Source organism: Pseudoxanthomonas sp. 68-E7, assembly GCF_057773145.1.
Genome location: NZ_JBYMTI010000001.1, coordinates 31,700 through 144,106 on the forward strand (window position 1 = coordinate 31,700; position 112,407 = coordinate 144,106).

The following is a 112,407-nucleotide window of genomic DNA, read 5'->3' on the forward strand; positions in this document are numbered from 1 at the left end:
GGGCCCTCGCCCCACCTACTCTTTGGGGGGCCCGCGCCCCACCCTACAGGAAACCAAAATGGCTACCACGCTCAACCCCTCTGAAATCAGCGATCTGATCAAGAACCGCATCGAGAAGGTCAAGCTGGCCGCGGAGTCGCGCAACGAAGGCACCGTCACCAGCGTGTCCGACGGCATCGTGCGCATCTTCGGCCTCGCCGACGTGATGCAGGGCGAAATGATCGAACTGCCGAACAACACCTTCGCGCTGGCGCTGAACCTGGAGCGCGACTCCGTGGGCGCCGTGGTGCTGGGTGACTACGAACACCTGCGCGAAGGCGACGTGGCCAAGACCACTGGCCGCATCCTGGAAGTGCCGGTCGGCCGCGAACTGCTCGGCCGCGTGGTCAACGCTCTGGGCGAGCCGATCGACGGCAAGGGCCCGATCGACGCCAAGCAGACCGCGCCGGTGGAGCGCGTCGCCCCGGGCGTGATCTGGCGCAAGTCGGTCGACCAGCCGGTGCAGACCGGTTACAAGTCGGTCGACGCCATGATCCCGATCGGCCGCGGCCAGCGCGAGCTGATCATCGGCGACCGCCAGACCGGCAAGACCGCGATGGCCATCGACGCCATCATCAACCAGAAGGGTACCGGCATTAAGTGCGTGTACGTGGCGATTGGCCAGAAGGCCTCGTCCGTCGCCAACGTCGTGCGCAAGCTGGAAGAGAACGGCGCGCTGGATCACACCATCGTCGTCGCCGCCACCGCCTCCGAGTCGGCCGCGATGCAGTACATCAGCGCCTACTCCGGCTGCACCATGGGCGAATACTTCCTGGATCGCGGCGAAGACGCCCTGATCGTGTACGACGATCTGTCCAAGCAGGCCGTGGCCTACCGCCAGATCTCGCTGCTGCTGAAGCGCCCGCCGGGCCGCGAAGCCTACCCGGGCGACGTGTTCTACCTGCACAGCCGCCTGCTGGAACGCGCCGCGCGCGTGTCCGAGGAGTACGTCGAGAAGTTCACCAACGGCGAAGTGAAGGGCAAGACCGGCTCGCTGACCGCGCTGCCGATCATCGAAACCCAGGCCGGTGACGTGTCCGCGTTCGTGCCGACCAACGTGATCTCGATCACCGACGGCCAGATCTTCCTGGAAACCGACCTGTTCAACGCCGGTATCCGTCCCGCCGTCAACGCCGGCATCTCGGTGTCGCGCGTCGGTGGCGCCGCCCAGACCAAGATCATCAAGAAGCTCTCCGGCGGCATCCGCATCTCGCTGGCGCAGTACCGCGAGCTGGCGGCGTTCGCCCAGTTCGCCTCGGACCTGGACGAAGCCACCCGCAAGCAGCTCGAGCGCGGCCAGCGCGTCACCGAGCTGATGAAGCAGAAGCAGTACGCGCCGATGCCGATCGCGCTGCAGGCCCTGTCGATCTACGCGGTCAACGAGGGTTACATCGACGACGTGCCGGTCAGCAAGATCCTGGCGTTCGAAGAGGCGCTGCACGCGCACTTCGCCAACACCCAGGGCGAGCTGATCGAGACCATCAACAAGACCGGCAACTGGAACGACGACATCGAAGGCGCCTTCAAGAAGGGCATCTCCGAGTTCAAGCAGACCGGGACCTGGTAAAGAGCCGGGATTAAGGAATCGGGATTGGGGATTCGTTGAGGCGCTTGCGCCTTCCCCCTCCTCCCGAATCACGAGCGAGCGAAGCGAGCGAAAGATGGCAGGCGGACGCGAAATCAAAACCAAGATCAAGAGCGTGCAGAACACCCGCAAGGTGACGCGCGCGCTCGAGATGGTCTCGGCTTCCAAGATCAGGAAGGCGCAGGACCGCATGAAGACGTCGCGCCCGTACGCGCGTGCGATGAAGCAGGTCATCGGCCACCTGGCCCAGGCCAACACCGATTACCGCCATCCCTTCATGGTCGAGCGGCCGGAAGTGAAGCGGGTCGGCTACATCGTCATCTCGTCCGATCGCGGCCTGGCCGGCGGCCTCAACAACAACCTGTTCCGCAAGATGCTGGGCGAAGTGCGCGGCTGGCAGGACAAGGGTGCCGAGGTCGACGTGGTCACCATCGGCCAGAAGGCCTCGGTGTTCTTCCGCCGCATCAAGGTCAACCTGGTCGGCAGCGTCTCCCACCTGGGCGACAACCCCAAGCTGGACCAGCTGATCGGCGTCATCAAGGTCATGCTGGACGCCTATACCGAAGGCAAGCTGGATCGCGTGTTCGTGGTGTACAACGGTTTCGTCAACACCATGACCCAGCGTGCCTCGTTCGACCAACTGCTGCCGCTGCCGGCGGCGGAGACGCAGGTGGCCCACCACGACTGGGACTACATCTACGAACCCGACGCGGCCACCGTGCTTGACCACGTGATCACCCGCTACATCGAGGCGCTGGTGTACCAGTCCGTGCTGGAGAACCTGGCGTCGGAACACGCCGCGCGCATGGTGGCGATGAAGGCGGCCAGCGACAACGCGACCAAGCTGATCGGCACGCTGAACCTGGTCTACAACAAGGCCCGCCAGGCGGCGATCACCCAGGAAATTTCCGAAATCGTCGGCGGCGCGGCGGCAGTCTGACGCGCGTAGCCACAAGAATTCATCTAGAGGAATGCAGCAATGAGTCAGGGCAAGATCGTTCAGATCATCGGTGCGGTGGTTGACGTCGAATTCCCGCGCAGTGAAGTGCCGAAGGTGTACGACGCGCTGAAGGTCGAGAACACCGCGATCACGCTGGAAGTCCAGCAGCAGCTCGGCGACGGCGTCGTGCGCACCATCGCCCTCGGTTCCACCGACGGCCTGAAGCGCAACCTGGTCGCAGTCAACACCGGTCGCGCCATCTCGGTGCCGGTGGGCAACGGCACCCTCGGCCGCATCATGGACGTGCTGGGCACGCCCATCGACGAAGCCGGCCCGGTGCAGGCCAGCGACCACTGGGAAATCCACCGTGCGGCCCCGTCGTACGAAGACCAGTCCTCGGCCAACGACCTGCTGGAAACCGGCATCAAGGTCATCGACCTGATGTGCCCGTTCGCCAAAGGCGGCAAGGTCGGCCTGTTCGGCGGCGCCGGCGTCGGCAAGACCGTCAACATGATGGAACTGATCAACAACATCGCCAAGGCGCACAGCGGTCTGTCCGTGTTCGCCGGCGTGGGCGAGCGTACCCGCGAGGGCAACGACTTCTACCACGAGATGAAGGACTCCAACGTCCTCGACAAGGTGGCGATGGTGTACGGCCAGATGAACGAGCCGCCGGGCAACCGCCTGCGCGTCGCGCTGACCGGCCTGACCATGGCCGAATACTTCCGCGACGAGAAGGACGCTTCGGGCAAGGGCAAGGACGTGCTGCTGTTCGTCGACAACATCTACCGCTACACCCTGGCTGGCACCGAAGTGTCGGCGCTGCTGGGCCGCATGCCGTCGGCGGTGGGTTACCAGCCGACCCTGGCCGAGGAGATGGGCGTCCTGCAGGAACGCATCACCTCGACCAAGACCGGTTCGATCACCTCGATCCAGGCCGTGTACGTGCCCGCGGACGACCTGACCGACCCGTCGCCGGCGACCACCTTCGCGCACTTGGACGCGACCGTCGTGCTGTCGCGCAACATCGCCTCGCTGGGTATCTACCCGGCCGTGGATCCGCTGGACTCCACCAGCCGCCAGCTCGACCCGAACGTGATCGGCCACGAGCACTACGACACCGCCCGCCGCGTCCAGGCCACCTTGCAGAAGTACAAGGAACTGAAGGACATCATCGCGATCCTGGGCATGGACGAACTGTCCGAAGAGGACAAGCAGGCCGTGTCGCGCGCGCGCAAGATCGAGCGCTTCTTCAGCCAGCCGTTCCACGTGGCCGAAGTGTTCACCGGTTCGCCGGGCAAGTACGTCGCGCTGAAGGACACCATCCGCGGCTTCAAGGCGATCGTCGATGGCGAGTACGACCACCTGCCGGAGCAGGCGTTCTACATGGTCGGCAGCATCGAGGAAGCGGTCGAGAAGGCCAAGAAGATGGGCGCGTAAGCGTCCTCTTCTCGGGATTAGGGATTCGGGATTAGAGATTCGCAAGAGCGGGATAGGTGCTGGATCGGGTGTGGGCGATGGGATGCTTCGGTGCTTCCCGAATCCCCAATCCCGGATCCCCAATCCCGCCTCGCGCAGCGAGGAACACCATGAGCACCATCCGTTGCGACATCGTCAGCGCCGAGCAGGAAATCTTCCACGGTGAAGCCACCCTGGTCGTCGCCACCGGCGAGCTCGGCGAACTGGGCATCGCCCCCAAGCACGCGCCGCTGATCACCCGCCTGAAGCCGGGCAAGGTGGTGGTGACGCTGCCGAGCGGCGAGCACCTGGACTTCGCCATCTCCGGCGGCATCCTGGAGGTGCAGCCGCAGGTCGTCACCGTGCTGGCCGACACCGCGATCCGCGCCCAGGACATCGACGAAGCCTCGGTGCGCAAGGTCAAGGAAGAAGCCGAGCGCGTCCTGGCCAACAAGGACCCGAAGATGAGCGCCGAGGAAGCCCAGGCCCAACTGGCCATGAGCATCGCCCAGCTCAGCGCGCTGGAACGCCTGCGCAAGAACTTGAAGCACTGAAAGGTCCGGTTCGCACTACGAAAAACGCCGGCACCGCCGGCGTTTTTTCTTTTTTTGGGGACGACATTCCCGTGGCTTCGCCGAAAGTCGGCCCTGCGTCCACGCCTGACTAGCGGTAGACCACGTACCGCCACAGGAAAAAGGCAACCAGCGCCAGGGTGGCCTCCACGACCGGCTTGGCCAGCCAGGCCTGCTTCAGTCCCGGGCCGGATGCGATGGCGGCCACCAGCCAGGTACTGACCAAGGTCAGTGCCAGCCAGACCAGGATGAATCGCAACAGGCGATGCCAACCCAGTTTCGGTCGGCCTTGCTGCGCGAACGTCCAGCGCCCGTTGAGCCAGAAACCGAGCAGCGCACCGCATACGCGGCCAGCAAGGTTGGCTGGTGCGGCCGGCAACCCGAGGGCGCTCAGGACGACGAACACCAGCCAATCCACCAGCAACTGCGCGATTCCGGCGGCGACGTAGCGGGGTCCTTGCTTCAGCAGGCTCACGGGCAGTGGAGGCGGGCGTGGGTGGCCGGACATGCTAACCGTTGACGTGCCGTAGAATCGACCCTCAAGGAAACACCCCTACAGGAAGCCCTATGTCCCACCCCCTGCACGTCATCATCCTCGCCGCCGGCGAGGGCAAGCGCATGAAATCGGCGTTGCCCAAGGTGCTGCAGCCCATCGCCGGGCGGCCGATGCTGGCCCACGTCATCGAAGCGGCGCGGGCGCTGGCGCCGGCCGGCATCCACGTGGTGTACGGGCATGGGGGAGACCAGGTGCAGGCGGCGTTCGCCGATCAGGCCGATCTGCAGTGGGCGCACCAGGCGCAGCAACTCGGGACCGGCCACGCGGTGGCCCAGGCCATGCCGCAGGTGCCGGACGCGGCCAGCGTGCTGGTGCTGTACGGCGACGTGCCGCTGACCCGGGCGGAAACCCTGCAGAAGCTGCTGGCCGCGCCGGGCCGGGTCGCCGTGCTGGTGGCGGAGCCCGAGGATCCCAGCGGTTACGGGCGCGTGCTGCGCGACGCCGAAGGCCGGGTCGCGGCCATCGTCGAACACAAGGACGCGAGCGACGAACAACGCCGCGTCCGCACCATCAACACCGGCATCATCGCCGCTGAATCCACTGCCCTGCGTCGCTGGCTGTCGGCGCTGTCCAACCACAACGTCCAGGGCGAGTACTACCTGACCGACATCTTCGCGTCGGCGGCGGGCGAGTTCAGTCCGGCGGAAATGGTGCTGGTGGCCGATCCCGTCGAGGCCGAGGGCGCCAATGATCCCTGGCAGCTGTCGCAGCTGGAGCGCGCCTACCAGCTGCGCGCCGCGCGCGCGCTGTGCACCCAGGGTGCCCGTGTGCTGGATCCGTCGCGCTTCGATCAACGCGGCACGGTGAAGGTGGGGCGCGATGTCGAGATCGACGTCGATGTGATCCTGGAAGGCGAGGTCGACCTCGGCGACGGCGTGCGCATCGGTGCGTTCACCCGGCTGAAGGACGTCAAGCTGGGCGCCGGCACCGTGGTGCGCGCGCATTGCGATCTGGAGGGCGTGATCGGTGGTGACGCCGCGCAGATCGGCCCTTATGCGCGCCTGCGCCCGGGCACGGTGCTGGCCGATGGCGTGCACGTCGGCAATTTCGTCGAAACCAAGAAGATCACCCTGGGCAAGGGCAGCAAGGCCAACCATCTGACCTATCTGGGCGACGCCGTCATCGGCGCCGGCGTCAACATCGGCGCGGGCACCATCACCTGCAATTACGATGGCATCAACAAGTTCACCACCACCATCGAGGACGGCGTGTTCGTCGGTTCCAACTCGTCCCTGGTGGCACCGGTGACCCTGGGCCACAACGCGACCATCGGCGCGGGTTCGGTGATCACCAAGAACGCGCCCGCCGACCAGCTCACCATCGCCCGCGGCCGGCAGATGAGCGTGGAGGGCTGGCAGCGGCCCAAGAAGAAATCCTGAGGCGGAGCCGGGCGGACAAGCGCGTCGTAGGAGCGACATGAGTCGCGACCAGGCCGCCATGGGCGAAGGATGACCTGGCGGTATTCCGTGGCGCCGTTCGTCGCCCGGTGACAAGGGACAGGTGTCGGGCATGCTGGAGGGTCGCGACTGACGTCGCTCCTACAGGGCGACGATTTTCGTGCAGCGGCGCGAGCCCCGCCTTACTGCCCCGTAATCTGTCTTGTGGGAGCAACGTGAGTCGCGAGCATTTTGCTCCAAGCGCATTCGCACCACGCCCTGTGCCGGTATTCCATGTATCGCGACTTATGTCGCTCCCACAGGGGGATTTGGAGCCGCCGAAAGGCTTCAAGCAACCGGATTGTCCGGCAGTTGGATCGCCACGCACAGGCCGCCGCCTTCGCGGTTGTGCAGGGACAGGCGGCCGCCGTGGGCCTCGACGATTTCGCGGGTCAGCGCCAGGCCCAGGCCGGTGCCGTTGCGTTTGGTGGAGTAGAACGGCACCAGCGCGTTCTGCAGCACCGCGTCGTTCATGCCACTGCCGCGGTCCATCACTTCCAGCCGGATCCATTCCGGCAGGCGGGTGACCTTCATCGCCACGCCGTCCATCGCGGAACCGGATTCGTGTGCGTTCTTCAACAGGTTGAGCAGCGCCTGTTCCAGTTGCGCCGGATCGATGCGGCTGCTCAGATCCTCGTCCGGTATTTCCAGTTGGAACGTGATCTGCCGGCGCAAGCCTTCCAGCCAGGTGTTCCAGTGGACGGTCTGCAACTGCGGCTGCGGCAGTTTGGCGAAACGCGCGTAGCCACGGATGAAGCCTTCCAGGTGGCGGGCGCGATCCTCGATGGTGGAGAAAATCTCCTCCAGCCGGTCATGGCGACCGCGCCGGGTCAGTTCGCTGCCCGAATGCGCCAGCGAGGCGATCGGCGCCAGTGAATTGTTGAGCTCGTGGCTGATCACGCGGATGACCTTCTTCCAGGTCATTACTTCCTGCCGGCGCAGTTCACTGGTCAGCAGGCGCAGCAGCAGCAGCTCGTGGCGGCGGCCATTGAGGCGGAAATAGCGGCGCGCCAGGTGGTAGACCTGTTCTTCCTCGTCGCTGTCCGCCTGCGCCACCGCGAACAGGCTGTCGCCACCGCGTGCCAGCGCTTCGCGCATTTCCAGCGGCGCGTTCTCCAGCAGCGAGTCGAAATTCTGTCCTTCCAGCTTCCAGCCACCGTGCAGCAACTTGCGCGCGGCGACATTGGCGAACACCACCCGGCGCACGCTGTCGCCGCCGGTGGCCAGCAACAGCATCGCCACCGGCGTGTTCTGGACCATCGTATCGAGCAGCAATTCGCGCTGGACCAGGCTCTGGCGCTGCTCGCGCAGCACGTCGCCCAGCTCGCCATGCGAGGCCACCAGCCCGCCCAGCTCGTCCGGGCTGTCCCAGTGGATGCCGAAGTTGTACTCGCCGTCGCGATAGCTGTTCACGCTGCCGGAGAGCGCCCGGAACAGCGAGTTCATCGGTGCCAGCGCACGCCGCACCGCCAGCATCACCAGCGGCAGGGCGATCAGGGCCGACAGCAGGAAAGCCAGCCGGTCATCGCCCAGCCAGCGATGCAGCAGCAGCGGCAGGCCGATGGCCACCGCCATCGAGGGCAGCAGCCACAGCAGCAGGCGACCGGCGAGCGAGCGGCGGATCATTCGCGGGGAATACCGTAGCGGTCCATGCGCCGGTACAGCGCCTGCCGGCTCAGGCCCAGTTCGGCCGCGGCCTGCGCGATCACGCCGCCGGCCCGCGCCAGCGCGTTCTCCAGCGCTGCCTTGTCGGGCTCGTCGACGGGGGCGCTGCGTACCGGCGCCGATCGGGGCAGGTTGAGATCGTCGGCTTCGATGCGGGCGCCCTGCGCCAGCAGTCCGGCGCGCTGCATCACGTTGCGCAGTTCGCGCACGTTGCCTGGCCAGCCATGCCGCGCCAGCGCGGTTCGCGCGGACTCGCCGATCGGTTTGTCGGCGGGTCGGAAATGCTCAGCCAGCGGCAGGATGTCGCCCGGCCGTTCGGCCAGCGGCGGCAGGTTCAGTTCAATCGCGTTGAGCCGGTAGTACAGATCCTCGCGGAAGCTGCCTTCGCGGATCATGGTCGGCAGATCGGCATTGGTCGCGCTGATCACCCGCACGGTCACCCGGCGCTCGCGGTTGGAGCCCAGGCGCTCGAAGCGGCCGGTTTCCAGCACGCGCAGCAGCTTCATCTGCCCGGCCAGCGGCAGGTTGCCGATTTCGTCGAGGAACAGGGTGCCGCCGTCGGCGGCCTCGAACTTGCCTTCGCGCGCCTTGTTGGCGCCGGTGTAGGCGCCGGCCTCGGCGCCGAACAGTTCGGCCTCGATCAGTTCGGACGGCAATGCGCCGCAGTTGAGGGTCACGAACGGACCGGTCTTCACGCTGGAATTGGCCTGGATGATCTCGGCGATCTTCTCCTTGCCGCTGCCGTTGGGACCGGTGATCAGCACCGGCAGATCCGAACGCGCCACCTGGCAGGCCAGCGCGATCATGCGTTCGCTGGCCGGATCCTCGAACACCAGTCCCCGCAGGTCGTAACGGGAGGCGAGTTGTTCGCGGCTGCGCCGTTCGCGGTTGCGGCGACGATCCAGTTCGCTGCGCGCTTCCGACAGTTCGACCAGGTTGTTGACCGTCGCCAGCAGCTTGCGATCGTCCCAGGGCTTGGCGATGTAATCCACCGCGCCGGCCTTGATCAGGTTCACCGCCGCTTCCAGGTGGGTCCAGGCGGTCAGCAGGATCACCGGCAGGTCCGGATGTTGCGCGCGGATTTCGGCGAACAGCGCTTCGCCTTCCGCCCCGGAGGTGGTGTCTGCGGAGAAGTTCATGTCCTGGATGACCAGGTCCACCGGTTCCTGCCGCAGCGTGGCCAGGCCGGCCTCCGGCGACTCGGCATGCAGGGTGGTGATGTCGTGCAGGGAAAACAGGACTTCCAGCGCGGTGCTGACGGCGCGGTTGTCGTCGATGACGAGGATGGTGGGCATGCCTATAGCCTAACCCACGGCCTGCGTGTCACGCGCTCGGGCGCGACACCGGAGGCGCGCCACGCCGGCCAGGTGGCGGCGAGTTGCGACGCCGCCACGATCAGCAGCGCGGCGCCGGCCAACCACCACGGCGACGCCGGTTCGGCGGTCCATGGCGCGGGCAGGCGATGGAACAGTTCGCGCGCGGCAAACGCGCCGAGGACGATGCCGGCCAGGGCGATCAGGAAATGCTCCCAGCGCACCGCCAGCCGGATCTGCCGCGCGGTGGCGCCGACCGCGCGATGCAGGCTGATCCGCGGCGCGCTCTGCTGCACCCACAAATGACCGGCCACGCCCAGGCTCAGCAGGGTCAGCAGCCACCAGCCGGCGGCGCAGGCCAGCGTCGTCCACCGCCAGCGATTTTCCGCATGCAGGGTCAGCAGGCGCATCTCGTCCACGCGCAACGGCATGGCCACCGGGCGTGCGGGATGGCGCGCGACCAGGAAGGCATGGACCCGTCGCGCCACCGCATCGCGCTGGCGTGGATCGGTGCGAATGAGCAGATGCGCCCAGGACGCGTCACCGGGTCGCAACGGCAGCAGCATCGCCGCGCCGGGCGTGGCATTCCCCAGGCTGCCCAGCGGCAGCGGCAGGTGCTCGACGATGCCGACGATGCGTACCGGCCGTGGCAGGCCGACGATCGGCCGCCCCACGGCCGCCTGGCCGGGATAGAGCTGATCGGCCAGGGTGCGGGTGATCACTGCCGGCAGTTCGGCATCTCGCCGGGAATGGGCCGCCATGATTTCCTCTTCGCCGGCCCGCAGCCCGCGTCCGGCGCTGATCCGCAGGCCAAGCGTGGCCGGCAGTTCGGAGCCGCCCATATAGAGACTGGCGATCAGGTTCCGGCCGATCGGGAGGCGGGTACCGATCGACGCATTCCATGAATTGCGCGCATACGGCACCTGGTTGCAGGCGATGGCGGCGCGCACGCCGGGCAGATCACGCACGGCCCGGGTCAACGCCGGCACGTCGATCACGTCGCCGGCGCCGCCCATGGGCGGCACCACCAGCAAGGCGGTTTCGTCGACGCCGCTGGGGGCTTGCCGCGCATGCCGCCAGTTCGCCTGTGCCTGCCAGGCGAGATACAGCAACAGGAAACCGACCGCGACTTCCAGCACCAGCAGCGTGGCCAGGCCGCGATGACGGCACAGCGGCAGCCGCGGAAGGCGGCACAGGGAACGGAGGTCCATGGTTCACCCGGCGGAAGAGGACTCCCCGCCGTCAGGCGGGGAGTCGATGGTGGGCGAAGCGGATCAGGCGCTGCGGGTCGCCACCGCCGGCGGTACCGACGCCGCGCGCAGGGCGGGGCCGAGCACCGATGCCTGGCCCAGCAGCCACAGCAGCACCGCGCCCACCGGCAGGTAGTACAGCGGCAACCGCGCCAACTCGTACTTGCCCATCAGCATCTGGTTGATGCCGTAGGCCAGGGCCATGCCGATGACGATACCCAGCGAGGCGAGCAGGAAGTTCTCGGTCTGGAAGTAGCGCAGGATCTGTCGCCGGGTCGCGCCCAGCGCCCGCCGCACGCCGATCTGCTTGGAGCGCTGCTGCACCCAGAAGCTGGCCAGGCCGACGATGCCCAGGGCGGTCACGATCAGCAATGCCACGCACACCGCCACCAGCAGCCAGGCCATCGAGCGGTCCTGCCGGTAGAAGTTCTGGCGCATTTCCTCCAGGGTGTCCTTCTCCAGGATGATGCGGTTCGGGCTGTTCTTCAGCAGCACGTCCTCGGCGGCCTTCAGCACTTCGGCGCGGCGGCCAGGTTCGGTGCGCAGCAGGTAATGGCCGCCGACGTTGTAGTGCACCCGGATCGGGAAGATCATCGAATACTCGTATGCGGTCGGACCGCCCTGATCGCTGGGACGCACCAGGTGGTCGACGATGCCCACGATCTTGATCGGCTCGTTGCCCCAGCTGTAGAACGTCTTGCCCAGCGCATCTTGATCCGGGTACAGCGCCTTGGCCATGCTGCGGGTGATGATCACCGACGGGATGTTGACCTTGACGTCGGGCTTGTTCAGTGTCTCCCACTCGATGAATTCATCGGCATTGAACTTGCGGCCGGACACCAGGTTCAGGCCCAGCGTATCGATCATCTGATCGTCGGCCATGTACACCGTGGCGTTGAGGTTCTGGTGGGTCTGGTCCTGCTGCAGGCGGACGCCGCTGTTCCAGGAGCTGTTGTTGAACGCGACCTGGTTGGTCGCCGAGGCGAACTTGACGCCGGGAATCGAACGCAGGGAAGCCAGATCGGTCTTGGTCAGTGCTTCGGCGTTGTCGTCCTGGCCGATGCCGGTCAGCTGCACGCGCACGACCTCGTTCTCGGCCAGGCCGCTGACGCGGTCCATGCGTTCGATCCGTCCGTTGATCAGGAACAGGGCGTTGCAGATGATCGCGCAGCTGAGCGCGATCTCGATGACGATCAGCGCGGCGGCGGTCTTGTGCCGGCGCAGCGCGGAGAAGATGGGGCGGATATCCATGAGGTGTGCTCCGGGAAGTTGCCGAACCGGCCGAGGGTTGCGCGGGAGAGAGAGCTACCGCGTGCGCCCCGGCCGGACCGGCCGCTGGATCATTGGGATTTGAGCTGGATGGCCGGGGTCACCTGGCAGGCGCGCCAGGCGGGCAGCAGGCCCGCCAGGACACTGGCCAGGATGGCGAGGCCGAACGTGGTCAGCAGCATCACCGGATCCAGATGCGCCAGTTCGGCGTAGCTGGCCGGCTGCTGGCGCACCGCCCACAGGCCCAGCAAGGCAAGTCCCAGTCCGAGCAGGCCACCGGCCAGGCCGATGGTGCCGGCCTCCACCAGCGCCTGGGTGAAGATCGCTCCCTTGGAGGCGCCCAGCGCGCGGCGCACGCCGATTTCGCTGGAGCGGCGCATGAACTTGGCCAGCAGCAGGCCGACCGTGTTGATCAGGCACACCAGCAGGAAGCCGAATGCCAGCCAGGTCTGCAGGCGCACGTCATTGGGCACGACCCGCTTGTAGTCCAGCCACGCCATGACGTTGCGCAGGCGCACGTTGGTCGGGCGCTCGAAACGGCCGGAACGGCGCTGCTGATCGGAGTAGTTCACCAGGTACTGCCGATAGGCTTCCACCTTCTCCGGCGAGTCCAGCTGCACCCAGTACTGCATCCACACGCAGGGCGCGTTGACCCCGGTCTCGTCGCCGTTGCTGTCGCCCCAGCAGTCCATCGAGCCGTTGCGTCCCATCTTCAGGTTCACGGCGGTGGAGAACGGCAGGAACGCCTGTTCCACCTCGCCGTAGCGATCACTGTTCATGTCATAAAAGCGCGGGGTGGGGCGCCAGTCCTTCAGCACGCCGATCACGCGGAACTCGTGCTGGTCGATGCGGATCGACTTGCCCACGCTGTTGCCGCCGTCGAACAGTTTGTCGTTGAGCTTCTTGGAAATGACCGCCACCCGTGCCTGGGCGTCGTCCTCCTTGGCGGTCCAGCCATTGCCGTGGTCGAACGGGGCGTCGAACATCGGGAAGAAGTCGGCCGAGGTGTAGCGCGCGTCCACCACGAACGGCGACAGGCCCTGCTTCTCCGGTTCGATGCTGATGCCGCCGCCGGTCATCAACGCCTGGCGATCGCCCTTCTTCTCTCGCAGCAGCGCCTCGGCGTCGAAACGGGTGACCTGTTCCACCGGCTCCTCGCCGGCGACGTAGCCATCCATGGTCTGGGGATCCATCTGCGGATAGAACAGGGTGTGGCTGCGACCCGGCATCGGATCGCCGGACAGGATGTAGAACACGGTCAGGGTGGTCATGCTGGCGCCGATGCCCAGCGCGATGGCCAGCACCATCAGCGCGGTCAGCACCTTGTTGCGCCTGAAGCTGCGCAGGGCGAGCTGGAAGTAGTAACCGAACATGGTCAGCTCCTCAGGCCTGGGCGGGAGCGAGGTTGACGTCCAGGCCCACCGTGGAAATCAATCGCGGTTCGGTGGTCAGGTCGGTGGCGGCGCCATCGACGATGTGCACGTTGCGCTGCGCGCGCGCGGCCAGTTCCGGATCGTGGGTGACCATGATGATGGTGGTGCCCTGGCTGTTGATTTCCTCCAGCAGTTCCATCACCCCACGCGCCATCTGCGAGTCCAGGTTGCCGGTCGGTTCGTCCGCCAGCAGGATCTTCGGCGTGCCGGCCAGGGCGCGCGCGATGGCCGCGCGTTGCTGCTGGCCGCCGGACAGTTCCGACGGGTAGTGCTTCATGCGCGAGCCCAGGCCGACCCGGGTCAGCGCGTCCTCGATGCGCTGCTTGCGCTCGGCGGCGCTCATGCCGCGATAGCGCAGCGGCACGTCGACGTTGTCGAACAGGTTCAGATCGGGAATCAGGTTGAAGCTCTGGAAGATGAAGCCGATCTTCTGGTTGCGCAGCTTGCTGCGCGCGTCGTCCGACAGTCCGCTCACGTCCTGGCCGTCCAGGGTGTAGGTGCCGCCGGTGAAGGTTTCCAGCAGGCCGGCGATGTTGAGGAAGGTGGTCTTGCCCGAACCCGACGGACCGGTCACCGCGACGAACTCGCCATCACGGACGTGCAGGTCGAGGGAGCGCAACGCGTGCGTCTCCACCTGGGAAGTGCGGTAGACCTTGGAAACCGAACGCATCTCGAGCATGGCGAAGTCCTTCTGGTGTGTGCGAAACATGGAAGTCCGGGAATACGGAACGACGGATACGAAAACAGGAAACGGAAGATTCGATTCGGGTGGTCAGTTGATCGAGACGCGCTCGGCGTCGCCGAACTGGTCGCTGCCGGAGACGACCACCTTGTCGCCCGGCTGCAGGCCGCTGATGACCTCCACCGCGCTCAGGCTGCTGACGCCCAGCTCGACCGGACGGCGCACGGCGGAGCTGCCGTCCATCACGTAGGCGTAGCGGCCGCCGGACTGCTCGACGAACGGACCCCGCTCGACCATCAGCACGTTGCGGCGCGTGTCCATCAGGATGCGCGCGCTCATGCGCTGGCTCTGGCGCAGGCCGGGCGGCTGCTTGTCGCTGAAGCGGATGCGCGCGTTGACCTCGCCGTTCACCACTTCCGGCGAGACCGCCGAGATTTCGCCCGGGAACGGCTGGCCGTTGCTGGTCAGCTGCGCCGGCATGCCGATCGCCAGGTCGCGGGCGAAGCTCTCCGGCACCTTGATCTCCACCTCGAACCTGGACAGATCCACCACGCTCATCACCGGCGCGTTGATCGCCACGTTGGAGCGCTGCACGGCCTGCACCTGGCCGACCTGGCCATCGAAGGGCGAACGCAGGGTCAGCGCATCCACCTGGCGCTGCACCTCGGCCACGATGGACCGCTGGCGTTCGGCCAGCAGCTGCTTGTTGCGGGCATCCAGGCTGGCGCCCTGGCCCTGCAGGTTCACGTCCTTGCGGGCGTGGTCCATCGCGATCTCGGTCTTGCGCAGATCGTCCTTGGCCTTGGCCACGTCGATCTGCGGCACCGCGCCGCCGTCGAAGCCGCGCTGGTAGCGTTCCAGATCGCGCTGGGCGGCCTGGCGATCGATGTCGGCCTGGTCCAGCGCCTTCTGGGCATTGGCGCGGGTCACCGCCGCATCCAGGGTGGCGCGGCTGGCCTCGGCTTCCAGGCCGGCCAGCGCCGCCTGCTCCTGCGCCAGCTTGCTGCGCAGTTCTGGGCTGTCGATTTCGGCCAGCACCTGGCCCTTGGTCACCTTGTCGCCGGCCACCACCTTCAGGGTCACCACGCCGCCGGCGATGGCGTACAGGGTGGGGCTGTTGGAGGCGATGAGGCGGCCATCGGCGGAGATGTCGCGGACCAGATCGCCACGCTTGACCTCGGCGATGCGCACCCGCGCGCCGTCGAAGGAACGGCTGCCGCCCACCCAGCCGCGCACCGCGAACACGATGACCAGCAGCAGGGCCAGGCCACCGGCGGCCGGCAGCAGCCAGCGCTTCCACGGACGGTTGGCGGCGGCGGCGGGGCCGGCGCCTAGGGGGCGGTCTTGCGCGGAGGTGTCCCGAATCATCGATGGCATGCGTTTATTGGGAAGACGCCCCAACAATGCAGAATGCGTGCCAATCGCAACTGGTTGATTGCAAAGGGGGAGAGGGGCGTCGGAACGGTGTCCGGGTGTCCGCGGACACCGGCGCGGACACTGTCCGTTCTGTCCACCCCCGGTACAATCCGGACTCGTTTTGACTCAGGTGGACAAGACTCTATGTGCGGGATTGTGGGAGCGATCGCCGATCGCGACGTGGTACCGGTACTCATCGAGGGACTGAAGCGGCTGGAATACCGCGGCTATGACTCCGCCGGCATCGCCGTGGTCGAGCAGAAGGACGTGCGCCGGGTGCGCCGCACCGGCCGCGTGTCGGAGATGGAGAGCGCCGCCGCCGCCGAGGGCTTCAACGCCAGCCTGGGCATCGGCCACACCCGTTGGGCCACCCACGGCGGGGTCACCGAGGCCAACGCCCACCCGCACATCAGCCACGGTGTGGCGCTGGTGCACAACGGCATCATCGAGAACCACGAGGAGCAGCGCGAGAAGCTGCGCGCGCTGGGCTACGAATTCGAGTCGCAGACCGACACCGAGGTCATCGCCCACCTGATGCACCACCACCTCAAGGGCGGTGACGACCTGCTCGCCGCGCTGCAGCGCACGGTCAAGGAACTCACCGGCGCCTATGCGCTGGCCGTGGTCAGCCGCAAGGAGCCCGAGCGCATGGTCTGCGCCCGCATGGGCTGCCCGCTGCTGATCGGCCTGGGCGAGGGCGAGAACTTCATCGCCTCGGACGTCTCGGCCATCATCCAGGCCACCCGCCGGGTGATCTTCCTGGAAGAGGGCGACACCGCCGAAGTCACCCGCCAGGCCGTGCATGTGTTCGACGGCAACGACCAGCCGGTCGAGCGCGAGGTGCACGTTTCCGACGTATCGCTGGCCTCGCTGGAACTGGGCCCGTACCGCCACTTCATGCAGAAGGAAATCCACGAGCAGCCGCGCGCGATCGCCGACACCATCGAGGCGGTCATCGATGGCGGCTTCCTGCCCACCCTGTTCGGCGCCAACGCCGAAGCGGTGCTGAAGGACATCGAGGGCGTGCAGATCCTCGCCTGCGGCACCAGCTACTACGCCGGCATGACCGCGCGCTACTGGATCGAGGCCATCGCCGGGCTGCCGTGCAGCGTGGAAATCGCCAGCGAATACCGCTACCGCGCCGCCTACGCCAATCCCAAGCACCTCATCGTCACCATCTCCCAGTCCGGCGAAACCCTGGACACCATGGAGGCGCTGAAGTACGCCAAGTCGCTGGGCCACCAGCACAGCCTGTCGATCTGCAACGTGCCGGAGAGCGCCATCCCGCGCGCCAGCGAACTGGTCTGCTACACCCGCGCCGGCGCGGAAATCGGCGTGGCTTCCACCAAGGCCTTCACCACCCAGCTGGCCGCGCTGTTCCAGCTCACCGTGGTGCTGGGCAAGCTGCACGGCAAGGTCACCCCGGAGCAGGAAGCCGACTATCTGGAACAGCTGCGCCACCTGCCCGGCAGCGTGCAGCACGCGCTCAACCTGGAACCGCAGATCGCCGCCTGGGCCGAACGCTTCGCACCCAAGTCCGACGCGCTGTTCCTCGGCCGCGGCCTGCACTACCCGATCGCCCTGGAAGGCGCGCTCAAGCTCAAGGAAATCTCCTACATCCACGCCGAGGCCTATCCGGCCGGTGAACTCAAGCACGGCCCGCTGGCGCTGGTCGACGCCGACATGCCGGTCGTCGTCATCGCCCCCAACGACATCCTGCTGGAAAAGGTGAAGTCCAACATGCAGGAAGTCCGCGCCCGCGGCGGGGAACTGTTCGTGTTCGCCGACCAGGACAGCAACTTCACCGAGTCCGAAGGCGTGCACGTCATCCGCACCCCGCGCCACACCGGCGTCCTCAGCCCGGTGGTCCACACCATTCCCGTCCAGTTGCTGGCATACCACACGGCGCTCGCGAGAGGAACGGACGTGGACAAGCCACGCAACCTGGCGAAATCGGTGACGGTGGAATAATCAAGACAAGGGCCGCGAAAGCGGCCCTTGTGCTTTATTGTGTAGCTAAAGCGTTTTGGGCGAATACAGTTGTTGATTGGAATCCGATCGTAGAAGAAGTCGACGCTAGGTGGTGCTGTGTCTTGTGTGCAGATTCATGGCTAGAGTCCAGCATCTAGCCCGAGGGAAGGTCGACATAAATGGAACGCAATGAGAGTAATGCACTATGACGACGTTACGGGTTGATCTAAAGCACAGTCGGACCAAAGTCGACAAAGCGGGGCGAGACTTGGTTTCCCTTGCTGATATGCCCGAACAAATGGAAGACGTCCTCGCGATCGTTAATGATTGGAGGTCTTTTCATGCCTTTCCGCTCAATTCGATAACCGTTGGACTCAAGCTGAAGGCAAAACGGATTGATGGAGATGCATTGGTTGTTCAGCGCCTAAAAAGGTCAAGATCGATTCTATCTAAACTCATTCGTGAGCCGAAAATGAGGCTTACCCAAATGCAAGATACGGGTGGTTGTCGCGCCGTTCTTGATACAGTTGATTCCGTTTACCGCTTAAAGGAATCCTACCTTGACAAAAATGGGCAGTATGAGGTCGTCCAAGTAGATGACTACATTAGGTCTCCAAAAAAATCAGGCTATAGAAGTCTTCATATTGTTCTTAGATACAACAGCAAGAAATATCCGAAATACAACAAGCTTCTAATCGAGGTTCAAGCTAGAACTTTGACGCAACACTCTTGGGCGACTGCGGTAGAAACGGTTGGGGCTGTAATTGGTCAGGCTCTGAAGTCGAGCGAGGGCGAAGAGCAGTGGCTGTCCTACTTTCAGAATGCTTCATTAGCGTTGGAATACATGGAGAAGCCTTTTTTTACTACCATCATCCCTCAGTCGCTCGGGGTAATCGCTAGAAACATTGTGGCCCTGGATAAGAAGCTTCAAGTATCCAAGAAACTTAATTCATATCGGGACGCTTTAAAGGAAACGGAGAGCGTAGGGTTAAGAAAGGATGGCTACTTTCTCTTGGTTCTTCTGCCTGCTCAGCCGGAATTGCAGGTATTCTATTTTTCAAAGAGAAACGCAGACGAAGCTTACCGTGAGTACGAGCGTTATGAGCGACTTATTCCAATGAAGGTAAATGGACCGCAGTTGCCGCTTTTTCCGGATTTGGTTAATTACTCTGGGGCTCAAGCAGTTCTTGTTGGTGCCGAATCATTTAAGTCATTGCGCGAGTCATACCCAAACTACTATTTGGATACGGAGCATTTCTTAAGTAATATTGCTGAGTTCGTAAAAAGGCATAGAAGATCTCCATGAAGCTAGGATTCATAGGAGACGACTAACTTTGAAGTCAGATCTATTGAATCACTGCGCATCACTCAGCACACTCCGTTCCCGGAGCGTAGGAACTCCAACGTAGTGCGAAGCCAGTTCAATGAATTTCGATGGCTATTTCGTACCGGCATCACCGGTACTTCCGACGTTCTGCAGTTCCAGGTCGGGAGGGCGGCTAATACAAGACCTCGATAGAGGGAATATGCCCGCCGACACTACGCGGTTTTCCTAACCTCCCGACACCCGTCTGCATTTCCGTAGGCGGGTTTTCACACGGAAAAGGAGTACCGCATGAGCAAGACCCAACCGCCGCCCGATCGCCGTTCCGGTTACCTGCTGACCGACGACGGCTATCTGCGCTTGCGCTGCCTGCACGGCCAGCTTCGTTTGATGAGCCATCTGAGCCTGGCTTGCCAGGGCGTGGAGGATGGCGAGGAACCGCATGTTCCCATCAAGGACTGGTACGCCAGTTTCGATGCGTTCGCCACGCAGGCCAAGCACGTTCTCGACACGATGGCGTGGATGCCGCCGCCGAAACCCGACACCCAACACTGATCCACTGGCATTCGCCAGTACCCGGCGCCCCTGCGCAAGGTGCCCGATCCGACATCCCGGGATGTCGGATCATTGTCACTGGAATCCCGCCATGTCGGGAAACGCCATGCCGGAGGCATTTGAACGCCTGACGACCTCCCAAAGGCGTCGGACGCTGTCCGATAGTCGCTTCCCGCGACGTAGCAGGAATGGACAAGCGGTTTTCCAAACCACAATCCTGGGAGGAAGGCATGGGCAAGCTCATCGCGGTGATGCGCTGGTTGTTCGGTCTGTTCTACGTCTACGTGGGTGGTTCCTGGTTCATCCACTGGATCCTGGGAAAGCCCTGGGTCGTACCCGAGGAAACGCCTCCCGCCCGCGCCCTGACCACCGCGTTGAGCGCCAGCGGCATCGTCGATCCAATGATTGCCGCCACCTGCCTGGTGGGCGGCCTGCTCCTGCTGGTCCGGCGCACTGCGCCGCTGGGCATCGTGGTGTTGTTTCCGCTGGTGGCCGGCATCTTCCTGTTCCATCTGCTGCTCAACCAGAACGCGGCGTGGGGAACGTTCCATCTGGCCTGGTTGCTGCTGCTGGCCTGGTGGCATCGGGCGGCGTACCGGCCGATGTGGAGTCACGGTGTGGGGCGGACTGCGTAGGTCGGCGGGTCCGCTGCGCTTCTTGCGCGTCTGACCCTGGCTGGAATGGCTTGTGGGATCCTTGTTTTCAACGCGAAGAGCAAATCCCCCGTCGCCTGCTGCGCAGGCGCCCGCCCCCTTTTTCAAAGGGGGCTATCCCGCCGGGATGTCCTTTCTGGAGAACCACTGGCGCCACGTGCCACGTGCCGCGGATGATGATGGCACTGCGAGTGCGCGTTAGGTGCGACGGAAACGCGCTTTTGCCTCCCCCTTCGAAGAAGGGGGACTGAGGGGGATTTGCTTTTCAGCAAGAGATAGCCGCCCGAGGTAGGAAAGCAATATCGGAAAACAAAAACGGCTGCTGCGGCTCCCTCAGGCAATCAAACGCCGCGATACCTCGTGGCGACCCGGCATATCGCGTGGCGCAACCGCCCATGCCTTCGCCACTTCCCGCACCGCACGCACCAGCTCCTCTTCCGACTTCGCATACGGAATCCGCAGCCAGCCGTCGGTGCCGCCTTCCACGCTGAAGACCGGGCCGGGAGCGAGATGGATGCCGTTGCGTTCCATCTCCGCGCACAGGCGGGTGGCGCTGCCGTGTGGCAACTGCACCCACAAGGTCAGGCCACCGGCGGGCACGCGGAAGCGCCAGTCCGGCAGGTGTTCACGCAGGGCGTCCACCAACGCGTCCCGGCGCTGGCGCAGTTGTTCGCGGCGACGGGCGAGGATGTCGGGCTGGGCCAGCAATTCGGCGACGACCAGTTGGTCGAACAGCGAGCTGCCCAGGTCGAATTGCACGCGTGCGCTGATCAACCGGCTGAGCAGATCGCGCGGTGCGCGGATCCAGCCCACCCGCAGGCCACCCCAGAACAGCTTGGAGGCGCTGCCCAGGGTGATGGCGTCGGCGGCGTACGCGGCGAAAGGGGCGGGCATCGGTGCGTCCGACAGCGCCGTGGACTGCAGGGTTTCGTCGACGATGGCGGTGGTGCGCGCCTGCCGCAGCACGGCGGCATAGCGCGCGCGGGTGGCGTCGCTCATCAGGAAGCCGGTGGGATTCTGGAAATCCGGAATCAAGTAGGCCAGGTGCGGCGAGGTCTGCCGCAAGGTGGCTTCGATGCCCTCCAGGTCCCAGCCGTCCTCGCCCAGCGGATTGGCCAGCGGCGCGCTGATCAGCTTGCCGCCGCCCAGGCGCAGCGCTTCGATGGCATTGGAATACACCGGCGATTCGAGCATCACCCGATCGCCTGGACGCGAAAGCGCGCGGGCGACGATGGCCAGCGCCGACAAGGCGCCGGAGGTGACGATGATCTGTTCCGGCGCGGTCGGCACGCCGCGTCGAACGTACGACGCGGCGATCATCGCCTGCAGGTTGGGCAGGCCCGAGGGCAGATAGCCATCGCTGCCCAGATAGGACGGCAGGACGGCCAGCGCGCGCTCGTAGGCGGCGGCCACGCCGGGCGTCGCCGCGCCGGCCGCGCAGTTCAGATCGATGCCACCTTCGGGAGAGCCGCCGCGGGCGAGCGCGTGGAGGGCGTGATCGTGCGCGCGACGGCGATCCACCGGCACGGTCGCATAGGTGCCCGCGCCTTGCCGCGCGCTGGCGAAGCCGGCGGCGATCAGATCCGCGTAGGCGCGGGTGACGGTGTTGCGCGAGACGCCCAGCGCCAGGGTGACGGCGCGTTCGCTGGGCAGACGGGTGCCCAGCGGGATGCGGCCGTCTCCGATCAGTTCCTGCAGCGCCTGGCGCAGGCCGCGATAGGCGGGGGAGCGGTTGAAGTCGCCGACCAGGGTGGCGAGGCGTTCGGGGGCCAGGGCGCGGTTCATGGGGCCACTATCGCACGATTGGCCCTATAAAAAAGGTCCAATCGCCTCCAAGGTGGCTCCATGGCAACGATCTCCCCCTCCTTGGGCCTGTCCAATCTGGGCCCCCTCGCGCAGCTCAAGGCCGGGCGCCTGCCCGAACGGCTGTTCCGGCTGCTGGTCGGTCTCTGGCTGTATGGCCTGGCCATCGCCCTGATGGTGAAGGGCGCCATCGGCGCCTCGCCCTGGGACGTGTTCCATCTGGGCCTGTCGCTGCACCTGCCGGTGTCGTTCGGCGTGGTGATGATCATCACCGCCGTGGTGGTGTTGCTGGGGTGGATACCGTTGCGGCAGATGCCGGGCCTGGGCACGGTCGCCAACAGTCTGTTGCTGGGGCCGTTCGCCGACATCAGCCTGGCGATGCTCGGCGTGCCGGAAAGCCTGTGGCTGCGCATCGCCTACATGCTGGCGGGCGTGGTGACCTGCGCCTTCGCCACCGCGTTGTACGTGGGCGCGCAACTGGGACCGGGACCGCGCGACGGTCTGATGACCGGATTGTCGCGTCGCACCGGCTGGTCGATCCGCAAGGTGCGCACGATCATCGAAGTCACCGTGCTCATCGCCGGCGTACTGCTGGGTGGCGTCGCCGGCGTGGGCACGGTGATCTTCGCCCTGGGCGTTGGGCCGCTGACCCAGTTTTTCCTGCGCTACCTGGTGGTGCGGCTGGACGAACCGGCGCCACGCGCGGCCGTGCCGGAGGAAGCCTGATGAACGCCAACGTGCTGCGCTACAGCGCCTTCACCATGGATCCGGCGGGTGGCAATCCCGCGGGGGTGGTGCTGGACGCGCGGGATCTGTCCGATGCCGACATGCAGCGCATCGCCACCGAGGTGGGCTATTCGGAAACCGCTTTCCTGTTGCCGCGCGCGGACGGCGAACTCGACGTGCGCTACTTCAGCCCGCTGGCGGAGGTGCCGTTCTGCGGCCACGCCACCATCGCCGCGACGGTGGCGCACGCGGTCGCGCATGGCACCGGCGAGAAGGTGCTGCACACGCGCGCCGGTCGGGTGCGGGTGGACGTCGATGGGCAATCGAGGGCCACCCTGGCCAGCGTCGAGCCGCGCGTGGCGGCGCTGGCGGACGGCGATCTCGATCGGCTGCTGGCGGCATTGCGCTGGCGGCGCGATGACCTCAATCCCGCGCTGCCCCCGGCGGTCGCCTATGCCGGCGCCTGGCATCCGATCATCGCGGCGGCCACGCGGGACCGCCTGGCACGATTGGACTACGACTTCGATGCGCTCGCCGATCTGATGGCGCGGTGCGGCTGGACCACGGTGAACCTGATCTGGCGCGAGGACGGGCAGACCTTCCACGCCCGCAATCCCTTCCCGCCGGGCGGCGTGGTCGAAGACCCGGCGACGGGCGCGGCGGCGGCGGCCCTGGGTGCCTATCTGGACAGCCGCGATGCGTTGCCGGCGCAGCGGCGTTTGCTCATCCGGCAGGGGGACGATCTCGGCCGTCCGAGCCGGATCGAGGTGGCGGTGCCCGCGAATCTCCGTGAAGGCGTGCGCGTCAGCGGCCGCGCGGTGAAGATCGAAAGCGCGTAGGCGCGTCTCCCTGCCGGATTGAACCGCGAACCGTCGCAAGGACGATTCGCGTCCATGGCAAGTGGAAATACGGCATAAGCATATGCGTCCCGGCCATCACCGGATGACGCCGCTTGCCGTTATGGTGAGCGTCCTGCCTGGGGAATCCACGCTGCATCCGCGCTTGCGATGCGTCGGGGGCGACGCAGGCCAGCGTTCCTTCCTGACCGTGGCGGCGCTGGCACGGCTTCACGGCGCGTCATCCACGGATCCCGGCATGATTTTCCTTCTTTTGCCGGGTAACGCATGTCGAAAATTCCGTTTCCATGGGCCGTGCTGGCCGCTGCGCTGTCTCTCCCACCAGCGGCCAGCGCGGCCGACCCGTCGCCGCGGTTGATCGGCTATGACGCGATCGCCAGCGCGGCGCAGATCGCAGTGGAGCAGCGCTTCGACCGGCAGGTCGAGCAGGCCGACTATCGCGGCTGGCTGCAGCAATGGTCCGCCGCGCCCAACCAGGTGGGCGCGCCGCACAACCTCGCCAATGCGCGGGACATCCAGCGCAGGTTCCAGAGCTACGGTTGGGAAGCCCGGATCGAGGAATACCAGGTGTACTGGCCGGCACCGCGTTCGGTGGAAGTGGAACTGCTGGCGCCGACCGCCTATCGCGCGCGCCTGAGCGAGCCGGCGCTGCCGGCCGATCGGACCTCCGCGCAGACGCAGGATGTGCTGCCGCCTTACGTGATCTACGGCGGCAGCGGCGAGGTCACCGCGGATCTGGTCTACGTCAATTACGGCCTGGCCGAGGACTACCGTCTGCTCGCGCAGCAGGGTGTGGACGTGAAGGGCAAGATCGTCATCGCCCGCTACGGCAAGGGATGGCGCGGACTGAAGCCGCGGCTGGCGCAGGAACATGGCGCGGTCGGCACGCTGATCTATTCCGATCCGCGTGATGACGGCTACTTCCAGGACGTCGCCTATCCCGACGGGCCGGCGCGCAGCGAATGGAGCGTGCAGCGTGGATCGGTGCTGAACTTCGCGCGCTATCCGGGGGATCCGCTGACGCCGGGAACCCCTTCCGTCGCGGGTACGCCGCGCCTGTCGCCCGACGAGGCGGCCAGCGTCCTGCGCATTCCCACGGTGCCGATCAGCTGGGGCGATGCCAGGCCATTGCTGGCGGCGCTGGGCGGGCCGATCGCGCCGGAATCGTGGCGCGGCGCCTTGCCGCTGACCTATCGCGTCGGCGGCGACGACAAAGTCCGGTTGCGCCTGAAAGTGGACAACGAGGCGCAGACGCGCACGCTCTACAACGTCATCGCCACGCTGGCGGGCAGCGAACAGCCGGATCAATGGGTGGTGCGCGGCAACCATCGCGATGCCTGGGTGCTGGGCGCCGCCGATCCGCTGTCGGGCACGGCCGCGTTGCTGGCCGAGGCGCAGGCCATCGGCGCATTGGCCCGGCAGGGTGAACGTCCGAAACGGACCCTGGTGTACGCCAGCTGGGATGGCGAGGAAGCCGGCCTGCTGGGTTCGACCGAATGGGTGGAACAGCACGCCGACGAACTGCGCGCCAAGGCAGTGTTGTACGTCAACACCGATGGCAACGGACGGGGTTTCCTGGAGGCCGGCGGCTCGCATGCGCTGCAGGCGCTGGTCAACCAGATCGCCGCGCAGGTGCGGGATCCGGACAGCGGCGTGAGCGTGCAGCAGCGCTGGCGGGCGAAGGTGCGACTGGATGCGCTGGCCGGCGATGCCAGGCCGGCGCTGAAGGAAGCGGCGCAGCGCGCCGAGCGTGGCGAGGATATGCCGCTGAAGGCATTGGGCTCGGGCAGCGATTACAGCCCGTTCCTGCAGCATCTGGGTCTGCCGACCTTGGATCTGGGCTACGGCGGGCACGGCGGCGGCGGTGGCGTCTACCACTCGCTGTACGATTCCTACGACTACTTCGCCCGCTTCATCGATCCCGGATTCCAGTACCTGCCGCTGCTGGCGAAGACCGCCGGGCGCGCGGTGCTGCGCACGGCCAACGCGCCGGTCCTGCCGCAGCGCTTCGAGGATCTGGCCACCGCCATCGACGGCTTCGCGCGGCAGTTGAAACAGCAGGCGGACGCGCAACGCACGACGGCGGCAACGGAAAAGCGGTTGGCCGAAAGCGGTGCGTATGCCGCCGCCAGCCATCCGAACCGCCCGCTCGCCGCGCCCACGCCCGCGCCGACGGTACCGGCGCTGGACTTCAGTGCGCTGGACAAGGCGGTCGCGCGCCTGGCCGAGAGCGCGAAACAACTGGATCGGCGTCTCGCGGAGCACGGGCCGTCCTTGCCACCCGCACGCCGCGCCGGCATCAACGCGGCCATCCAGCGGCTGGATCAGGTGCTGCTCACGCCGGAAGGACTGCCTGGCAGGCAGTGGTACCGGAACCTCATCTATGCCCCCGGCCTGGCCACGGGTTACGAAGTGAAGACGCTGCCGGGCATCCGCGAGGCGCTGGAGGACGGACGCTGGGACGATCTGGCGCGTTACGTCGACAGGACGGCCGCGGCATTGGATGCCTATCGCGCCGGACTGGTGGCGCTGGAGGCGGAACTGGCGCGCTGAGGCGGCGGCTCGCCATGGCGGGAAATCGCCGCGGCGCGCATTTGACAGCCGGCGAGGACAGGCTATCGTGACGCTCCCCATCGCGTCCCGGCCGACTTCGTCGGCGCCCTCGCATTTCCACGTTTCCACGGGCGGGTGAGCGCTTCCCTGCAGGTCGACCGCTTCATGATCCAGTTCAAGAACATCAGCAAGTCCTTCGCCACGCCCACCGGTGAGACGGTGGCGCTGCGACCGCTGGATCTGGAAATCCGGCAGGGCGAGATCTTCGGCATCATCGGCCAGTCCGGTGCCGGCAAGTCGACCCTGCTGCGACTGATCAACGGCCTGGAGCGGCCTTCGCAGGGACAGGTGCTGGTGGAAGGGCAGGACATCGCGGCGCTGCCGGAACCGCAACTGCGCGCCGCGCGCCGGCGCATCGGCATGATCTTCCAGCACTTCAACCTGCTGTCGTCGCAGACGGTGGCGGACAACGTGGCGTTCCCGCTGCAACTGGCCGGCATGAAGCGTCCGCAGATCGAGCAGCGGGTGGCGCAGTTGCTGGAACGGGTTGGCCTGCGGGCGCTGGCGGATCGCTACCCGGCGCAATTGTCCGGCGGCCAGAAACAGCGCGTGGGCATCGCGCGCGCGCTGGCCACCCAGCCGCACCTGCTGCTGTGCGACGAGGCCACCAGCGCGCTGGATCCGCAGACCACCCAGTCGATCCTGCGCCTGCTGGCGGATCTGAACCGCGAACTCGGATTGACCATCGTCCTGATCACCCACGAGATGGAAGTGGTGCGCAGCATCTGCCATCGCGTGGCGGTGCTGGACGCCGGCCAACTGGTGGAAACCGGACCGGTGACCCAGGTATTCCTGCATCCGTCCCATCCGACCACGCGGCAGTTCGTGGTCGACGCCGAACACCTGGACGAGGACGAGCAGCATCGCGCGCTGGACGCTGTGCCCGGCCGCATCCTGCGCCTGACCTTCCTCGGTGGCGACACCTACCGGCCGCTGCTCGGCCAGATCGCGCGCCAGACCGGCGTGGACTACACCATCCTGGGCGGCCGGATTGGTCGCATCCGCGATACACCCTATGGCCAGCTCACCATTGCCATGACCGAGGGCGACGCAGACGCCGCGACGAGCCGGCTTGCGGCGGCGGGCGTCGATGTCGAGGTGCTGCGCGCATGATCACGATCGCGACCGTGCTGGGCTTGAGTCCGGCGAAGTGGGGCGAAGTGCTGGTGGCGAGCGGCGACACCCTGCTGATGCTGGCAGGCGCCTTGCCGCTGACCCTGCTGCTGGGCTTGTTGCTCGGCGTGCTGCTGTTCCTCAGCGATGCCCGCCAGCGGCTGGAGAACCGCTGGCTGCACGGCGCGCTGGCGCTGCTGGTCAACCTGGTCCGCTCGGCGCCCTTCATCATCTTGATGATCGTGCTGATTCCGGTGACGACGGCCTTGGTGGGCACGTCGCTGGGCGTGCGCGGCGCGATCCTGCCGCTGGTGGTGGGCGCGGTGCCGTTCTATGCGCGCCTGGTCGAGACCGCGTTGCGCGAGGTGCATCCGGGCGTGATCGAAGCCAGCGAGGCGATGGGCACCACCACCTGGCAACTGGTCCGCCGCGTGCTGCTGCCGGAAGCGATGCCGGGGTTGCTGGCCGGCGCGACCGTGACCGCGGTGGCACTGATCGGATTCACCGCGATGGGCGGCGCCATCGGTTCCGGCGGCCTGGGCGACCTGGCCTACCGGGATGGCTACCAGCGTTCGCAGACCGCGGTCGCGGTGATCACCGTGGCGCTGCTGCTGCTCATCGTCCAGCTCCTGCAGTGGCTGGGCGACAGCCTGGTCCGTCGCTTCAACCGCCGCTGATCCCCCTTTCCTTTCCAAGGTCTTCCCCCATGAAGAAGTTGCTGCTCCCACTGTCGCTGTTGCTGCTGGCCCTGGCGGGCTGCAAGCCGGCGGCCAAATCCGGCGACACCCTCACCATCGCCGCCACCGCCGTGCCGCATGCGGAAATCCTGGAGGTGGTCAAGCCGCTGCTGGCCAAGGAAGGCGTGAAGCTGGAGGTGCGCGTGTTCAACGATTACGTGCAGCCCAACGATCAGGTCGTGCAGGGACAGATCGACGTGAACTATTTCCAGACCGAGCCGTACCTGAAGGCCTACAACCAGGATCGCGGGACGAAGCTGGAAACCTACATCGGCGTGCACATCGAGCCGTTCGGCGCGTACTCACGACGGCACAAATCGCTGGACGCGCTGCCGGCCGGCGCGGACGTGGTCATTCCCAACGATCCGAGCAACAACAGCCGCGCGCTGATCCTGCTGCACCGCGCCGGGGTCATCCAGCTCAAGGATCCGGACAACCAGATGGCGACCCTGCACGACATCGCCGCCAATCCGAAGCAGCTGAAATTCCGCGAACTCGATGCCGCGATGCTGCCGCGCGTGCTGGACCAGGTGGATCTGGCGCTGATCAACACCAACTACGCGCTGGACGCCGGCCTGCAGCCGACCCGCGACGCCCTCGCCATCGAGGATGCGAAGTCGCCCTACGTGAATTTCCTGGTCGGCCGCCCGGAACTGCGCGACGATCCGCGGGTGAAGAAGCTGGAAGCCGCGCTGACCAGTCCCGCCGTGCGCGAGTTCATCCAGAAGAAGTACCAGGGCGCGGTGCTGCCGGCGTTCTGAGCCGGCGCCGGAAGCGGATGGGCGGCTGCGGAGCAGCCACCCATCGCGGGTCATACCCGGCCGAACACCAGCGAGGCGTTGGTGCCGCCGAAGCCGAAGCTGTTGGACATGACCGTATCCAGCTTCGCGTCGCGGCTTTCGCGCACGAGGGGGAAGCCTTCGGCGCGCGGGTCCAGGGTGTCGATGTTGGCCGAGCCGGCGATGAAGCCGTCGCGCATCATCAGCAGGCAGTAGATCGCCTCGTGCACGCTGGCCGCGCCGAGCGAGTGGCCGGACAGCGCCTTGGTCGAGGAGAGCGGCGGCATCGCATCCCCGAACGCGCTGCGCACCGCCTCCAGTTCGACCATGTCGCCCAGCGGCGTCGAGGTGCCGTGGGTGTTGAGGTAGTCGATCGGCGCGCTCACGCCTTCCATCGCCATCTGCATGCAGCGCACCGCGCCTTCGCCGGAGGGCGCGACCATGTCGGCGCCGTCGGAGGTCACACCGTAGCCGAGCAGTTCGGCGTGGATGCGCGCGCCGCGCTTCACCGCGTGATCGTAGTCTTCCAGCACCAGCATGCCGCCGCCGCCGGCGATGACGAAACCGTCGCGATCGGCGTCGTAGGGACGCGAGGCATGGGTCGGATCCTCGTTGCGCTGGCTGGACAACGCGCCCATCGCGTCGAACATCATGGTCAGCGCCCAGTGCAGTTCCTCGCCGCCACCGGCGAACACGATGTCCTGGCGGCCGGCGCGGATCAGATCCGCCGCCGCGCCGATGCAGTGCGCGGACGTCGCGCAGGCGGCGGACAGCGAGTAGCTCACGCCCTTGATCTTGTACGCGGTGGCCAGCGTGGCCGAAACGGTCGAGCACATCGTGCGCGGCACCATGTACGGGCCGACCTTGCGGATGCCGCGCTGGCGCAGCAGATCCGCCGCCTCGATCTGCCATTCGGCCGAACCGCCGCCGGAGCCGGCGATGAGGCCGGTGCGCGGCTGGCTGACCAGGCTCTCGTCCAGGCCGGCGTCGGCGATCGCGTCGCGCATCGCCAGGTAGGCGTAGGCCGCGGCATCGCCCATGAAGCGCTTCTGCTTGCGATCGATCAGGGCTTCCAGATCCAGGTCCGGCGCGCCGCCGACCTGGCTGCGGAAGCCGAGTTCGGCGTACTGCGGCAGATGACGGATGCCGGAGCGGCCTTCGCGCAGCGACGCGGAGACGGTGCCGGGATCGTTGCCCAGGCAGGACGTGATGCCCAGGCCGGTGATGACGACGCGGCGCATGCTCAGAAGCTCTCCGTGGAAGTGAACAGGCCCACGCGCAGATCGCGCGCGGTATAGATCTCGCGACCATCGACCAGCATGCGACCGTCGGCCACCGCCAGCACCAGCTTGCGGTTGATGACGCGGCTGATGTCGACTTCATAGGTCACCCGCTTGGCGGTGGGCAACACCTGGCCGGTGAACTTCACCTCGCCGGTGCCGAGCGCACGGCCGCGACCGGGCGCGCCGATCCAGGTGAGATAGAAACCGGTCAACTGCCACAGCGCGTCCAGGCCCAGGCAGCCGGGCATCACCGGGTCGCCGAGGAAATGGCACTGGAAGAACCACAGGTCGGGATGGATATCCAGTTCCGCCCGCACCATGCCCTTGCCGTGCGCGCCACCGTCCTCGCGGATCTCGGTGATGCGGTCGAACATCAGCATCGGGTCGTTGGGAAGACGGCCGGCCTCCGGGCCGAACAGTTCGCCGCGGGCGCTGGCCAGCAGCTGGTCCCGGGTAAAGGAAGCGGGGGATTTCATGAGCAATCCGACAGGTCAGGAACCAGAATAATGCACAATTGTGCATACACGTGTATTGACGCAGATCAGGCGGCGTTTTCCATACGGTCGCGTAGGCCGACGAAGAATGAGGCGGCGCTTGGATTTTCGCCCGGGCGAGGTGGCCAATCCCATGGCCGGAGCGCCTCGCATGCGCCGGCGTACGGTGCGCGAATTGCGCGGATGGGTTGAACTTGCGCATTGACGCCGCCGTCTTTCGCGTTCACGGCTGGAGGAACCGAGCCGAGTGACCCCACCTTCCGTGCCTCTCCCTTCCGTATCCGATACGGATTCCCGCCATGCATCCCGCGCTTCGGCCGCGGAAGCACGGGAGTTCCTGCAGGCGGGTTTCGCGCTCATCGCGAACGTGCTGACGGAAGAGTCATGCGCACAGGTGACGAGGCACCTGCCTTCGTCCGGCGATCCGGGCGGCCGGCATCTGCTGGAGGCGCCCTGGTGTGCCGGACTCGCCGCCGCGATTCGCCGGCATCCGCGGGTGGCGCCGTTGATTCCGCCGGACCACGTGGCGGTCCAGTGCCTCTGGTTCGAGAAATCGCGATCGACCAACTGGTCGGTCAGCCTGCATCAGGATCTCGGTATTCCGGTGGCGGCGCGCGAGGAGCACCCGGAACTTTCGGGTTGGTCGGAGAAGGAGGGCGTCCTGCATGTCCAGCCGTCGGTGGAACTGCTTCAGCAACTCGTCGCGATTCGCCTGCACCTGGATGATTGCGGCGTGGACGACGGTCCGCTGCGCGTGGTGCCGGGATCGCACCGGTCGGGAAGGTTTGCTCCGGAAGCCGCGCTGCGATGCCGGAGCGAGCGCGGCGAAGTGATCTGCGTGGCGGCGCGTGGTTCGATCATGGCGATGCGTCCTCTGCTGCTGCACGCATCCTCCAAGGCCCGCGGCGAAAGCCAGCGCCGCGTGCTGCATTTCCTGTATGGCCCGCGCAGGCTTCCGCATGGATTGCGATGGCGGTATGTCGCCTGATGCTGCCGGTCGCAGGGCACTACGTTGCCGCCTTCTGCCTCCGGCGGTGACGGCGCTCAGGCCGCAGGCGCCCCGCCCTCGTTCGACTGGCTGATCCGGAACACGTGTCCGTCGGGATGGCGGACATGCATCTCGCGCACGCCCCAGGGTTCGTCGGTGGGTGGCCAGCCTTCTTTACAAAAGGGGAACTGAGGGGGATTCACTTCTATCGCGAAGAGCAAATCCCCCGTCACCTGCTTCGCAGGCGCCGCCCCCTTTTTTCAAAGGGGGCTATTCAGGCGGGCATCGTTCCGCCCGCAACCGCCTCCGACTTTTTTTCTTCCCCCTTTGTAAAAGGGGGACTGAGGGGGATTTGCTTTTGTCGCGAAGAGCAAATCCCCCGTCACCTGCTTCGCAGGCGCCACCCCCTTTTTCAAAGGGGGCTATTCAGGCGGGCATCGTTCCGCCCGCAACCGCCCTCCGACTTTTTTCTTCCCCCTTTGTAAAAGGGGGACTGAGGGGGATTTGCTTTTGTCGCGAAGAGCAAATCCCCCGTCACCAGCTTTGCTGGCATCGCCCCCTTTTTCCAAAGGGGGTATTCAGGCGGGCATCGTTCCGCCCGCAACCGCCCCTCCGACTTTTTTTCTTCCCCCTTTGTAAAAGGGGGACTGAGGGGGATTTGCTTTTGTCGCGAAGAGCAAATCCCCCGTCACCAGCTTTGCTGGCATCCCCCCCCTTTTTCCAAAGGGGGTATTCAGGCGGGCATCGTTCCGCCCGCAACTGCCTCCGACTTTTTTTCTTCCCCCTTTGTAAAAGGGGGACTGAGGGGGATTTGCTTTTGTCGCGAAGAGCAATCCCCCGTCACCAACTTCGCAGGCACCGCCCTCTTTTTCCAAAGTGGCCGAGGCGGCTTCAATCGTGCCGCAGCGCGGCGATCGGATCCAGCTGCGCGGCCTGCCGTGCCGGATAGACACCGAAGGCCATGCCGACCAGTGCGCAGAATCCGGCCGAGAGCAGGATCGGCAGCGGCGCCCAGGCGACCTGCCAGCCGGCGAACATCGCGATCAGATAGGCCAGCACGCCGCCGAAGACCAGGCCCAGCACCGCGCCGGCGATGCAGATGACCGTGGCCTCGCGCAGGAACTGCGCGATCACGTCGCGCCGGCGGGCGCCGAGCGCGCGCAGTAGGCCGATTTCGCGGCGCCGCTCCAGCACGTTGGCGAGCATGATGTTCATGATGCCGATGCCACCGACCAGCAGGCTGACGCCAGCGATCGCGCCCATCACCACCTGGAAGATGCGCTGGGTCTGCTGGTGCTGCTGGAACAACTGCTGCGGCACGATCAGCTGGTAATCCGCCATGCCGGCGTGGCGCTGGTCCAGCACCGCCGCCAGCACGCCGGCGCCGGCCGCCAGCCGGGTGGGATCATCCAGCCGCAGCAGGAAGCGATCGACTTCGTCCTCCTGCGGCTGGAAACGGAAGCGCGCACGCGCGCTCGCCAGTGGCACATAGATGCGATTGCTTTCCGAGCCCAGCTGCACGCCCTCGAAGCTGTCCTGGCCCAGATCGCGATCGGCGAGCACGCCGATCACTTCCAGCCACACGTGGTTGACCTTGATCAGGCCACCGATCGCGCCGCCCTTCGGAAACAAGTCCGCCGCGGCCTGGTGACCCAGCACGGCCACCGCCGACAGCATCGCTTCATCCTCGGCGCCGAAGGCGCGGCCGTCGCGGATGCGCAGCGAAGACAGGTCGAACCAGGCCGCGCTGACGCCGCTGGCCTGCGCGTCGCTGCGCCCGGCATCGCTGAACACGGTATGCGTGCGGATGGCCTTCTCGGCGGCATGGCGTTCGGCGCCGGGCACGACGCTGCGCGCGGCATCGGCGTCGGCCACGGTCAGGCCCAGGCTGCGTTCGCGGGTTTCCTTCAGGGTGTCCTCGTCCTGCTGCTTGGCCTCGGCGATCAGGTTGTGCAGGCCCAGGCCTTCCACCAGGCGCAAGGCTTCACGCCGGCTGCCTTCGCCCACCGCCTGCATCGCCACGATCGCGCCGACGCCGAAGATCATGCCCAGCAGGGTCAGCAGGGTGCGCAGGCGCCGCCGCCAGAGTTCTTCGACGGCTTCACGCCAGACCGTGGGCAGGCGGTTGAACAATCCCAGGGAAGGTGTGCCGCTCATGCTTTCTTTTCCTGCTTTTCGCCACCGGCTTCATCGACGGGGCTGGTGTCCTTGTCGGCTTCCTTGGCATCGTCTCCGGGCGCGGGCACCTCGACCTGCGACAGGCGCACCTGATCGCCGGGCTTCAGGCCGGACAGGACCTGCGAGCGCGCGGTGCCGCGAACACCCAGCTTCACTTCACGCGCGACGTAGTCGCCGCCCTGGCGCAACTGCACCCAGTGGCGACCATCGCGTTGTTCGATGGCGACGTTGGGCACGGCCATCGCGTCCTTGGCGTCGAGCAGCACCACGGTGGCCTCGAAGCGCTGGCCGGGCAGCAGGCGGTGGCGTTCCACCGCGGCGGTGGGCACCGGTGCGCGCATGGACAGGTACTTGACCGGGCTCTCGCGGTTGCGGACCTTGGCGGCGCTGGCGACCCACGACAGCTTGCTGTCGATGCGCTGATCCGGCCGGCCGAGCGGATGCAGCACCACCGCGTCGCCGACCTGCACGCCTTGCGCCTCGATCTGCGGCAGATCGATCTCCACTTCCATCGCGCCGGTATCGGGCAGGTTGCCGAACTCGAAGCCGGCGCGCAGGTTGGCGCCGACCATGGGCTTGTCGCCGGACCAGTTGGCCGAAAGCACCAGCACGCCATCGTTGGGCGCGCGCAGTTCCAGCGCATCCAGATCGTCCTTGCGGCTCCTGGCGTTGATATCGAAGGTGGCGCGCTGCGCGTCGAGCACCGCCATTTCCGCGTCGCCGCGCACGCCGGACTGGTCGCGCTGCCATTGCAGGGTGCCCTGGCGCACCTGCAGGTACTCCTTGTCCTCGATGGCGTCCAGCACCTGGTTGCGCGCGACGGTGCTCAGATCCGCCTCGGCGTAGCGCTGGGCGATGCCCAGCTGCACGGCGACCTGCGACAGATCCACTTCCACCCGCCCCAGCGCGGAGGACAGGTCGCCCTCCTTGGCGATCCGCGCCAGCGCATTGCGCTGCAGATCGATCATCGCCTGCGCCAGCTGCTGCTCGCCATCGGGCGAGATGAAGCGCGCCAGCAGATCGCCCTTCTTCACCAGCGAGCCTTCCGGCAGCATCCATTCCACCTGGCGCGCGGTCCAGTTCTGGCCGGGCACCATCAGCGGAGTCGGCTTGGCCGAGCGCAGTTCGCCTTCGCCACGCACGGCGATGCGCAGCGCGCCGGGCGTGACCGTCTCGGTGGCGACCGGCGCCTCGGGCTTGCCGCAGGCGGCCAGGACGCAGGCCAGCGCCAGCATCAATCCGGCCTGTCGATGACGTCTCATTTCGCACCTCCGGCGATATCGGGCACGCTCAGCTCGACCCGCACCGCCTGGCCCGGGCGCAGCCTGGCCTTGGCGTCGTCCAGGCGGATTTCCAGATCCAGGATGGGTACCGGCTGCACCTGCGACTTGCTGCGCACGGCGCGGCCGATGCTGGCGACCTGGCCGCGATGGACGCTGCCGCCGCCGCCCTCGATCACGATCCGCGCCGGCACGCCGACCTTGACCCGCTGCAGATCCCGTTCCGGCAACTGCGCGCGCACGGCCAGGGTGGTGGGATCGGGAATCTCGGCCACGGTCTGGCCGCGCCAGACCTGCGAACCGACGTCGAACTTCTCCCCGTTCCAGCTGCTCTTGTGCATGATCACGCCATCGCGCGGCGCCGGCAGGTTGAGCGCGGCGATCGAGGCCTGCAGACGGGTCACGTCGGCCTGCGCCTGCTGCAGTTCCGAGTTCACCAGCCGCAGTTCCTGCCGGCGCTGTTCGGCCGCCGCGCGCTCGGCGACCTGGGCCAGTTCGGCGAGGCGCTCGGTGCGGCGCCGCTCCTCGACCAGCTTGTCGTACTCCAGCGCGGCGATCAGTTCGCGCGGCTGCTCGGTCTTGCGGCGCGCCTTGTCGCGCTGGGCGTCGGCCTCGGCGGTGGTCAGGCGCTGGCTGCGCTCGCGCTCGGCCAGATCCAGGGTGAGGTTTTCCAGCGTGCGCTTCTTTTCCTGCAGCAGGCTCTGCTTCTCGCTCAGCTGCCGAACGAGATCGCTGGTGTCGAAAGCCACCACGACATCGCCCTTCTTCACCGCGCTGCCATCGGGTGCCAGCTGGGTGATGTTGAACTGCCACATGCGATCCACCGAGGGCGGCATCAGCTGCGAACTGCGTTGCGCATAGACTTCGCCATCCACCCGCAGGGTGGCGGCATGGGCGGCCGGCAACGCGGTCGCCAGCGCGAAGGCGAACAGGGACATGCGCGGGAAGGCGGGACGGATCTTCATCGGGCCTTGCCTCCGGCCGCCGCGGCTTGCGGTTTGGCGATCACGCGCACGCTCATGCCCGGCATCAGCGTGAGCGGGCCCGAGTCCAGGGTGACGTCGACGATGAAGTAACGGCCCTCGCCCCATTCGGGCCGGCGTTCGGGCGCGCCGGAAATGAACCCGATGCGACCGGCGACGCGCTTGCCGGGCAGGGCGTCGAAACTCAGGTCGACCGGCTGTCCGATCTCCAGGCCGCGCCGGTCCGGCTCCAGCGCCCACGCGCGCACGCTCATCCGCCCGCTGCTGACCACCTCGCCGGCCTTGCTGCCGGGCATGGTCGAGGAGCCCTCGTCGATGCGGCCGCCGATCCAGTTGTTGTTGAAGCCGTGCACGACCACGCCGTCGCGATCGGCCTTGACCTCGGAGGTCCGCACCATCGCCGTGTGGTAGTCGCGTTGCAGTTCCAGCTTGCGCACCTGCAACTGGCCGTCGTCGACGCTGCGCTGCACCGCGGCGCGCGCCGCGTCCAGTTGCTTGCGCTTGAGCGCGGCTTCGCGGGTGGTGCGGTCCAGGTCGCCTTGGTAACGGTCGTAGTCCAGCGCGGAAATCAGTTCACGCGGGATGCGCGCGTCCAGTTTGGCGGTGGCCAGTTCGGCTTCGGCGTCGACCAGTTCGGTTTCCGCCTGCACCGCCTTGACTTGCAGTTCGGCCACGTCCTTGGCGTTCTTGGCGAGGGTCTGTTCGATCTCCGCCTCCAGATCGGGAATCCGGCTGGCGGACTGGCCGGGATCGATGCGCAGCACGACATCGCCCTTCTTCACCCGCTCGCCCTCGGGCACGTAGTAGCGGATCACCACCGGCGAACTGTTCGATTGCGGAGTGAGGATCTGCTGCGCGTCGATCGCGCGCACCTCGCCGGTCAGCACCACCGCCCGCGCGGGCGTGGCGAGGATGAAGGCCAGGGCCAGGCAGGTGCCGGCGAACAGGGGCTTACTGCAATGCGTCATGCTCGACCCTCCCGTCGCGCAGCTTGACCTGGCGCGGGGCGCGCGCGGCGATGTCATTGTCGTGGGTGACCAGCACCACGGTCTGGCCGCCGGCATGCACTTCGTCGATCAACGCCAGCACGTCGGCGGCGCTGCGCGAATCCAGGTTGCCGGTGGGCTCGTCGGCGAGCAGCAGCGCCGGTTGCAGCAGCAGGGCGCGGGCGATGGCGGCGCGCTGCATCTGGCCGCCGGACAGTTCGCTGGGACGATGATCGCGGCGCTCGGCCAGACCGACCCGATCCAGCAGCGCCATCGCGCGGTCATGGGTCCCGGCCGGCGGCTGGCGATGGAAGCGCAGCGGCAGCAGCACGTTCTCCAGCACGGTCAGGCGCGGCAGCAGGTGGAAACTCTGGAACACGAAGCCGATGCGCCGGTTGCGCAGATCGCTGCTGGCCTCGTCGTCGAACGTGGCCACGTCGCGGCCTTCGAACAGATAGCGCCCCGCGTTGGGATGGTCCAGGCAGCCGAGGATGTTCAGCAGGCTGGACTTGCCGGATCCGGACGGCCCGGTGATAGCGACGAACTCGCCGCCGTCGATGCGCAGGTCCACGCCTGCCAGCGCCTTCACGGTCTGCCCGCTCATGGCGTAGTGGCGCTGCACGCCATGCAGTTCAATCATTCCCGCTCCCTCGTTTCCCCGAAACGCAACCGACCGCCGGCAGGGCGGAAAGGTTCCCGCGCGCGTGCCCGCATCGGTATTGTTCGATGTCGTATGCCAATCCGCCATTTGAGCGGACTGGCCGGGGGCATCAAGTCCCTTTGGTCATGGATGGCCGCCATCGGCACCAGCCGATGGGCGAATGGTGCCGGCATGCGCGCTGGCGAGCCGCAAACGCAAGCGCTGCGGTGACGCCGCTTCCGCAATCAGGCGATCGAACGCCGGGGGCGCGCCTGCAGGGCGAAGGCCTGGACCCGGGCACCGACCCAGGACAGGCCCGCGCAGCCGAGGCCGAGCAGGGCCCAGCCGGCGGCCGCGTCGCCGAGCGCCTGCTGGAAGGCCGCCCACACCGAGGCGCCGTAACGCAGGCTCACGATGCCCAGGACGATCACCAGCGCGGCGCTCAGCCAGCGGGACAGCCCGCGTTCGATGCCGGGCTCGCGCTCGGCCACCAGGCCGGCGACGGCCGTCGCGAAATCGGCGGGTGGCTCGCCGTGCGGGCGGGAACGGACAGCGCGGGCCACGAGGCGGTAGTCGCGCACGGCGGTCTCCGGATCGGCGTCACCGGCCTGTCGTGCCGCGTGCCGGCCACGTTCCTGCTGCTCCCATTCGCGGGCGTCGAAGGGCGGTTCCAAGGGCGTGCCCGGCGTGGGCGGGTTCTTGTCGCGGGTGTTCATGCGGGGACTCCCATGCGGGCTTCCAGAATGTCCCGCAAGCGTTTGCGGCTGCGGAACAGATGGCTCTTGATGGTGCCTTCGGCCAGTCCGGTGGATCGGGCGATGTCGCCGATGTGCATTTCTTCCAGATGGTAGAGCGTGAGCAGCATGCGCTGCAGCGGCGGCAGGGCGTCGATGGCGGCATGCAGGTGCGCCTGGAGATCCTGATCGACCGTCGCCGCTTCCAGATCGAAGCCATCGCTGACGCGATCGGCCGGGGCGAGGCCATCCTCTTCGTCACGGGTTTCCACCAGCGGCAGTCGCTTGCGTTCGATGTGCCGCAGCGCCACCGAGCAGGCCACCTGCGCCACCCACGATTTCAGGGCGCTGTCGCCACGGTACTGGTGCAGTGAACGGTGGATGCGCAGGAACACCTCCTGGCACAGCTCGCGGGTGTCCTCCGGATGCCGGACGATGTCCTCCACGATGCGCCAGCACAGGCCCTGGTAGGTCCGCACCAGGTGTTCGAACGCGCCACTTCGGCCCGCCAGCACGGCCTCGACCAGATCGCGATCGGCCTGCGGAGCGGTCTCGGTGGCGGCGGAAGGGATGGGCATCCGCATAGGGATACGCCGGAGCGGCGAACGGTTGCAACCGGCGAAAGTGCAACCGGCGGGCCGCCGGGCGTATCTCCATCCACAAGCCCTCCCGCGGCCCACCCCACGACCCACCCCACGACCCACCCGACCGGTACCCGCCATGAACTTCGAACTGCTCATCCCCATCACCCTGATCATCGGCATCGTCTACTCCATCAAGACCGTGGTCGACGCCTATACGCGCCGTCGGGTCATCGAGTCGCGCGGGTCCGAGGAACTGGTGCGATCGCTGCTGGAAGGCGAGACCACCCGCCGCCGCCAGGCCTCGCTGCACTGGGGCTGCGTGATGCTGGCGCTGGCATTGGGTTTCGCGGGGGTGGAACTGATCGGCGCCGACGAGATCACCCCCGGCACCATCGCGCTGCTGCTCGGCGCGACCGGCCTGGGCAACGTGGCCTACTACCTGCTGGAACGCCGCGCCCGGTAACCACCCGCCATGCGACCGGGACGCCGCGTCCCGGTCGCCATGCCGTTCGTCGCGCAAGGAACAACACCATGAAGCACTTCCTGGCAGCCATGCTGCTGGCGGCCATGCCGGCGATCGCATCGGCCGGCGATCCCGACTTCGCGCCGCTGGCCCGCCTCATCCGGCAGACCAAGGACGCCACCGCGCATCCCTCCGGCACCGCGGTGGCGGTGGTGAAGGACGGCAAGGTGATCTACGAAGGCTATTTCGGCGACGCGGACATCGCGGCGCATGTACCGGTGACCCGCGACACCGTGTTCTACATCGCCTCGGCCACCAAGCCGTTCTTCGCCCTGAATGCGCTGATCGAGGAACAGGCCGGGCAGCTGGACATGCGCGTATCGATGCGGGAGATGTTCCCGGATCTGCGCTTCACCGGTTTCGATGCGGCAACGGTGACGCTGGGCGATCTGCTGGTGCACGGCTCCGGCGTGGACAACCCGCCGCTGGTCTGGGCGACCGCGTTCAGCGGCGTGCACGATGCGGCGTCGCGGCGCGCGCTGGTGGCGCTGTCGGCGCCGGATCCGGAGGCCACGCACGGCAGCTTCAAGTACACCAACGTCGGCTACAACATCGCCAGCGTGTGGATGGACGAACGGTTCGGCACGCCGTGGCAAACGCAACTGGAGCGCGCCATTTTCCAGCCATTGGGCATGCGCCACACGACCGCCCGGATCAGCCGCGCGCACGCAGCCGGCTGGATCCTGGCCAAACCCTATTCGTTCGCCTCGGACGAACCGGGCGTGCCGCTGTATCTCGCCAAGTCCGACGACACCATGCAGGCGGCGGGTGGACTGGTCTCGACGGCGCCGGATCTCGCCCGGTTCCTGCTGGCGCAGTTTCCAGATGCGCGTGCCGGTGGCCCGCCGGCGACGGCGATCATGCGTTCGCACCAGACCCGGATCGGGCTGGACGCGAAGTACCAGGATTTCCAGCGCACCGGCTATGCCTGGGGCTGGTACACCGGTCCCTACAAGGGCCGGAGGATGCTGCACCACTTCGGCGGCTTCGCCGGCTTCCACGCGCACCTGTCGTTCCTGCCGGAAGAAGGCATCGGCCTGGTGGTACTCAACAACGAGGACATGCTGGGCGCGCAGCTGACCAACCTCATTGCCGATCACGTGTATGGCCTGCTGCTGGGCGAGGCGGACATCGCCACGACCTCCACGCGCCGGTTCGCGGAATTGCAGGAGAAAGCGCGGGCGTTCCGCCGGAACATGCTGGCGAAGCGGGAAGAAATCCGCGCGCGCGCCTGGCACTTGTCGGCGCCGCGGGATCGCTATGTCGGTACTTATCGACATGATCTGCTGGGCGACATGGTGGTCACCCGCGAAGGTCCGGGCGGCCTGCGGATCCGCTGGGGCCGGCTGGATGCGGTGGCGACCGGTGCCGAGCAGCCGGATCACGTGCGCGTCGAATTCGCGCCCAACAGCGGCCAGCTGCTGGCCTTCACGGTGAAGGATGCCCGGGTCGAGTCGATTGCCTTCGACGGCATGGCGTTCCGGAAGCGGAGCGTGGCAGCGCCGCAAGAATCGTCGGTCGGATCTGTGTCGCCGTCTTTCTCGAAAACGTCGATATCAAATGGCGCGAGATGAATTTCGTGAGGGGGACGTCATGGCGTAGGCCCATTCGCAGGTCCGCTTCCGCGGCTTGATGACTAGATGCATTGCGAACGCTCGCGCATATTCTCAATCAGCATATCAGCCTGTTCCGGTTTCAATTTCCCCAGTACATTGATTTTCATGCGTTCGCACGATATCGGCTGGTTTGCTTTTACCCGGTTGTAGCTGTTGTAGATGTTCATGAGGGGAATTGACGAGGCAGCGCAGACGCCCAGGAAGACGAGCAGGCCTAAACGACGGGGAGGGCTTGAAGCGAGGGCGGGTGCCTGGTAGCGAAGCGAGCCGTCAAAGGGCTCGTCCAGCGGCAATATGCTCTCGTGCGACTTGAGAATCACGGACATCCTGGCTAGGCCATGGTGTTTCTCGGCACGGGTCCATAGGTTGGCGGGCACCACCAGAAACTCCCAGGAATCGCTGACACCACCCTCGTAGAACACGCGAAGAACATAGGCGTCGCGCAACAGCGCTTCCAGGGTGGTGAGGTCTTCCCCGAAGGTTTCATGATGGAATCCCGGCCAATGGAACTCGCACGTGCGTCCGGCGAAATGGACCGTGGTGCGCTCGTCGTCATCGTCTGCCTCCACCTGGATTTCGCCGGGTGGAAGCCATTCTTCCAGGCATTCGAGCAGCGAGGACATGCCTTGCCGCCAATCAATGACGATCTCGAAGACGTGGCGGAAGAGGTCCAGGTAGTCGTGCTCGTCGCCGTATCCGTCGAGTTCCTCGGGATAGTCGGCTTTCAGCGAGGCACGCGCCTTGCGTACCGCGTCGCTTCCGGGATGCTCGAACAGTCCGCTGAACTGATCCCATGTGGGTAGGCGCATGAAGTGTCCTCGGCCGGATCGTTGTGTCTGTAGCGGTCGAGTATGGTGGGACGAGAATGACGCGTCCCTGGGAAAAATCCTAAAAATTCACGCGAATGCTCGCGGAGAATCATCCTGGACGTGTCGTGACGACGCGCAATGCCCGGAGCAGTGCATCGCGCGGTGGAACGTCTACTCGCGTCGCTTGCGTGGCTTGCGTGGACGCTTGGTCTCGGTGGCGGCGCGTGGCGCTTCCCCGGTCGCCAGCAGGCCGCCATCGCTCATCTGTTCCAGCCAGGCCAGCGCGTCGAGGTAGGACAGGAACGATTGCAGGTAGCCTGGCGACTGCTCGCGCATCAGGGTGAGCGAGCGGTGCACCAGCCGTCCCGAGTTGAGCGGGCCGGCGTCGGCGGGCGCCGTTTCCAGCGATTCGCGGAGCTGGCTTTCGGCGCGGATCCGCGACCACAGCCTGCGCAGATCCGCCAGCATCGCGACTTCCGGAAACGGAGGTCGCGGTGGTTCGCCCGCCGCCAGTTGCTCGCCGTCGCGCACCGCGATCTGTTCGGCGATGTGATCGCGCAGATCACCCAGCGCCGTGTGCAGCGGCAGGGTGGCGGGCGGTGTGGAAGGCGTGGCGGTGTTTCCGTCGTGTTCGCGCAGTGCGGCCACTTTCGCGTCGAGCACACGGCGTACGCCTTCGCCCTGCCCGGCGGCGCGGCGCTCCAGTGCCTCGGCGATCAGCCTGCGAACCGGAACCACGACCGGTCCCTGTCCGTGCACGGCGTCAGCCGGGCCGTCGAGTGGCGCGCCCTTATCGCGCATGGGTCGCGTCGGTGGCGGACGGCGCGGCCGCCTTCGGCCGCGGCATCGGCGCGATTTCCACCCGGCGGTTGCGCGCGCGGCCTTCCTCGCTGGCGTTGGAGCTGACCGGCTGCTCGGAGCCGAACGCGGCGGCGAACACGGAGGAGGCGGGCACGCCCTCGACGATCAGGGTGCGGGTCACGGTGAGTGCGCGATTGGCCGATAGGTCCCAGTTGTCGGCGAACTGGCGATTGCCGTCGCGCACCTGGCGATCATCGGTGAAGCCGCTGACCATCAGGATCTCGTCGCGCGCCTTCAGGTAGTCGGCCAGCGGGCCGGCCAGGCTCTTCAGCAGGGCCTGGCCTTCCGGTTGCAGTTGATCGGAATTCAGCGCGAACAGCACGCTGCCGCGGATGCCGATGCGGCCGTCGACCAGCGTGACCCGGCCTTGCGCCAGCGGCACCGCCAGCGCCTGTTCCAGCGCCTTGCGCCGCTGGGCCTCGATCTGGCGCTGGCGGACTTCCTCGTCCAGCCGGTTCGACAACTGCACCTGCGCGCCGATCACGCCGACCAGGATCAGCACGAATACGCCCAGCAGCACCGACATCAGGTCGCCGAAGGCGGCCCAGATCGGCGTGGTGGATTCGACCTCGGCTTCGATGTCCGCGCTCATGCGGCTTCTGTTTCAGTGGAGGCCTGCTCGGAGGAGGACGCCTGCGCCAGCGAAGCATTCCGGCCGGACAGATGCTGCAGATCCTCGATGATCTGGCGCTGCGCCAGCATGCTCAGGTCGATGACCTCGCGCGCCTGGGCGACGTAGTACGCCAGTTGCTCGTCGCTGCGGGCAAGCGACTTGTCCAGTGCGGTCTCGACGCCCTGCAGGCGTTCCACCAGGCGGTCGTTCCATTCACCGAACTGCTGCACGGCCGCGCCGAAGGCATCGCCCAGGCCCGCCACCTCGACCGCGCCCGCGGTGACCTGGCTGGCGGCATCGCCGAGCCGGCCGGTCTCGGCCTCGATGTGATCGGTGAAGCGGGTGCCGACGCGATCCAGCAGATCCGCGGAGGTGGTGACCAGCGCGTCGATGGCGGTGCGCTGCTCGGTGGAGGCGTGGTTGACCGCGTCCAGCAGGGTCTGCAGCGTTTCCAGCAGCCGGCTGCGTTCCTCCAGCATGGCGGTGTCGCGGACCATGCTGTCGGACAGCTTCTGGCGCAGTTCGGCGATCACCTCGGCGGCGGCCTTGGGCGCTTCCGACGCGGTCTGCACCAGCCGCGAGATCTCGGCGATGGTGTCGCGGGCATGCGCCCCGGTCTGCGCGGAGATGTCCTGCGCGGTGTTGGCGAGGGTGTCGCAGATGGCCTGCTGGCGCTGCGCGGCGAGATCGCCGGCCTGCTCCCAGCGCTGTCCCAGCGCATCGGTCATCGCGCCGAACGCGTCGCTCCAGCGGGACAGGCGCTGTTCGTCGCGCGTTTCCAGCGCGGCCTGCAGATCCGCGTGCGATTGCCGCACGTGGCCGACCAGTGCCGTGGCATGTTGCTCGAAGCTGGCGACGGCGGCATCCAGCGCCTGCTGGTTGCGCGCGGCCAAGGCCTCGTTGACCGAGGCCTGCTCGGACAGCGTGCCCTTCCAGGCATCGGCGGCGCCGGTGGTGGCGGTCTCGAAACGCGTGGACACCTGCGCCAGCAGATCCGACGAGCGTTGCCCGAAGGTGTCGGCGAACTGCGCCAGCGAGCCGCGCAGATCCTGCACCAGCGCGCCGTTGGATTCGCGCTGTTCGGCCAGCGCCTGGCGCCAGAGATCGGCGACCGTGGTGGTGGACGTGGCGAAGCCGGAGGACAGGCCGTCCAGTTGCTGCTGCACCGCCTGGTTCAGCGCACCGTGCAGCGCGGTGGTCTCGCGCGCGATGGCCGACATCGTGGTTTCCATGATCGGTTGCAGCGCGGCGCTGGCGGCGCGCGCGCTTTCGCCGACGCTTTCCTTCAACGAGGTTTCCACCGATGCCGCCAACCGCGCGTGCACGGCCTCGGTGCGCTCGTGGAAGGCGTCCTGGCGGGCCTGCAATTGATCGTTGGCGGCGCGGCCCTGCTGTTCCAGCGCGCTCATCATCGCGGCCAGGCGATCCACCAGCGCCGGCATCGCCTCGGTCTGCCGCTGCAGCAGGCGGAAGGCTTCCTCGCGCTGGTGCGCCTGCGAATGCACGCGCAGGGTGGTGGCGATCGCCACGTCCAGCGGCTGCAGGGCCTGCACGCGTTCGCGGCGGCACAGCGCCGACAGCAGGCCGAGCATGGCCGAGGCGGCGACGCCGGCGATCGAGGTTCCGAAGGCGAAGCCCAGGCCCTTGACCGGCGCGGCCAGGGACTCGCGGATCGCGTTCAGATCGGCGGCGCTTTCCAGCGCCATGCCGGTGCCGCGCAGGGTGCTCATCATGCCCAGCAGGGTGCCGAGCATGCCGAGCAGGACCAGCAGGCCGACCAGATAGGGCGTCAACGACGGCGCCGGCAGCGCGATGCGTTCGCTCTCGATGCGCAGGCGTACCGGATGGCGCAGGGAAGGGTGCAGGCGCACCAGCCAGTCGCCCAGGTGGGCGGGAGGCGCGGACAGATCCGCGACCGCGGCGGTGAGGGTGGCGGTGGCCTGCCGGTAGCGATACAGCTCCAGGCCACCGGCGACATAGCAGGCGCCGATCAGCAGGGTGACGGACAGGGCCAGCGGATGGGTGCCGACATAGCCCACGGCGATCCAGCAGATCGCGGCGAGGCCGGCGAGGAAGACGGCGGGAGTGAGCAGGTTTCTGGGCATGTTATCCAAGCGGGTGGGTGCGAAGGGCCGCGAGCAGGCCCTCGGCGGGTTGCAGGCGGACATCCAGTTCGGCGAGCAGCAGGTTGCGCATGTCCCTGCGGAATGCGTCCAGCCAGGCGTCCGGCGCGCGGGGCGCGGCTTCGGCCGATGCCGGGGCAGGTGACGTTGCGGAGGTATCGGTGCAATGGCCCTGCGCGGCCAGGCGCAGGCGTTCGAAATGCGGTGCGAGCAGGGTCGGCGCGGCGGCCAGCAGCCGGCGTTCACGCCGGCCCAGGGCACGCTCCATCACCGCGTCGACGGCGGCGAGCCGGGCCAGTTCGGCCGAACGATCGGCCAGTTGATCACGCAGGCGGCTGCGCAGGTGGCCGACGCCGGTCTCCATGCTTTGCTGCAGCGCCAGGTAGCGCTGGCGGAAGAACAGGAATTCGGGCGGCGTTTCCTCGGCGCCGTCGGACGCGCGCGCGCCGCCGCGCCGGGCGCCGGGATCGAACGCGGGGTCCTCGGCGATGGCGCGGCTCAGCGCGGCGCGCACGCGCGCGCAGTCCTCCTCCATCGCGGTGGCCGGCGCCGGTTCGGCGAACGGATCGACCGACGGCGGGCTGTCCAGCGCGGTGGACAGGGCCACGGCATGGTTCCAGTCGATCCATTGGCTCAACCGGTCCGACAGCGATTGTCTGGGGGAGGGGACGTCCGCGTCCGTCAGGCGGGCCAGCAGACGGATGAACGTCGGGCCACGGACCGCCGCCCGTTGGGAGGCTTCCAACATTCGGTGGGGCTGAAAAAACGCACATTTTACACGGTCGTGCCGGGCCGCTGGCTGGCCGTGAATCTCCCGGCCCGGGGGAAAGCGGGCTCGGCCGTGGCGCGGGGCGGGTCACGCTCCAGTCCGTTATGCCTCTGATAATCATTTGCATTCGCAAGTGTGACTTTTCATAATTCCGGCCCCATTGCCCTGGAACCCCCGATGCCTGTCCCCGCTCCCGGCCGCCGTGCCGGCCTGATCCTGTCGCTGATGGCGCCCACCCTGCTCGCTTCGGCCATGGCACAGGCCCAGGACGGCGACGAGGCGCGGACCCTGGACAGCGTGCGCGTGGTCGCCGACCGCGCCAGCACCGCGACCAAGACCGATACCCCGCTGACCGAGACGCCGCAGGCCATCGGTGTGGTGACCTCGGACCTGTTCGTCGATCGCGGCGCCCTCAACCTGCAGGAAACGCTGCGCTACAGCGCGGGCGTGGCCGCAGATGCCTGGGGCCTGGATACGCGCGGCGACGCCAGCACCATCCGCGGCCTGGACCCGGTGCAGTACCTGGACGGCATGCGCAAGCTGTACAACTTCAGCCCGATGGCGCGGCCGGAAGTCTATGGCCTGGAGCGCGTGGAAGTGCTGCGCGGGCCGTCCTCCGTGCTGTACGGCGCCGGCGCCGCCGGCGGCATCATCAATGCGATGAGCAAGCGTCCGAGCTTCCGGTCCGCCGGCGAAATCGGATTGCAGGTCGGCAACTTCGACCGCCGCCAATTGCAGGGCGACATCACCGGCGCGCTGGGCGATTCGGGCAACCTCGCCGGTCGCCTGGTCGGGGTGATCCGCGACTCCGGCATGCAGACCGATCACATCGACGATGACCGCATCTACCTGGCGCCCTCGCTGACTTGGCGCGGTGAGCGCAGCAACCTCACGGTGCTGGCCAGCTACCAGCGTGATCGCACCGCCTCCAGCCAGCAGTTCCTGCCGATGGCGGCGACCCTGAAGGCGCCGCGCGGACGCCGGCTGGATCCGTCCACCTTTCTGGGCGACAAGGATTTCGACAAGCTCGACGCGCGCCAGATCAGCGCGACCGTGCTGTTCGATCACGCCTTCAGCGACGTGATCACCTGGCGTTCCAGCCTGCGTTACATCGACTCGAAGACCGAGTTCCGCGAGTTGTTCCCGGATACCTACAGCAATCCGGAAAATCCCTTCATCGATGCCGACCGCCGCGTGCTCAACCGGCTGTCCTACGGAGTGAAGCCGGACAACCGGACCCTGACCAGCGACAACGCGCTGCAGTTCGATTTCGCCACCGGCGCGTTCCGGCACCTGCTGCTGGCAGGCGTGGATTACACCGACTTCCGCGAGGAAGCGCAGAGCTTCTCCGGCGCGAGCACGCCCATCGACATCTACAACCCGATCTCCACCGGGGTGACGATTCCTGAGTGGGGCCGCCTGCCCGATCAGCGCACCACCCAGACCGGTGTCTACGTGCAGGACCAGATCCGCTATGCGGATCGCGTCTCCTTCGTGCTCGGCGCGCGTCGCGACCATGTGCGCTCCAGGACCCGGGGCCTGGCCGACAAGACCGACAACGAAACCACCTACCGCGTGGGCGTGATTGGCGACATCGGCGCCAACCTGTCGCCGTACGTCAGCTACAGCGAGTCGTTCCTGCCGGTTCCGGGCCAGGACCTGTACGGTCGCGCGTTCGAACCGATGCGGGGCGATCAATACGAGACCGGCGTGAAATGGCAGCCGAGCCGCAACCTGTTCGCCACGCTCGCGGTGTATCGCATCAGCGAGACCAACCGGCAGACCAACGACCCGGACAACGTGCTGAACACGGTGCAGACCGGCGAGATCGAATCCAAGGGCGTGGAGCTGGAGGCGGCCTATGTCTCCGACGATGATCTGACCATCACCGCCGCCTACAGCCACAGCAATGCCAAGGTCACCCGCAGCAACTTCGCGCCCGAACTGGGCAAGCGCCTGAACGACACGCCGCGGGATCTGGCGTCGGTATGGGTCGCCAAGGGTTTCGACATCGGCCAGGGCATGAAGCTGCGCGCCGGCGTCGGCGGCCGTTACGTCGGTTCCACCGTCTCCACCGGCGCCACCCTGGTGGTGCGCACGCCCGGCTACACGCTCGCCGATGCGCTGCTGGAACTGCAGATGCCTTCGTGGACGATGGCGCTGAACGTCACCAACCTGTTCGACAAGGCGTACTACGCGCCCTGCCGCAACTTCGGCGACTGCTTCAGCGGCAATCCACGCATTGTGACGGGCACCGTCACCTACCGGTTCTGATCGCCCCATGCAGCGCCGCACGCTCAAGACCTGGTTCCTGGTCCACAAGTGGACCAGCCTGGTATGCACGCTGTTCCTGCTGCTGCTGTGCGTGACCGGGTTGCCGCTGGTGTTCTGGGAGGAAATCAGCCACCTCACCGGCGCCGACCCCGAGGTCGAGGCGGCGGCGCCCGGCGCGCAGCCGGCCAACATCGACATGCTGGTGAAGAAGGCGCTGGCGAAGTACCCCGGCGACGTGCCGCTGTTCTTCGGCTGGGACGATCACTCGCCGAGCGTGTACGTCAACACCGGTGCGCGGCCGGACACGCCGCCGCCGGAAATGCACACCGCCGTGCTGCACCAGTACACCGGCGAGGTGCTGCCGGCGGCGCAGTTCAACGAAGGGGTGATGTACTTCCTGTACCGCCTGCACACGGACGTATTCGTGGGCTTGCCGGGCATGCTGTTCCTCGGCGCGATGGCGCTGCTGTTCGCGCTGGCGATCATTTCCGGCCTGGTCCTGTACGGCCCGTTCATGCGCAAGCTTCCATTCGGCACCCTGCGCACCGGCCGCAGCCGGAGGCTGGCCTGGCTGGACCTGCACAACGTGCTGGGCGTGGTCACCCTGGGCTGGGCCTTCGTGGTTGGCATCACCGGCGCGATCAACACCCTGGCCGGTCCGCTGGAACAGGCCTGGCAGGCCGGGCAACTCGGCGAGTTTGCAGCACGCTACCAAGACCGGCCGCGTCCGCAAAAACTGGCATCGCTGGATGCCGCGGTGGCCAAGGCGCGTGCGTCCGAGCCCGGTATGGTGCCGGCGTTCGTCAGCTTTCCGGGCACCGGCTACAGCGGCCACCATCACTACGGCATCTTCATGCACGGCAACACGCCGCTGACCGAACGCCTGTATCGCCCGGTGCTGATCGACGCCGAGACCGGTGAACTCACCGCCAAGCCGGAAGTGCCGGGCTACATGACCCTGTTGCTGCTGTCGCAACCGCTGCATTTCGGCGACTACGGCGGCATGCCGTTGAAGATCCTGTGGGCGGTGCTGGATCTGTTGACGATCCTGGTGCTGGTGTCGGGCCTGTACCTGTGGTTCAAGCGCGGCAGCACGGAAGCGCGCATCACCGAGATCGAGCGCGCCGGCCTCGGCGCCAACGACGAGGCGCGGGCATGAGCCGGGCGCAACGCGGTCCCGCCAGTCCGTTCGTGGCGCCGACCTGGATCACCCTGGCCAGCCTGGTCGGGCTGGTCAGCGCGCTCATCGGCGACGGCGTGTTCAACCTGGTGTCATGGCTGGTGTTCACCGCGCTGGTGGCGCTGGCGGTGCGCGCCTGGGTGAGGCGCGAACGCGGCCGGCGTTCCTGAGGGCTGCTCCTGTCCGGTCGCGGGAGGCGCCCGCAACGCCCGCAACCGCGGCAATACCGCCTGCGCATGGACGGCGCGGGCCTGTTCGGGATCGAAATCGGCGTGGCGCCGCTTCTTGACCCCGTGTTCGGACAAGGTCACATGCAGATCCGGTTCCACGCCGGCATTGGCCAGGCAGGCCTTCACGCAGTGCAGTACGCAGCCGTCCAGGGCGAGGATGGGCCGGCCCATGCGCGCGGTCCGCACCAGTCCGGCGACCCCGCCGCCGACACCGGCGATGCAGGACATTTCCGCTTCGCCTTCGCGGTCCAGCCACAGCGCCATCTGGTTGGCCATCTGGGCGGCGCTGGAGCAGCCGGAGCAGGAATAGACCAGTGGCAGGGACGCGCTCATGCGGCGGCGCTCCCCGCCAACGCGCGCAGATGCGTGGCCAGATAGTCGAAATAACGATCGATGTAGCTGATGCCGTTCTCGTGATCGATGAGGTACGGGTTCATCAGCGTGTGCCGAAGGATCACCAGCCGGTCGGTGTCCTCGGTATCGCCGAGCGTGGCGGGATCGATGCCAAGCGCGGCGAGGATGCGCTGCATCTGCGTTTCGCCGATCACCGAACGGCGCAGGGTGGTCATCGAGGCGAAGAACTGCTTCACCTGCAACGGCTGCCGGGTATCGCAGCGCAGTTGATCATGCAGCCGGCGGACGAAGGTGTTCGCCTGCGCCAGGTCGCGGTTGCCGCAGGGGTTGAGCGCCAGGCAGACCAGGTTGCTGTCCGGCGGGAACGGCACCACGGCGGTGGCCTGTCCGGCCGTCTCGTCGGCGAACCGTCGCGCGCGCGCCTGGAAGGCCTCGGTGGCCAGCACGGTCTGGCGCGGCATCAAGCCGAAGTTCGCGTGATCCAGCGGCAACACCCGGTGGGTGACGTAGACCGCCGCCGCGGTGGCGCCGGATTTGGATCCTTCCGGGATGAACTGGCCCAGTTGCCGGTAGCGCGACAGGTAGTCGTCCTGCGCTTCCGGATGGAACACGTAGTCCGCCTGTTCCGACAACAGTTCCATCGCGCGGTGATCGCGGCAGATGAAGGCGCCCGCGCCATAGGGCAGGTAACCGAGCTTGTGCGGATCCACGGTGACCGAATCGGTGCCGGCGAGCGCCGCGAATGCGGCGTGGACTTCCGGTTGCGGGAAGGCCTGGTACTCGGCCCGCATGGCTTCCCACGGACGCAGGCCGCCATCCGGCGCGCGGAACAGCGCGGTCAGGTAGCCACCCCAGGCCGCATCGACATGCACGCTGAATCCCAAGCCGCGTTCGCCGGAGCGTTCGCGCGCGGCGACCACCGCATCGACCGGATCAATGGTGCCGTATTCGGTGCTGCCGAGTACGGCCACCGTCATCAGCACCGGTTGCCCTTCGCGTCGGCACGCCTCCAGCGCATCTTCCAATGCATCGGGATCCAGCCGCATGTCGCGGGTGGGCAGCAGTTGCAGCTGCGCGCGGCCCAGGCCCAGCATCTTCAGGCCCTTGCTCCAGGAATAGTGCGCGGTGATCGGCGCGAGCACCCGCGGTACCCGCAGGCCCGGATGGCGCTGGAAGAACTCGACCAGCCCGAGCTGCTCGATGCGCGCCCGCGCGACCCGTTCGCGCCAGCGGATCTGGTCGGCGACCGGCTGTCCGCCCAGCCAGCGACGCCAGCGCTCCAGCAGGGCGATGCCGGCCGCGGGCCCCAGGTTGAACGCCTGCGCGTCGTCGGCCGGCAATGCCAGGTCGGGCACGCCCGCGGCGAGCAGCGCGACCGGAAACGCCTTCAGCGCCAGCGCCAGCCGCAGTGCCTGGTAGTTGGCCAGCGTGCCGCCGGACGTCAGATGCCCGAACGCGCAGTCCGGGCGGGCGGGATCATCGGGATAGCCCAGCATGCGTGCCAGCTGCAGGCCGACCTGGACCTCCAGTTGCACCGTGACCGGCGCGGCATCCTCGCTGACATTGTTGGGGTTGTAGGGCAGGGTCAGGATCTGCGCGGCCAGGCCCGGCAGCAGCAGGTCCGAGGCCATGTGGCCGATGTAGCGCGGACTGTGGAACGGCACCGACTGCTTGAGCGCCGCCGATAGCCGATGCAGCTCGCGCCGCATGCGCGCCTCGAAGGCCTGGTACTGCGGATGCTGCGCCGCCCGGGTCGGAATCGCCGGCGGATCCTCCGGATGGAAGTTGCGCCGCCAATGCACGTGATCACGCAGGAACTCCACCACCAGCTTCTCCAGCAGGGTGTCGTTCTCCGCATAGGGGCCAAGGAAGCAGGCGTCCAGCACGCGACGCTCGGCCTCGGTGCTGGCGTCCACGAGAGGGATGGGGTGGGGCGGCAGGCTCGTCATGGCGCGAGCCTAGGCCAAGGCGGGGCGGCTGCCCCTGATCCAGATCAAAGCGGGCGGTGGACGGGCGCCCGGGCCATCAGCCGGGTCCGGCCCGCAGTTCCAGACAGCGGCTTTCACGCCTGACCGCCACCGCACCGAATGCATGCCGCGAAAGACGGTCCGTGCAGGCACGGGCGATGGAGTCGAGCTGCGTCGCCGCGGGTGGCTCGAAGACGAGATGGATCCGGCCTTCGGGTTTCAGGCGGGTGCGCAGATGTTCCAGTGCGGCGTCGGCCTGCCGCCAGAACAGGTTGACGTTGATTGCCAGGATGCGGTCGAACGAAGCGGTGGGGGTGTCGATGGATGCGGCATCCGCCACGTCGAATGCCGCTTGTCCTTGTGTGATCCGTGCCGCATTGCGCACGCGAGCGGCGGCGATCATTTTTTTCGAGCGATCGATGGCGTGATAGTGGCCTTCGGACAGGCGTTCGCAGATCGGCGCGCAGGACATTCCATTACCGCAACCAATTTCCAGTACGCGGTGCCCGGGCGACAGGTGCAGGCCGTCGATGGCCCAGAGGATGCGCTGTGGTATCGAGGCCATGGGAATCTCCTGTACGGGAATGTAGCGTCTCACCGGGTTGAACCGGAAAACCGCTAAAGATTTCGACAGCGACCACGCCCGTTGTCAGGCCCAATCCGTCGTGGCGGCGCCGGGGTACCGGGCCTATGATCACCGGCATACCGGCCAGCCAGGATGAGGACATGCGAACCGTCTATGCGTTGTTGTGCCTGTTGGGAACACTCTGGCCGCTGTCATGGCTGTGGCCCTGGCTGGCCGGGCATGGCTTCAACCTGCCCCTGCTGGCGCGACAGGCGTTCGCCACCCCGATCGCCGGCTTCGCCTGGGCGGACGTGCTGGTGTCGGGCATGGCGGTGATCGTGTGGATGGCGGCCGAGGGGCGTCGGCTGGGCATGCGCCGCTGGTGGTTGCCGCTGTTCGGCCTGTCGGTCGGCGTCTCGCTGGCGTTGCCCTGGTTCCTGTGGCTGCGCGAGCATCACCTGGCGACGCGACCGCCGCTGGCGAAGCCCTGATCGGCATGTCCGGATTCACCGTCCATCCGCTGCTGGACACAGGCACCGTCACGGTCAGCGACGTGCTGTGCCGTGGCGAGTGCCGGCACCGCAGCGCGGAGGAGTGCGCGCGTGCGACGCATCTGGTGTTTCCGTATCGCGGCCTGTACCTGCGCCACGTCGGTGGCGAGCAGTCGGTGGCCGACGCCAACCACGTGCTGTGCTTCAACGCCGACGAGGGCTACCAGGTCAGCCATCCGGTGAGCGGCGGCGATGCCAGCCTGGTGCTGTCGGTGGCACCGGGGCTGTTGAGCGAGCTCGCGCCGGCGGATCTGCTGCACCGGCATGACGAACCCGGCTTCAACACCCAGTCGCTGCGCATCGACCCGCGCGCCCAGGCGTTGGTGGCATTGCTGCGCCACAGCCTGCGCCATCGCGCGATCGAGCCGCTGGAAGCCGAGAGCCTGGGATTGACCCTGCTGTGCCGCAGCCTGGGACCGCGCACCCGCCATGCCAGCAGCGCCACCCGCGCGCGCAGTCGGCTGGTGGACCGGGTGAAGGTGCTGCTGGCGGGCGACCTGGGCCGGCGCTGGAGCCTGGCGGAGATCGCCGCGGAGATCGGCGGCTCGCCTGTGTACCTCACCCAGGTCTTCCAGCAGGTCGAAGGCATGCCGCTGCATCGCTACCACCTGCGCCTGAGGCTGGCGCGCGCGCTGGATCTGGTCGCCGGCTGCGAGGACATGTCGGCGCTGGCGCAGGATCTCGGCTTTTCCAGCCACAGCCATTTCAGCGCCGCGTTCAGGCAGGTGCATGGCCGCACGCCGTCGGCCTTCCGCCGCGCCGCGCTGGCGAAGAGCGCGTAGTCGCGCGCGCTTGAATCGCTAAAGAATCCGACAGCGCCGGCATCGTCGCGATGGTCTCCTGTGTCTGCCCGGAGTGGCCGGGCATTCACCGGAGAGCGTCATGAGCGAGAAGACCTGCGCCGTCTGCGATTACCCGCTGGACGGCAACGCCATCGAAGTCAGCATCGGCGGGCACACCGTCGAGGTGTGCTGCGAGGAATGCGCGCAGAAGCTGCGCGAGGCCGAGGCGCGCCGCTGAAGGCGCGGATTGTCGGGTGGCGCGCGGTAGCGGCGCGCCACCCGGTGGCGGATCAGTTCAACACGCCATGCGGCTGGATCCAGCCGCTGGCGATGCCGATCATCACGATCACGATCAGCGCCACCGAGAAACCGATGCGGCGGGTCAGCGCGTTGACGGTGCGCTTGCTGCGGCCTTCGTCGACCAGCATGTAGTACAGGCCGGCGCCGAGGTTGTAGAGGATGATGCCGAGGAAGCCGAGGATGAGCAGGAGTTTCATGGACGGTGTCCGATGGAGTGGGCGCGTCAGCCGGCGCGCGCGGGGGCGGGCATGCACCAGGCCCGCACGGCGATGGCGAGGGTCATCACCATCAGGAACAGGCCGTAGGCGACCGAGGTGGCAAGCACCTGTTTCCAGATCGCGCCGGCGTTCGGATCGGCGTTGAGGAAGCCCCAGTGCATGCCCCACGCCGAGAGCGCGGTGGCCAGCACCAGCGCGATGGTGTCGAACAGGCGCCGGCCGGTGCCGCGTGGCTGGCGCGGATAAATCCAGTACAGCGCGGCGAGGATGGCGAACCAGGGCAGGAACAGGATCAGGGCCAGATTGAGTTCGACCTGCGCGTTCATGGGCGTGCGACGGGGGAGGGGAAGCTGCCGCCATCCTAGGCATTGCGGAGCAGTTGTCCAAGAATCAGAATCCTTGTCGAAAAACCGGATCAGATTCGGCATTCAGACAGTAACTGATTGATTGGAAAGGGCTGAAATGAAGCGCTACGAATCCCTGGCCGAGGACATCGCGCGCTCCATCCGCGAAGGCCTGCTGCGGCCCGGCCAGCGGCTGCCGTCGGTGCGCCAGGCCAGCGCGCGCCGCAAGGTCAGTCCCGCCACCGTGTTCCAGGCGTATTACCTGCTGGAGGCGCGCGGCCTGATCCGCTCGCGCCCGCGTTCGGGTTACTACGTGGCCGCCGACGCCCTGCCGCTGCCGCCGGAACCCGAACGCGCCTCGCAGCCGGCCGACGGCGCCCGTCCGGTGGATGTGAGCGAACTGGTGTTCGAGGTGCTGGAATCGGCGATGGCCCACGACGTGGTGCCCTTGGGATCGGCTTTCCCCAGTCCGCTGCTGTACCCGCTGGACAAGCTCGGGCGGGCGATGGCCGCCGCGGCGCAATCGCTGGATCCCTGGAGCACGGTGGACGACCTGACGCCGGGAAAGATCCAGCTGCGCCGGCAGATCGCGTTGCGCTACCTGATTGCCGGCATGCAGGTGTCCGCCGAGGAAATCGTCATCACCAATGGCGCGCTGGAAGGCCTGAACCTGTGCCTGCAGGCGGTCACCCGGCCGGGGGATACGGTGGTGGTGGAATCGCCGTGTTTCTATGCCGCCCTGCAGGCGCTGGAACGGCATGGCCTGCACGCGCTGGAAGTGCCCACGCACCCGCGCGAGGGCATCGATCTGGGCGCGCTGGCGCAGGCCATCGAGCGTCATCGTCCGGCGGCGTGCTGGCTGATGACCAGTTTCCAGAATCCGCTGGGCTGCACGCTGTCCGAGGAAAGGAAACGCGCGTTGGTGGAACTGCTGGATCGCCACGACATCCCGCTGATCGAGGACGACGTGTATGCCGAACTGTACTTCGGCGAGCGCCGCCCGCTGCCCGCCAAGGCCTTCGATCGCGGCGGGCGGGTGATGCACTGCGGTTCGTTCTCCAAGAGCCTGGCGCCGGGCTACCGGGTCGGCTGGGTGGCGCCGGGCCGCTACACCCGCGAGATCGCCCACCACAAGCTGACCTTCTCGCTGGCGACCTCGGCACCGGGCCAGCTCGGCCTGGCGGCCTACCTGGAGAAGGGCGGCTATGAGCGTCATCTTCGCCGCCTGCGCAAGGTGCTGGAACAACAACAGCAGGAATACATGGGCGCCATCGCGCGCCATTTTCCCGAAGGCACGCGGGTGACCCGGCCACAGGGCGGCTATTTCCTGTGGCTGGAATTGCCAACACGGGTGGACGCGCTCTTGCTGCATCGCCAGGCACTGGCGCAGGGCATCAGCCTTGCGCCCGGACCGATGTTCTCGGCCAGCCGCGCGTTCCGGCATTGCATCCGCCTCAACCACGGGCACCCGCTGGATGCGCGCGCCGAAAACGCCCTCGCCACGCTGGGCCGGCTGGTCACCGCCCAGATCCAGGATCCTGTGCTGCGGGATTGACGTGAGTCGCGAGCTTTTCCCTGGCGTCCACGTATCCGGTGTCGCGACTGACGTCGCTCCTACAAGCAAGAGTGCAGACATTTCCGGCATCTCGCCCCGGATGCCTGCCGGCCGATACCCGTCATAGCCGGCGGTCTTTCCTGTAGGAGCGACGTGAGTCGCGAGCTCTTCCCTGGCGTCCACGAATCCGGTGTCGCGACTGACGTCGCTTCTACAAGGAAGAGTGCGGGCATTAACCCGCTTTAACAGGTGGTCTTTCCTGTAGGAGCGACGTGAGTCGCGAGCTTTTCCCTGACGCCCACGAGCCCGCTGTCGCGACTGACGCCGCTCCTACAGAATCTTGACCGGACCGGTGACGGAAGGTCTCTTACAATACCGTCGACATGCGCAAGATCATCCACATCGACATGGACGCGTTCTACGCGTCGGTGGAGCAACGCGACGATCCCTCGTTGCGTGGCAAGCCGGTGATCGTCGCCTGGCGCGGCACTCGCTCGGTGGTATGCGCGGCGTCCTACGAGGCGCGCACGTTCGGGGTGCGTTCGGCGATGCCGGCGGTGCGTGCCGAGCGGCTGTGCCCGGACGGCATCTTCGTGCCGCCGGATTTCGTCCGCTACAAGGCGGTGTCGCGGCAGGTGCGCGAGATCTTCCTGCGCCAGACCGATCTGGTCGAACCGCTGTCGCTGGACGAAGCCTACCTGGATGTCACCGAATCGCGGACCGGGCTGCCTTCGGCCACCGCCATCGCCGAGACCATCCGCGCGCAGATCCGCGAAGAGACCGCCCTGACCGCGTCGGCCGGGGTGGCGCCGAACAAGTTCCTCGCCAAGATCGCCTCGGACTGGCGCAAGCCCGATGGCCTGTTCGTGATCCGGCCGCGGCAGGTCGAGGCCTTCCTCACCCCGCTGCCGGTGGAACGCATCCCCGGCGTGGGCAAGGTGATGCTGGGCAAGCTGCATGCGCTGGGCATCCGCACGGTGGGCGAGCTGCGCGAGCATCCGCAGGCCGAACTGGAACAGCGCTTCGGCAGTTTCGGCGCCAGCCTGTACCGGCGCGCGCGCGGCGTCGACGAGCGCCCGGTGGAGCCGGACCAGCCGGTACAGTCGATTTCTTCCGAGGACACCTTCGAGCGCGACGTGCCGCTGTCGGCCATCGACGAGCAGGTGCGCCGCCTCGCCGGCAAGACCTGGGAGGCGACCCGCAAGACCGATCGCATCGGCCGCACCGTGGTGCTGAAGCTGAAGACCGCCCAGTTCCGCATCCTCACCCGCAGCTTCACCCCCGAGGCGCCGCCGGCCAACATGGAAGAGTTCACCGCGATCGCGCTGGCATTGCGCGATCGCGTGGACCTGCCGGCGGACACGCTGTACCGATTGGTGGGCGTCGGCTTGTCCGGCTTCCGCGAGCGCGGCGAGGTGGCGGAACAACCCGGGTTGTTCGACGAGTCGCCGAATCTTTCCTTGTAGGAGCGACGTCAGTCGCGACCGCATCCCCCGATCTGCGCAGATTCGTCTCCCGACGTCGGGATGATCCGCCCGGGGCCTCCTGGTTTGAAGGCCCCGATTTTCCTGGTGGTCGCGACTGATGTCGCTCCTACAGGTGCCTAAAAAAGCCCGGCGATTGCCGGGCTTTTCGATGCGGCGCCGCGCTCAGCGCCTGGGCTGGTAGCGCAGGCTCAGGCCGTACTCGCGGCCCGGCTGGTTGTACCAGCCGACGGTTTCGTACTCGCGATCGAACACGTTGTCGACCTTGGCCAGCAGCGTCCACTCAGGCGTGACCGCGTATTCCAGCCGCAGATCGGCGGTGGCGAAGCCACCCAGGCGGGTCGCATTGGTCAGTTCATCGTAGCGGTAGCCCGCGCCGTTGATGGTCGCGCCGACACGGAAGTCGCCGAACGCGCGATCCGCGTCGATGCGGCCGGTGTTGCGCGCGCGGCGCGGCAGCAGGTTGTCGTTGTTGGCGGCGCTGCGATTGCGCGGGTCGGTGTGGCTGAGCTGGGCGGACAGATCCCAACCGGCCAGGGTTACGTCGACGGTGAATTCGGCGCCGCGGATGCGCGCCTCGTCGACCTGCACCATCGCGAAGCGGCTGCCGTCGTAGGTGATCAGATCATCGATGCGGGTTTCATACAGATCCAGCGCCCAGTGCCAGGCGTCGCCGTTCTGGGCGATGCCGACGTTCAGGCTCTTCGACTTTTCCGGTTCCAAGTCGCGGTTGCCGCTCCACGGGTCGTACAGATCGCTGAAGGTCGGCGCCTTGAAGCCGGTGCCGTAGCTCGCGCTGAGCTTGAAGCCCTTGCCGAATCGCATGCCCCAGCCCAGGTTGCCGGTGGTGTGGTTGCCGAATTGCTCGTTGTCGTCGTTGCGCACGCTGGCCTGCAACTGATGCGCGCCGAACTTGCCCTGGTACTCGACGAAGCCGGCGGTATTGCGGCGGCTGTCGGCGGCGTAGTCGGTGGTGCTGTCGAGGTGATCGATGTACCAGTCCGCGCCGACCGTCAGCAACTGGCCCAGGCCCAGGCCGATGTCGGCCTGCGCGCTGGCGGTGTCGCGGTGGGTGTTGTGGGTGCTGTCGTGATCGACTTCGTTGCGGTAGTTGTCGGTCTCGTTGTCGCTGCGGCCGACGTTGACGGTCAGGGCGAAGCGATCGGTCGGCACGTAGCGGACCTTGCCGTTCAACACCTGCTGCACGTTCTCGGTGTAGTTGTAGTAGCCGTCGTACCGGTTCGCGCCTTCGGCGCGCAGCGCGCTGGCTTCGGCGGTCAGCGTATCGGTCAGCTTGTAGCCACCGCGCAGGCTGGCCGAGACGTTGCGGTAGCCGTCGCGATCCGGCTCGTCGGCGTAGCAGCCCCTGCCCGGTGAAATCGAACCACGGCAGGCATTGATGCCATCGGTGCGCTGGTAGGACGCATCGGCGCCGAACCAGCCGCGCTCGCCGCCGCCGCCGAAACCGGCGCTGGCCTGGCGCAGGCCGTTGCTGCCGCCACCGACCTGGAAGTGCGGCGCGTAGCCACCCTGGTTGCGGCGGGTGAAGATCTGGATCACGCCACCGATGGCCTCGGAGCCGTACAGGCTGGAATTCGGGCCGCGCACGATCTCGATGCGATCGATCTGCGCCAGCGGCAGGTCCGGGATGGCGGCGGCGGCGAAGTCGGCCGAGTTCACCCGCACGCCATCGATCAGCACCAGGGTATGGCTGGAGTTGGTGCCGCGCAGGAACAGCGAGGTCTGCTTGCCCAGGCCACCGGCATTGGTCAGGTTGATGCCGGCGCGACCGCGCAGCAGATCCTGCAGCGAGGACGCCTGGCTGCGCTCGATGTCGGCGCGGTCGATCACCTGCGCCGGCACCAGGCTGTCTTCCAGCGCGATCGCGGTGCGGGTGCTGGTGACGACGACGTCGTCCAGCTGGGTGGCGTCCTGGGCGAGGGCCAGGCCCGGCAGGGCCAGGGCGACGGCCAGGGACAGGGTACGAAGATGTGGCATTGCAGTCGGCTCCATGCGCCGCGCGCTCCCGCGCGGCATGAGGGGGAGGCGGCAACGCGGGAACGGGAAGACAGCGGAAACGACCGTACGCACGGCGCTCGCCGCCGCAACGCCCGCCGCGTCGCAACCAGTCGTTCTTTCGGGCCGGTCTCCGGGCTTGCGAGTGCGATGGCGACCATCGCCGGCCAGGGCGCCTTCCCGTGCGGATGCACAGTGGCGTATGCCCAGGCCTGGCTCGCTTACCGTTGCGGGGGCAGCGCCGGAATCACCCGCGTCGGCGCCGAGGCGGCGCATGCGGATTCACCGGCTTCCCGTTTCAACCCGGGGCGGAACCGCCCGCGGGTCACCAGAAAGCGCGGCGATTCTAGCAGAAGCCGGTCCGGCGGGAGCCGGACGGCGGACCCGGTTCGGCGCGCGGCCGGGCGGCGGTCACGCCTCCCGTAGAATCGCGACTCTCCTCCATAGAAAGAAACCCGCACGTGTCCCAGGACTGGATCCACGCCGACTGCCGGCAGCCCTCCCCCGAACATCGCGAACGCGCGCGCGCGCGCCAGGATGAGCTGACCAAGCCGCAGGGATCGCTCGGGCGCGTCGAAACCCTGGCGATCGAACTGGCGGCGTTGCAGCACCGGGATCGCCCGGTGGCGACACGGGTGCCGGTGATCGTGTTCGCCGGTGATCATGGCGTGACGGCGCAGGGGGTGTCCGCGTTTCCGTCCGAGGTCACGGTGCAGATGCTGCACAACTTCGCCAACGGCGGCGCGGCGATTTCGGTGTTGGCGCGTGAACTCGGCCTGCCGCTGTCGCTGGTGGATGCCGGTACCCGGGCCAGCCAGGCCATTGCCGGCGTGCACGCCGACAAGCCCTGCCACGGTACCCGCGACTTCAGCGTCGAAGCGGCGATGAGCGAGGACGAACTCGCACACGCGCTGGCCGCCGGGCGCCGCGCGGTCGAGGCGGCGGGCGATGCGGATCTGTTCGTGTTCGGCGAGATGGGCATCGGCAACACCACGGCCGCCAGTGCGCTGGCCTGCGTGCTGGCGGATCTGCCGCTGGAGGAACTGGTCGGCGCGGGCACCGGATTGCAGGGCGATCGCATCGCCCACAAGCAGCAGGTAATCGCGGATGCGTTGGCGCTGCACCGCCCCCACATCGCCGCCGCCGAAGCGCCCGCGCGCGAAACACTGCGTCGGGTCGGTGGACTGGAAATCGCGGCGATGGCCGGCGCGATGATCGCCGCCGCGCAGCGCGGCGTGCCGGTGCTGGTGGACGGCTTCATCGTCTCGGCGGCGGCGCTGGCCGCGGTGGCGCTGCAACCGCAGGCGCGGCCGTGGCTGCTGTTTTCGCACCAGTCCGCCGAGCGCGGCCATGCGCGGGTGCTGGCGGCGCTGGACGCGTGCCCGTTGCTGCACCTGGATCTGCGGCTGGGCGAGGGCAGCGGCGCGGCGCTGGCGCTGCCGCTGTTGCGGCTGGCCTGCGCGTTGCACGCCGGCATGGCGACGTTCGCCGAAGCCGCGGTTTCCGGGCGCGACGAAGCGCCATGATCCTCGACCTGGTGCGCCACGCCTCGACCGGACGTGCCGGCCACTTCGACGGACGCACCGATTCGCCGCTGCTGCCAGGCGCCGCCGATGCGGTCCGTGGCGGTTGCGCGGGCGTCGCCTGGTCGCGGGTGATCAGCTCGCCGCGCCAGCGCGCGCTGCACACCGCACGGGCATTGGCGACTGCGCAGGCGATGCCCGTGGATGTCGTCGAAGACTGGGCCGAATGGGATTTCGGCGACTGGGATGGCCAACATCGCGACGCGATCGCGGTGGACGACGCTGCGCGCCATGCGCTGCAGGCGTTCTACCAGGATCCGGGTGCGTACCCGCCACCCAACGCCGAACCCTGGGCCGACTTCCAGGCGCGCATCGATCGCGCCCTGCGCGCGCTCGCGCCGCTGGATGAGGCATCACCGGTGCTGGTGGTCAGCCACGCCGGCCCGCTGCGGCTGGCACTGGCGCTGGCCTGCGGCCTGCCGCTGGCCGCGCTGTGGGCGATACGCATCGACTACGGCACCCGTTTGCGCCTGCGGGTGCAGACCGACGCGGCGGATCGCCTGTGGGGTGAATTGATCGAGGTGAGGCAGGCATGAGCGTGCGCAAACTGATCCTGGCGGTGCAGTTCCTGACCCGCCTGCCCACGCCGCAGCTGCGCGACTTCCGCGAAGAGGAACTCAGCCGCACCGCGGTCTACTTCCCGCTGGTGGGCGTGTTGATCGGCGTGCTGGTGGTCCTGCCGCTGTGGGCGCTGGACATGCGGCCATGGCTGGCGGGGCTGCTGGCGCTGATCGCGTGGGTATGGGTGACCGGCGCGCTGCACCTGGATGGCCTGGGCGACGTGGCCGATGCCTTCGGCGCGGCGCACCGCAATCCGCAGCGGTTCCTGGAGGTGCTGAAGGATCCGCACATGGGCGTGTTCGGCGTGGTCACGATCGTGCTGCAGGTGCTGGCCAAGTTCGTGCTGCTCGCCGAACTGGCCGACGGTGCATGGCTGTGGGGCGTGCTGCTGGTGCCGGCCTGGGCGCGCTGGGCCACCACATTGCTGTGGAGCCGCTGGTTGCCGCCGCTGCACGCCGGCATGGCCGAACGCTTCGCCTGGTATCGCAACGAAGGCGCGTACTGGGATTGGGCCTGGGGCGTGGCGCTGGCGGCGATCAGCCTGTGGCTGGCGCCGCCGCTGCTGGTCTGCCTGCTGCTGGCGCCGCTGACCGCGTGGTACTGGAAACGCCGGCTGGGCGGCATTTCCGGTGATTGCCTGGGCGCCAGCACCGAAGTGCTGGAAACCCTGCTGCTGCTCGCATTGGCGCTGGCGCCGGCGACCTGGCGCCTGCTCTGAGGCCGGCGACTCAGTCGTCCTGATCGCCGCCGGGCGAATCGAACAGGTTCATCGCCGGCGCGCCGCCTTCCTCTTCCTGCACATGGGTCGTGGTCACCGGCGCGGCGGCGGGGCGGCCCCGGGGCGGCGGCAGCAGCGCGGCGGCCGCGTCGTAGGCCACCAGCAGTTCGCCCCGACGTGCCTCCGGCAACTGCTGCCAGTGGCAATCCAGCAGCGCGCCTTCCAGCGCGTACAGCAGATTGAGGCTGGGGCGGAAGCCGGCGCGCTTGACCCGCATGAAGGCCTCGACCGATCCCACCGCCACCAGATCCTCCTGCGTGCGCAGGCCGACCTGGCGCAGCCAGGCCGCCGACTTGGGACCGATGTTGCGCATCTTGGCGGTGCTGATGCTCATGCCAGCGCCTCCACGAAGATCGCCGCGACGGTTTCCAGGCCCTGTTGATCCTCCGCGTCGAAACGCGCCAGGCGCGGGCTGTCCAGATCGAGTACGCCGACCAGGCGATCGTGCTTGACCAGCGGCACCACCAGTTCCGAACGCGAGGCGCTGTCGCAGGCGATGTGGCCCGGGAACGCCTCCACGTCCTCGACCCGCTGGGTCTGGCGGGTCCGCGCGGCCGCGCCGCAGACGCCCTTGTCCAGGGCGATCCGCACGCAGGCCGGCAGGCCCTGGAACGGGCCGACGACCAACTCGGTGCCGTCGTAGAAATAGAAGCCGGCCCAGTTGAGATCCGGCAGGGCGTGGTAAATCAGCGCCGACAGGTTGGCGGCATTGGCGATGCGGTCGCTCTCGCCGCTGAGCAGGGCGCGCGCCTGGGCGGCCAACTGCGCGTATTGTTCCGGTTTGCTGCCGGTCAGGGTCTGGCTGGTGAAGGACATCGCTCGATTCTAGCCCGACCCGTGATGGGGCCGGTGCGCCGGGAAATGGATGGATTGATGAAGAGAACGTGATGGCCGGCAAAAACAGGACGTCGTCACCGGACCGGGAGTGCCGGCGGTCGATGGGCTGGCAATCGCGGGGACGCCCGCTACCATCCTCGGTCCTGCGCCGCGCGCGCATCGGAACCCTCAACGGATGCAGAGCTTCTTCGTTACCGGCACCGATACCGGAGCCGGCAAGACCTTCGCCAGCACCACCCTGCTGCATGCGCTGCGCGGACGCGGTCACCGGGCCATCGGGATGAAGCCGGTCGCCAGCGGCTGCGAACGCACCGCGGACGGCTGGCGCAACGAGGATGCGCTGGCCTTGCTGGCCGCCAGCGAACCCCGTCCCGCGTATGCGGACCTCAATCCCTATGCGCTGCCCGAACCGCTGGCGCCGGAAATCGCCGCGCGCGAAGCCGGCGTGACCCTGGCCCTGGCGCCCATCGTCGACGCGTACGGGCGCTTGCGGTCGCAGGCGGATGTCGTGGTGGTGGAAGGCGTGGGCGGCTGGGCGGCGCCGCTGTCGGCCTCGCTGGATCAGTTGGATCTGGTGCGCGCGCTGCGCTTGCCGGTGGTGCTGGTGGTGGGCATGCGGCTGGGTTGTCTCAACCACGCGCGCCTGACCGAACGCGCCATCTGCGCCGATGGCGCCGAACTGATCGGCTGGATCGCCAACGAGGTGGATCCGGACATGGCGCGGCGGGACGAGAATTTCGAACTGCTGAAGGCGCGCATCGAGGCGCCGTGCTGGGGGCGGTTGGCGCATCGCACCCCGGTGGATCCGGCGGCGATGGCGGATCGGATGGTGTTGCCGGGTTAGGTGGGCTGCGCCTGGCCGGGGAGGGGTTCGATGCTTGTGTCTGGAGAAGCGGATTTCCAACAAGCGTGGAATTCGGCGAAGAGCGCCCCCATCCGCCTTCGGCACCTTCCCCCGCGGGCGGGGGGAAGGGGACGTCGGGCATAAAAAAGGCCCGGCAGCGCGAGGCGCTGGCCGGGCCGGATTGCGCGGTGGGAGGGGAGTCCGCGCAAATTTCAGAGAGAGCTTTTAAAACCGTATTACTTGGCGGCCTTGGCAGCCTTGGTCGCCTTGGCCACGGTGGCCTGGACGTTGTCGGTGGCGGCTTCGTACTGGCTCTTGGCCAGCTGGCCGAATGCTTCACCGGTCTTCAGGGCCAGACCGAACACTTCCTGGCCGGCGGCGACGAGGCGCTCGGTGTTGTCCTTGGCGATCTGCACGCCCTTCGGCCACAGGGTCTTGTAGCTGTCGAGATCACGCACTTCGGCCAGCTCGCCGAAGAAGGCGGTGGTGGCGTCGACGTTCTTCTCGAAGGTCTTCAGCTGGACGCCGAAGATGGTTTCGGCGCTTTCCAGGGCCAGACGGTTCGCGCGGGCAGCGGCCGCCGCGAACTGATGCGTGTAGGTGCTGAACTGCTCGTTGAACTGGGCGGACATGGTGCACTCCAAAAGGGAATACGAGGATGTTGCGGCGCAGCATACCGAGGTCTTTGTTGCGGTGCAATAAAAGGCGTATGGTTTTCCGACGAACGGTTAGTCCCCGTTAAAAATCAGCCGCTTGCGAGCGAAAGCTGAATAGGGGGCGGGACCGCGCGAGGCCACCGATGCGCGCGGTTCCGCGGCGCTGTCGCCCCGCCCTGGCGCGGTGCAATCGGCCGCCCGCCGTCGCCCCGTCCACGCCCGCTCATCGTCGGGACCGCGCACGGCAAACGGGCCACCCTCGGGTGGCCCGCGCGAAGTGCTCCAGGGTTCGAGCGGCCGGGGACGTGCCGCCGGACGACGTACCGCCGGACTCAGCCGCGGTAGCGGCTGCCGGCGGTGCAGGTTTCGTGGACCACGACCTCGCTCAGGCCGGGCAGGGCCGGCTTGAGCTGCGCCCAGATCCAGGCGGCCAACCGCTCGCTGGTCGGATTCTCCAGCCCCGGGATGTCGTTGAGGTAATGGTGATCCAGGCGATCGTAGACGGGCTTGAACGCCGCCTTGATGTCGGCGAAGTCCATCACCCAGCCGGTATGCGGATCAATCTCGCCGGAGACATGCAGCTCCACCCGGAACGAATGCCCGTGCAGCCGCGCGCACTTGTGCCCTTCGGGCACGTTCGGCAGGCGATGCGCGGCTTCGAGGGTGAAGATCTTGAAAATATCCATGCGCCTATTGTCCGCTGCGGTGCATGAAGGCGGCAAATCCGGCCTCGCCTCTTTTTGGGAAATCCGTCTTCACTGGATTGTAACGATTCGCATTTGCATCTAAGATGCGTCGGCAGCCAGCAACCGACACCGGTTTCGCCAGCGATTCCGTCCCCTCAGGAACCGATGATGAAACCGCTGACCCTGCTGACCGGCACACTCGCGTGGGCCGCCATGGCGACCGCCTCTGCCCATACGCCCTACCTGTCTCCCAGCAACTTCGCGCCGCAGGCCGGCGAGACCGTGGCGCTGGATGCGGCCTTCGCCGAGACCTTCTTCATTCCCGAGGCGGCGTTCGACAACAGCCGCTTCGTGATCACCGGGCCGGACGGCGCCAGCACCGCGCCGGACGCGATGCAGGTGTTCAAGACCCGCGCGGTCGCCGAGCACCGCATGCCGCAGGGCAAGGGCACCTACCGGTTCAGTACCGGCCCGCGCCTGGGCGCGCTGTTCCGCACCTGGGAAGTCGATGGCAAGCGCGGGAGTTCGCGCGATCCGGCGGTGAAGATTCCGGCCGGCGCCAAGCTGCTGTCCAACTTCCAGTCGCTCACCCTGGCCGAAACCTACGTCAGCATCGGCGCGCCGGACACCGCGTCCCTGCGCGCGCGGGGGCAGGGATTGGAGTTCGTGCCGATCGATCATCCCAACGATCTCTATGTGGGCGAGTCGTTCGCCTTCGTCGTCCAGCACGACGGCAAGCCGCTGGCCAACCAGCCGGTTGAAATCACCGAGGCGGTCTGGACGTCGGATCGCAAGCCGCAGGTCGTGAACCTGACCACCGACGCCGAGGGCCGGGTGAGCTTCCCGCTGCAACGCGCCGGCACCTGGCTGGCGCTGTCGCGCCATCGCACGCCGGCACCCGCCGGTGCGCCGGTGGACGAATACAGCCTCAGCTACACGCTGACTTTCCGCGTGCTCGAACCCTGAGTCGCCCTCTTCGGATTTGTTGGAGTCCACGATGAAAACCACCTACCTCATTGGCGTGGTCGCCACCGCGCTGCTGCTTCCCCACGCCGCCGACGCCTGGCAGTCGCCGCCCGCGCGCCCGCTGGTGGTGGGCCACAGCGACAACATCACCGCGTTCATCGCCCAGCATGACGGCAATGGCGACGGCCGCCTGGGCTGGGACGAATTCGACGCCTTCCGCCGCCAGCGCTTTGATGCCACCGATGCCAACCGCGACGGCAGCGTGGACGTGGAAGAGTACGTACGCGAGTTCGACGCCCGATCCCGGCAGGCGCGGGAACAGGCGCGCGAGGACCAGATGACCCAGGCGGCGCGCCGGTTCGAGGCGCTGGACGCCGATCGCGATGGGCGCGTGTCGCGGGCCGAGTTCGACGCCTCTGGCGAACGGGTGTTCGCCGAAGGCAGGAAGGCACTGGAAAAGGAGAACACCGAACTGGCGAAGAGCGGCGACGCGGCCACCGAACGCGCCGCGCGCGCCGAGCGCAGGCGCAGCCGGATGGAACTGCCCAGCGCGCATACCGGCGACGGCTTCCTGGCGCTGTACGACGGCGATGGTGATGGCCAGGTCGATCGCGCGGAGTTCGACCGTGCCCGCGCCGGACAGTTCGAACGCACCGACGCCAACCGGGACGGCGTGCTGGACCGCGAGGAATACCTGGCGGAATTCCGCCAGCGCCTGGACCAGCACCACGCCGCGCTGGGCGGCGGTTCGGACAGGCAGACGCGTGTGCGTTTCGCCGCCCTGGACACGGACAAGGATGGCCGGATGACCTTCGCCGAATACCAGGTATCCGGGCGACGCAGTTTCGACGGTGCGGACCGCAATCACGACGGCGTGGTCGATGCGGCCGACGCGGCGTTGCCGCCGCCGGCGCGGCCGCCCCGCACCGCCGCGGGACGCTGACAGACGCCGGCATGGGGATGCCGATGAACACTGCATCGCTCCAAGGGATGCCCCTACGCGCGGACCCCGCGCGACGCCTCCCGCCGCGGCGGCGCGTCGACCCCTGCCGGCACCCGCGATAGCGGGCGCCACCCCGTTTCCCGCATCGCCCGTGCGCGATGCCTCGCCCAGCAACGCAGGCCGCCGATGGCGGCGGCAGCCAGGACCGGAGCGCTCCCCTCGAAGCGCGCATTTCCCTTCCCGACTGTCGGAGTCCCACCATGAAACCGTCCTCCCGCCTGCTCGCGCTGGCCATCGCGTCGAGCCTCTCCTTCCCGCTGTACGCTGAAACCCCGTCCGATGCCGACGCTACCAAGACCTTCGACCCCGTCGAGGTGAAGGCAGAGCGCGAAAAGCGCAAGTCCGCCAACCAGAACGTCACCGTCATCGACGCCGGCCAGATGGAGAACGAGATGGCGGAGAACATGGAGGATGTCATCCGCTACATCCCCGGCGTCAGCATCGTCGACATGGGCCGCTTCGGCGACAACGGCTTCAACATCCGCGGCATCGAGGGCGATCGCGTCGCCATGACCGTTGATGGCCTGAGCATGGCCGAAAGCCTGGAGACCGCGCGCAGCTACGAGTTCTTCCGGGCCGGGCGCGGTGGCGTGGACATCGATTCGCTGAAGGCGGTCGAAGTGATCAAGGGACCGGACTCGATTGCCGCCGGCAGCGGCGCGCTGGGCGGCGCGGTGGTCTTCACCACCAAGGATCCCGCCGACTATCTGAATGCGGCGGGCAACGACACCCACGTCGGCCTCAAGCTCGGCCATACCAGCCACAACGACGAGAAACTCGGCTCGCTGACCCTGGCCAACCGCACCGGCATCGTCGAATCGATGCTGGTCTACACCCGGCGCAAGGCGCATGAGGCCGAGGGCTGGTACGACCGCACGGCGGTGGAAACCGGCAGCGCGCGCCGCCTGCCGGATCCGATCGATCACGACAGTACCAACGTGCTGGCCAAGGTCGATTTCGTGATCAGCGACGCGCACCGGCTGGGCGCGGTCTACGAACGCAATCGGGTCGACAATCGGGTCGACAACCTGAGCCGGGTCAGCGCGCCGGGCTATCTCGAACGCTGGGGCGACGACAGCAGCGAGCGCGACCGCTACGGCATCCGCTACCGGTGGAATGCCGGCAATGCGGTGTTCGATACCTTCGAACTGCAGGCCGACCGCCAGGAGACCAAGAGCCGCGGCATCACCCGCATCCTGACCGGCAGTGGCACCTCCAGCACGCCGGCCACGCCGGTCACCACGCCGTGTACTCGCGCGCTGACCTGCTGGCGCGCCGAGGATCGCACCACCGAGCAGACCCTGGACCGGGTGGCGCTGGATTTCGACAAGGCGCTGGAAATGGCGTCGGTCCGGCATGCGCTGGTCTACGGCGCCGCCTGGCAGCAGCGCGACATCGACTTCCTTGCCATCGACTACCGCTGGAACAACCGCGGTGCGCTGGATACCGCCACGGTGGATCCGGCGCAGGTGCCGAAGACCGACGCGACCTCCTGGAACCTGTATCTGCGCGACCGCATCGGCTTCCTGGATGATCGCCTGCAGCTTACCCTGGGCGCGCGCTACGACCGCTACGACTATTCGCCGCGGGTGGGCGGCACCTTCCTGGATCCGACCGGCAGCGTGCGCGACGTCAGTTTCGCCGCGCCCACCTGGCAGGCCGGCGTCAGCTATCAGTTCCTGCCGCGTCAGTCGCTGTGGTTGCAGGTCGGACGCGGCTTCCGCGCACCGACCACCGGGGAGATGTATGCGCCCACCAGCACCACCCAGATCATCGAGGTGGCGACCGGCAACACCGTGCAGGTACCGACCTCGGCCGCCAATCCGGATCTGGAGGCGGAAAAGAGCCTGAGCGCGGAGCTGGGCTATCGCTGGGAAAGCGACAACGCGCGTTTCGGCATCTCGGTGTTCCGGGATCGCTACGACGATTTCATCGAAAGCGTGCGCCTGACCGCCAATCCCGGGACCGCGTACCAGAGCTGTTCGCGCGGCACCTGCACCACCCGGTTCGGCTACGACTACAACACGCTGGCCAATGTCGGCGAAGTCACCGTCAAGGGCGTCGAGCTGGAAGGCCTGTGGCGCTTGGGGGACACCTGGCTGCTGCGCACGGCCTGGTCGCACAACGAGGGTGAACAGAAGGACGGACGCCCCCTGGACAGCATCAACCCGGACAAGGGGGTGCTGGGCCTGAGCTGGCAGGGCTGGGACGACCGCCTGCGCATCACCGGCAACCTGACCCATTCGCTGGCCAAGAAGGGACGCGACGCGGATCTGCAGCCGGACGTGTTCGGACAGGTGCCGCAGCGCTTCCTGAGCGATGCCTACACGACGATCGACCTGTTCGGAAGCCTGCGCGTGAACGAGCACCTGCGCATCAACGCCGGCGTGTACAACCTGATGGACGAGCGCTACTACCAGTGGGCGCGCATCCGCAACGTCACCCGCGGCGACTTCTACCTGTACGGCTACGCCACCGACGACGGCATCGGCCGCTACAGCGAGCCCGGCCGCAATTACCGCGTGTCGGTGTCGTACAGCTTCTGAAGCCATTTCCGGGCGCATGGGAAATCCATGCGCCCGCGGCATCGCGCCTAGTCCGCCGCCGCCGCCGCCGCCGGACGCTTGCCTGGCGTGAAATCGATGCGTCGGCGCTCACGGATGCGTTCGCCCTCTATCCGGCCTTCCACCAGTTCGTAGCCAAGCAGCGCGAACACGCGATCACCGATGAACAGGGGCCGGGCATTGCCGTACCAGTCCATGCAGCTGGCGCGGCAATCATCGTCCTTGCCGGTATCGGAAGCCGTGTCCAGTTGCCCCATCCCGCTCAATCGCAGAGCGCGGTTGCGCAGATAGAGCACGCCAGCCGAGCCCTCGAGATAGTGCTCCATGTCTTCCCGTGTCCGCCGCGCCACCGGCAACCCCACGATGCCCACATCGGGTTGCTGGCGCTTGTAGAAGAATCCGTGCGTGCGGGATTCGCCTTGCGCGGCGTTCCGCTGCACGAAGCTGCTGACCGTCGCTGCGCGTTCGCCCAGGCGCAGGCTGGTGAAGTGCAGGTCATCGCCGGCGTTGCCGACCAGCACGCCATCCGCGCCGATCGCCTCGATGCGCTCCACCGCGTGCGCGAGGACCAGTGTTTGCGCCGGGTCACGCTGCTCGTAGCGCAGGGCATGCGCCAGTGCCCGATCATCCTCATTGGTATCGCGGCCCCAGCGGGTTTCGTTGTCGCCGTTGTAGACCAGCCAGTCGCCGATGTAGCGGTTCTGCGGGTCGTATCGGGAGACGGGCGGAAGCGGCAGGTAATGCCACGATTGCGCCGCGTCGCTGCCGTCGCCGAATGCGGTTAGCGGCACGCGCAGCAACGCCGTGTCGCCCTCGCGGGTTTCCGCCTTCCACATGCCCTCGCCGGGTGATTCGGCGGTCACAAGGACGTTGAGGTAGCCATCCGCTCCCTGCAGGAATGACAGCTGGTCGATGGGGCCACCACTGGTCTTCAGGCCGGTCGGGGCACTGCCGTCGAGCGGGATGCGGAACACCGAGGAGCGCGCCGGTGCGTTGTCGTCGTCCGGATACTCGCTCGTCCATATGAAGACGGAATCGGCGGAGACATAGAACACGCGGCCCTCGGGCCCCAGCACGGCGGTGGACTCGCAGGCCATGTCGCGCCGGGACAGGTCGCAGCGGGTCACGGTATGCAGGGCCAGCGAATCCTTGAATGGGTCCAGGGTGTCGTCGCTGCGATGGATGCGGGTGGCCGGCAGGATGCGTTCGAACTTTCCGTTGTTCCCATCCTCGCGTCGCCACTGGCGGAGCGCCGGATAGAAGCTGTCGCTTCCGAGCTTCCAGGGGGACAGTTCCAGCGGCGAATAGAAGATCAGGGTCTGCCCGATCAGGCGACTGGCGTAGTTGCGCGAGGAATAGTAGTCGTTGGCCCGCAGCTGGTAGGTGGCGCGATACGCCAGCCGGCCTTCCGCATCAATGTCGAACAGGCCGATCTCCGTGCCGCCGCGGTCGTAGCTGTAGCCGATGACGGCGATGGTGTCGCCGGTGATCAGCATTTCGTCGTACCAGCTGCCACCGGGATCCACACCGGGTCCAAAAGCATCTATGGATGCGACCGCGCGCAGCGCGTCGCCGCCAACTTCCAAAGTAAACAACCGGCCGCGCCTCAGTACTACCAGATGGCGTCCGTGTTGCTTGACGATGCCGCCCTCGTCGACGCCCGCGGTCTGGACGTTGGTGATGGATTCGGAGTCGGCGATCGCACCGCTGACGGTGACGGTATCCAGCGACCCCGATCCCGGTTCGGAAGCGCTGCCAGGAGAAAGCAGGAGGGCGTAAACAGGGGCGGGCGCCGGGAGCGGTGATGATTCTGCCTTTCGTCGGGCGTCCTGCTTGCGGCGCTCCTCCGCCTGCCGCCAGCGCGACAACTGGGCTTCCCAGCTTTCCTGGTCATAGGCGGGAAGCGTTTTGCCGGCGGCGCGATTGTGAGGATTCGCCGAGCAGGCCACGTTCGCGGCCATGCATGCCAACAGGACCAGCAGGCCTATCGACTGATTGCGCACCATTCGTCCCCGCTCCCTGGCCGGGCATCGGCCCCGTTGATGATGGTAAACGGGACCGGGGATGAAGCGGGGTTATCCGGGTGCGATCAGCGTCCCTGGCCGCCCCGACCGCCGCGTGCGCCGGCACGCCCGTCCTGGCGCCGGCCACCGCCACCGCCATGCTTCTTCGGACCGGCGTGGGCGTGGCGCGGAGCTTCGCCGTGCGGACGGCGGTTGTGCTTGCGCGGGGCCTTGTTGCCGGCGGGACGGTCGTCGTGGCCGGCCTGCGAGTTGCCCCAGCGGATCGGCACCTGCGGTTCGAAGCCACGCACTTCCACGATGTCCAGATCACGCTTGAGCATGCGGTTGATCTGGCGCAGCAGCTTGGCCTCGTCCTGGGCGACGATCGAGATCGCCTCGCCCTGCGCGCCGGCGCGGCCGGTGCGGCCGATGCGATGCACGTAGTCCTCGGCCACCATCGGCAGGTCGAAGTTGATCACCCGCGGCAGCTGGTCGATATCGATGCCGCGCGCGGCGATGTCGGTGGCGACCAGCACGTTGACCCGGCCGGCCTTGAAGTCGCCCAGCGCGCGCAGGCGCGCGCCCTGCGACTTGTTGCCGTGGATCGCCGCGGCGCGCACGCCGCTCTTTTCCAGGAACGTCGCCAGCTTGTCGCAGCCGTGCTTGGTGCGGCCGAACACCAGCGTCTGCACGCGACTGTCGGCGGCCAGCAGGTGCAGCAGCAGTTCGCGCTTGCGGCCGCCGTCGACCGGATGCACGCGGTGGGTGATGGTGTCGGCGACGGTGTTGCTCGGGGTCACCTGCACCTGGTGCGGCTCGTGCATGAACTCCAGCGCCAGCTCGCGGATCGGATCGGCGAAGGTGGCCGAGAACAGCAGGGTCTGGCGGTTCTGGCGCGGCAGCTTGGCGAGGATGCGCTTGATCGAGGGCAGGAAGCCCATGTCGAGCATGCGATCGGCCTCGTCCAGCACCAGCACCTCGATGCCGGACAGGTCCACGCTGCGGCGCTCGATATGGTCGATCAGGCGGCCCGGGCAGGCGATGACCAGATCCACGCCACGGCGCAGCGCGTCGAGCTGGTTGCCCATGCCGACGCCGCCGTAGATGGTGGTGCTGGGAATGCGCAGGTACTTGCCGTAGGCGCGCAGGCTGTCATGCACCTGCACGGCCAGTTCGCGGGTCGGGGTGAGGATCAGCGCACGCGGCTTGCGGCCGCCGCGCGGGGCGACTTCCTGCGGGGTGGTCGCCAGGTACTGGATCAGCGGCAGGCCGAACGCGGCGGTCTTGCCGGTGCCGGTCTGGGCGCCAGCCAGCAGGTCGTGGCCGGCCAGCGCGAGCGGGATGGCCTGGGCCTGGACCGGGGTGGGCTCGGTGTAGCCCTGCTCATCCAGCGCGCGCAGCAGTGCCGGCGCCAGGCCGAGGGATTCAAACGTCATTGCGGAATACTCCAAAGGCGGCGGACGCCACCCGCGCCGGCGGCGCGCGGTCAGGCGCGGCGGCGATGGCGGATCGGCCGTTTACCCGTAGCGTTCCCTGGAAACCGCGCTGCGAGAGGGGAAAAAGGCGGAAGACGCCACATGGCGACTCCGGGTTTGCGCAGCGAAAGCAGTCGGAGTGGAGCGGATGCGGGACCGCGGGGGGCCGGCATCGGCGGACCGTTGGGGAAACGAACGGCCGCTGGCAAACGGCGCGCACTTTAACCGATTCCGGGGCGCAGCGGGGGTTTCCGGGCGCGGAAAGCACGGTTTTCCGTTCAGCCGAAAGGAATGCCGGGCCAGGCCGATATACTATAAGCCCCTGTTTTCACGACCCGGCCGCCCCCAATGAGCCTGCGTGTACTGCGCCACAACGGACCCCCCGTTGTCCCCGCCAACCGCGGGGACACCGATCCCCTGGCCGGCCCGGCGCAGGGTGACTGCGTGGGCTGCCAGGTCCGCCACCTGGCGGTCTGCGCGGCGCTGCCGCTGGACCAGGCGCGCGCGCTGGAAACCCTGGCCGGCGACATTCCGCTCAAGGCCGGCGAAGTGCTGGCCCGGGAAGGTGACTCCCGCCGCGACGTGTTCACCGTCACCGTCGGCGCGCTGCGCCGGATCCGCCTGCTGGCCGACGGCCGCCGGCTGGTCGCCGGATTCCTGATGCCGGGCGATTTCATCGGTTTCAGCGGCGCGACCCACTACCGCCATTCGATCGAGGCGATCGTCGACAGCGAACTGTGCGCGTTCTCCATGCAGGACATGCGCACGCTGTGCTCGCGCTATCCGGAACTGGAGCGCGAACTGCTGGAACGCGCCTGCGTGGAACTGGACGCCACCCGCGACAACCTGATGTCGCTGGCGCGAATGACCCCGCTGGAGCGGCTGGCCTCGTTCCTGCTGGACATGCATGCGCGCCGCCGCCGCCAGGGTTACAGCGGCGAAGAGGTGGTGCTGCCGATGTCGCGCACCGACATCGCCGACTACCTGGGCCTGACCGTGGAAACGGTGAGCCGCAGTTTCACCCGCCTGCGCCAGGACGGCATGATCGCCACCGACGACCCGCACCGGGTCACCCTGAAGGATCGCAAGCGGCTGGCCTCGCTGGCCGAAATGCGCGAGTAGGCCGGCGCGCATCGGGCCGGCCCGAAAGACACGCGCACAGCGGAGCTTGCTCCGCTTTTTTTGTTTTTGTTCGTGGCCGGGTGATGGCCCGGCACGTGATGCGTCGCGGGCGGGACGCGCCCGGTTCCACGCGAGCACCGACCTACGCAGGCTCCGGCCACAGCCGGCCGTCGATGAGGCGATAGGTCTCGTGCACGCTGCCGGCGGGCAGGGGCGCGTGGGTGATGATGAGCACGCTGCGATCGGCGGCGGCTTCTACGATGTCGCGCATCAGCGCGTCGGCCGTGTCCTGGTCCAGGCCTTCGGTGGGCTCGTCGAGCAGCAGCAGCGGCGCATCGCGCAGCAACGCGCGGGCCAGCGCCAGCCGCCGCGCCTGGCCGGCCGACAGGGTCGCGCCGCTTTCGCCGACCCAGCCGTCGAGGCCGTCTTTCCAGCCGCGCACCAGCGTGTCCAGGCGGACCTGCGCCAGCGCCTGCCACAGGCGTGCGTCATCGGCGCCGGGTGCGCCCAGCTGCAGGTTCTCGCGCACGCTGCCGGCGAACACCGGCGCTTCCTGCGGCAGCCAGGCCAGGCGCGCATGCCAGTCCGCGCCGCGGAATCCGCGCAGATCCTCGCCGCCGTAGCGCAGGCGGCCCTCGACCGGATCGCGCAGGCGCAGCAACAGGGCGAGCAGGGAAGACTTGCCGGCGCCGCTGTCGCCGCGGATGGCGATGCGCCGCCCGGGCGCGAGCGACAGATCGATGCCGTCCAGCAGCCGCCGGTGTTCGCCCGGCCAGCCGAACACCACGTTCTCCAGCACCAGCGTGCCGGAGGCGGGCACCGGCACCGGTTGCGCGGGTTCACCGGTTTCCGGCACCTGCATCGCCACGTCCTGCAGTCGCCGGGCGGAGGCGCGCGCGGCTTGCCCGGCCTGCCAGGCCAGGCCGATGCCGGCGGCCGCTTCCAGCAGGGCCAGGGTCATGAAGAACAGTCCGCCGGCGGCGGGCGCGTGCAGGCGTCCCGCATCGACGGCAGCGAACAACAACCAGGCCAGCAAGGGCAGCAGCAGCGCGGCCAGCAGGCCATGCACCAGCACGCCATAGGCGAGCCGCCGCTTGCGTCGGCGCTCCTGCGCGGCCAGCGCCGCCGCATCCGCGTCGATGCGTTCCAGCCAGCCGTCCACAGCCTCGAGCGCGGCCAGATCGCTGGCGCCTTCCAGTCCTTCGAGCACCGCGTAGCGCAGGCGCGCGCGTGCTTCGGCGCGTTCGTTTTCCAGCGCGCGCGCGCCGGCCTGGATGGCCCACGGCGTGGCCACCGCGATCAGGCAGAACGCCAGCGCCAGCAGCATGCCTGCGGACGGCAGCAGCCAGAACGCGACCGCGATGCCGAGCACCAGCACCGCCGCCAGCGCCAGCAGCGGGCCGAGCGCGCGTACCAGCAGGCCGTCGACGGCTTCGATGTCGGCGACCAGGCGCGCCAGCAGATCGCCCACGCGGTAGCGACCCAGGCCCAGCGGCGCCAGCGGCAGCGCGCGGCGGAAGAACCACACGCGCAGGTCCCGCGCCAACCCCAGGGTGACGTCGTGGCCGACCAGTTTTTCCGCGTAGCGCGAGAGGATGCGGGCGAAGGTGAAAGCGCGGATGCCGGCCGACGGACCGAAGAAATTGAAGCCGATCGCCGCGCTGCCGGCCAGCGCGGTGGCGGTGAGGAAGTGTCCGGCCAGGCCAAGCAGGCCGGTGCCGGCCAGCAGGGTGATCAGCAACAGGGCGAAGGTCAGCGCGATGCCGCGCGCGTGCCGGCGGAACACCCCGCGCAGGTCGTCGGCTCGCGCGCTCATGCCGATGCCTCCGCTGCGTGGACCTGCGCATCGCGCAGATCCAGCACGCGGCCGATCATCCGCATCGCCGCCGGACTGTGGGTGGCCATGATCAGGGTGCGGCCACGGGCGAAATCATCCAGTGCGCGCAGCACGGCCTGTTCGGTTTCCGGATCGAGGAACGCGGTGGGTTCGTCCAGCAGCAGCAGCGTGGGCCTGCGCAGGAACAGCCGCGCCAGCGCAACCCGGCGCGCTTCGCCACCGGACAGACCGAAACCGCGTTCACCGATCGGCGTATCCAGGCCCTGTGGCAGGCGATGCGCGAAGCGCATCACCTGGGCGGCTTCGGCGGCGGCGTGCAGATCCGCCTCGCTGGCATCCGGCGCGGCGATGCGCAGGTTGTCGGCCAGGCTGCCCTGGAACAGGAACGGTCGCTGCGGCGCATAGCCGATGCGCGGCGGCGTGCCGTAGCGAATCGATCCTTCGGCGGGCGGCAACCAGCCGGCCAGTGCCTCCAGCAGCGTGCTCTTGCCGCCGCCGCTGGCGCCGACGATCGCGAGGTGTCCGCCGGCTTCCACGTCGAAGGACAGATCCCGCAGCACCCGTGGCGCTTCGGCGGCCGGACGCAGCGCCAGGCCTTGCACCCGCAACGCGGGTGCCTGCGCAGCCAGGACATCGGGTGCGTACGGGGAAGGCGACGCAGGCGCATCCTCCGCGTCCTCCAGCAACCGCGCCATCTCGCCGGCCGCCGCCAGCGCCGCCGCGCGATCGTGGTAATGCGCCGCCAGGCGTCGCAGCGGCGCATAGAACTCCGGCGCCAGCAGCAGGCAGAACACGCCGGTCGCCAAATCCAGCGGCGGTCCGCGCAGATCGAGCATGCCCAGATAGGTCAGGCCCAGGTACAAGGCGATCATCGCCACGCTCAGCGAAGCGAAGAACTCCAGCACCGTCGAGGACAGGAAGGCGATGCGCAGGACTTTCAGGCTGCTGCGCCGCAATCCCTCGGCGGCCTGTTCGATGCCGGCCAGTTCGGCGTCGCCACGTCCGTACAACCGGATCAGGCCTAGGCCGCGCAGGCGATCGGCGAAATGCCCGCCCATCCGCGCCAGCGCCTGCAGTTGCCTGCGGCTGGCCGCTTCCGCGCCCCAGCCGACCAGCATCATGAAAACCGGCGCCAGCGGCAGGGTGAACAGCAGGATCAGGCCGACCATGCGATCCGCCCAGAACGCGGCGACCAGGATCAGCAGCGGTACCGCCACCACTTCCAGGCGCACCGGCAGGAAGCCGCCGATGTAGCCTTCCAGCGCGTCGACATGGCCGCCGAGCGTCTCCGCCAGTTCGCCGCTGCGCTGGTGGCGCAGCCAGCGTGGGCCGCGCGCCACCAATCGGCGTGCGAGCCGCGCGCGCGCCTGCAGGCGCACGGTTTCCACCGCGTCGTCGGCCAGCCGCCGCGAAGCCCAGGCCAGCAGCGCGCGCAGCACGCCGACCCCGGCCAGTCCCGCCAGCAGCAGCGCCACCGCGCGTGCGGGCGCATGCGCGACGAACACCTGCTGCATCGCCCGGGCGATCAGCCATGCCTGCGGAACGAGCAGTGCGCCCGCCAGCACCGTGCATGCGACGGCCCAGCGCAGCGGCCGCGCACCGAGCGCGGCGAATGTCTTCAGGTGCCGCGCCGCGTTCGGCGCGGGGGCGTCCGCGCCGGAACTCATGTGGGCAGGGTGCGGCAACCCAGCGCGCTGAGCAGGCCATGCAGCGCGGGCGCGTGCGCGAGCCAGGGCCCGGCCAGGGTCAGCAGGCCGGCGAACAGCACGATCATCGCCGCGCCCATGCGTGCGCCGGGGCGTTGCAGCCAGCGGCCCATGCGCGCGCCCGACCAGGTCAGCGGCACCATCATCGGCAGCGTGCCCAGGCCGAAGGCCAGCATGGTCAGCGCGCTGTCGCGCGCACTGGCCTGCAGCCAGGCCGCGGTCAACAGGCTCAGGCTGAGTCCGCATGGCATCCAGCCCCACAGCATGCCCAGCGCGATCCGGCGCCAGGCGCGATCGGCAGGCAGCAGGCGCGACTGCAGGGGACGCAGCCATTGCCACAGGCGCGCGGCGGGACGCGAGAGGAATTGCAGGCGCGCGCGACGATCCAGCAGGCGCAGCGCGACCAGCACCAGCACCACGCCCACCGCCATGCGCAGGCCCAGCGCGAGGTTCTCGAAGCGGAATACTTTCAGCAGGCCGCCGCCGAAGCCGCCGACGATCGCGCCGGCCAGCACATAACCGCCGACCCGGCCGAGATTGACCTGCAGCGCGGCACCCCAGCCGCGCTGCGGGCTCATCGCGGAAAAACCGGTGGCGATGCCGCCGCACATCGCCGCGCAGTGCACGCCACCCAGCAATCCGCTCAGCAGCGCCGCGAGCAGGGTAAGGCCATCAACCGGCATCGTTCCGATCCGCCGCTCGTCCGGACTCCGCCGCGGATGCCGCGTCGTCGCTTTCAGGATCCGTCGTTGCCTGCGCATGCGCGGGTTTGCGCGCATCCTCGTCGTCGAGGATGTCCAGCGCCGGCGTGTCCAGATCGTCGAACTGGCCGCGCCGCACCGCCCAGATGAAGGCGGCGACCGCCAGGCCCAGCAACACCAGGCTGATCGGGATGAGCATCAACAGAATGGTCATGGTGCGGACTTGCTCCCGGGCACGCGGGTCAGGCGCAGCGCGTTGGCGGTGACCAGGAGCGAGGATAGCGCCATTCCCAGCGCGGCCAGCCAGGGCGTGACCCGGCCGGTGGCGGCCAGCGGCAGCGCCAGCACGTTGTAGGCCAGCGCCCAGGCCAGGTTCTCGCGGATGATCCGGCGGGTGCGCCGGGCCAGTTCCACGGTGGCCGGCAGCCGCGAGAGCGAGGTGCCGGTCATCACCAGATCCGCCGCGCGCTGCGCCAGCGGCGCGCCCTGGCCCATCGCCACCGACACGTCCGCGCCGGCCAGCACCGGCGCGTCGTTGATGCCGTCGCCGACCATCGCCACGATGCGGCCCTGCGCCTGCAAGGCATGCACGAAGGCGAGCTTGTCTTCCGGCGCCTGCCGCGCGCGCGGATCGGCGATGTCCATGTCCTCGGCGAAACGCCGCACCGGCGCCTGGCCATCGCCGCTGGCCAGGTGCACGGCAAAGCCCTGCGCGCGCAGCGCCGCCAGCGCCTCGCGCGCATCCGGCCGCGCGGATTCGCGCAGTGCGAAGCGGGCGATGCCGCGTTCGCCGTCGCCCAGCCAGATCGCGCCGTCGTCGTCGCCGCCGAAAGCGAAATCGGCGCGACCCAGCCGCCATGACTGCCCGTCGATGAGGCCCTGCACGCCGTGACCGGTGACGGCTTCCACCTGTTCGGCCTGCAATGGCGCGGCACCGGCCCGATCAGCGGCTTCCAGAAACGCCGACGCCAGCGGATGGCCGCTGTCGCGTTCCAGCGCGGCGGCCAGCGCCAGCGCCTGCGAACGGCCGAAGCCGTCCAGGGCCTGTGCCTCCACCGCCAGTGATCGCGGGTCGCTGAGCGTGCCGGTCTTGTCGAACACGATGTCGCTGGCGCGCGAGAGCGTGTCCAGCGCGTCGGCGCGGGTCGCCAGCACGCCCAGCTTCGCCAGGGTGCCGTGCGCGGCGGCCAGTGCGGTCGGCACCGACAGCGACAGCGCGCAGGGGCAGCTGATCACCAGCAGCGCCAGGGTGACCTCGAAGGCGCGCGCGGGATCGTGGAAGTGCCAGAACACGTACACCGCCAGCGCCGCCAGCAGCAGGCCGGCGACGAAGCGGCCACCGATGCGATCGGCGGCGCGCGCGATCGGCGGGCGGTGCGCCTGCGCCTGGTCCACCAGCCGCGCCAGCTGCGACAGGCGGGTCGCGCTGCCGACGTCGGTGACCCGCAGCCGCGCCGGATGCTCGCGGCACACGGTGCCGGCGTAGACCGCGGCGCCGGCGCGCTTGTGGATGGGGTGCGATTCGCCGGTCAGCAGCGCCTCCTCGAACACCGCGTCGGCATCCAGCAACACCCCGTCGGCCGGCACGTTGTCGCCGGCGGCCACCCGCACCACGTCGCCGCTGGCGAGGCTGCCGACCGGCACCGACTCACGGCTGCCGTCATCGCGTTCGCGGGTGGCGAAGGCCGGGCGCGCGCGCGCCAGCGCGTCGACCTGGGCGGTGGCGATGTTGCGTGCGCGCTGCTCCAGCATGCGCGCGGCCAGCAGCAGGAACACGAACATCACCGCCGCGTCGTACCAGACGTGGACGCCGCCGCGGACGGTCTCGACCAGGCTGGCGAGGTAGGCCAGCAGGGTGGAGCCGGCAATCAGCGTGTCCATGCCCAGATGACGTTCGCGCAGTTCGCGCCAGGCGCCGGCCAGGAACGGCCAGCCGGAATAGAACACCACCGGCGTGGAGACCAGGAAGGTCAGCCAGCGGAAGAAATCGCGGGTGGGCACCGGCATGGTCCGGTCCACGTCCAGGTACAGCGCCTCGGCGAACATCATCGCCTGCAGGGCGCCCAGTCCGGCGATGCCCAGCCGCAGCAGCCAGCGCTTGCGCTCGTCCAGGCGCGCGCGTTCGCTGGCTTCGCCACCGGCCAGGTAGGGCCGGTAACCGAGCATGGACAGGCGCTGCAGGATTTTCGAAAGCGCGGCGCGCTGCGGATCCCAGGCGATGCGGATGCGGCCGGTCACCGCGTTGGCGGTGCTGTCGAGCACGCCTTCCTCGCGCGCCAGCGCGCGATCGATCAGCCATGCGCAGGCGGCGCAGCGCATGCCGTCGGTGAGCAGGATGATCTCGCGCCCGCCGGTGACCGGATGGCTGTGCTCGGCCTGGAGTTCCTCGCGATCCCAGATGCCGAGATCGACCGGCTCGGCGTCGACGCGTCCGGCGGCGGCGCTGCGCAGGCGGTAGTAGCTGCCCAGATCCGAATGGCGGATCCATTCGGCCGCCGCCGCGCAGCCTTCGCAGCAGAAACCCGCGATCTGGCCGTCCAGCGGACGCAGGACCGGTGCGGTCGGCAGGGCCTCGCCGCAGTGATAGCAATGCGGCGAAGGCGCCGTCGCGGTCACGGGGCGGCGTCGTCCTGCAGCGAAGGCGCCAGGTGCACGGCACGCCGCGCCTTGGGCAGGCGGCCACGCAGGCGCCACTGGCCGTCGGCCGGGCCGAGCTGCACTTTCCAGGCGTGCGACGCGTCCACCGCCTCGTCCAGGCGCCAGCCGTTGCCGGCGGGGGGCAGCCGCAGGCGGCGATCTTCCTCCGCCCTGGTCGGATGCTGCAGGTGCAGTTCCAGCGGCGCGCGGCGATCGAACTCGCCGCTGACCGGAATGATTTCCACCACGCCGGCATCCACCCGCAGCACCGCGGCCAGCTTCATCGCCTGTGCGCGCTGATCCGGGCCCAGGTCGGTGGTCTGGATCTGCGCCATGCGGTCCACCTTGTCGGTGACCGCATCGGCGCCACCGGCGCGCACGGAGATGTAGACCAGGCCGAGGCCGGCCACGATCGAGGCCAGCGGCAGGCCGACGACCAGCCACATCGCGGGGATGCGCCAGAGGGGAACCTTGGGTTGCGGAGTCATGGGGTGGGTCCGAAGTAACTGCTCTCGACGAGCTTGGTCGACACGCCGTCCTCGCGCTCGACGCGGATGCGGATGGCATGGCGGCCGGTGACGCTGGAAGGCGCGGTGGCAATCAGCGGCAGCGACAGCACTTCCTCGGCATCGGCCTCGACCTGCTTCCCGCCGCCGGCCAGGGTGATGCCGGCGGTATCCGACTCCAGCACGACGCGGTAGTGGTGCGCCTGCTGGTCCTTGTTGACCAGCTTGAGCGTGTAGCTGTTCTCGATGCGGCCGCCGCCGACGTCGCGGTACAGCGCGTTGCGATCGCGCAGGACTTCGGCGATCACGTCGCTGCGGTGGGTCACGCCCCAGGCCCAGGCGGCGAGCAGCGCCAGCAGGATGGTGCCGTAGACGAACACGCGCGGACGCAGCACCCGGGTGCCCTTGCCGTCGATGGCGTTCTGGGTGGAATAGCGGATCAGGCCGTTGGGGTAGCCCATCTTGCCCATCACGTCGTCGCAGGCGTCGATGCAGGCGCCGCAGGCGATGCACTCGTACTGCAGGCCGTTGCGGATGTCGATGCCGGTCGGGCAGACCTGCACGCAGATGGTGCAGTCGATGCAGTCGCCCAGCTGATCCGGGGCGAACTTCGGCAGCGGCTCGGCATGCGCGCCGGCACCGGCGAAGGTAATGGTGCCGCGCGCCTGCAGCCGGTTGTCGGCCGCGGTGGGGTGCTGGTAGGCGCGGAACACGTAGTCGTAGGCGGTGGCCTTGTCGAGCAGCCCGCGCGCGCGTTCCAGCACGCTGGCCAGGCCGCGCTTGCGCGGACCGCGCGGTTCGCCGCGCATCGGATCGTAGGCGATGATCAGGGTGTTGCGGTCGAACATCGCGCTCTGGAAGCGCGCGTACGGGCACATGTACTTGCACACCTGCTCGCGCAGGAAGCCGGCGTTGCCCCAGGTGGCCAGCGCGTAGAACAGCACCCAGAAGGTTTCCCAGCCACCCCAGCCCAGCGGCGCGCGCGCGGCCAGATCGCGGATCGGGGTGAAGAAGCCGACGAAGGTGAAGCCGGTCCACAGCGCGAACAGCAGCCAGATCGCGTGCTTGCCGCCCTTGCGCAGGATCTTCTGGCCATTCCAGGGACCGGCGTCCAGCTTCATGCGCTGGCTGCGATCGCCCTCGGTCCAGCGCTCCATCCACAGGAATACTTCCGTCCAGACCGTCTGCGGGCAGGCGTAGCCGCAGAACAGGCGCCCGGCCAGGGTGGTGAAGAAGAACAGCGCCATCGCCGCGATGATCAGCAGCAGCGCCAGGAACAGGAAGTCCTGCGGCCAGAACGACAGCCCGAACACGTAGAACTTGCGCGCCGGCAGATCGAACAGCACCGCCTGCCGGCCATCCCAGCGCAGCCACGGGAACACGTAGAACATGCCCAGCAGCCAGAACACCGCGGCCACGCGCAGGCGGTTGAGGCGGCCGGAGACGTCGCGCGGATAGATCTTGCGCTCGCTGACGTACAGCGAATTGCCCTGGTCGTCCACCACGTCGATGGGGATCTGCCGGCTCATGGCGACACTCCGTTGCGCGATGGGGGCTGGGATTTTCGGTAGAGCGGAATCGGAACGTTCATGGCATGGCTTCGCCGGGGGTTACCGGCGTGGCGTTGAGGGAGAACCGGACGGATCCAGTCTCCGGCGCGCACGACAGGAGCGGGAGCGACGGTTTGTCGCAGCCCCGCTCCAGGCTTTCATTCCGGCGGCAGCGCGCGGTTGAAGCGGCTGGAAGGCCGCAGGAGTATCCAGGTGAACAGGCTGGACGACGCCGTCGCCAGCCAGAACATGAAAAAGCCCAGCGTGTAGCCGAGCTCACGGGTCAGGGGCCAGTCGGGAAAGGTCGCGTCGCGCAGCTGCAGCGGATCCACGAAGGCGAAAAACACCATCGTCGCCACGCCCGCCGCGAAGAAACTGGGCCAGAGGATGGCCCCGATCCGCTGTGCCAGCGGGCGGGGCGGGTGGTCCAGTCGGGGTTCGCTGAAATCGGTCATGGCGACGACGGTTCCTTCTATGGCGTGGCGGCGGCGGTTTCCTTGTTGCCCTTGTGCGACAGCGACCAGACATAGGCGGCCACCAGGCGCGCGCGGGTCTCGCCGAGAAGCTCACGGTGCGCCGGCATGATGCCATGGCGGCCCTTGCTGATGGTCTGGCGCAGGCTTTCGCTGCTATCGCCGTACAACCAGTAGTCGTCGGTCAGGTCGGGCGCGCCGAGATCCTGGTTGCCCTTGCCGTCGACGCCGTGGCAGGCGACGCACACGCCTTCGTACAGCTTCTTGCCCTGCGAGGCGGGGAAGTTGTTGATCAGCTGGTCCGGATGGCCGAGCGTGCGCACGTAGGCGATGGTGTAGTCGACCGCGTTCGGGCCGCCCATGCCGGTCAGCGCGGTGCCCCATTCGGGCATCACGCCGTCGCGGCCATCCAGCACCGTTTCCAGCACCTTCTCCGGCGAACCACCCCAGTGCCAGATGTCGTCGGTCAGGTTGGGGTAGCCGATCGCACCCTGCGCGGACGAGCCGTGGCAGGTGGCGCAGGTGTTGTTGAAGATGGAACGGCCCAGCGACAGCGCCTTCGGATCCTGCGCCAGCCTGTCGATGGCCTGGTCCGCGTAGGGCTTGAAGGTCTGTTCCAGCTTGGCGTCCTCCACCTTCTTCTTGGCGGCATGCTCGCCGGCCGAGGACCAGTCGGCGGCGCCGGAGTAGCCGCCGAGGCCGCCGTACCACGCGATGTAGCCGATGCCGAACGCGATGGTCAGGTAGAACATGTTGATCCACCAGCGCGGCAGGGGCTTGTTGTACTCGGTCAGATCGCCGTCCCAGACATGGCTGGTTTCCTCCGGCGCCGGATCACCCGGGCGACGGCGCGCCGTCCACCAGAGCAGCCACGCGCAACCGGCGATGTTCAGCACCACCAGGGCGATGACATACCACGACCAGCCGCTGTTCATGCCTTGTACTCCTCGTCTTCCTCGTTCAGCGGCAACGCCGCGGCATCATCGAATTCGGCCTTGCGGCGCGGGCTCCATACCCAGATCCAGCCGCCGATGAACAGCACCAGCAGGATCGCGGTCACGATTCCGGACACCATGTCAGCCTCCCCGCGGCGCGTGCTTGCCGAGCGCCTGCAGGTACGCCACCACGGCGTCCAGCTCGGTCTTGCCCTTCAGTTCCTCGGGCGCGGCCTTGATCTCGGCATCGGTGTAGGGATCGCCCAGCGCCTTCAGCGCGCCCATCCGCCGCGCCGTGGCTTCGCCGTCGACCTTGTTCTTGTCCAGCCAGGGGAAGCCGGGCATGTTCGACTCGGGGACCACGTCGCGCGGGTTGATCAGGTGCACGCGGTGCCAGTCGTCGGAGTAGCGCCCGCCGACCCGGGCCAGATCCGGTCCGGTGCGCTTGCTGCCCCACTGGAACGGGCGGTCGTAGACCGATTCGCCGGCCAGCGAGTAGTGGCCGTAGCGCTCGCTCTCGAAGCGCAGCGTGCGGACCATCTGCGAGTGGCAGTTGTAGCAGCCTTCGCGGACGTACACGTCACGCCCGGCCAGTTGCAGGGCCGGGTAGGGCTTGACCCCTTCCAGCGGCTTGATGGCCTCGGCCTGGAACATCAGCGGCACGATCTCGGCCAGGCCGCCGAACGACACGACCACCGCGATCAGGATGGCCATCAGGCCGATGTTCTTCTCGATTTTCTCGTGGGAATTGCTGTTGCTCATGTCGGTCTCTTCCTCAGGCGCGCACTTCGGAAACGTCAACCGGCAGGATCGGTTGCGGGGCGGTCGAACGCGCCGATGCGAACGTCTTCCAGGTGTTCCAGGCCATCACGCCCATGCCGCTCAGCACCAGCAGTCCGCCGCCGAGGCGGATCAGGTAGTACGGATAGGTGGCGTTGAGCGCTTCGACGAAGCTGTAGGTCAACGTGCCGTCGGCGTTGGTGGCGCGCCACATCAGGCCCTGCATGACGCCGGCGATCCACATCGAGGCGATGTAGAACACCACGCCCAGGGTGTGCAGCCAGAAATGCAGGTCGATGGCCTTGGTCGAGAACATGCTGTCGCGGCCCAGCAGGCGCGGCAGCAGCGCGTAGATCGAGCCGACCGAGATCATCGCCACCCACCCCAGCGCGCCGGCGTGCACGTGGCCGACCGTCCAGTCGGTGTAGTGGCTCAGCGAGTTGACCGTCTTGATCGACATCATCGGTCCCTCGAAGGTCGCGATCATGTAGAACGACACGGCGACGATCAGGAACTTCAGGATCGGGTCGGTGCGCAGCTTGTGCCACACGCCCGACAGGGTCAGGATGCCGTTCAGCGCGCCGCCCCAGGACGGCGCCAGCAGGATCAGCGAGAACACCATGCCCAGCGACTGCGCCCAGTCCGGCAGCGCGGTGTAGTGCAGGTGGTGCGGGCCGGCCCACATGTAGACCGCGATCAGCGCCCAGAAGTGGACGATCGACAGGCGGTAGGAGTAGACCGGGCGCCCGGCCTGCTTGGGCACGAAGTAATACATCATGCCGAGGAAGCCGGCGGTCAGGAAGAAACCCACCGCGTTGTGGCCGTACCACCACTGCACCATCGCGTCGACCGCGCCGCTGTAGACCGGGTAGGACTTGGTGAAGCCGACCGGGATGGCGATGTTGTTGACGATGTGCAGCAGGGCCACGGCGATGATGTAGGCGCCGTAGAACCAGTTGGCCACGTAGATATGCTTGACCGCGCGCTTGGCGATGGTGCCGAAGAACAGCACCGCGTAGGCCACCCAGACCACCGTGATCAGCAGGTCGACCGGCCATTCCAGCTCGGCGTACTCCTTGCCCTGGGTCATGCCCAGCGGGAGGGTGATCGCGGCCGCCAGGATGACCACCTGCCAGCCCCAGAACACGAACGCGGCCAGCTTGTCCGAGATCAGCCGGACGTGGCAGGTGCGCTGGACCACGTGCAGGCTGGTCGCGAACAGGGCGCTGCCGCCGAACGCGAAGATCACCGCATTGGTATGCAGGGGGCGCAGCCGGCCATAGCTGAGCCATGGCAGGTCGAAATTCAGCGCCGGCCAGTACAGCTGGGCGGCGATGAACACGCCCACGGCCATCCCCACGATGCCCCAGACCACGGTCATCACCGCGAACTGGCGCACCACCTTGTCGTTATAAGTACCCTGCACGCTCTGCATGCCACCTGCTCCTAGGCTCAACACCATGATCTTCGGCCCCTCCGGCCCCCTCTCACATTGATTTGAATCAAGCCGGGAGGGGGGAAATGCGGACAGGGGGTGGTCGGCGAACCACGGGCGGCATGTTGGCAACCCCGGATGGGGTCCAGGGTGCGACAGATTGTCACCCCCGCCCGCGCCGGCAGGAGGTCTAGAATCCCCTTCGACACCGCTGCCGAGCCCCCATCATGCCGGACATGACCGTTGTCGAGCTGTCCCGCCTGCAATTCGCCCTCACGGCGATGTACCACTTCCTGTTCGTGCCGCTGACCCTCGGCCTGTCCTTCATGGTCGCGATCATGGAAAGCGTCTATGTCATGACCGGACGGGACGTGTGGCGGCGGATGACCCTGTTCTGGGGCACCCTGTTCGGGGTGAACTTTGCCATGGGGGTCGCCACTGGTATTGTGATGGAATTCCAGTTTGGCACCAATTGGTCTTATTACAGTCACTACGTCGGTGACATCTTCGGCGCCCCGCTCGCCATCGAGGGCCTGATGGCCTTCTTCCTGGAAGCGACCTTCATCGGCCTGTTCTTCTTCGGCTGGAACCGGCTCAGCAAGGTCCAGCACCTGGCGGTGACCTGGCTGGTCGCGGTGGCGACCAATTTCTCGGCCCTGTGGATCCTGGTCGCCAACGGCTGGATGCAGAACCCGGTCGGCGCGGTGTTCAACCCCGAAACCATGCGCATGGAAATCACCGACTTCATGGCGGTGATCTTCAACCCGGTCGCCCAGGCCAAGTTCGTCCACACGGTCAGCGCAGGCTACGTGACCGGAGCGATGTTCGTGATGTCGATCAGCGCGTTCTACCTGCTGCGCGGGCGCAACCCCGACTTCGCCAAGCGCTCGATGGCGGTGGCGGCCAGCTTCGGCCTGGCGGCGGCGCTGTCGGTGGTGGTGCTGGGCGACGAAAGCGGCTACGCGGTCGGCGAGAACCAGAAGATGAAGCTGGCCGCGATCGAGGCCATGTGGGAGACGGAGCCGGCCCCGGCGGGCTTCAACGCCTTCGCCATCCCCGACCAGGAAACCCGCACCAACCACTACGCGGTGCATATCCCCTACGTGATGGGCATCATCGGCACCCGTTCGCTCAACAAGGAAATGCCCGGCATCCTGGAACTGGTCGAGCGCGCCGAGGGGCGCATCCGCAACGGCCTGGTGGCCTACGAGAACCTGCAGAAACTGCGCGCCAACCGCGGCGACGCGCATGCCCGCCATATGTTCGAAACCCATTGGCGCGACATCGGCCACGCCCTGCTGCTGAAGAAGTACCGCGAGGACATCGCCAACGCGACCGAGGAGGAAATCGTCAAGGCGGCGTTCGATACGGTGCCGCGGGTGGCGCCGCTGTTCTGGAGTTTCCGCCTGATGGTCGGGCTGGGCTTCTACTTCATCGCCTTCTTCGCTTTCGCATTCTGGTTGGCCAGCAAGCACCAGCTGGACAGGCGGCGCTGGTTCCTGCGGTTGGCCTTCTACAGCCTGCCGCTGCCCTGGATCGCGATCGAGGCCGGCTGGCTGATCGCCGAGTACGGCCGGCAACCGTGGGTGATCGATGGCGTGCTGCCGACCTTCTTCGCCGCCTCCGGGCTGAAGCTGCACCAGATCCTGATCACCCTCACCGGCTTCGTCACCCTCTACACCGCACTGGCGGTGGTCGAGATATGGCTGATGCGCAAGCTGATCCTGAAGGGACCTGAGCAACTGGTGCCCGAATCCCACGGCACCGCCGCGTCCGCCCCCACGCCGGCCACGGCCACCTGAGAGGAGCGCGTCCATGGACACCATTCCGCTCGACTATCCGACCCTGCGCCTGATCTGGTGGGCCCTGCTGGGGCTGCTGCTGATCGGCTTCGCGGTGATGGACGGCTTCGATCTGGGCGTGGCGACGCTGCTGCCGGCGGTCGCCCGCACCGATGGAGAACGCCGGATCACGCTGAACGTGATCGGCCCGGTGTGGGAAGGCAACCAGGTCTGGCTGATCGTCGGTGGCGCGGCCATCTTCGCCGCCTGGCCGCCGTTGTACGCGGTCAGCTTCTCCGGCTTCTATATCGCGATGTTCCTGATCCTGATCGCGCTGATCCTGCGTCCGGTCGGTTTCAAGTTCCGCAGCAAGGTGCCGGACCCGCGCTGGCGCGCGCTGTGGGACTGGGCCTTGTTCGTCAGCGGACTGGTGCCGGCGCTGGTGTTCGGCGTGGCGATGGGCAACGTGCTGCTCGGTGCGCCGTTCACCTTCGACGAGATCCTGCGGCCGCATTACGAGGGCGGCCTGTTCGGCCTGCTCACGCCTTTCGCGCTGCTGTGCGGCCTGGTCAGCGTGGGCATGCTGGTCGCCCACGGCGCCGGCCGGCTGGCGATGAAGACCGATGGCGACATCGCCGCGCGCGCGCGCCGCTACGGCAGCCTGGCCGCGCTCGCCACCGCGGTGCTGTTCGTGATCGGCGGCGTGTGGCTGGCCAGGGGCATCGAAGGCTACGTGCTGCAGATCGCGATGGATCCGGCCGGCCCGTCCAATCCGCTGGCCAAGGTGGTGATCACCGGACAGGGCGCCTGGATGGGCAACTACGCGCGCTGGCCGCTGATCTGGCTGTTCCCGGTGCTAGGCGTGCTGGGCGCGCTGTCGAGCGCGCTCTGCCTGCGCATCGGCAAGGCCGGCCTCGCCTTCCTGTCCTCGGCGCTGGCGATCAGCGGCATCCTGCTGACCTTCGGCCTGACCACCTTCCCGTTCCTGCTGCCGTCCTCGCTCAATCCCAGCGCCAGCCTGATGGTGTGGGACGCCTCGTCCAGCCACATGACCCTGTTCATCATGCTGCTGGTCACCGCCTTCTTCCTGCCGATCATCCTGGCCTACACGGCCTGGGTATACCGGGTGATGCGCGGCAAGGTCGGCGACGACACGCTGGATCACGATCAGAACCCGAACGCCTACTGACACCGGAGGCATACGCATGTGGTATTTCAGCTGGATACTCGGCGCCGGACTCGCGGCGAGTTTCGCCATCCTCAATGGCATGTGGTACGAAATGCGCGATACGGATCGCCGCAAGGACGACTGAGCGGTTCGCGTCGCGTTCCGGCCCGCCGTCATGCGGACTGCGCCGCACTTGCGTAGTCCTGCCGATGTGTCGACGCACCGCTGCGTTGAAGGAATTGCTTCCCGCTACCTCGGGCCGTCGTCATCCCGGCGAAAGCCGGGATCCATTGCCGTGATGGTGAACGGTTCTGGTTGTTGATACGCCGCGCAGGAATGGATTCCAGCCTGCGCTGGGATGACGGGAAAGAGATGGGGATGGGTCTTCCCCCGCTGTTGCTGCCGTCATCCCGGCGAAGGCCGGGATCCATTGTCGTGGTGGTGAACGGTCCTGGTTGTTGATACGCCCCGCAGGAATGGATTCCAGCCTGCACTGGAATGACTGGAAAGAGATGAGGGGGGATCTTCCCGCGCTGCTGCTGTCGTCATCCCGGCGAAGGCCGGGATCCATTGCCGTGATGGTGAGCCGTTCTGGCTGTTGATATGTCGCGCAGGAGTCGATTCCAGCCTGCGCTGGAATGACGATGGGATGTTTATTCGCAGGCGACGGAACAGTGTGATTCGTCTTTCATCGATAGCGGACTCGGCATGGGTAAAGGAAGCGCGGACTATCCTGTTGGGAGTTCACATCGGCCCCCACGGCCAGGAGCGATAACATGAGTTTCAAAGGCAAGGTCGTCATCGTCACCGGCGGCGCCAGCGGTATCGGCGAAGCGAGCGCGAAACTGTTTGCCGAGCACGGTGCGCACGTGGTGATCGCGGATTTCTCGGACCACGGGCAGGCCGTCGCCGACGCGTTGTCGAAGCAAGGCGCCCAATCCCTGTTCGTGAAGACCGACGTGACCGACACCGTCGCGGTACAGCGGATGGTCGATGAAACCGTCGCCGCGTTCGGCCGCATCGACGTACTGTTCGCCAACGCCGGCATCGCCGCCGACGGTCCGATCGATCAGCTGTCCGAGGCGGCCTGGGATCGCACCATCGGCATCAACCTCACCGGCGTCTACCTGTGCGACAAGCATGTCATCGCGCAGATGCTCAAGCAGGGCGGCGGCGTGATCGTCAACTGCGGTTCCATCCACAGCCATGTGGGCAAGGGTGGCGTGACCGCCTACGCCGCGGCCAAGGGCGGAGTGAAGCTGCTGACCCAGACCCTGGCGATCGACTACGGCGCGCGCGGCATCCGCGTCAACGCGGTGTGCCCGGGCTACATCGACACGCCGCTGCTCAAGGATGTTCCTGCCGAAGCCAAGCACGCGCTGGAGAAGCTGCACCCGATGGGCCGGCTGGGCCGCGCCGAGGAAGTCGCGCGCGCGGTGCTGTTCCTCGCCAGCGACGACGCCTCCTTCGTCAACGGCGCCTCGTTGCTGGTCGACGGCGGCTATACCGCGCAGTGAATCCGGGCGGGGCCGTCGCGCTCCGCCCGTGCCACAAGACCTTTCCGGATGGGGTGCTCGCGCGCCCCGTTCTGCCATCCGTTCCCCGCGCCCGTCCGGTACGGTACGGGGATTGGCCTATAATCGCAGCATGTTCCCAGCAAGCCCGCCGGATGCGGAGCCCCGGACATGCCAGTCAAGAGCATCCAGAACCGCCGCCTCTACCAGCAGATCGCCGACCAGCTGCGCGGCATGATCAATCGTGGTGAATTCCCGCCGGGCAGCTACCTGCCGCCGGAGCGCGAGCTGTCGCAACAGTTCGGAGTCAGCCGCACTTCGTTGCGTGAAGCCCTGATCGCGCTGGAAGTGCTGGGCCTGGTGCGGGTCCGGGTAGGCGACGGCGTCAGCGTGGTCGGGCCGGATTCGGAGGAAGCGCCGCCCGCCGAACACGTGCTGGATCGCGCCCGCCAGCTCAATCCATGGACGCTGGATCCGGAACTGGGCGTGGTGGCCGACTTCGAAGCCGAGATTCCGCCGTTCTCGTTGCTGAGCGCGCGTCGGCTGGTGGAGCCGGAAACCGCCGCGCTGGCCGCCGAGAACGCCAGCGACGAGCAGATCGCCGGCATCGAGGAAGCCCTGCAGCGCAACATCGCCGACAACCAGCACGCCTCCACCACCCATCCGGGTGACCGCCTGCTGCACATCCGCATCGCCGACGCCAGCGGCAACCCGGCCTATTCGCTGCTGATCCGGCACCTGCTGGGCCACCAGTACGGCGCGATGTTCCAGCGCGTGCAGGCGCTCTATACGGTCGAGGACATGCCGCGCCGCTCGGAACTGGAACACGAGGCCATCGTCGGCGCGATCCGCGACCGCGATCCGGACGCCGCCCGCGCGGCGATGGAAAAACACCTGGATTCGGTGATCCGGATCTTCTCCGGCGGCGAACGCTGAAGCCCGAAAGCCGACCCTAGGGCCGCCACAGCACCTGCGGACCGACCTCGCGCACGTCGCGGGTGCCGGTGAGCGCCATGCTCACGTCCAGTTCCCGCCGGATCAGATCCAGCGCGGTGGCCACGCCGCGTTCGCCCATCGCGCCCAGGCCGTAGAGGAAGGCCTTGCCGATCAGGGTCGCGCGCGCGCCGAGCGCGAGCGCCTTGAGCACGTCCTGGCCGCTGCGCACGCCGCTGTCGAACCAGATTTCGCAGCGGTCGCCGACCGCCGCCGCCACCTGCGGCAACGCGAGGATCGCCGGTGGCGCGGAGTCCAACTGGCGCCCGCCATGATTGGACACCACGATGACGTCGGCGCCGGCATCGACCGCGGCGCGCGCGTCGTCCGCGTCCAGGATGCCCTTCACGATCAGCTTGCCGGGCCAGAGCGAACGCACCCAGGCCACGTCCTTCCAGCTGAGGGTGGGATCGAACTGGCTGCCGATCCATTGCGACAGCGTGGTCAGGCCCTTGCCGCCGCCGGGAATGAAGCCGGCCAGGTTGCCGAAATTGCGGTGCGGCGTGCGCAGCATGCCCAGCACCCAGCGCGGGCGCCGCAGCAGATCCAGCGCATTGCCCACGGTCAGCTTCGGCGGCACGGTCAGCCCGTTCTTGATGTCGCGGTGGCGCTGCCCCTGGATCTGCAGATCCGCGGTCAGCACCAGCGCCGGGCACTGCGCGGCCTTGGCGCGCTGGATCAGCGAGGCGGCGAAATCGCGATCACGCATCACGTAGAGCTGGAACCAGAACGGCTTTTCCACCGCCGCGCGCACCGCTTCGATCGAGCAGATCGAGACGGTGCTCAGGGTGAACGGCACGCCTGCGGCCTGGGCCGCGCGGGCGGCCAGGATTTCACCGTCTGCATGCAGGATGCCGGTCAATCCGGTCGGCGCCAGTCCCACCGGCATCGACACCGCCTCGCCGGCCATGGTGGTGGCGAGCGACCGCTGGTCCACGTCGATCATCACCCGCTGGCGCAGCATCAGCGCATCCAGCGCCCGGCGGTTGCCGTTGAGGGTGTGCTCGTCATAGGAGCCGCGATCGACATAGTCGAAGATGGCGCGCGGCGCGCGCCGCATCGCCAGCTGGCGGAGATCCTCGTTGCAGGTGATCGGGGTCATGGCGGAGCGGGTTCGGGTAGAAGGACGGTCAGGGTTGCGGATGGCGGCGCGCGTAGACGCCGTACAGCGCGACGACCAGGAAGCAGAAGGCGGGAATCCAGAACGCGGTCTCGATGCCGGCGAGGTCCGCCAGCCGGCCCATGAACCACGGCACGATCGCGCCGCCCACGATCGCCATGATGATGAAGCTGGCGCCGCGCTTGGTCTGCGCGCCCAGGCCCTTGATGCCCAGCGCGAAGATGGTGGGGAACATCATCGACATGAAGAAGAACACCGCGATCAGCGCGGCGACCGAGATCTTGCCCATGCCGGCGATGACCACCCCGCACAGCAAGATGTTGATCACCGCGTACAGGCTGAGCAGGCGCGCGGCGGAGAACGCGTCCATCAGCGCGGTGGTCAGGAAGCGGCCGGCCAGGAAGCAGCCCAGCGCCACCGCCAGCAGGTAGGCGGCGCGTTCGGAGGACAGGCCGGGGACGTGGTCGACCGCGTAGTTGATGAAGAACGCGCCCGCACCCACCTGCGCGGCGACATAGAAGAACTGGGCCACCACCGCGAACACGAAATGGCGTCGGGAGAACAGCGGCACGGGTGGCGCCGGCATCGTGGCGACCGGGGCTTCGCCGGAGACTTCCGGCATCCGCGTCCGCCAGATCAGCACGGCGATGGCGATGACCACCAGCGCGGTGGCGACATAGATCAGCTGCACGCCGTGGCTGCCGGAAATCCCGGCGTCCGAGGCGCCGAAGAACAGCTTGCCGCCGATAAACGGCGCGATGAACGTGCCCAGCCCGTTGAATGACTGCGCCAGGTTGAGCCGGCGTTCCGAGGTCTCCGCCGGCCCCAGCACGGTCGCGTAGGGATTGGCCGCCGTCTCCAGGCAGGCCAGGCCACTGGCGATCACGAACAGGGCGAACAGGAAGTATTCGAACACGCCCGCGCGGGTGGCGGGGATGAACAGCAGCGCGCCGCTGGCGAACAGCCCCAGGCCGAGCAGGATGCCGGTCTTGTAGCCGTGCCGTTCCATCAGCGCCGCGGCCGGCAGCGCCATCACGAAGTACGCGCCGAAGTAGGCCGCCTGCAGCAGCGCCGAGCGCGCGCGGGTGATGTCGAGGGTTTCCTGGAAATGCTTGTTGAGCACGTCCAGCAGGCCATAAGAGAAGCCCCACAGGAAGAACAGGCAGGTGACCAGGATGAATGCCAGCCGGTAGCGCTGGGCGCCGCTGTCCTGCAGGGTCGTGGAGGCGGTACCGGGCAATGCGGGCATGCGGAAGCTCCTGCGAAAAGAAGGGTCAGGCGTCGGTCAGGCGGAAAATCGGTTGCATCGGGGTCCACTTGGTGCCCGCCGGCGTCCACGGCGTGGCTTTCTGGAACGACCACATCAGGTCTTCCCAGGCGCGCAGCCGCGCGTCGCCGCGTTCGGCCTCGGCCATGCGCGCGGCGTCGAACACCGCGTCGTCGGTGTCCATCACCATCACCATGCGCGTGCCCAGGCGGAAGATCTCCAGCTCGCGCACGCCCTGCGCGCGCAGATGCGCCAGCACCTCCGGCCAGACCTGGCGGTGGTACTCCTCGTAGGCGGCGATCAATTCCGGATCGTCGTGCAGGTCCAGGGCCAGGCAATGGCGCATGGGAGTCTCCTCAGGTCAGTGCGCGATCCAGATGGGTATAGCCGCCATCGACGAACAGCCACTGCCCGGTCACGTGCGAGGCGCGCGCGGACAGCAGGAACACGGTGGTGTCGGCGATTTCATCCGCGCGGGTCATGCGCTGCTCCAGCGGGATGCGGCGGGTGATGCCGGCCAGCTTGGCGGCGGGATCGTCGAAGCCGGCCAGCCAGCTCTGATAGAGCGGCGTCATCACTTCCGCCGGCACCACCGCGTTCACCCGCACACCATCGGCGGCCAGCGACGCGGCCCACTCGCGGGTCAGCGACAGCTGCGCGCCCTTGGCCGCGCAATAACCACTGGTACCGCCCTGGCCGGTGACCGCGGTCTTGGAAGAGACATTGACGAGGGAGCCACGGCTGGCTTTCAGCGCGTCCACGCACAGGTGCGCCATCACGTAGTAGTGGATGAGATTGCGCTCCAGCGACTGCACGAATGCGTCGCGTCCCGCGTCCAGTCCCACGCCATCGTTCACGCCGGCGTTGTTGACCAGTCCGTGCAGGCCGCCGAACTCCGCCAGCGTGGCCGCCACGGCCTGCGTACAGGCGGTCGCGTCGGACAGCTCCAGCCGATGGAAGCGCGCGCGCGGCTGCAAGCGGCGCAGTTCGTCTTCGAAACCGGCCTCCAGTGCGCTGCGCCCGAAGATCACCGGAATCGCGCCTTCGCGCGCCAGCGCCAGCGAAATCGCCCCGCCGATGCCGGCGCCGCCGCCGGTGACGATCACCACCTTGTCCCGCAGTTCCAGATCCATCACGACCCCCTCAGCCGTGTATGTCATAGCAGCGCCGGGCGGTACCGCCCCACAGCTGCGCCTGTTCGTTTTTCGACAACCGCTCCGCCCAGTCTTGCACCTGCGCCGCGACCGCGGCGTATTCGGCCCGCAACAGGCACACCGGCCAATCCGAGCCGAACATCAGCCGGTCGGCGCCGAAGGCTTCCAGCGCGGCATCCAGGTGCCGGCGGATGGCGTCGCGGTCGAGCTTTGCGCCCACCACTTCCGTGACCAGCCCCGAGGCCTTGCACAGCACGTGCGGCTGCGCGGCCAGCGCACGCAGGTGCCGGCGCCAATCCGCTTCGCCATCGCCGCCGACCGCGGGTTTGCCCAGATGATCCAGCACCAGCCAATGGCGGTCGTGGCGCGCGCAGAACGCCGGCACTTCGGCCAGCTGCGCGGGTCCGCGGACCAGGATTTCGTACACCAGGCCCTGCCGCTGCACCGCCTCGATACCGCGAGCGAAGCGCGGGTCGATCAGGGTGGCGGCGACATCCGGATCATCCTGCAACAGGTGGCGCACCCCGGCGAAGCGCGGGTGCGCGCGCCAGTGCGCCAGTCGATCGTCCGCATGCGCGGCGAACAGGTCGACCCAGCCGATCACCGCCGCGATGGCATCGTGCCGCTGCGCCAGATCGAGCAGGAAGGTGTTTTCCGCCTCGTCGGCGCGTGCCTGCACCGCGACGCACGCATCCAGCCCGGCGGTCGCCAGCAGCGGTGCGAGATCCTCCGGCAGCCAGTCGCGCCGCAGCACGTCCATGCCTTCGTCCATCCAGGGATAGTCGCGCGGCGCATAGCGCCAGAAATGCTGGTGGGCGTCGATGCGCAAGGTCACGGCGAGGCTTCCGCCCGGGGCGATACGTGCACCGCATCGAAGCGCAGTTGCAGATCCTGGGCCGGATAGTCGGGTTCGGCCAGGGTGATCGTCACCGGCGTCGCGCCGGCCTGTGCGTCGGGCAGGGCGAACGGACCGATCGCCTGCGCGCCAAGCGCTTCGGCGGTGACGGCCTGTTCGTGTGCGCCGACGCGGATCCGGTAGCGTTGGCCGGGCGCCGCTTTTGCACCGGAAAAACGCAGCCACACGGCGTCCTGTGCCCGTGCCGGCAGCAGTGACGCACGCAGCGAGACGGTGGTGGAGCGCTGGCTGCGGTAGCCGCTGCCGAAGGCAAAGCTGGTGCCGGGATGCCAGGTGGTCCGCGCGATCGTGGCGATGCCCGAAGCCGGAACCACCACGGCATCCGATGGCACGATCCGCGGCGGACCCTGCATTTCCACCCGCAGCACCGGCAGCACCGCATCCGGCGCCTGCGCGGGCAGCTCGATCACCAGCGCGTCGTTTTCGCGCCGCCAGGCCAGCGGCGCCGCGTGCTCGTCGCCGTCGATGCGGACCGCGCGGGGATCGCTCGCCAGTCCATTCACCACCAGCCGTCCGCCGCGCCAGTCGCGCACGAACAGGTACACCGCCTCGCCGTCGGCCAGGGTGCTGCCCCAGGTCTGCGGCGGAAGGCCGCTGGGGCGGGCGGACAAGGCGATGCCGGCGTGCCGCCGCAGCCACTGGCCGATGCCGCGCAGGACCTGGGCTTCGAACGGCACGATCGCGCCATCGCCCATCGGACCGATGTTGAGCAGGTAGTTGCCACCGGCCGCGCGCGCCTGCACCAGTCCGTTGACGAGCTCGCGCACCTTGCCCGGCGCGTCATCGCGTTGCTGCCAGCTGCGATAGCCCCAGGTGGCGTGGTAGATGGAGGCCGGTACTTCGAACGGCGGCTGCATCGTCGGCGGCGGCGCCTCGTTGTCGCCGAGGGTGACGAAGTCGCCGGCGTTGTTCCAGATCCGGCCGTTGATGACCGCCGCCGGCTGCAACCGGTGCACGATGCCGGCGAAGCGTCGGCTCTGCTCCGGCGTCGGCGTCGACATGTCGAACCAGACTTCGGTGATCGGCCCGTAGTTCGTCATCAGCTCGGTGACCTGCTGTTCGATAAGCGGCTCCATCGAGGCCGGAATCGGGTTGCCGTTGTCCGGATCGAACGGGTGGCCGGCGTGCCAGTCCACCAGCGAGAAATAGATGCCCAGGCCCAGCCCGCGCGCGTGGCAGGCCTCGGCGATGAGCTTGATCGGATCCTTGCCGAACGGCGTGCGATCGACGATGTCGTAGTCGGTGCTCGCGGTGTCGAACATCGCGAAGCCGTCGTGATGCTTGCTGGTGACCACCACGTAGCGGGCGCCGGCGTCCCGGGCCAGGCCGCAGATCGCGTCGGCGTCGAACTTCTGCGCGGCGAACCCGCTGGCGACCTTGGCGTAGTCGGCGTGGGAAATATTGGCCCAGCTCTGGATCTGCTCGGAATAACCGCGCGTCACCGGCTTGCCGTTCCACACGCCGCCCAGTTCGGAGTACAGCCCCCAGTGCACGAACATGCCGTAGCCCTGTTGCCGCCAGTGCGGGATGCGGGTGGCCGGGTCCTGCGCGGACGCGGCGGCCGGCCCGGCGGATGCGGAAGCGGGTGCCGGCGTGGCGGGTGTGGCGGAGGTGGCCGCGCGGTCGCCGCAACCCGTGGCCGCCAGCACGACCGCGGACAGCAGGGGGGCCGGCAGGCGCCGGCGTCGGCGGGCCGCGAACGGCATCAGGCGGCGCCCCCGCCGGTGAGCATTTGGCCCGCCGGATGGCGATACCGGCGACGGCTGGCGTCCTTCATGGTGATGGAGAAGCCGGGCGCGGTGGGAGGCTGGTAGGCGGCGTCGCGGATCACGCAGGGGTCCTGGAAGTGTTCGTGCAGGTGGTCGACGTATTCCACCACGCGGCCCTCGCGGGTGCCGGCGATGCACACGTAGTCGATCATCGCCAGATGTTGCACGTATTCGCACAGGCCGACACCTCCGGCGTGCGGGCACACCGGCAGGCCATACTTGGTCGCCATCAGCAGGATCGCCAGCACCTCGTTCACGCCGCCCACGCGACAGGCGTCGATCTGGACCACGTCGATGGCGCCGCCGGCGATGAACTGCTTGAACAGGATGCGGTTCTGGCACATCTCGCCGGTGGCGACCTGCACCGGCGCGATGGCCTGGCGGATCGTCCGGTGGCCGGCCACGTCGTCGGGACTGGTGGGTTCCTCGATGAACCAGGGCGCGGCGAAGGACAACTGCTTCACCCAGTCGATGGCCTGGCCGACTTCCCAGATCTGGTTGGCGTCGATCATCAGCTGGCGATCCGGCCCCAGCACCTCGCGGGCGATCGTCACCCGGCGGATGTCGTCCTGCAGATCCCGCCCGACCTTCAGCTTGACGTGGTTGAAGCCGGCGTCGACCGCTTCCTGGCACAGCCGGCGCAGCTTGTCGTCCGGATAGCCCAGCCAGCCGGCCGAGGTGGTGTAGCAGGGATAGCCCTCGCGTTCGAGGGTGGCGATGCGTCCGGCCTTGCCGGCCTCGCGTTCGCGCAGCAGGGCCAGCGCTTCATCCGGCGTGATCGCATCGCTCAGGTAGCGGAAGTCGATGCAGCGCACCAGTTGCTCGGGCGTCATGTCGGCGACCAGCCGCCACACCGGCTTGCCTTCGGCCTTGGCCCATAGATCCCACACCGCGTTGACGACCGCGCCGGTGGCCAGGTGCATCGCGCCCTTGTCCGGGCCGATCCAGCGCAGCTGGCTGTCGGAGGTGACGTGCCGCCAGAAGCGGCCCATGTCCTGCGCGATCCAGTCCAGATCCAGCCCGACCACCAGATGTCCCAGCGCCTCGATCGCCGCGCAGCAGACTTCGTTGCCGCGGCCGATGGTGAAGGTCAGGCCGTGGCCTTCCAGTCCGTCGCGCGAGGTTTCCAGCACCACGTAGGCGGCCGAGTAATCCGGATCCGGATTCATCGCATCCGAGCCGTCCAGCTGCTGTGAAGTGGGGAAGCGCAGATCCTCGACCCGCAGGCCGGTGATGCGCACGCCGGCCGATGCCGGCTGGGCGATCGCATTCATGCCTGCACCACCTTCTGCCGCTGTTCGCCCAGCCCGTCGATGCCCAGGCGCATGACCTGGCCGGGGCGCAGATAGACGGGAGGCTTCTGGCCCAGGCCGACGCCCGGCGGGGTGCCGGTGGAGATCACGTCGCCCGGCTGCAGGCTCATGAAACGGCTCAGGTAGCTGATCAGGAACGGCACCTGGAACACCATCGTGCGCGTGTTGCCGTCCTGGTAGCGGTGGCCGTCCACTTCCAGCCACAGGCCCAGCGCGTGCGGATCGGCGATTTCGTCGGCGGTCACCAGCCAGGGACCGAGCGGGCCGAAGGTGTCGCAACCCTTGCCCTTGTCCCAGGTGCCGGTGCCTTCGAGCTGGAATTCGCGTTCGGACACGTCATTGATGACGCAGTAGCCGGCGACGTGATCCAGTGCGTCGGCTTCTGCGATGTAGCGCCCGCCGCGGCCAATCACCACGCCCAGTTCCACTTCCCAGTCGGTCTTGTGCGAACCGCGCGGGATCTGCACGTCGTCGTCCGGTCCACAGATCGCGCTGGTCCACTTGTTGAAGATCACCGGTTCGGCCGGCACCTGCGCGCCGGTTTCGGCGGCGTGGTCGGAATAGTTCAGGCCGATGCAGACGAACTTGCCGACCTGGCCCACGCAGGGTCCCAGGCGCGGCGCGCCTTCCACGAGCGGCAACGCGGACAGGTCCAGCGCGCGCAGGCGCCGCAGGCCTTCCGGGGTAATCGCCTCGCCGGCGATGTCGGGGATCACCGTCGAGAGATCGCGGATGCGGCCCTCGCCGTCGAGCAATCCGGGCTTTTCCGCGCCCGGCGCGCCATGGCGCAACAGTTTCATGCAGGTTTCCTTCAGTTGATCCAACCGCCGTCGATCACGTGCGTGGTGCCGGTGGTGAATGCGGATTCGTCGCTGGCCAGGTACACCGCCAGCGCGGCGATTTCCTCGGGACGGCCCAGCCGGCCCATCGGCTGGCGGCCGACGAACGCGGCCTGCACGTCTTCGACGGAACTGCCCTGCTGGCGCGCCTGTTCGGCGATGCGCGCTTCCAGCGAAGGCGAACTGACCGTGCCCGGACAGATGGCGTTGCAGCGGATGCCGCGGCCGACGAAATCGGCGGCGACCGCCTTGCTCAGGCCGATCACCGCGGCCTTGGTGGTGCCGTAGACGAAGCGGTTGGGCACGCCCTTGATGCTGGAGGCGACCGAGGCGACATTGATGATCGAGCCGGCGCCGCGTGCCAGCATGCCGGGCAGCAGTTGCCGGATCAGGTGGTACATCGAGCCGACGTTGAGGCGCCAGGCGATGTCCCAGTCGGCCTCGCCCGCGTCCAGGATGCTGCCGCTGTGGACGAAGCCGGCGCAGTTGAACAGCACGTCCACGGCATCCCCCGCGCTGGCATGCTGTTGCGCCAGCGCGGCGATGGCGGCGGTGTCGGTCACGTCCAGGCGCAGCGGCACGAGGGCCTCGCCGGCCTCGACCCGCAGCCGCTGCAGGGCTTCCTGGTCGATGTCGGCGGCGATCACCCGCGCGCCTTCGCGGATGAAGGCGAGCGCGGTGGCGCGGCCGATGCCCTGACCGGCGGCGGTGACCAGGGCGAGTTTGCCTTGCAGGCGCATGGCGGCTCCGAAGCTAATGGCCTAGTGGTTGGACCAATGCTATCGTGAAGTCTGAAACTTGCAACCCGGCATTTGGCGGAGGGGCCCAATGATGGAACAGACGAAGGTGAAATGGGGGGCGGCGAGCGCCGTCATGGCGGGAAAGGCGATCGGCTGGGCGGTCCTGCTGCTGCTGGCGGCCTGCGGCGGTCCGGCCGGCGATTCGGGTCCGGGGTCCAAGCCCGTGGAAGCATTTGCCGCGGGAACCCCGCCACCGCTGATCCCGGCGCCCGCGCAGGCCGCCTCGGGCCAGGGCCATTTCGTGGTGGAGCCCGGCACCCCGGTGGTGGCCGCGGCCGCCGATCCCGGCGCACAGGCGGCTGCCGGACAATTCATCGCGATGCTGCGCGAGGGCACCGGGGTCTCCCTGCGCCAGGTCGAGTCGGCGACAGGACCCGCCATCGTCTTCGCCACCGACGCCAAGCTCGAGAGCCGGCCGGAAGGCTATGCGCTGGACGTCTCCGCCCAGGGCATCCGCATCACCGCCCGCGACGGCGCCGGCCTGTTCTACGGCGGCGTCAGCCTGTGGCAACTGCTGACCACCGCCGACACCCTGCCGGTGCGCGTGCCGGCGGTACGCATCGCCGATGCGCCGCGTTTCGGCTGGCGCGGCTTCATGCTGGACTCGGCGCGGCACATCCAGAGCGTGGACGAGATCAAGCGCCTGCTGGACCAGATGGCGCGGCACAAGTTGAACGTCTTCCACTGGCACCTGACCGACGACCAGGGCTGGCGCCTGGAGATCAAGCGCTATCCGAAACTCACCGAAGTGGGCGCGTGGCGCATTCCGGCCGGCAAGGCCGGGCAGGGCGCCGACGGCAAGCCGGTGCGCTACGGCGGCTTCTATACCCAGGCCGAAGCCCGCGAGATCGTCGAGTACGCGCGCCAGCGCCACATCACGGTGGTGCCGGAAATCGAGATGCCGGGCCACGCGCAGTCCGCCATCGCGGCGTACCCGGAATTCGGCGCCACCGGCCAGGCGCCGCCGGTCTCGCCCGACTGGGGCGTCAACACCTGGCTGTACGGCGTCGAGGATCCGACCTTCGAATTCCTGCAGAACGTGCTGACCGAAGTGATGGACATCTTCCCCGGCCAGTACATCCACATCGGCGGTGACGAGGCCGACAAGTACCAGTGGCGCAACTCGCCGCGCATCCAGGCCCGCCGCAAGGCGCTCGGCCTGGCCGACGACATGCAGTTGCAGAGCTGGTTCATCAAGCGCATCGAGACCTTCCTGGTGGCGCACGACCGCCGCCTGATCGGCTGGGACGAAATCCTCGAAGGCGGGCTGCCGCCGGAAGCGACGGTGATGTCCTGGCGCGGCATGGAGGGCGCGGTGGAAGCCGCGCGCCAGGGCCACGACGTGGTGCTGAGCCCGAGCAACGTCACCTACATCAACCGCATGCAGTCGGAGGAATCCGACGAACCGCCGGGCCACGACTACACCACCACGCTGGAGAAGGTGTACGCCTTCGAGCCGGTGCCGCCGGAACTGGACGCCAACCAGGCCAAGCACGTGCTGGGCACCCAGGCCAACCTGTGGACCGAGCATGTGCGCACCGAACCGCGGGTCGAACACATGGCCTTCCCGCGCCTGTCCGCGCTGGCCGAGATTGCCTGGTCACCCAAGGCCACGCGTGATTGGGACGGCTTCCTGCAACGGCTGGCCCCGCAGATGCGGCGCTTCCAGCGCGCCGGCATCCGCGCCGCCGACAGCGCCTTCGCCGCGCGCATCCGCGCGCGCGCCGAAGGCCAGGGCGCGCAGGTGACGCTGCTCAACCAGACCGGCTTCGGCGAACTGCGCTACACCACCGACGGCAGTGAGCCGACCGCGCAGTCGCCGCGCTACCAGCAGGCATTGCAGGTGGCGCTGCCGACCACGGTGAAGGCCAATGCCTTCTTCCAGGGCAAGCCGCTGGCCGCGCCGCGCGAACTGCGCGTCGATGCGCGCACGCTGCGCACCCGCGAGGCCGAATACCTGGACGCCTGCCGCAAGGACAGCTACGTGCTGCGGCTGGAGGATGACGAACCGCGGGAAGGCGAGCGCGCGGTGGTGCCGGTCGACATCGGCACGCCCTGCTGGCAATGGAAGCAGGCGCCGCTGGACGGCATCGCCGCGCTCAGCGCCGAAGTGCTGGACCTGCCCTACAACTTCCAGTTCGGCGGCGATTCGGTGGGCGTGGTGCTGCCGCCGGCCGGACCGGTGGACCTGCAGGTGCGTGTCGGCGGCTGCGACGGCGCGCCGGTGGCGAGCGCGCGGGTGGAAGCCACGGAGACGGCGGTGAAGCGGGTGGACGTCGCGTTGCCGAAGATGACCGGCGCGCAGGATCTGTGCCTGAGGTTCAGTGGCGATCACCGGCGCGTGCTGTGGGCGATCGATCGGGTCGAGCTGCGGCCCGCGGCGGAGGCGCCCTGATGCGCATGGTGACCGGCAGCGCGCTGGCGATGGCGCTGCTGGCCGCAGTCACGGGCATGCGGCTGCAGGCGCAGGATGCCGATCCCGCGCCGGTCTTCGCACCGACGCCGGCGATCTACCGCGACGGCTGGATCGATCTGGACAAGAACGGCCGCAAGGACGTCTACGAGGATGCCCGCGCACCGATCGACGCGCGGGTGGAAGACCTGCTGGCGCGCATGGGCCCGGAGGAAAAGACCGCGCAGCTGGCGACGCTGTACGGCTATGGCCGGGTGCTGAAGGATCCGCTGCCGACCGCGCAATGGAAGACCGCGTTGTGGAAGGACGGCATCGGCAACATCGACGAGATGCACAACGGTTGGGGCGATGGCAGGAAAAGCGTGTACGCCACCGACCTGCGCCGGCACGTGTGGGCGATGAACGAGGTGCAGCGGTTCTTCATCGAGCAGACCCGGCTGGGCATTCCGGTCGACTTCACCAACGAGGGCATCCGTGGCGTCGAGGCGCATGGCGCGACCAGTTTTCCCAGCCAGCTGGGCATTGGCCACACCTGGAACCGCGCGCTGGTGCGCCGGATTGGCCGGATCACCGGGTTGGAGGCGCGCGCGCTGGGCTACACGAATGTCTATGCACCGATCCTGGACGTGGCGCGCGATCAGCGCTGGGGCCGGATGGAAGAGGTCTACGGCGAGGATCCCCATCTGGTCTCGCGCCTGGGCGTGGAGATGGTGAAAGGCCTGCAGCAGGACTTCACCGTCGCCGCCACCGCCAAGCACTTCGCCGTCTACAGCGCCAACAAGGGCGCGCGCGAGGGCATGGCGCGCACCGATCCGCAGGTCGCGCCGCGCGAGGTCGAGGAGATCTTCCTGCCGCCGTTCGCCGCGGCAATTCGCGAGGGCGGGTTGCTGGGCGTGATGAGTTCGTACAACGACTATGACGGCGTGCCGGTCACCGGCAGCCGCTACTGGCTGACCGAACGCCTGCGCGGCGAGTTCGGCTTCCGTGGCTACGTGGTCTCCGACAGCGAGGCGGTGGAATTCCTGCACACCAAGCACGGCGTCGCCGCCGATGCGAAGGACGCGGTGCGGCAGGCGGCCGAGGCCGGCCTGAACATCCGCACCAATTTCACCCCGCCGGAGGATTACGTGCTGCCGATGCGCGCGGCGCTGGCCGACGGTTCACTGTCTATCGCGACCGTGGACGATCGCGTGCGCGACGTGCTGCGGGTGAAGTTCACCCTCGGCCTGTTCGATCACCCCTATGTGGCCGACGCCGACACCACGGCGCGCATCGTGAATTCGGAAGCGCATCGCGCGGTCGCCCTGCAGGCGGCGCGCGAGAGCCTGGTGCTGCTGAAGAACGCCGATGCCGCGTTGCCGCTGCGCAAGGATCTGAAGACGATCGCGGTGATTGGCCCCAACGCCGACGACGGACGCTATTCCCACCGCCACTACGGCCCCTCCGGCGGCCACGTGGTGACGGTGCTGGAAGGCGTGCGGCGGAAACTGGGAACGCGCGCCGAGGTGCGCTACGCCAAGGGCGTGGACATCGCGGGCGACAACTGGCCCGCCATCGAGATCCTGCCCGAACCGTTGAGCGCCGCCGAACAGGCCGGTATCGACGAAGCGGTGCGCGCGGCCACCGGCGCCGACGTGGCGATCGTGGTGCTGGGCGATGGCGATCGCACGGTCGGCGAAAGCCTCAGCCGGACCAGCCTGGATCTGCCCGGCCGGCAGTTGGAGCTGCTACGCGCGGTGCATGCCACCGGCACGCCGGTGGTGCTGGTGCTGATCAACGGCCGGCCGATGAGCATCAACTGGGCCGACGCGCACGTGCCGGCGATCCTGGAGGCGTGGTTCCCGGGCGATCACGGCGGTATCGCCATCGCCGACGCGCTGTTCGGCGACTACAACCCCGGCGGCAAGCTGACCGTGACTTTCCCGAAGAGCGCCGGGCAGATTCCCTTCAATTTCCCGACCAAGCCGAACGCGCAGTGGGAAGGGGAGAAGTCGCGCGTCAACGGCGCCCTGTACACGTTCGGCCATGGCCTGAGCTACACCACGTTCGAGTACGCCAACCTACGGATCAATCCGCGACGTATTCCGGCCGGTGGCAGCGTCGAGGTGAGCGTGGAGGTGCGCAACGCCGGATCGCGCGCGGGCGACGAAGTGGTCCAGCTCTACACCCGCGACCTGGTCGGATCGGTGACCACCTACGAGAAGAACCTGCGCGGGTTCGAGCGCATCCAGCTGACGCCCGGCCAGACCCGCACCGTGCGCTTCCGGCTCGGTCCTGAGGATCTTGCGTTGTGGAACCGGCAGATGCGGCGGGTGGTCGAGCCGGGCGCTTTCCGGGTGATGGTCGGGTCGGGTTCGGAAGACATCCGCCAGCAGGGCGAATTCGAGGTACAACCATGAGTGCGGCGCATCCGCGGGGTGTGCGCGCAGGAGACATCGCATGAGCAAGCCATGGCCGCGCTGGACGCGGCGGAATTTCCTGGGCACGGGCGTGGCCGGCCTGGCCGGCGCGCTGGCGCCACCGGCCATCGCCGCGACCGCGCGTTCGGCGAAGACGACGACGGCGATCGCGAGTACGTCGCGACCGCGTCCCAGCGCCGCGCAGCTGGCCTGGCAGCGCGAGGAACTGTCGATGTTCGTGCATTTCACGGTGAACACCTTCACCGGGCGCGAATGGGGCGACGGCAGCGAGCGCCCGGTCATCTTCAATCCGAAGGCGCTCGACGCCCGCCAGTGGGCGCGCACCGCCAAAGCCTGCGGCTTCCGCAGCATGATCCTCACCGCCAAGCATCACGACGGATTCTGCCTGTGGCCGACGAAGACCACCGCGCACTCGGTCGCCAGCAGCCCCTGGCGCGACGGCAAGGGCGATCTGGTGCGCGAGTTCACCGATGCCTGCCGCGCCGAAGGCCTGGGCGTGGGCTTCTATCTGTCGCCGTGGGACCGCAACGCGCGCGTGTACGGCGAGGGCAAGGCCTATGACGACTTCTACATCGAGCAACTGACCGAACTGCTGACCGGCTACGGGCCGGTGGTCGAGGTCTGGTTCGACGGCGCCAACGGCGAAGGCCCCAGCGGCAAGCGCCAGCAGTACGACTGGGCGCGCATCCACCGCACCGTGCGGGAACTGCAACCGCAGGCGGTGATGTTCTCCGATGCCGGTCCCGACGTGCGCTGGATCGGCAACGAGACCGGCAGCGCCGGCAGCACCTGCTGGGCTTCGGTGGATCCGGCGCGGGTGCCGCGTCCCGGCGCAGACGATCCGTGGACCGGCGAAGCCCTGCAACAGGGTGATCCCTACGGCGCGGTCTGGCGTCCGGGCGAAACCGACGTGTCGATCCGGCCAGGTTGGTTCTGGCACGCGGATCAGGACGCGAAGGTACGCACACCGCAGAACCTGATGAACCTGTACTTCACCTCGGTGGGTCGCAACAGCAAGCTGCTGCTGAACGTGCCGCCGACGCCGGACGGCCTGTTCCACGACAACGACGTGCGCGCGCTGGAAGGCTTCGCGCGCCTGCGCGAGACGCTGCGGGCGAAGGACATGGCCCGGGGCGCGAGCGCGAAGGCGAGCGCTGGCGACGGCGCGGCGCACGTGGTGGATGGCGAACCGGACACGTTCTGGACGCCGGGCGGCGACGCGAGGGAAGGCTGGCTGGAACTGGCGCTTGCGCCGGACGCGGCCTTCGACGTCATCCGCCTGGAAGAAGCCATCGCCCACGGCCAGCATGTCTCCAATTACCGCATCGATGCCTGGCGCGAGAGTGCCTGGGTGCCGCTGACCTGGGGCACCACGATTGGCCACTGCAAACTGGACCGGGTGCCGCCCACGCGCACCGAACGACTGCGCCTGGTCATCGAACATGCCTATGCGTCGCCGCGCATCGCCCGCATCGGCCTGCACCGCAGCGCGGACGCCGCCTGGGAGCGGCCCGACCATCACGGGGATTGAGGAAGGGACGATTCCCGGCGGCGGACGTCGGGCGTCCCAGGCCGGGACGCCGCGCTGTTTTCGGCGCGTCCGGCGACGCCGACGCCTGAAAGGAGAACCGGGGCGCCACAGCACCTCGTTCCCCCTGCCGCGTCAGCGCATTCGCGCCGTCGCGCCGGGCAGGCGGATCGCCCAGGCCGGCGAACCGGCGGTGGCGTCGCGCACGGCGTCGGGAATCACCGCGATGGTGCGCTCGCCCTCGCGCCGCCATTGCAGTGCCGCATCGCTGCCCAGTACCGCGAGCCGGCTGCCCGCGCGCGGCGGCGGGCCGGGAATTTCCAGTTGCGCGGGTAGCCGTTGTTCGTTGGCGTCCGGCAGGTAGATGGCGTACACGTCGCCATTCTTCATCCGGGTGTAGCGGAACTTGCCATCGCGGTACGGTGCCACCGCCCGGCTGGCGTAGATGGCCTCGCCGTTGATCTTCATCCACGCACCGATCTCGCGCAGCCGCTGCACCGCCTCGGCCGGCAACTGGCCGTCCGGCTGCGGTCCCACGTTGAGCAGGTAGTTGCCGCCCTTGGCGACCACGTCGACCAGCATCTGCACCACGGTGTGCGTGCTCTTGTAGTTGTCGTTGGGAACATAGCTCCACGAATCGCCCAGGGTCATGCAGGTTTCCCACGGGTACGGCAGCGGTTCGTCGGGAATCTTCTGCTCGGGCGTGCGGTAGTTCTCGTAGCGCCCGCCGACCGCGCGATCGACCACGATCAAGCCCGGCTGGTTGCGCCGGGCCATCGCCGCCAGTCCCGGCATGTCGATGTCCTGCGGCCAGGGCACGCCGGTCAATCCGTTCGCGGCGTCGCCCAGGGTATTGCCCGGACGCACCCAGCCGCCATCCAGCCAGAGGATGTCGATGCGGCCGTAATCGCGGGTCAGCTCGCCGATCTGGGCATGGGTGAAGTCGACGAAGTGCCGCCAACGCTCGGGATACTTGCGGGTGTCGTAGTTGACATGGCGGTTGGGCGTGGCGAAACGTGGCCACCAGTAGTCGTCGCTGTGCCAGTCCGGCTTGGAGAAGTACGCGCCGATGCCAAAGCCCTTGGCGCGAAACGCGTCGAACACCGCGCGGGTGATGTCGGCGCGCGGATTGTCGTGGTAGGGAACGTTCGGCGCGGTGATCCGGTAGTCGGTCTGGCGGGTGTCGAACATCGAGAAGCCATCGTGATGCTTGGTGGTGAACACCACGTACTTCGTGCCGGCTTCCCTGGCGACTTCCGCCCAGGCGGCGGGATTGAAGCGGACTGGATTGAAGGTGTCCGGCAGATGCTCGTATTGCTTCACGTAATCGACATAGGCCACGCCGTCCGGCCGCTTGCACCAGTCCACGTCCTCGGCGCAGATCGACCAGGATTCGACCACGCCCCACTGGCTGTAGGGGCCCCAATGCATCATGAAACCGAATTTCCAGTCCTGCCATTGCTCCAGCTTGCGCACGACGAGCGGATCGGTTTCGGCCACGTAGTCGCCGGGACTGTCGGCATGGACCACGGCGGGAGCGTGCAGGGCGAGCGCGCCCAGCAGCGCCAGCGACAACAGGCGATGCGGTTTCATCCGTTGCTCTCGATGGGTTTGGATTCTTCGCGATAGAGCTTCACCGGCGCTTCCAGTTCCAGCGCGATCACGGTGATGTCGGGATCAAGCGCCGTCTTCGGCACGCTCAGGAACAACAGGCCCGGATGCCTGGACCAGTCGTACTTGCCCAGCACCCGCGCCTGCACCGGCTGGTCGCCGCCGACCACGCGCGCGCGCAGCACCTTGCTGTCGAAACCCTTCACCAGCAGGTCGCCGTTCGGCGCACCGTCCAGGAACAGGTAGACGGTGCGGCCATCCTTCGACACCGTGCTGGGGCCGGCGAAATGGTCCAGGCCGATGCCGGCGGTGGTGCCGTAGATGGCCTCGGCGTGCTTGCCGGTCCAGCGCCCCAGCTGCTCCAGGATCGCCACCTGGCGGGGATCGATGCTGCCATCGGCCTTCGGTCCGATGTCCAGCAGCAGGTTGCCGCCCATCGACAGGGTCTGGCTGAAGATCTGGATGATCTGGTACGGGCTCTTGTACTCGGTGTCCCGCGGCTGATAGCCCCACGAGCGGTTCATCGTCAGGCACAGTTCCCAGTAGGACTGCGCCGGCTTGACCACCGGCACGCCCAGTTCCGGCGTGGCGTAGTCGCCGTACTCGTTGAGGCGCGAATTGATGATCAGGCCCGGATTGCGCGCGCGCATGTCGGTGCGCAGCCGGGCCGACTGCCATTCGGCGGCGTTGTGTTCCCAGTCGCCGTCGAACCAGATCAGGTCCGGCCGGTAGCGCTGCTGCAGATCCGCGATCTGGCCCTGGTAGTAGTCCAGGAAGCGCTGCCATCGTTGCGGCTCGGCGGCCAGGGCGTAGCGCTTCTCCTTGCGGGTGAACACGTCGTAGTCCGGATACGACCAGTCCGGCAGCGAGTAGTACAGGCCGACCTTCAGATCGTTGGCGCGCAGCGCATCCGTGAACGGGCCGACCAGATCGCGCGCGGCCGGCGTGTCGCGCACCACGTTGAGTCCCTGCTTCGAATCCCATAACGCCACGCCGTCATGGTGGCGCGTGGTCAGCACCGCGTAGCGCGCGCCGCTCTGCCGGACCAGCCGCGCCCACGCCTGCGGGTCATAGGCGTCGGCGGTGAAACCGCGCAACTGCTTCAGGTAGTCCGCATGCGACACCTTGCCGTTGAAGAACGACCAGGATTCATCGATGCCGTCCACCGCATAGATGCCCCAGTGGATGAAGATGCCCAGCTTGGCGTCGGCGAACCACTGCATGCGCTGGGCATGCTGCTGCGCGGTTTCGCCATGGGGCGTGGCCGGCCCGGCCTCGCTGGCGGACGGGGCGGCGATTGCGGCGCAGGCGCCGCCGAGCAGGGCGAACAGGGAAAGCAGCAGGGGGAGCCGTGCCGGGAAAGGGCGCATGCAGAACATCCGTTTGGTTCAAAGGCTGGACCAATCGTAATCACATCCCGCATACACGCAAGAGCGCTATTCAGTGAGCCCGTGGGGATCGCGGCAAGCCGATATCCGGCACGCCACGCCGCCGCAGTGTCGGGGCGGGCGATGCCCGCTGTCCTGGAATCCCCGAAGCCAAAGGCTTTGAGGGCGAGGGCCCCCTCACGAAACGTAAGCAGGATGACAGTTCCACCTTGAAAACGGTTCCATCAAATTGAATCGGTACAAAAAGAGAACTACATCACATTTTTGTGAATTTCTTAAAGTTATGTTTGCCTGGAGCGCACGAGCTAGGGGGCTTGCGCGTGCCAATAGGCTGGACCTTTAAACCAATCGTTTTTCCTGGGAGGGAGTAATGAACCGCTTGTATTCGAACCGCCGCACCGTTCTGGCGGCCGCCATGGCGTTGGCACTGAGCTGTCCCCTGGCTGCGATCGCGCAGGACGGACAGGCGCAGCAGACGCAGACCGACGAGAGTACGGCGGACGGCAAGGCCAAGAATCTCGACACCGTCACCGTGACCGGATCGCGCATCAAGCGCTCCGAGATCGAAGGCCCGGCGCCGGTGACCGTGATTTCCGCCGACCAGATGCGCAAGGAAGGCTTCGCCACCGTCTACGACGCGCTGCAGACCATCACCGCCGCGCTGGGACCGGTGCAGAACGATTACGACTGGGGCCAGTCCAGCGTCAACGCGTATCCGATCAACCTGCGCAACCTCGGCCCGGGCC

The 112,407-nt window shown here is 67.8% G+C and carries 101 protein-coding genes and 1 riboswitch (1 of these 102 running past the window's edge); of the genes, 43 read left to right on the forward strand and 58 right to left on the reverse strand.

The annotated features are described in order from the left end of the window. Positions 1–58: 58 nt before the first annotated feature. From atpA to AC3DE2_RS00180, 4 genes are all read left to right on the forward strand, one after another. Positions 59–1,606, forward strand: coding sequence for a F0F1 ATP synthase subunit alpha (gene atpA, locus AC3DE2_RS00165; protein WP_488424524.1), 1,548 nt, complete (start codon positions 59–61; stop codon positions 1,604–1,606). 94 nt (positions 1,607–1,700) lie between these two features. Continuing rightward, on the forward strand, positions 1,701–2,564 hold the full coding sequence (gene atpG / locus AC3DE2_RS00170; protein WP_488424525.1) for a F0F1 ATP synthase subunit gamma: 864 nt from the start codon (positions 1,701–1,703) through the stop codon (positions 2,562–2,564). A 39-nt stretch (positions 2,565–2,603) separates the two neighbouring features. Further along, positions 2,604–4,004 (forward strand): F0F1 ATP synthase subunit beta, encoded by a 1,401-nt coding sequence (gene atpD / locus AC3DE2_RS00175; RefSeq protein WP_295377399.1) that lies wholly within the window; start codon positions 2,604–2,606, stop codon positions 4,002–4,004. Between the two features lie 149 nt (positions 4,005–4,153). Further along, a complete protein-coding gene (locus tag AC3DE2_RS00180) occupies positions 4,154–4,576 on the forward strand; it encodes a F0F1 ATP synthase subunit epsilon (protein ID WP_141454320.1) in 423 nt (140 codons plus the stop codon). Between the two features lie 109 nt (positions 4,577–4,685). Here AC3DE2_RS00180 and AC3DE2_RS00185 read toward each other — a convergent pair whose 3' ends face one another. Further along, positions 4,686–5,069 carry a GtrA family protein gene (locus tag AC3DE2_RS00185; protein WP_488424526.1) on the reverse strand — a complete coding sequence of 128 codons (384 nt, stop codon included), beginning with the start codon at positions 5,067–5,069 and terminating at the stop codon, positions 4,686–4,688. A gap of 92 nt (positions 5,070–5,161) precedes the next feature. Here AC3DE2_RS00185 and glmU point away from each other — a divergent pair, with 92 nt between their 5' ends. Then, positions 5,162–6,529 carry a bifunctional UDP-N-acetylglucosamine diphosphorylase/glucosamine-1-phosphate N-acetyltransferase GlmU gene (glmU, locus tag AC3DE2_RS00190; RefSeq protein WP_488424528.1) on the forward strand — a complete coding sequence of 456 codons (1,368 nt, stop codon included), beginning with the start codon at positions 5,162–5,164 and terminating at the stop codon, positions 6,527–6,529. A 345-nt stretch (positions 6,530–6,874) separates the two neighbouring features. Here the strand turns inward: glmU and AC3DE2_RS00195 are convergent, their stop codons facing one another. The 7 genes from AC3DE2_RS00195 to AC3DE2_RS00225 all read right to left on the reverse strand — a co-directional run bounded on the left by AC3DE2_RS00195 (position 6,875) and on the right by AC3DE2_RS00225 (position 15,566). Next, positions 6,875–8,212 carry a sensor histidine kinase gene (locus AC3DE2_RS00195; RefSeq protein ID WP_488424529.1) on the reverse strand — a complete coding sequence of 446 codons (1,338 nt, stop codon included), beginning with the start codon at positions 8,210–8,212 and terminating at the stop codon, positions 6,875–6,877. Next, positions 8,209–9,546, reverse strand: a complete 1,338-nt coding sequence (locus AC3DE2_RS00200) for a sigma-54-dependent transcriptional regulator (protein WP_295376538.1) — start codon at positions 9,544–9,546, stop codon at positions 8,209–8,211. The genes AC3DE2_RS00195 and AC3DE2_RS00200 overlap by 4 nt, the downstream gene beginning before the upstream one ends. 2 nt (positions 9,547–9,548) lie before the next feature. Then, complete coding sequence (locus tag AC3DE2_RS00205; RefSeq protein WP_488424530.1) at positions 9,549–10,775, reverse strand: FtsX-like permease family protein; 1,227 nt, start codon at positions 10,773–10,775, stop codon at positions 9,549–9,551. A gap of 63 nt (positions 10,776–10,838) precedes the next feature. Then, positions 10,839–12,065, reverse strand: a complete 1,227-nt coding sequence (locus AC3DE2_RS00210) for an ABC transporter permease (RefSeq protein WP_295376542.1) — start codon at positions 12,063–12,065, stop codon at positions 10,839–10,841. Positions 12,066–12,154: 89 nt separating this feature from the next. After that, positions 12,155–13,456 (reverse strand): ABC transporter permease, encoded by a 1,302-nt coding sequence (locus AC3DE2_RS00215; RefSeq protein WP_488424531.1) that lies wholly within the window; start codon positions 13,454–13,456, stop codon positions 12,155–12,157. Between the two features lie 10 nt (positions 13,457–13,466). Next, a complete protein-coding gene (locus tag AC3DE2_RS00220; RefSeq protein WP_295376546.1) occupies positions 13,467–14,195 on the reverse strand; it encodes an ABC transporter ATP-binding protein in 729 nt (242 codons plus the stop codon). Positions 14,196–14,288: 93 nt separating this feature from the next. Continuing rightward, on the reverse strand, positions 14,289–15,566 hold the full coding sequence (locus tag AC3DE2_RS00225; protein WP_488425225.1) for an efflux RND transporter periplasmic adaptor subunit: 1,278 nt from the start codon (positions 15,564–15,566) through the stop codon (positions 14,289–14,291). 192 nt (positions 15,567–15,758) lie between these two features. Between AC3DE2_RS00225 and glmS the strand changes: the two genes are divergently transcribed. From glmS to AC3DE2_RS00245, 4 genes are all read left to right on the forward strand, one after another. Next, positions 15,759–17,585: a glutamine--fructose-6-phosphate transaminase (isomerizing) gene (gene glmS, locus AC3DE2_RS00230; protein WP_488424532.1), complete on the forward strand. Its 1,827-nt coding sequence runs from the start codon at positions 15,759–15,761 to the stop codon at positions 17,583–17,585. 205 nt (positions 17,586–17,790) lie between these two features. Next, entirely contained in the window at positions 17,791–18,891 is a 1,101-nt protein-coding gene (locus AC3DE2_RS00235) for a RelA/SpoT domain-containing protein (RefSeq protein WP_488424533.1), read from the forward strand. Between the two features lie 309 nt (positions 18,892–19,200). Next, positions 19,201–19,464, forward strand: a complete 264-nt coding sequence (locus tag AC3DE2_RS00240; protein WP_295382895.1) for an XAC0095 family protein — start codon at positions 19,201–19,203, stop codon at positions 19,462–19,464. Between the two features lie 230 nt (positions 19,465–19,694). Continuing rightward, positions 19,695–20,099: a hypothetical protein gene (locus tag AC3DE2_RS00245; protein ID WP_295382897.1), complete on the forward strand. Its 405-nt coding sequence runs from the start codon at positions 19,695–19,697 to the stop codon at positions 20,097–20,099. Between the two features lie 351 nt (positions 20,100–20,450). On the opposite strand, the gene yczR is transcribed toward AC3DE2_RS00245, so the two are convergent. Continuing rightward, entirely contained in the window at positions 20,451–21,902 is a 1,452-nt protein-coding gene (gene yczR, locus AC3DE2_RS00250; RefSeq protein WP_488424534.1) for a MocR-like transcription factor YczR, read from the reverse strand. Between the two features lie 60 nt (positions 21,903–21,962). On the opposite strand from yczR, the gene yczE reads away from it, so the two are divergent. From yczE to AC3DE2_RS00280, 6 genes are all read left to right on the forward strand, one after another. After that, positions 21,963–22,646, forward strand: coding sequence for a membrane protein YczE (gene yczE / locus AC3DE2_RS00255; protein ID WP_488424535.1), 684 nt, complete (start codon positions 21,963–21,965; stop codon positions 22,644–22,646). Next, on the forward strand, positions 22,646–23,485 hold the full coding sequence (locus tag AC3DE2_RS00260; protein ID WP_488424537.1) for a PhzF family phenazine biosynthesis protein: 840 nt from the start codon (positions 22,646–22,648) through the stop codon (positions 23,483–23,485). Before yczE ends, AC3DE2_RS00260 begins: the two co-directional genes overlap by 1 nt. Before the next feature lie 285 nt (positions 23,486–23,770). Next, on the forward strand, positions 23,771–26,056 hold the full coding sequence (locus AC3DE2_RS00265; RefSeq protein ID WP_488424538.1) for a M20/M25/M40 family metallo-hydrolase: 2,286 nt from the start codon (positions 23,771–23,773) through the stop codon (positions 26,054–26,056). Between the two features lie 165 nt (positions 26,057–26,221). Next, positions 26,222–27,229 (forward strand): methionine ABC transporter ATP-binding protein, encoded by a 1,008-nt coding sequence (locus tag AC3DE2_RS00270; RefSeq protein WP_488425226.1) that lies wholly within the window; start codon positions 26,222–26,224, stop codon positions 27,227–27,229. Beyond that, on the forward strand, positions 27,226–27,906 hold the full coding sequence (locus AC3DE2_RS00275; RefSeq protein WP_295382903.1) for a methionine ABC transporter permease: 681 nt from the start codon (positions 27,226–27,228) through the stop codon (positions 27,904–27,906). The genes AC3DE2_RS00270 and AC3DE2_RS00275 overlap by 4 nt, the downstream gene beginning before the upstream one ends. Before the next feature lie 29 nt (positions 27,907–27,935). Next, positions 27,936–28,727: a MetQ/NlpA family ABC transporter substrate-binding protein gene (locus AC3DE2_RS00280; protein ID WP_295382904.1), complete on the forward strand. Its 792-nt coding sequence runs from the start codon at positions 27,936–27,938 to the stop codon at positions 28,725–28,727. 50 nt (positions 28,728–28,777) lie between these two features. Here AC3DE2_RS00280 and fabB read toward each other — a convergent pair whose 3' ends face one another. Next, entirely contained in the window at positions 28,778–29,986 is a 1,209-nt protein-coding gene (fabB, locus tag AC3DE2_RS00285; protein WP_488424540.1) for a beta-ketoacyl-ACP synthase I, read from the reverse strand. Between the two features lie 2 nt (positions 29,987–29,988). Beyond that, positions 29,989–30,504 carry a 3-hydroxyacyl-[acyl-carrier-protein] dehydratase FabA gene (gene fabA, locus AC3DE2_RS00290; protein WP_295382908.1) on the reverse strand — a complete coding sequence of 172 codons (516 nt, stop codon included), beginning with the start codon at positions 30,502–30,504 and terminating at the stop codon, positions 29,989–29,991. A gap of 280 nt (positions 30,505–30,784) precedes the next feature. Between fabA and AC3DE2_RS00295 the strand changes: the two genes are divergently transcribed. Further along, the gene (locus AC3DE2_RS00295) at positions 30,785–31,510 is read left to right on the forward strand and encodes a phytanoyl-CoA dioxygenase family protein (protein ID WP_488425227.1); all 726 of its coding nucleotides are present in this window, start codon (positions 30,785–30,787) and stop codon (positions 31,508–31,510) included. An 891-nt stretch (positions 31,511–32,401) separates the two neighbouring features. On the opposite strand, the gene AC3DE2_RS00300 is transcribed toward AC3DE2_RS00295, so the two are convergent. The 7 genes from AC3DE2_RS00300 to AC3DE2_RS00330 all read right to left on the reverse strand — a co-directional run bounded on the left by AC3DE2_RS00300 (position 32,402) and on the right by AC3DE2_RS00330 (position 38,889). Then, on the reverse strand, positions 32,402–33,667 hold the full coding sequence (locus AC3DE2_RS00300; RefSeq protein WP_295377382.1) for an ABC transporter permease: 1,266 nt from the start codon (positions 33,665–33,667) through the stop codon (positions 32,402–32,404). Beyond that, positions 33,664–34,950 (reverse strand): efflux RND transporter periplasmic adaptor subunit, encoded by a 1,287-nt coding sequence (locus AC3DE2_RS00305; protein ID WP_295377380.1) that lies wholly within the window; start codon positions 34,948–34,950, stop codon positions 33,664–33,666. The genes AC3DE2_RS00300 and AC3DE2_RS00305 overlap by 4 nt, the downstream gene beginning before the upstream one ends. Continuing rightward, a complete protein-coding gene (locus AC3DE2_RS00310; protein WP_488424541.1) occupies positions 34,947–35,933 on the reverse strand; it encodes an HlyD family secretion protein in 987 nt (328 codons plus the stop codon). Before AC3DE2_RS00310 ends, AC3DE2_RS00305 begins: the two co-directional genes overlap by 4 nt. Continuing rightward, on the reverse strand, positions 35,930–36,919 hold the full coding sequence (locus tag AC3DE2_RS00315) for an HlyD family secretion protein (protein ID WP_488424543.1): 990 nt from the start codon (positions 36,917–36,919) through the stop codon (positions 35,930–35,932). Before AC3DE2_RS00315 ends, AC3DE2_RS00310 begins: the two co-directional genes overlap by 4 nt. Next, positions 36,903–37,577 carry an ABC transporter ATP-binding protein gene (locus AC3DE2_RS00320; RefSeq protein WP_488424545.1) on the reverse strand — a complete coding sequence of 225 codons (675 nt, stop codon included), beginning with the start codon at positions 37,575–37,577 and terminating at the stop codon, positions 36,903–36,905. The genes AC3DE2_RS00315 and AC3DE2_RS00320 overlap by 17 nt, the downstream gene beginning before the upstream one ends. 245 nt (positions 37,578–37,822) lie before the next feature. After that, positions 37,823–38,293, reverse strand: a complete 471-nt coding sequence (locus AC3DE2_RS00325; RefSeq protein ID WP_488424546.1) for a hypothetical protein — start codon at positions 38,291–38,293, stop codon at positions 37,823–37,825. Then, entirely contained in the window at positions 38,290–38,889 is a 600-nt protein-coding gene (locus AC3DE2_RS00330) for an RNA polymerase sigma factor (RefSeq protein WP_488424548.1), read from the reverse strand. Before AC3DE2_RS00330 ends, AC3DE2_RS00325 begins: the two co-directional genes overlap by 4 nt. Positions 38,890–39,031: 142 nt before the next feature. Between AC3DE2_RS00330 and AC3DE2_RS00335 the strand changes: the two genes are divergently transcribed. Then, positions 39,032–39,358 carry a hypothetical protein gene (locus AC3DE2_RS00335; RefSeq protein WP_295377365.1) on the forward strand — a complete coding sequence of 109 codons (327 nt, stop codon included), beginning with the start codon at positions 39,032–39,034 and terminating at the stop codon, positions 39,356–39,358. A gap of 68 nt (positions 39,359–39,426) precedes the next feature. Next, positions 39,427–40,992 carry a serine hydrolase gene (locus AC3DE2_RS00340; RefSeq protein ID WP_295377362.1) on the forward strand — a complete coding sequence of 522 codons (1,566 nt, stop codon included), beginning with the start codon at positions 39,427–39,429 and terminating at the stop codon, positions 40,990–40,992. Positions 40,993–41,054: 62 nt separating this feature from the next. Here the strand turns inward: AC3DE2_RS00340 and AC3DE2_RS00345 are convergent, their stop codons facing one another. The 5 genes from AC3DE2_RS00345 to AC3DE2_RS00365 form a co-directional block, all read right to left on the reverse strand. After that, the gene (locus AC3DE2_RS00345) at positions 41,055–41,843 is read right to left on the reverse strand and encodes a hypothetical protein (RefSeq protein WP_295377361.1); all 789 of its coding nucleotides are present in this window, start codon (positions 41,841–41,843) and stop codon (positions 41,055–41,057) included. Positions 41,844–42,014: 171 nt separating this feature from the next. Further along, entirely contained in the window at positions 42,015–42,644 is a 630-nt protein-coding gene (locus AC3DE2_RS00350) for a DUF2894 domain-containing protein (protein ID WP_488424550.1), read from the reverse strand. Further along, positions 42,634–43,296 (reverse strand): OmpA family protein, encoded by a 663-nt coding sequence (locus tag AC3DE2_RS00355; RefSeq protein WP_488424551.1) that lies wholly within the window; start codon positions 43,294–43,296, stop codon positions 42,634–42,636. The genes AC3DE2_RS00350 and AC3DE2_RS00355 overlap by 11 nt, the downstream gene beginning before the upstream one ends. Then, on the reverse strand, positions 43,293–45,422 hold the full coding sequence (locus AC3DE2_RS00360) for a DUF802 domain-containing protein (RefSeq protein ID WP_488424552.1): 2,130 nt from the start codon (positions 45,420–45,422) through the stop codon (positions 43,293–43,295). The genes AC3DE2_RS00355 and AC3DE2_RS00360 overlap by 4 nt, the downstream gene beginning before the upstream one ends. A gap of 1 nt (position 45,423) precedes the next feature. Beyond that, the gene (locus AC3DE2_RS00365) at positions 45,424–46,188 is read right to left on the reverse strand and encodes a DUF3348 domain-containing protein (RefSeq protein WP_295383116.1); all 765 of its coding nucleotides are present in this window, start codon (positions 46,186–46,188) and stop codon (positions 45,424–45,426) included. A 198-nt stretch (positions 46,189–46,386) separates the two neighbouring features. On the opposite strand from AC3DE2_RS00365, the gene AC3DE2_RS00370 reads away from it, so the two are divergent. From AC3DE2_RS00370 to AC3DE2_RS00380, 3 genes are read left to right on the forward strand one after another with little or no spacing between them, the layout of a single operon-like run. Then, positions 46,387–48,483 carry a TonB-dependent siderophore receptor gene (locus AC3DE2_RS00370; protein ID WP_488424553.1) on the forward strand — a complete coding sequence of 699 codons (2,097 nt, stop codon included), beginning with the start codon at positions 46,387–46,389 and terminating at the stop codon, positions 48,481–48,483. Between the two features lie 7 nt (positions 48,484–48,490). Continuing rightward, on the forward strand, positions 48,491–49,642 hold the full coding sequence (locus tag AC3DE2_RS00375) for a PepSY-associated TM helix domain-containing protein (RefSeq protein ID WP_488424554.1): 1,152 nt from the start codon (positions 48,491–48,493) through the stop codon (positions 49,640–49,642). Then, positions 49,639–49,833, forward strand: a complete 195-nt coding sequence (locus tag AC3DE2_RS00380) for a hypothetical protein (RefSeq protein WP_295383112.1) — start codon at positions 49,639–49,641, stop codon at positions 49,831–49,833. The genes AC3DE2_RS00375 and AC3DE2_RS00380 overlap by 4 nt, the downstream gene beginning before the upstream one ends. Here AC3DE2_RS00380 and AC3DE2_RS00385 read toward each other — a convergent pair. From AC3DE2_RS00385 to AC3DE2_RS00395, 3 genes are all read right to left on the reverse strand, one after another. Next, positions 49,756–50,226 carry a putative zinc-binding protein gene (locus AC3DE2_RS00385; RefSeq protein WP_295383110.1) on the reverse strand — a complete coding sequence of 157 codons (471 nt, stop codon included), beginning with the start codon at positions 50,224–50,226 and terminating at the stop codon, positions 49,756–49,758. The genes AC3DE2_RS00380 and AC3DE2_RS00385 overlap by 78 nt on opposite strands. Next, positions 50,223–52,163, reverse strand: coding sequence for a pyridoxal phosphate-dependent decarboxylase family protein (locus tag AC3DE2_RS00390; protein WP_488424555.1), 1,941 nt, complete (start codon positions 52,161–52,163; stop codon positions 50,223–50,225). The genes AC3DE2_RS00385 and AC3DE2_RS00390 overlap by 4 nt, the downstream gene beginning before the upstream one ends. Before the next feature lie 109 nt (positions 52,164–52,272). After that, positions 52,273–52,779 carry a class I SAM-dependent methyltransferase gene (locus tag AC3DE2_RS00395; RefSeq protein ID WP_488424556.1) on the reverse strand — a complete coding sequence of 169 codons (507 nt, stop codon included), beginning with the start codon at positions 52,777–52,779 and terminating at the stop codon, positions 52,273–52,275. 161 nt (positions 52,780–52,940) lie between these two features. Between AC3DE2_RS00395 and AC3DE2_RS00400 the strand changes: the two genes are divergently transcribed. The 3 genes from AC3DE2_RS00400 (at position 52,941) to AC3DE2_RS00410 (ending at position 54,350) form a co-directional block, all read left to right on the forward strand. Next, on the forward strand, positions 52,941–53,270 hold the full coding sequence (locus AC3DE2_RS00400; protein ID WP_488424557.1) for a DUF2834 domain-containing protein: 330 nt from the start codon (positions 52,941–52,943) through the stop codon (positions 53,268–53,270). Positions 53,271–53,275: 5 nt separating this feature from the next. Further along, on the forward strand, positions 53,276–54,112 hold the full coding sequence (locus AC3DE2_RS00405; protein ID WP_488424559.1) for a helix-turn-helix transcriptional regulator: 837 nt from the start codon (positions 53,276–53,278) through the stop codon (positions 54,110–54,112). 100 nt (positions 54,113–54,212) lie between these two features. Continuing rightward, the gene (locus tag AC3DE2_RS00410) at positions 54,213–54,350 is read left to right on the forward strand and encodes a hypothetical protein (protein WP_295383104.1); all 138 of its coding nucleotides are present in this window, start codon (positions 54,213–54,215) and stop codon (positions 54,348–54,350) included. A 52-nt stretch (positions 54,351–54,402) separates the two neighbouring features. Here AC3DE2_RS00410 and AC3DE2_RS00415 read toward each other — a convergent pair whose 3' ends face one another. Next, positions 54,403–54,609 carry a twin transmembrane helix small protein gene (locus AC3DE2_RS00415; protein WP_295383102.1) on the reverse strand — a complete coding sequence of 69 codons (207 nt, stop codon included), beginning with the start codon at positions 54,607–54,609 and terminating at the stop codon, positions 54,403–54,405. A 26-nt stretch (positions 54,610–54,635) separates the two neighbouring features. Continuing rightward, positions 54,636–54,956 (reverse strand): hypothetical protein, encoded by a 321-nt coding sequence (locus AC3DE2_RS00420; protein ID WP_488424561.1) that lies wholly within the window; start codon positions 54,954–54,956, stop codon positions 54,636–54,638. A 136-nt stretch (positions 54,957–55,092) separates the two neighbouring features. Between AC3DE2_RS00420 and AC3DE2_RS00425 the strand changes: the two genes are divergently transcribed. Together AC3DE2_RS00425 and dinB are read left to right on the forward strand one after the other, a co-directional pair. After that, a complete protein-coding gene (locus AC3DE2_RS00425) occupies positions 55,093–56,529 on the forward strand; it encodes an aminotransferase-like domain-containing protein (protein WP_488424563.1) in 1,437 nt (478 codons plus the stop codon). 383 nt (positions 56,530–56,912) lie between these two features. After that, a complete protein-coding gene (gene dinB / locus AC3DE2_RS00430; RefSeq protein WP_488424565.1) occupies positions 56,913–57,995 on the forward strand; it encodes a DNA polymerase IV in 1,083 nt (360 codons plus the stop codon). A 183-nt stretch (positions 57,996–58,178) separates the two neighbouring features. Here the strand turns inward: dinB and btuB are convergent, their stop codons facing one another. Next, complete coding sequence (gene btuB, locus AC3DE2_RS00435) at positions 58,179–60,011, reverse strand: TonB-dependent vitamin B12 receptor (RefSeq protein ID WP_488424567.1); 1,833 nt, start codon at positions 60,009–60,011, stop codon at positions 58,179–58,181. A gap of 125 nt (positions 60,012–60,136) precedes the next feature. Next, positions 60,137–60,377: riboswitch (cobalamin riboswitch) on the reverse strand. Positions 60,378–60,490: 113 nt separating this feature from the next. Between btuB and cobT the strand changes: the two genes are divergently transcribed. The 3 genes from cobT to cobS are packed head-to-tail and all read left to right on the forward strand — an operon-like array spanning position 60,491 to position 62,891. After that, positions 60,491–61,555 carry a nicotinate-nucleotide--dimethylbenzimidazole phosphoribosyltransferase gene (cobT, locus tag AC3DE2_RS00440; protein WP_488424569.1) on the forward strand — a complete coding sequence of 355 codons (1,065 nt, stop codon included), beginning with the start codon at positions 60,491–60,493 and terminating at the stop codon, positions 61,553–61,555. Then, the gene (locus AC3DE2_RS00445) at positions 61,552–62,148 is read left to right on the forward strand and encodes a histidine phosphatase family protein (protein ID WP_488424571.1); all 597 of its coding nucleotides are present in this window, start codon (positions 61,552–61,554) and stop codon (positions 62,146–62,148) included. Before cobT ends, AC3DE2_RS00445 begins: the two co-directional genes overlap by 4 nt. After that, a complete protein-coding gene (gene cobS / locus AC3DE2_RS00450; protein WP_488424572.1) occupies positions 62,145–62,891 on the forward strand; it encodes an adenosylcobinamide-GDP ribazoletransferase in 747 nt (248 codons plus the stop codon). The genes AC3DE2_RS00445 and cobS overlap by 4 nt, the downstream gene beginning before the upstream one ends. A gap of 10 nt (positions 62,892–62,901) precedes the next feature. On the opposite strand, the gene AC3DE2_RS00455 is transcribed toward cobS, so the two are convergent. Then, positions 62,902–63,279 carry a TfoX/Sxy family protein gene (locus AC3DE2_RS00455; RefSeq protein ID WP_488425228.1) on the reverse strand — a complete coding sequence of 126 codons (378 nt, stop codon included), beginning with the start codon at positions 63,277–63,279 and terminating at the stop codon, positions 62,902–62,904. Positions 63,280–63,281: 2 nt separating this feature from the next. Then, the gene (locus AC3DE2_RS00460) at positions 63,282–63,767 is read right to left on the reverse strand and encodes a GAF domain-containing protein (protein WP_295382921.1); all 486 of its coding nucleotides are present in this window, start codon (positions 63,765–63,767) and stop codon (positions 63,282–63,284) included. A gap of 196 nt (positions 63,768–63,963) precedes the next feature. Between AC3DE2_RS00460 and bioD the strand changes: the two genes are divergently transcribed. Further along, positions 63,964–64,632 (forward strand): dethiobiotin synthase, encoded by a 669-nt coding sequence (bioD, locus tag AC3DE2_RS00465; protein ID WP_488424574.1) that lies wholly within the window; start codon positions 63,964–63,966, stop codon positions 64,630–64,632. Positions 64,633–64,868: 236 nt separating this feature from the next. On the opposite strand, the gene AC3DE2_RS00470 is transcribed toward bioD, so the two are convergent. Both AC3DE2_RS00470 and queD read right to left on the reverse strand, forming a co-directional pair. Then, entirely contained in the window at positions 64,869–65,264 is a 396-nt protein-coding gene (locus AC3DE2_RS00470) for a phasin family protein (RefSeq protein WP_183640850.1), read from the reverse strand. A 356-nt stretch (positions 65,265–65,620) separates the two neighbouring features. Further along, on the reverse strand, positions 65,621–65,974 hold the full coding sequence (gene queD, locus AC3DE2_RS00475; RefSeq protein ID WP_295382925.1) for a 6-carboxytetrahydropterin synthase QueD: 354 nt from the start codon (positions 65,972–65,974) through the stop codon (positions 65,621–65,623). A 168-nt stretch (positions 65,975–66,142) separates the two neighbouring features. Between queD and AC3DE2_RS00480 the strand changes: the two genes are divergently transcribed. The 3 genes from AC3DE2_RS00480 (at position 66,143) to AC3DE2_RS00490 (ending at position 70,489) form a co-directional block, all read left to right on the forward strand. Further along, positions 66,143–66,940, forward strand: coding sequence for a DUF4198 domain-containing protein (locus AC3DE2_RS00480; protein ID WP_488424576.1), 798 nt, complete (start codon positions 66,143–66,145; stop codon positions 66,938–66,940). A 31-nt stretch (positions 66,941–66,971) separates the two neighbouring features. Beyond that, the gene (locus AC3DE2_RS00485; protein ID WP_488424578.1) at positions 66,972–67,883 is read left to right on the forward strand and encodes an EF-hand domain-containing protein; all 912 of its coding nucleotides are present in this window, start codon (positions 66,972–66,974) and stop codon (positions 67,881–67,883) included. 260 nt (positions 67,884–68,143) lie between these two features. Then, complete coding sequence (locus AC3DE2_RS00490; RefSeq protein WP_488424580.1) at positions 68,144–70,489, forward strand: TonB-dependent hemoglobin/transferrin/lactoferrin family receptor; 2,346 nt, start codon at positions 68,144–68,146, stop codon at positions 70,487–70,489. Between the two features lie 47 nt (positions 70,490–70,536). Here the strand turns inward: AC3DE2_RS00490 and AC3DE2_RS00495 are convergent, their stop codons facing one another. Further along, the gene (locus AC3DE2_RS00495) at positions 70,537–72,513 is read right to left on the reverse strand and encodes a beta-propeller domain-containing protein (protein ID WP_488424582.1); all 1,977 of its coding nucleotides are present in this window, start codon (positions 72,511–72,513) and stop codon (positions 70,537–70,539) included. Between the two features lie 83 nt (positions 72,514–72,596). Beyond that, entirely contained in the window at positions 72,597–73,946 is a 1,350-nt protein-coding gene (locus AC3DE2_RS00500) for a DEAD/DEAH box helicase (RefSeq protein ID WP_295382931.1), read from the reverse strand. A gap of 387 nt (positions 73,947–74,333) precedes the next feature. On the opposite strand from AC3DE2_RS00500, the gene AC3DE2_RS00505 reads away from it, so the two are divergent. Then, positions 74,334–75,107, forward strand: coding sequence for a Crp/Fnr family transcriptional regulator (locus AC3DE2_RS00505; RefSeq protein WP_488424584.1), 774 nt, complete (start codon positions 74,334–74,336; stop codon positions 75,105–75,107). Between the two features lie 142 nt (positions 75,108–75,249). Here the strand turns inward: AC3DE2_RS00505 and cydC are convergent, their stop codons facing one another. From cydC to ccoN, 12 genes are all read right to left on the reverse strand, one after another. Next, positions 75,250–76,923: a thiol reductant ABC exporter subunit CydC gene (cydC, locus tag AC3DE2_RS00510; RefSeq protein WP_488424586.1), complete on the reverse strand. Its 1,674-nt coding sequence runs from the start codon at positions 76,921–76,923 to the stop codon at positions 75,250–75,252. Then, positions 76,920–78,611 (reverse strand): thiol reductant ABC exporter subunit CydD, encoded by a 1,692-nt coding sequence (gene cydD / locus AC3DE2_RS00515; protein WP_488424588.1) that lies wholly within the window; start codon positions 78,609–78,611, stop codon positions 76,920–76,922. Before cydD ends, cydC begins: the two co-directional genes overlap by 4 nt. Beyond that, a complete protein-coding gene (locus tag AC3DE2_RS00520) occupies positions 78,608–79,333 on the reverse strand; it encodes a sulfite exporter TauE/SafE family protein (protein ID WP_488424590.1) in 726 nt (241 codons plus the stop codon). Before AC3DE2_RS00520 ends, cydD begins: the two co-directional genes overlap by 4 nt. Beyond that, positions 79,323–79,565, reverse strand: coding sequence for a cbb3-type cytochrome oxidase assembly protein CcoS (gene ccoS, locus AC3DE2_RS00525; protein ID WP_488424592.1), 243 nt, complete (start codon positions 79,563–79,565; stop codon positions 79,323–79,325). Before ccoS ends, AC3DE2_RS00520 begins: the two co-directional genes overlap by 11 nt. Beyond that, positions 79,562–81,967 (reverse strand): heavy metal translocating P-type ATPase, encoded by a 2,406-nt coding sequence (locus tag AC3DE2_RS00530; protein WP_488424593.1) that lies wholly within the window; start codon positions 81,965–81,967, stop codon positions 79,562–79,564. Before AC3DE2_RS00530 ends, ccoS begins: the two co-directional genes overlap by 4 nt. Next, the gene (locus AC3DE2_RS00535; RefSeq protein WP_488424595.1) at positions 81,964–82,476 is read right to left on the reverse strand and encodes a FixH family protein; all 513 of its coding nucleotides are present in this window, start codon (positions 82,474–82,476) and stop codon (positions 81,964–81,966) included. Before AC3DE2_RS00535 ends, AC3DE2_RS00530 begins: the two co-directional genes overlap by 4 nt. Next, positions 82,473–84,023, reverse strand: coding sequence for a 4Fe-4S dicluster domain-containing protein (locus AC3DE2_RS00540; RefSeq protein ID WP_488424596.1), 1,551 nt, complete (start codon positions 84,021–84,023; stop codon positions 82,473–82,475). Before AC3DE2_RS00540 ends, AC3DE2_RS00535 begins: the two co-directional genes overlap by 4 nt. 179 nt (positions 84,024–84,202) lie before the next feature. Then, positions 84,203–84,499: a hypothetical protein gene (locus AC3DE2_RS00545; protein ID WP_141454254.1), complete on the reverse strand. Its 297-nt coding sequence runs from the start codon at positions 84,497–84,499 to the stop codon at positions 84,203–84,205. Between the two features lie 17 nt (positions 84,500–84,516). Then, positions 84,517–85,452, reverse strand: coding sequence for a cytochrome-c oxidase, cbb3-type subunit III (gene ccoP / locus AC3DE2_RS00550; RefSeq protein ID WP_295375604.1), 936 nt, complete (start codon positions 85,450–85,452; stop codon positions 84,517–84,519). Continuing rightward, positions 85,449–85,592, reverse strand: coding sequence for a cbb3-type cytochrome oxidase subunit 3 (locus AC3DE2_RS00555; RefSeq protein ID WP_141454252.1), 144 nt, complete (start codon positions 85,590–85,592; stop codon positions 85,449–85,451). The genes ccoP and AC3DE2_RS00555 overlap by 4 nt, the downstream gene beginning before the upstream one ends. A 1-nt stretch (position 85,593) precedes the next feature. Then, positions 85,594–86,214, reverse strand: a complete 621-nt coding sequence (ccoO, locus tag AC3DE2_RS00560) for a cytochrome-c oxidase, cbb3-type subunit II (RefSeq protein ID WP_295375607.1) — start codon at positions 86,212–86,214, stop codon at positions 85,594–85,596. 13 nt (positions 86,215–86,227) lie between these two features. After that, on the reverse strand, positions 86,228–87,667 hold the full coding sequence (ccoN, locus tag AC3DE2_RS00565) for a cytochrome-c oxidase, cbb3-type subunit I (RefSeq protein ID WP_488424598.1): 1,440 nt from the start codon (positions 87,665–87,667) through the stop codon (positions 86,228–86,230). A 227-nt stretch (positions 87,668–87,894) separates the two neighbouring features. Between ccoN and AC3DE2_RS00570 the strand changes: the two genes are divergently transcribed. The 5 genes from AC3DE2_RS00570 (at position 87,895) to AC3DE2_RS00590 (ending at position 93,066) form a co-directional block, all read left to right on the forward strand. Beyond that, entirely contained in the window at positions 87,895–89,469 is a 1,575-nt protein-coding gene (locus AC3DE2_RS00570; protein ID WP_488424600.1) for a cytochrome ubiquinol oxidase subunit I, read from the forward strand. Between the two features lie 13 nt (positions 89,470–89,482). Beyond that, positions 89,483–90,637, forward strand: coding sequence for a cytochrome d ubiquinol oxidase subunit II (cydB, locus tag AC3DE2_RS00575; protein WP_488424601.1), 1,155 nt, complete (start codon positions 89,483–89,485; stop codon positions 90,635–90,637). A 16-nt stretch (positions 90,638–90,653) separates the two neighbouring features. Beyond that, complete coding sequence (gene cydX / locus AC3DE2_RS00580; RefSeq protein ID WP_295375615.1) at positions 90,654–90,761, forward strand: cytochrome bd-I oxidase subunit CydX; 108 nt, start codon at positions 90,654–90,656, stop codon at positions 90,759–90,761. Between the two features lie 631 nt (positions 90,762–91,392). Next, complete coding sequence (locus AC3DE2_RS00585; protein WP_488424603.1) at positions 91,393–92,133, forward strand: SDR family NAD(P)-dependent oxidoreductase; 741 nt, start codon at positions 91,393–91,395, stop codon at positions 92,131–92,133. A gap of 168 nt (positions 92,134–92,301) precedes the next feature. Next, positions 92,302–93,066, forward strand: a complete 765-nt coding sequence (locus AC3DE2_RS00590) for a FadR/GntR family transcriptional regulator (protein WP_488424605.1) — start codon at positions 92,302–92,304, stop codon at positions 93,064–93,066. Positions 93,067–93,082: 16 nt separating this feature from the next. On the opposite strand, the gene AC3DE2_RS00595 is transcribed toward AC3DE2_RS00590, so the two are convergent. Genes AC3DE2_RS00595 through AC3DE2_RS00635 form a run of 9 tightly spaced genes read right to left on the reverse strand, consistent with a single transcriptional unit; the run spans position 93,083 to position 102,241 of the window. Further along, positions 93,083–94,225, reverse strand: coding sequence for an alpha-hydroxy acid oxidase (locus tag AC3DE2_RS00595; RefSeq protein WP_488424607.1), 1,143 nt, complete (start codon positions 94,223–94,225; stop codon positions 93,083–93,085). A gap of 28 nt (positions 94,226–94,253) precedes the next feature. Continuing rightward, the gene (locus AC3DE2_RS00600; RefSeq protein ID WP_488424608.1) at positions 94,254–95,492 is read right to left on the reverse strand and encodes a sugar MFS transporter; all 1,239 of its coding nucleotides are present in this window, start codon (positions 95,490–95,492) and stop codon (positions 94,254–94,256) included. A 25-nt stretch (positions 95,493–95,517) separates the two neighbouring features. Further along, the gene (locus AC3DE2_RS00605) at positions 95,518–95,856 is read right to left on the reverse strand and encodes an L-rhamnose mutarotase (protein ID WP_295375625.1); all 339 of its coding nucleotides are present in this window, start codon (positions 95,854–95,856) and stop codon (positions 95,518–95,520) included. A 10-nt stretch (positions 95,857–95,866) separates the two neighbouring features. After that, positions 95,867–96,643 carry an SDR family oxidoreductase gene (locus AC3DE2_RS00610; protein ID WP_488424610.1) on the reverse strand — a complete coding sequence of 259 codons (777 nt, stop codon included), beginning with the start codon at positions 96,641–96,643 and terminating at the stop codon, positions 95,867–95,869. A gap of 10 nt (positions 96,644–96,653) precedes the next feature. Next, on the reverse strand, positions 96,654–97,499 hold the full coding sequence (locus AC3DE2_RS00615; RefSeq protein ID WP_488424611.1) for an L-fucono-1,5-lactonase: 846 nt from the start codon (positions 97,497–97,499) through the stop codon (positions 96,654–96,656). Continuing rightward, positions 97,496–99,286 (reverse strand): alpha-L-fucosidase, encoded by a 1,791-nt coding sequence (locus AC3DE2_RS00620; protein WP_488424613.1) that lies wholly within the window; start codon positions 99,284–99,286, stop codon positions 97,496–97,498. The genes AC3DE2_RS00615 and AC3DE2_RS00620 overlap by 4 nt, the downstream gene beginning before the upstream one ends. Continuing rightward, complete coding sequence (locus AC3DE2_RS00625) at positions 99,286–100,623, reverse strand: L-fuconate dehydratase (protein ID WP_488424614.1); 1,338 nt, start codon at positions 100,621–100,623, stop codon at positions 99,286–99,288. The genes AC3DE2_RS00620 and AC3DE2_RS00625 overlap by 1 nt, the downstream gene beginning before the upstream one ends. After that, the gene (locus tag AC3DE2_RS00630) at positions 100,620–101,462 is read right to left on the reverse strand and encodes a fumarylacetoacetate hydrolase family protein (RefSeq protein ID WP_295379954.1); all 843 of its coding nucleotides are present in this window, start codon (positions 101,460–101,462) and stop codon (positions 100,620–100,622) included. Before AC3DE2_RS00630 ends, AC3DE2_RS00625 begins: the two co-directional genes overlap by 4 nt. An 11-nt stretch (positions 101,463–101,473) precedes the next feature. Next, positions 101,474–102,241, reverse strand: coding sequence for an SDR family oxidoreductase (locus AC3DE2_RS00635; protein ID WP_295379956.1), 768 nt, complete (start codon positions 102,239–102,241; stop codon positions 101,474–101,476). Between the two features lie 133 nt (positions 102,242–102,374). Here AC3DE2_RS00635 and AC3DE2_RS00640 point away from each other — a divergent pair, with 133 nt between their 5' ends. From AC3DE2_RS00640 to AC3DE2_RS00650, 3 genes are read left to right on the forward strand one after another with little or no spacing between them, the layout of a single operon-like run. Continuing rightward, complete coding sequence (locus tag AC3DE2_RS00640) at positions 102,375–104,696, forward strand: beta-N-acetylhexosaminidase (RefSeq protein WP_488424616.1); 2,322 nt, start codon at positions 102,375–102,377, stop codon at positions 104,694–104,696. After that, positions 104,696–107,113 carry a glycoside hydrolase family 3 N-terminal domain-containing protein gene (locus AC3DE2_RS00645; protein WP_488424617.1) on the forward strand — a complete coding sequence of 806 codons (2,418 nt, stop codon included), beginning with the start codon at positions 104,696–104,698 and terminating at the stop codon, positions 107,111–107,113. The genes AC3DE2_RS00640 and AC3DE2_RS00645 overlap by 1 nt, the downstream gene beginning before the upstream one ends. Positions 107,114–107,153: 40 nt before the next feature. Continuing rightward, positions 107,154–108,665: an alpha-L-fucosidase gene (locus AC3DE2_RS00650; protein ID WP_488424619.1), complete on the forward strand. Its 1,512-nt coding sequence runs from the start codon at positions 107,154–107,156 to the stop codon at positions 108,663–108,665. A 132-nt stretch (positions 108,666–108,797) separates the two neighbouring features. Here the strand turns inward: AC3DE2_RS00650 and AC3DE2_RS00655 are convergent, their stop codons facing one another. Together AC3DE2_RS00655 and AC3DE2_RS00660 are read right to left on the reverse strand one after the other, a co-directional pair. After that, complete coding sequence (locus AC3DE2_RS00655) at positions 108,798–110,255, reverse strand: alpha-L-fucosidase (protein ID WP_488424620.1); 1,458 nt, start codon at positions 110,253–110,255, stop codon at positions 108,798–108,800. After that, entirely contained in the window at positions 110,252–111,643 is a 1,392-nt protein-coding gene (locus tag AC3DE2_RS00660) for an alpha-L-fucosidase (protein WP_488424622.1), read from the reverse strand. Before AC3DE2_RS00660 ends, AC3DE2_RS00655 begins: the two co-directional genes overlap by 4 nt. A 388-nt stretch (positions 111,644–112,031) precedes the next feature. On the opposite strand from AC3DE2_RS00660, the gene AC3DE2_RS00665 reads away from it, so the two are divergent. Continuing rightward, positions 112,032–112,407, forward strand: partial view of a TonB-dependent receptor plug domain-containing protein gene (locus AC3DE2_RS00665; RefSeq protein ID WP_488424623.1) — the 5' portion only. 2,576 nt of this gene lie beyond the right edge of the window; only the first 376 of its 2,952 coding nucleotides appear in the window; the start codon lies at positions 112,032–112,034; its stop codon lies off the right edge, out of view.

Bases quoted from the DNA above. Each gene is read 5' to 3' on its own strand.
- AC3DE2_RS00410 (WP_295383104.1), top strand. From the start codon at position 54,213: ATGAGCGAGAAGACCTGCGCCGTCTGCGATTACCCGCTGGACGGCAAC.
- AC3DE2_RS00400 (WP_488424557.1), top strand. From the start codon at position 52,941: ATGCGAACCGTCTATGCGTTGTTGTGCCTGTTGGGAACACTCTGGCCG.
- glmS (WP_488424532.1), top strand. From the start codon at position 15,759: ATGTGCGGGATTGTGGGAGCGATCGCCGATCGCGACGTGGTACCGGTA.
- AC3DE2_RS00585 (WP_488424603.1), top strand. From the start codon at position 91,393: ATGAGTTTCAAAGGCAAGGTCGTCATCGTCACCGGCGGCGCCAGCGGT.
- AC3DE2_RS00275 (WP_295382903.1), top strand. From the start codon at position 27,226: ATGATCACGATCGCGACCGTGCTGGGCTTGAGTCCGGCGAAGTGGGGC.
- AC3DE2_RS00495 (WP_488424582.1), bottom strand. From the start codon at position 72,513: ATGGTGCGCAATCAGTCGATAGGCCTGCTGGTCCTGTTGGCATGCATG.
- yczR (WP_488424534.1), bottom strand. From the start codon at position 21,902: ATGAACCGCGCCCTGGCCCCCGAACGCCTCGCCACCCTGGTCGGCGAC.
- AC3DE2_RS00520 (WP_488424590.1), bottom strand. From the start codon at position 79,333: ATGCCGGTTGATGGCCTTACCCTGCTCGCGGCGCTGCTGAGCGGATTG.
- AC3DE2_RS00635 (WP_295379956.1), bottom strand. From the start codon at position 102,241: ATGCGCCTGCAAGGCAAACTCGCCCTGGTCACCGCCGCCGGTCAGGGC.
- cydX (WP_295375615.1), top strand. From the start codon at position 90,654: ATGTGGTATTTCAGCTGGATACTCGGCGCCGGACTCGCGGCGAGTTTC.
- AC3DE2_RS00195 (WP_488424529.1), bottom strand. From the start codon at position 8,212: ATGATCCGCCGCTCGCTCGCCGGTCGCCTGCTGCTGTGGCTGCTGCCC.
- cydC (WP_488424586.1), bottom strand. From the start codon at position 76,923: ATGAGCGCGCGAGCCGACGACCTGCGCGGGGTGTTCCGCCGGCACGCG.
- AC3DE2_RS00555 (WP_141454252.1), bottom strand. From the start codon at position 85,592: ATGGTGTCCGGAATCGTGACCGCGATCCTGCTGGTGCTGTTCATCGGC.
- AC3DE2_RS00305 (WP_295377380.1), bottom strand. From the start codon at position 34,950: ATGAGACGTCATCGACAGGCCGGATTGATGCTGGCGCTGGCCTGCGTC.
- AC3DE2_RS00480 (WP_488424576.1), top strand. From the start codon at position 66,143: ATGAAACCGCTGACCCTGCTGACCGGCACACTCGCGTGGGCCGCCATG.
- AC3DE2_RS00335 (WP_295377365.1), top strand. From the start codon at position 39,032: ATGAACTTCGAACTGCTCATCCCCATCACCCTGATCATCGGCATCGTC.
- AC3DE2_RS00225 (WP_488425225.1), bottom strand. From the start codon at position 15,566: ATGATTCGGGACACCTCCGCGCAAGACCGCCCCCTAGGCGCCGGCCCC.
- AC3DE2_RS00535 (WP_488424595.1), bottom strand. From the start codon at position 82,476: ATGACTCCGCAACCCAAGGTTCCCCTCTGGCGCATCCCCGCGATGTGG.
- AC3DE2_RS00340 (WP_295377362.1), top strand. From the start codon at position 39,427: ATGAAGCACTTCCTGGCAGCCATGCTGCTGGCGGCCATGCCGGCGATC.
- AC3DE2_RS00420 (WP_488424561.1), bottom strand. From the start codon at position 54,956: ATGAACGCGCAGGTCGAACTCAATCTGGCCCTGATCCTGTTCCTGCCC.
- AC3DE2_RS00570 (WP_488424600.1), top strand. From the start codon at position 87,895: ATGCCGGACATGACCGTTGTCGAGCTGTCCCGCCTGCAATTCGCCCTC.
- AC3DE2_RS00445 (WP_488424571.1), top strand. From the start codon at position 61,552: ATGATCCTCGACCTGGTGCGCCACGCCTCGACCGGACGTGCCGGCCAC.
- AC3DE2_RS00640 (WP_488424616.1), top strand. From the start codon at position 102,375: ATGGCGGGAAAGGCGATCGGCTGGGCGGTCCTGCTGCTGCTGGCGGCC.
- AC3DE2_RS00180 (WP_141454320.1), top strand. From the start codon at position 4,154: ATGAGCACCATCCGTTGCGACATCGTCAGCGCCGAGCAGGAAATCTTC.
- AC3DE2_RS00460 (WP_295382921.1), bottom strand. From the start codon at position 63,767: ATGTCCTTCACCAGCCAGACCCTGACCGGCAGCAAACCGGAACAATAC.
- AC3DE2_RS00490 (WP_488424580.1), top strand. From the start codon at position 68,144: ATGAAACCGTCCTCCCGCCTGCTCGCGCTGGCCATCGCGTCGAGCCTC.
- AC3DE2_RS00610 (WP_488424610.1), bottom strand. From the start codon at position 96,643: ATGGATCTGGAACTGCGGGACAAGGTGGTGATCGTCACCGGCGGCGGC.
- AC3DE2_RS00385 (WP_295383110.1), bottom strand. From the start codon at position 50,226: ATGAGCGCGTCCCTGCCACTGGTCTATTCCTGCTCCGGCTGCTCCAGC.
- btuB (WP_488424567.1), bottom strand. From the start codon at position 60,011: ATGCCACATCTTCGTACCCTGTCCCTGGCCGTCGCCCTGGCCCTGCCG.
- AC3DE2_RS00315 (WP_488424543.1), bottom strand. From the start codon at position 36,919: ATGACGCATTGCAGTAAGCCCCTGTTCGCCGGCACCTGCCTGGCCCTG.
- queD (WP_295382925.1), bottom strand. From the start codon at position 65,974: ATGGATATTTTCAAGATCTTCACCCTCGAAGCCGCGCATCGCCTGCCG.
- AC3DE2_RS00590 (WP_488424605.1), top strand. From the start codon at position 92,302: ATGCCAGTCAAGAGCATCCAGAACCGCCGCCTCTACCAGCAGATCGCC.
- ccoP (WP_295375604.1), bottom strand. From the start codon at position 85,452: ATGAACAGCGGCTGGTCGTGGTATGTCATCGCCCTGGTGGTGCTGAAC.
- AC3DE2_RS00500 (WP_295382931.1), bottom strand. From the start codon at position 73,946: ATGACGTTTGAATCCCTCGGCCTGGCGCCGGCACTGCTGCGCGCGCTG.
- cydD (WP_488424588.1), bottom strand. From the start codon at position 78,611: ATGAGTTCCGGCGCGGACGCCCCCGCGCCGAACGCGGCGCGGCACCTG.
- AC3DE2_RS00370 (WP_488424553.1), top strand. From the start codon at position 46,387: ATGCCTGTCCCCGCTCCCGGCCGCCGTGCCGGCCTGATCCTGTCGCTG.
- AC3DE2_RS00265 (WP_488424538.1), top strand. From the start codon at position 23,771: ATGTCGAAAATTCCGTTTCCATGGGCCGTGCTGGCCGCTGCGCTGTCT.
- AC3DE2_RS00380 (WP_295383112.1), top strand. From the start codon at position 49,639: ATGAGCCGGGCGCAACGCGGTCCCGCCAGTCCGTTCGTGGCGCCGACC.
- AC3DE2_RS00300 (WP_295377382.1), bottom strand. From the start codon at position 33,667: ATGAGCGGCACACCTTCCCTGGGATTGTTCAACCGCCTGCCCACGGTC.
- AC3DE2_RS00235 (WP_488424533.1), top strand. From the start codon at position 17,791: ATGACGACGTTACGGGTTGATCTAAAGCACAGTCGGACCAAAGTCGAC.
- ccoO (WP_295375607.1), bottom strand. From the start codon at position 86,214: ATGAGCAACAGCAATTCCCACGAGAAAATCGAGAAGAACATCGGCCTG.
- AC3DE2_RS00365 (WP_295383116.1), bottom strand. From the start codon at position 46,188: ATGTTGGAAGCCTCCCAACGGGCGGCGGTCCGTGGCCCGACGTTCATC.
- AC3DE2_RS00245 (WP_295382897.1), top strand. From the start codon at position 19,695: ATGGGCAAGCTCATCGCGGTGATGCGCTGGTTGTTCGGTCTGTTCTAC.
- cydB (WP_488424601.1), top strand. From the start codon at position 89,483: ATGGACACCATTCCGCTCGACTATCCGACCCTGCGCCTGATCTGGTGG.
- AC3DE2_RS00260 (WP_488424537.1), top strand. From the start codon at position 22,646: ATGAACGCCAACGTGCTGCGCTACAGCGCCTTCACCATGGATCCGGCG.
- AC3DE2_RS00395 (WP_488424556.1), bottom strand. From the start codon at position 52,779: ATGGCCTCGATACCACAGCGCATCCTCTGGGCCATCGACGGCCTGCAC.
- AC3DE2_RS00425 (WP_488424563.1), top strand. From the start codon at position 55,093: ATGAAGCGCTACGAATCCCTGGCCGAGGACATCGCGCGCTCCATCCGC.
- AC3DE2_RS00310 (WP_488424541.1), bottom strand. From the start codon at position 35,933: ATGAAGATCCGTCCCGCCTTCCCGCGCATGTCCCTGTTCGCCTTCGCG.
- AC3DE2_RS00630 (WP_295379954.1), bottom strand. From the start codon at position 101,462: ATGAAACTGTTGCGCCATGGCGCGCCGGGCGCGGAAAAGCCCGGATTG.
- AC3DE2_RS00620 (WP_488424613.1), bottom strand. From the start codon at position 99,286: ATGCCGTTCGCGGCCCGCCGACGCCGGCGCCTGCCGGCCCCCCTGCTG.
- AC3DE2_RS00330 (WP_488424548.1), bottom strand. From the start codon at position 38,889: ATGCCCATCCCTTCCGCCGCCACCGAGACCGCTCCGCAGGCCGATCGC.
- fabB (WP_488424540.1), bottom strand. From the start codon at position 29,986: ATGCGCCGCGTCGTCATCACCGGCCTGGGCATCACGTCCTGCCTGGGC.
- atpG (WP_488424525.1), top strand. From the start codon at position 1,701: ATGGCAGGCGGACGCGAAATCAAAACCAAGATCAAGAGCGTGCAGAAC.
- AC3DE2_RS00270 (WP_488425226.1), top strand. From the start codon at position 26,222: ATGATCCAGTTCAAGAACATCAGCAAGTCCTTCGCCACGCCCACCGGT.
- AC3DE2_RS00405 (WP_488424559.1), top strand. From the start codon at position 53,276: ATGTCCGGATTCACCGTCCATCCGCTGCTGGACACAGGCACCGTCACG.
- ccoS (WP_488424592.1), bottom strand. From the start codon at position 79,565: ATGACCATTCTGTTGATGCTCATCCCGATCAGCCTGGTGTTGCTGGGC.
- AC3DE2_RS00660 (WP_488424622.1), bottom strand. From the start codon at position 111,643: ATGCGCCCTTTCCCGGCACGGCTCCCCCTGCTGCTTTCCCTGTTCGCC.
- AC3DE2_RS00210 (WP_295376542.1), bottom strand. From the start codon at position 12,065: ATGGATATCCGCCCCATCTTCTCCGCGCTGCGCCGGCACAAGACCGCC.
- AC3DE2_RS00355 (WP_488424551.1), bottom strand. From the start codon at position 43,296: ATGAGCGCGGACATCGAAGCCGAGGTCGAATCCACCACGCCGATCTGG.
- AC3DE2_RS00595 (WP_488424607.1), bottom strand. From the start codon at position 94,225: ATGACCCCGATCACCTGCAACGAGGATCTCCGCCAGCTGGCGATGCGG.
- AC3DE2_RS00625 (WP_488424614.1), bottom strand. From the start codon at position 100,623: ATGAATGCGATCGCCCAGCCGGCATCGGCCGGCGTGCGCATCACCGGC.
- AC3DE2_RS00350 (WP_488424550.1), bottom strand. From the start codon at position 42,644: ATGCGCGATAAGGGCGCGCCACTCGACGGCCCGGCTGACGCCGTGCAC.
- AC3DE2_RS00650 (WP_488424619.1), top strand. From the start codon at position 107,154: ATGAGCAAGCCATGGCCGCGCTGGACGCGGCGGAATTTCCTGGGCACG.
- glmU (WP_488424528.1), top strand. From the start codon at position 5,162: ATGTCCCACCCCCTGCACGTCATCATCCTCGCCGCCGGCGAGGGCAAG.
- AC3DE2_RS00470 (WP_183640850.1), bottom strand. From the start codon at position 65,264: ATGTCCGCCCAGTTCAACGAGCAGTTCAGCACCTACACGCATCAGTTC.
- AC3DE2_RS00240 (WP_295382895.1), top strand. From the start codon at position 19,201: ATGAGCAAGACCCAACCGCCGCCCGATCGCCGTTCCGGTTACCTGCTG.
- AC3DE2_RS00645 (WP_488424617.1), top strand. From the start codon at position 104,696: ATGCGCATGGTGACCGGCAGCGCGCTGGCGATGGCGCTGCTGGCCGCA.
- AC3DE2_RS00215 (WP_488424531.1), bottom strand. From the start codon at position 13,456: ATGTTCGGTTACTACTTCCAGCTCGCCCTGCGCAGCTTCAGGCGCAAC.
- AC3DE2_RS00600 (WP_488424608.1), bottom strand. From the start codon at position 95,492: ATGCCCGCATTGCCCGGTACCGCCTCCACGACCCTGCAGGACAGCGGC.
- AC3DE2_RS00540 (WP_488424596.1), bottom strand. From the start codon at position 84,023: ATGAGCCGGCAGATCCCCATCGACGTGGTGGACGACCAGGGCAATTCG.
- ccoN (WP_488424598.1), bottom strand. From the start codon at position 87,667: ATGCAGAGCGTGCAGGGTACTTATAACGACAAGGTGGTGCGCCAGTTC.
- AC3DE2_RS00605 (WP_295375625.1), bottom strand. From the start codon at position 95,856: ATGCGCCATTGCCTGGCCCTGGACCTGCACGACGATCCGGAATTGATC.
- atpA (WP_488424524.1), top strand. From the start codon at position 59: ATGGCTACCACGCTCAACCCCTCTGAAATCAGCGATCTGATCAAGAAC.
- AC3DE2_RS00505 (WP_488424584.1), top strand. From the start codon at position 74,334: ATGAGCCTGCGTGTACTGCGCCACAACGGACCCCCCGTTGTCCCCGCC.
- AC3DE2_RS00655 (WP_488424620.1), bottom strand. From the start codon at position 110,255: ATGAAACCGCATCGCCTGTTGTCGCTGGCGCTGCTGGGCGCGCTCGCC.
- AC3DE2_RS00485 (WP_488424578.1), top strand. From the start codon at position 66,972: ATGAAAACCACCTACCTCATTGGCGTGGTCGCCACCGCGCTGCTGCTT.
- AC3DE2_RS00325 (WP_488424546.1), bottom strand. From the start codon at position 38,293: ATGAACACCCGCGACAAGAACCCGCCCACGCCGGGCACGCCCTTGGAA.
- yczE (WP_488424535.1), top strand. From the start codon at position 21,963: ATGGCAACGATCTCCCCCTCCTTGGGCCTGTCCAATCTGGGCCCCCTC.
- AC3DE2_RS00280 (WP_295382904.1), top strand. From the start codon at position 27,936: ATGAAGAAGTTGCTGCTCCCACTGTCGCTGTTGCTGCTGGCCCTGGCG.
- AC3DE2_RS00200 (WP_295376538.1), bottom strand. From the start codon at position 9,546: ATGCCCACCATCCTCGTCATCGACGACAACCGCGCCGTCAGCACCGCG.
- AC3DE2_RS00205 (WP_488424530.1), bottom strand. From the start codon at position 10,775: ATGGACCTCCGTTCCCTGTGCCGCCTTCCGCGGCTGCCGCTGTGCCGT.
- fabA (WP_295382908.1), bottom strand. From the start codon at position 30,504: ATGAAATCCCCCGCTTCCTTTACCCGGGACCAGCTGCTGGCCAGCGCC.
- AC3DE2_RS00375 (WP_488424554.1), top strand. From the start codon at position 48,491: ATGCAGCGCCGCACGCTCAAGACCTGGTTCCTGGTCCACAAGTGGACC.
- AC3DE2_RS00545 (WP_141454254.1), bottom strand. From the start codon at position 84,499: ATGACCGATTTCAGCGAACCCCGACTGGACCACCCGCCCCGCCCGCTG.
- atpD (WP_295377399.1), top strand. From the start codon at position 2,604: ATGAGTCAGGGCAAGATCGTTCAGATCATCGGTGCGGTGGTTGACGTC.
- bioD (WP_488424574.1), top strand. From the start codon at position 63,964: ATGCAGAGCTTCTTCGTTACCGGCACCGATACCGGAGCCGGCAAGACC.
- AC3DE2_RS00345 (WP_295377361.1), bottom strand. From the start codon at position 41,843: ATGCGCCTACCCACATGGGATCAGTTCAGCGGACTGTTCGAGCATCCC.
- cobS (WP_488424572.1), top strand. From the start codon at position 62,145: ATGAGCGTGCGCAAACTGATCCTGGCGGTGCAGTTCCTGACCCGCCTG.
- AC3DE2_RS00360 (WP_488424552.1), bottom strand. From the start codon at position 45,422: ATGCCCAGAAACCTGCTCACTCCCGCCGTCTTCCTCGCCGGCCTCGCC.
- dinB (WP_488424565.1), top strand. From the start codon at position 56,913: ATGCGCAAGATCATCCACATCGACATGGACGCGTTCTACGCGTCGGTG.
- AC3DE2_RS00220 (WP_295376546.1), bottom strand. From the start codon at position 14,195: ATGCTCGAGATGCGTTCGGTTTCCAAGGTCTACCGCACTTCCCAGGTG.
- AC3DE2_RS00415 (WP_295383102.1), bottom strand. From the start codon at position 54,609: ATGAAACTCCTGCTCATCCTCGGCTTCCTCGGCATCATCCTCTACAAC.
- AC3DE2_RS00320 (WP_488424545.1), bottom strand. From the start codon at position 37,577: ATGATTGAACTGCATGGCGTGCAGCGCCACTACGCCATGAGCGGGCAG.